We start from the raw sequence: 81718 nt of genomic DNA, 5'->3' as shown, positions 1-81718 counted from the left end.
GGTATCAACATATCTGGCGTTGACTTTTGGCACGCTGTTGAGTTCTCAAGGAACGGAAGCTTCCTTCAGACCGTTTCACCGGCCCTCCGGGCTTTTCCTTCGTCGTGTCTCCGACTCTATCAGACGCTTTCCAGTGCCTGACCCCCAGTCAGCGGGGCTTGTCTTTCCGGCTGTTCGGCCGTTCCGACGAGTGAGACATTAGCTGATCCCGTACCGCCCGGCCAAATCGGCCCGGTCGAACGAAACACCGCCTGCATTCCGCGGAAACACACAAACGCACGACAACAACGCGACAACACAAGGCTGTCGGTCATGGTCGAAAGGTTCCTGCGGAATGGCTGTCCGGGGACCGACCGGAGTCGGCGCTCACGTCGGACAACTCGGAGAACACTACGGACGAGGACCACCCATGTCAACTCGGGGCAAGGTGGTCCCGATCACACGGGTCAGTCCAGGTCTTCGAGCCGGCCGCCGGCGTCCGGCTGGCTGTACTCGACGCGGCGCAGAAGGCGGGTGAGGATCTCGCCGAGGGCGGCGCGTTCCACCGTCGTGAGGTCCTGGAGGAGCTCGTCCTCGAAGACGGCGGCCAGGCGCATGGTCTGGAGCCACTTGTCACGGCCCTCGTCGGTCAGTTCGACGATGACGCGGACGCGGTTGGCCTCGTCGCGCTCGCGGGTGACCAGTCCCTCGGCGACCATGCGGTCGATCCGGTGAGTCATGGCGGCCGGGGTGAGGCCGAGGCGCTTGGCGAGGTCGCCGGGGCCGAGACGGTAGGGCTTGCCGACGACGACGAGTGCTTTGAGGACTTCCCACTCGGCGCTGCTGATGCCGAGGTCGACGAGCTGGCGGCCGTACGCCACGTTCATCCGGCGGTTGAGGCGGCCCAGGGCGGTGACGACCTTCTCCACCTGGGGGTCGACCTCAGGGAATTCGCGCTGGTAGGCGGCGATCTGGGCGTCGAGGTCCAGCTCCTGCGGCGCCCCCGGTGAACCTGCGGCTGCGGTCATCCTTCGAGTATGGCACGGAACCCTTTGCACTAAAGCCCTTCGCGATGTACTCTTTAGCTTCGAACTTTAGTGCTGAAGTCTTCAAGGCGAAGACTCAATGGTCAAGTGGGGTGAGTGTGACAACGGCGATGGGCGCGGCGCTGCGCCGGATCCAGGTGGGGACAGCGCTGAGCGCGTTCGGGAACGGCTTCACGGTCCCGTTCACCTTTATTTACGTCTCGCAGGTGCGGGGGCTGGGCGCGGGTACCGCAGGTGTGGTGCTCGCGACGTTCGCCGTGGCGGCGCTCTTCGTGCTGCCCTTCACCGGTCGGGTCATCGATCAGCGCGGACCGGTGCCGGTCGCGGTGGTCGGTACGGTGCTGGCCGCCGCCGGGTCACTGGGGCTCGGGCTGTCCGGCAGTGAACCGGTGGTCATCGCGGCGGCCGGTGCGCTCGGCGCCGGTATAGCGGTGGTGCAGCCCGCGCTGGCGACGATGATCGTGTGGTGCTCGACGACCGCGACGCGGTCGCGCGCCTTCGCCACGCAGTTCTTCCTCAACAACCTGGGGCTCGGGCTCGGCGGTCTGCTCGGCGGTCTGCTGGTCGACACCGCGCATCCGGCGTCGTTCATCCGGCTCTTCGCCATCGAGGCGGCGATGTTCCTGGTGCTGGGCGCGGTCATCGCGACCGTGCGCATGCCGCACGCGCCGCAGGTCGACGGGGCGGTGCGGTCCGACGGCGCTGCCTCCGGCGGCTGGCGGCTGCTGCTCGGGGACCGGGCGATGGTCATGGTGTCCGTGCTGGGCTTCGTGATGTTCTTCGCCTGCTACGGGCAGTTCGAGTCGGGGCTCTCGGCGTTCGCCGTCGAGGTCACCCGGATTTCGCCGACCACGCTGGGCGTGGCGCTCGCGGCCAACACCGCCGTGATCGTGCTGGCGCAGTTCGTGGTGCTGCGGCTGGTCGAGCAGCGCAGGCGCAGCCGGGTCATCGCGGCGGTCGGTCTGGTCTGGACGGTCGCCTGGCTGGTGGCCGGGGCGTCCGGGCTGGTGCACGGCAGTCACGCGATGGCGGTCGCGGCGATCATCTCGACGTACGCGCTGTTCGGGCTCGGCGAGGCGATGCTGGCGCCGACTGTGGCTCCGCTGGTCGCAGATCTGGCGCCCGCGCGGATGGTCGGTCAGTACAACTCGGCGTTCGCCCTGGTCAAGCAGTTGGCTCTCGCCCTCGGTCCCGCCGTCGGCGGCCTGATGGCGGGTGCGGGCGCGTACGGGGCGTACATCGTGATGCTGGTGCTCTGCTCGCTGGCGATCTCGGTGACCGCGCTGCGGATGGGGCGGCACCTCACGCTCTTGCAGGACAGTCCGCATCTGGCGGCGGCCCGCGTGGTCGCCCGTTCCGCGCCGCGGCTCCCTGCCGGGACGGACACGGACACGACCGTGGACGTGGTCGTGGACTCGGCTCAAGCCAAGGACCTAGACCTAGACCTAGACCTGGACTCGCGGGTGACCGCGGCAGCCGACCCGGCCGCCCGAATACCGGCCGCGCCCGTCGGCGCCACGGCCGAAGCGCGACCGGAACCGGCCGCGACCGTCTCCCGGTAGTCGCCGCCCCCGCCCCTCCGGCCCGAGGGCCTTCCCGGCCCTCGGCCAGGCGGTCGGCCCCGGACCCGAACGGACTCGGACCCGAACGGATCCGGACCCCCAACGGCCCCGGCCCCGGCCCAGCGGCGGGGGCACCGTCACCCCGCCCGCCTCACCCCGCCGGCACCCTCAGCCCGGCAGGGCGAATTCGCACCAGACGGCCTTGCCGCCGCCCGGCGTGCGGCGGGAGCCCCAGGACGAGGCGACGGTGGCGATGATCGAGATGCCGCGCCCGGCCTCGTCGCCGGGTTCCGCGCGGCGGCGGCGCGGCAGGTGGTCGTCGCCGTCGGTGACCTCGATGATCAGCCGCCGGTCGGTGCGGCGCAGCCGCAGCCGCATGGGCGGGGTGCCGTGCTTGAGGGAGTTGGCGACGAGTTCGCTGGCCGCGAGGACGCCGAGGTCGCGCAGTTCGACGGGGAAGCGCCAGGAGGCGAGCACCCCGGAGGCGAAGGCGCGGGCGCGCGGTGCGGCCTCGACGCCGCCGAGGAGTTCGAGCGAGGCGTTGCGGAAGAGCTCGGCCTCGCTGCCGGTGTGGTCCGGGTACTGGAGGACGAGGACGGCCACGTCGTCGTCGTGTTCCGAGGTGACGCCGAGGGCGCGCATCAGGCGGTCGCAGATCACCTGGGGCGCGCCGGTGGCGCCGGACAGGGCCGACATCAGGGCGTCCACACCGACATCGATGTCCTCGCCACGCCGCTCGATCAGGCCGTCGGTGTACAGGACGGCGGTGCAGCCGGGGCCGAGGGCGACCGAGCCCGAGGTGTGGATCCAGCCGCCGGTGCCGAGCGGCGGTCCGGTGGGTTCGTCGGCGCGGCGGACGGTGCCGTCCGGGTCGCGGATCAGGATCGGCAGGTGTCCCGCGGTGGCGTACGACAGGCGGCCCTCGCTGGGGTCGTGCACGGCGTAGACGCAGGTGGCGATCTGGGTGGCGTCGATCTCCGAGGCGAGGCCGTCCAGGAGCTGGATGACCTCGTGCGGCGGCAGGTCGAGCCGGGCGTAGGCGCGTACGGCGGTACGGAGCTGGCCCATGACGGCCGCGGCACGGACGCCCCGGCCCATCACGTCGCCGATGACCAGGGCGGTGCGTCCCGCGCCGAGGGTGATCACGTCGTACCAGTCGCCGCCGACGGCCGCGTCGGTGCCGCCGGGCTGGTAGGTGGCGGCGACGCGGAGGTCGTCGGGCTGTTCGAGCTCCTGCGGGAGGAGGCTGCGCTGGAGGGTGACGGCGGTCTCGTGGAGGCGGCGTTCGCTCTCGCGCAGGCGCTCGGCGGAGTGCACCTGGTCGGTGACGTCGGCGGCGAAGACCAGGACGCCGCGGCGCTCGGGGTCGGGGTCGCCCGCCCTGACGGGGGTGCAGGTGAAGGTGAAGTAGCCGGGCTTGGCGGGTGAGCGGTCGTCGCCGCCGACCACCTTGCGGGCCTTGACGGTGCGTGGTTTGCCGCTGCGGTGGACCTGGTCCATGAGCGGGAGCAGGCCGAGCTCGTCGAGCTCGGGCAGCGCCTCGCGGGCCGGGGCGCCGGTGGTGCGGGCGCCGAAGACCTCCGTGTAGGCGTCGTTGACGAAGTCCACGCGGTGGGCGGGGCCGTGTGTGACGGCGATGAGGGCCGGAAGGCGGCTGAGGACGCCGGTGACTGACGGTTCGTCGGTGACGGCGCCGGCGCCGGCGGCGGCGGGGACGGGACCCGTGGCCCGACCGGCCGGTGGGCCGGGGGCCTGGCGGGTGCCTTCGGGGTCGGCGTCAGGGGCGGCGCCGCTGCCCGCGTCCTGCGGTGCCGTCGCGGGGTCGGCCGCGTCGGCGCGCACGGGGTCGCCGACTTTGGCGCGCGCCGCGGGTACGGCACTGCGTCGCTGTGTTCCGGGGAGCCGGGCGCTCCAACGCGTAAGGTTCAAACGTCCGATTCCTCGTATTTGTCACTCTTTGCAGGTGCTGGCGCACGCGTGGTCACACCACCAGTGTGGCCGACCGGCGCCCCCGGGGGGAATCGCGCGGCGTCCGGGGCGGGTCAGGGGGCGTCGGGATCGCGGTGCGATCCGGCGGCCAGTTCGAATTCGGCGCGCGGGTGTTCCAGTGAGCCGAGCGAGACGATCTCGCGCTTGAAGAGCCCCGCGAGCAGCCATTCCGCCAGGACACGGGCCTTGCGGTTGAAGGTGGGGACGCGGCTGAGGTGGTAGGCGCGGTGCATGAACCAGGCCGGGTAACCCTTGAGTTTGCGCCCGTAGATGAAGGCGACACCCTCGTGCAGCCCGAGCGAGGCGACCGAGCCCGCGTACTTGTGGCGGTATTCGGTCAGCGGCCGGCCGCGCAGGGTCGCCAGGACGTTGTCGGCCAGGACGCGGGCCTGCCGCAGGGCGTGCTGGGCGTTGGGGGCGCAGTCGGTGCCGGGCTCCCGCGCCGTCAGGTCGGGCACGGCCGCCGCGTCGCCCGCCGCCCACGCCGTCTCCGAACCGGCGATCCGCAAGGTGGCCTCGGCACGCAGCCGTCCGCGGTCGGTGAGCGGCAGGTCCGTCGCGGCCAGCACCGGGTGCGGTTTGACGCCCGCCGTCCAGACCACCGTCCTGGTGGGCAGCCGTTCGCCGTCGGACAGTACGGCGATCCGGTTCTCGCACGACTCCAGCCGCGTCTCCAGCCGGATGTCGACGTTGCGCCCGCGCAGCTCGCGGATCGCGTACTTGCCCATCTCCTCGCCGACCTCGGGCAGGATCCGGCCGGTCGCCTCGACCAGGACCCATCTCATGTCCTCGGGGCGGATGTTGTGGTAGTACCGCACGGCGTAGCGCGCCATGTTCTCCAGCTCGCCGAGCGCTTCGACGCCCGCGTATCCGCCGCCGACGAAGACGAAGGTCAGCGCGGCCTCGCGGACGTCTACGTCACGGGTGGAGGAGGCGATGTCGAGCTGTTCCAGCACGTGGTTGCGCAGCCCGATCGCCTCCTCGACGGTCTTGAAACCGATGCCGTGCTCGGCGAGTCCGGGAACCGGGAGGGTGCGGGAGACCGAGCCCGGCGCGATCACGAGCTGGTCGTACGCCAGCTCCAGCAGGTCGCCGCCCTCCTCGTCGGTGACCGGGGTGGCGATGCTCGCGACGCGCTTGGCGTGATCGATGCCGCGCGCCTCGCCCACCACGATCCGGCACTTGCCGAGCACCCGCCGCAGCGGTACGACGACATGGCGAGGGGAGATGCATCCGGCGGCGGCCTCGGGCAGGAAGGGCTGGTAGGTCATGTACGGCTGCGGTTCGACGACGACGACTTCGGCCTCGTCGCGCTTGAGCTTCCGCTGCAACCGCAGTGCGGTGTACATCCCGACATAGCCACCGCCCACCACGAGAATGCGCGGGATGCCTGCTCTGTTCCTCGCTGCCGACTCCGTCATTGCTCCATGACGCAATGGACCATAGCCGTTTGTCCACAGCGCGGACGTGATGATTCCCCGGTTTCTTCGACGGGTTCGGCGACGCAGCAGGTCAGCGGTGCACCCATCACCGGGCAAAGGCCGCGCGGAAGTGCACGGTGCCCGTTGCTCCGATCGGGGGCGCGCGCCGGTCGGATCACAACCCCCTTCTTTCTTGACGTGGGCTCAACTATGTTCGTATCTCGTAGTACTGCGGGGGACGCGTACTGATGATCGCCCATGAGCGGGGAGTCTCCGGGGGGAGACGCGAATTTTCCGGGGGATACGTATATGCACATTCAGGACTCTCAGTGGACGACGGCCGCGGCCGGTTCGGACGGCGCCGTCGGCGGAAACCGTCCGGCACCGCTGCGCGTCGACGCGCAGCGCAATCTGGAACACGTACTGCGGGCCGCGCGTGAAGTCTTCGGCGAGTCGGGGTACGGGGCTCCGATGGAGGACGTCGCCCGCCGCGCGCGGGTCGGCGTGGGTACGGTCTACCGCCGTTTCCCGAGCAAGGACGTGCTGGTCAGGCGGATCGCCGAGGAGGAGACGGCGCGGCTGACCGAGCAGGCGCGTACGGCGCTCGGCCAGGAGAACGAGGCGTGGTCGGCGCTGGCGCGCTTCCTGCGCACCTCGGTCGCCTCGGGCGCCGGGCGGCTGCTGCCGCCGCAGGTGCTGCGGGTGCAGAGCCCGTCGACGGGCGCCGGTACGGAGCACGGCGGTACGTCGCCGGGCGTCGAGCCGAACCGGGTGCCGCAGCAGCGCAATCCGTTCGCGACGGCGGCCGGGAGCGCCGCGGCGACGACGTCAGCGGGCACGGGTCCGGTTGCGGGCACGGTCACGGGAACGGCCGGTGAGGTCGCGGACCACGCGGGCCGTGACGACATCGGCGGAAGCGACGGCGGCGCCGACCGGAGCAGCGACCAGGACGGCATACGGGCACTGCTCGACGTCGTCGGACGGCTCGTGGACCGGGCGCGCGAGGCGGGCGAGTTGCGCCTCGACGTGTCGGTGGCCGACGTCCTGCTGGTCATCGCCACCTCGGCGCCTTCGCTGCCCGACCCCGAGCAGCAGGCGGCGGCCTCGGCGCGGCTGTTGGACATCCTGCTGGACGGGCTGCGCTCGCGGCCCGGCGAGCGGGCGGCCGACACCCCGTCAGGGGGCGCGGCGGCGCGGGGCGAGGGCGTGACGGACGGTCAGGAGCCGGCGTAACGCGGCGCGGCTCACCCCGCAGGGCTGGGCTCTACGACAGCGCCGGGCTCAGCGACTCGGATCAGCCGAGCAACACGGCTCGGCTCAAGGACCCGGCTCGATATAAACGGCGCGGCACCGGGTGCTCGGAGTCACGCGGCGGGACGTCGCGCGACCCGGTGCCACTCGGGTCGGCGTCACACGCTCCACCGATCGGGTGAACGTAGAGGAATCGTGAACGATCTCTCCACGGATGAGTGGTTCCCCGGTATCCCGTGACCCCGGCCCGCCCTCCTGTGCCACGCTTGCCCCGTGGAAGAGGCAAACGGCGAGTCCGGCGCTCCCGCCGCGGGCCCGGAGACCGGCGACGGGCTGCCCTCGCGCAGGGTGCCGGGGCAGCGCGAAGTGCCGGGGCAGCGCGACCCGGCCGCACGCGACGACGTCCGCGAGGAAGCCCGCGAGGGGACCGGCGACGGCGCGCGTGAGACCGACTGGGCCACGGACCGCGAGCCGGGCCGTACCGCAGACCCGGAGTCCGGCCGCGTACCCGCCCCCGCCGCGCCGCCGTCCGCCGGGACACCGGGCACCAAGGCACCGGCCACCGAGGCGCCGGCCGACGACGACCTGCTCTCCGTCCAGGGCCATCCCGCGCACACCGCCTCCGCCGAGGCCGACGCCCTCGAATCCGCGCTGTCCGACGCCGAGTTGGTGGCACGGGTGCGCGGCGGGCAGGACAGCGCGTACGAGGAGCTGTACCGGCGGCATGCCGAATCGGTTCGCCGCTACGCACGCACCTGCTGCCGGGACGCGCACACGGCGGAGGATCTGACCGGCGAGGTCTTCGCCCGTACGCTCCAGGCGATCCGCGGCGGCAGCGGCCCCGAGTCGGCGGTCCGCGCGTATCTGCTCACCACGGTGCGCCGGGTCGCCGCGTCCTGGGGCAACACCGCCAAGCGTGAGCACCTGGTCGAGGACTTCGCCGTCTTCGCCGTCTCCGCGGCGGGCTCGACGGCCACCGAGGACACCAACGAACTCGGCGCGGACGTACGGGCCATGCAGGAGGCCGAGCAGACGCTGGCCATCCAGGCGTTCCGTACGCTCCCCGAGCGCTGGCAGACCGTGCTGTGGCACACCGCCGTCGAGGACGAGTCGCCGTCCGCCATCGCGCCGCTGCTCGGCCTCACGCCCAACGCCACGGCCGTCCTGGCCCACCGGGCCCGCGAGGGCCTGCGCCAGGCGTATCTCCAGGCGCACGTCAGCTCCACGCTGACCGCCGAGGGCGAGTGCGCGCGGTACGCCGACCGGCTCGGCGCGCACGCGCGCGGGGGCCTGCGGATGCGCGCGGACCGCGAGTTGAGCAGGCACCTGAAGGAGTGCGAGCGGTGCACGGCCGCCTCGCTGGAGCTGGCCGACCTCAACTCGGCGCTCAAGGGGCTGCTGCCGGTCGCGTACATCGGCTGGTTCGCCGCCGTCTACGCCGCCAAGGCCGCCGGGATCGTCGCGGTCGGCGGAGCGGTCGGCGCGGCGGGGGCCGGAGGCGTGGCCGCCGCCGCTGCCGGGTCGGGTACGACGTCGAGCGCGGGCGGCGCGGCCGCGGGAGGCGCCGCGTCCGAAGGGCTCGGCGCGCCCGCCAAGGTCGGTATCGCCGCGGCCGTGGTGGTCGCCGCCGCGGCGGCGGCGTTCGCGCTGGCCCTCACCGGGGGCCACGAGAAGGCGCCGCCGAAGGCCCAGCCCAAGCCGCCGCCGGTCGCGGTGGTGACCACTCCCCCGCCGCCCGCGCCGAAACCCGCGCCGAAGCCGAAGCCGGTCGTCCCTCCGCCGCCCGTCCAGCCGGTCGAGAAGACGACTCCGCCGCCGAAGCCGAAGCCGACCCCGGCGAAGCCGAGTCCCAAGCCCGCGCCGGAGCCGAAGCCGAAGCCGGTCGTCCCTCCGCCGCCCGAGCCGGCCCCGACGACCCCCACGCCGACCCCGACACCGACGCCGACACCGACACCGACCCCTCCGCCGCCCGCGCCGACCGCGTACAAGGTCAATTCGCTGGGCATCAGCGGTTTCGGCGACACCTCCGGGCCGACGATCCGGCCGTCGGTCACGAGCTGGTGGTGGAACCGCTGGGGCCTGACGATCGGCGGTACGCAGTACGAGCACGGCATCACCGTCCACGCGCCGTCGTCGCTGACCATCGACCTGAACCAGGCATGCGTCACCTATGACGCGCGCGCCGGGATCGACGGCCTGACCGGGCGCTTCGGCGCGGCCAGCTTCTCGGTGTACGGCGACGACACCCGGCTGTGGCAGTCGGGTGTCGTACGCGGCGGCGACGCGGCCGTGCCCGTGCACGTCGGGATCACCGGGTACAAGACGATCCGGCTGGTGGTCGATCCCGAGGGGCGGCACGGCGGCGGGCCCGGTCTGGGGCTGGCGAATCTGGCCGACTGGGCGGATTCGGTGATCAGCTGCTCGTAGGCGGCCGGTCCGCGGGCGGCCGGTCCGCGGGCTCCGGGCGTTTTCGTACAGAGAGCGCCCGGGCCATGGGTTCTGCGGCCAGGAGCGCTCTCGGCGATGAGTGCTCTGCGGTCACGAGCGCTCTCGGCGATGAGCGCTCTGCGGTTATGAACCGATTAGCTGTTCGCGGCCGGTGCGTCCGCGGTGGTGGCCGGCGGGACCGCGCACACGCCGTCGGCGCAGGCGGCGTCCGCGGCCGCGTCCTCCGTACCGGCGAGGGCAGCGGCCTCGGCGGCCGAGTCCTTGGCGACCTGTTCGAGCGCTTGGAGGAAGACGGACGTCTCCTGGCCGCCCTGCACCGCCCACTTGCCCTCGAAGACGAAGGTCGGCACGGCCGTGATGCCGATCTGCCGGGCCTGGTCGATCTCCGCCACGACCTCGTCGCGCAGGTCGTCACCGGCGAGGAAGGCGGCGACCGCGTCCCGGTCGAGGCCGGCCGCGACGGCCGCGTCCGTCAGGGCCGTACGGTCGCCGATGTCCAGGCCCTCGCCGAAGTGCCCGGTCATCAGGCGGCCCTTGAGCCGGTTCTGGGTCTCGGGGCCGTACGTGTCCAGGGCGAAGCGCAGCAGGCGGTGGGCGAGCAGCGAGTTGTTCTCCACGACCGTGTCGAAGTCGAAGGTCAGCCCTTCGGCGGCGCCCATCGAGGCGAGCCGGTCGTCCATGGCCACGGCCTGCGGCCCGAATTTCCTCGCCAGCACCTCGCGGTGCGGCTGCGGGCTCTCGGGCGCGGTCGGGTCGAGCTGGAACGGCCGGTAGACCACCTCGACCGAATCTCCCTGCGGGAAAGCGGCGACGGCGCGCTCGAAGCGGGATTTTCCGAGGTAGCACCAGGGGCAGGCGATATCGGAGTAGATCTCAACTTTCAAGGCTTTTCACTTCCGGGCGTAGGCGGGCGCTGGCTATTCCTTGAATGCTCAATCAAGGTTTCCGACGTCAACGAGGACGCGCGGGGGACCTATTCCCGTACGGCCGTACGCCCCCGCTCCGCCTACGAGCCCGCCGCCATCGCGTGCGCCGTCTCCAGCAGCGCCGCCACCGCCTCTGAAGCGTCCAGCACCGCGCCCTCCGCGCAGGCCGCCGCCCATTCGCCGTCGCCGAGGCCCGCCCTGGCCCGCTCCTCCACGGCGTCGGCGGTGACCAGCTCGGGCACGGTGCGCGGCAGCGGCCCGCGTACGGCCGAGGACGCCGCCGACATCCGGGCCGCCGACCGCAGGTCGCCCAGCTCGACCAGCACCTCGGCCGCCGAGTCGAGCTGCGCGCCCACCACCGGCTCCGTGCAGCCCTCCGCCAGCGCCAGGCTCGCCGACTCGGCGAGACCGAGCAGCGCCGCCACCGGGTCGCCCTCGGCCGCCGTGATCCGCGCGCCCAGGCTCGCGAGCAGCACCTTGAACGTCGGCGGCGGCGTACCGTCCGCCAGGTGCCCGACCGCCGTCTCGCACAGCTCCCTGGCCTGCCGCGGCTCGCCCCGGCGCAGGAGCAGCAGCGCCTTGAGGTAGCGGATGTACGTGCGGGCGTCCCACACGCTGTACAGCTCGGCTTCCTCCCCGGCCTGCTCGACCAGCTTGCGCGCCTCCTCGTCGTCCCCGCGGCGGTGCGCCAACTCCCCCATCCGGGCCAGCAGGAAGGCCCCTTCGCCGTCCGCGCCCAGCTCCCGGCCGAGCCGGTGCGCGGCCTCGAAGTCGGCGTGCGCCGCCGCGTACTGCCCGCGGACGACCTCGATCTCGGCGCTCGCGCCGTGCACTTGGGCGCGGATCCAGCGGTCGCCGAGCCGTTCCCTGCGCTCCTGGAGCTCCGCCCAGTCGGCGTCGATCCGCGCGAGCCCGCCCGGGGTGTCCACGGCAATGTGCGTACGGAGCATCAGCGCCACAGCGATCTCCCACTCGCCGCCGTACTCACGGCAGTTGGCGACGACGGTGTCGGCGTGCCGGCCGATCTCCTCGTCCCTGCCGAGCAGATACGTGGTGAACGGCCACAGCATGCCGGGGAAGCGCGCCGCGGGCGGGCCGCCCTGGCTGTACGCCGCCGCCAGCAGCGCGGCCATCGCCCGCGAGTCGGCCGAGGACCACTGCGCCTCCGAGGCGTGGTCGCTCTTCACGAAGAAGTGCAGCATCCGCAGGTCCAGGCGTGGCCAGAACATCCGGTCCGCCGGGTCGGGCGGGGGGTCGCCGCCCAGCTCCGTCACCCTTTCCAGCCAGGCGTCCGCTTCGTCGCGGTAATTGCGCAGCCACCAGAACCAGCCCATGGACAGCGCGATCGTGATCGCGTCCAGCTCCGCGTCCTGGCTCCCGGTGTCCTCTTTCCCGCCTGAGGGCGGCTCGACCAGGCGGTTCAGCGCGGCGCGGACGTTGTCCAGCTCCGTCTCCAGCACTTCCAGCCAGTGGAGTTGGTCGGCGCCGCGCAGTTCGGAGTCGGCCGTGCGGGCCAGTTCGCGGAAGTACGCGGTGTGCCGCCGCTCGGCCGCGGCCAGTTCCTCGGGCCGCTCGGCGGCGCGCTCGCCGGCGTATTCGTGGATCGTCTCCAGCAGGCGGTAGCGGACGTCCTGGCCGGGAGTGGGCGCGTGGACCGCCACCACCAGGGACTTGTCCACCAGTTGGGCCACCGTCTCCAGCGCGTCGGGACCGCACACCGCCTCGGCGGCCGACAGCGTGCAACCGCCGGAGAAGACGCTCAGCCCGCGCAGCGTCGTACGCTCCCGCTCGGTCAGCAGCTCCCAGCTCCAGTCGACCACCGCCCGCAGCGTCTGCTGGCGCGGCAGCACCGTACGGCTGCCGCTGGTCAGCAGCCGGAACCGGTCGTCCAGCCGGTCCGCGATCTGCCGCGGCGACAGGGCCCGCAGCCGGGCCGCGGCCAGCTCGATGGCCAGCGGCAGGCCGTCGAGACGGCGGCAGATCTCGCGTACGGCCGCGTCGTTCTCCGCCGTGGTGAGGCGGGCGTCCGCGCGTACGGTCGCCGCGCGGTCGGCGAACAGCCGGTACGCGGTCGCGGGCGGCAGCGGCTCCACCGGGCGTACGACCTCGCCCGGTACGCCCAACGGCTCGCGACTCGTGGCCAGTACGGCCACTCCGGGGCAGGCCGCCAGCAGCTCGGCGGCGAGGGAGGCGGCGGCGCCGATCAGGTGCTCGCAGTTGTCGAGCACCAGCAACAGGCGGCGCTGCGCGCAGTGTTCGAGCAGCCGGGCCAGCGGGTCCTCGCCGTGCGACGCCTCGGACAGGAACTGGTCGCGGCCCGCGCCGCCGAGCAGCAGCGTGTCGCGGCGACCGAGGGCGCTCAGCACGGCGTGCGGGACCGCCGAGGGGTCGTCCAGCGGGGCGAGTTCGACCAGCCACACGCCGTCAGGGTTGCGGCGCGCCGCCGCGTCGCCCGCCTCCTGCGCCAGGCGCGTCTTGCCCGACCCGCCGGGGCCGGTCAGCGTCACCAGCCGGGCCGCGGCCAAGTCGCTTCTGATGTCGTCGAGTTCGGCCTCGCGGCCGACGAAGCTGGTGAGGCGGGCGCGGATGTTGCCCTGCGCGGGAGGCGGCGGCCTGCGCCGCAGCAACTCGCCGTGCAGCGCCCGCAGTTCCGGGCCCGGATCGGTGCCGAGCGCTTCCGCGAGTACGGTCCTGGTCTCCTCGTACGCCGCCAGGGCGTCGGCCGTCCTGCCCTCGGCGTGCAACGCCCGCATCAACTGGGCCCTGAACGACTCGTCCAGCGGGTACTCTGCCACGGCCGCGCGCAGGCCGGGGAGGGTGTCCGCCGCCCTGCCGAGGCGGAGGTCGGCTTCCACTCTGTTCCGCAGTGCGGCCAGCTTCAGGGCTTCGGGGCGGGCCGCGGCGGACGTACGGTCCGGGAGGTCGGCCAGGGCCGGGCCGCGCCACAGGGTGAGGGCGCGGGTCAGGGTGTCGGCCGCCGTCGCGGCGTCTCCGGCCGCCAGAGCCGTATCGCCCTCGCGGGCGAGGCGTTCGAACTCGTACAGGTCCACCGAGTCGCGGGGGGTGGCCAGGCGGTAGCCGCCGGGTTCCGAGACGACGGCGTCCCGGCCCAGGGCTCGTCGCAGCCGCGACATCAGGGCTTGCAGGGCGCCGGCGGCGTCGGCCGGGGGGTCGGCCGCCCAGACCTGTTCGATGAGGGCTTCGGGGGGGACGGGGCGGCCCACGTTGAGGGCCAGCACCGCGAGGACGGCTCGCAGGCGGCTGCCGCCCAGGCCGATTTCGGGCCCGTCGTCGGAGGGGCGGGCCTCCGTGACCCCAAGAATCCGATACCGCACGGGGTCATCTTCGCGGACGGCGCCCCAAAAGAGCGAACCTTCGTCCTTGGGTGGGGGTGGGGGTTCTGCCCGCCCGCCCACCCGTGCGGGTGCTTTTTCGTCTGCGGGTGCCGCTTGTGCCTGGTCGGTGCCGGTCCGGGGCACCTCCTCGAAATGCGGCTACCTGGTCTCCTATATCCGGTGCCCTTCTTGTCACCGCATTTCTGCGGGGGCACCCCGGCCCGTCCCCTCCCGGTACGTCGGCGTCCGCCTGTCCGGTGGGGGTGGCCGGGAGGGGGGTGGGCGGGGGCCAGGCCCCTACGCCCCCCGACCTCCCGGCGGGGTGGGCGGAAGGGGTGCGTGAGATGCGGGACCTGCGCCACCCGGACGCCCGCCCGGGTCGGCGGAAGGGCGTGGGTGGGGTGCGAGACCTGCGTCACCTGGGTGGGCGGAAGGGGTGCGGGGGCTGGGACCCGCCGCGCCTGACGTTCGGCCGGGATCTGCGCGGGCCGACGGGCTGGCGGGTGCTGGGGGGGTGGCGGGGAGTCGGAGGGGGCGTTGACCGGAGGGGGTTTGTTGGGCGGTTGGGGAAGGGCCCGAGCTCTCCGATCCGCTCGGAGGGGGCACCGGCGCAGGGCGGCACGCCGGAAAGACCCCCTTGCCCGGCAACCCCCACCGGACCGCCGGACGCCGACGTACCGGGAGGGGACGGGCCGGGGTGCCCCCGCAGAAATACGTTGACGGCCGGGTACCGAATGCGCAAAGGCCAGGTGATACGGATTTCGAGGAGGTACCCCGGACCGGCACCGACCAGGCACAAGCGGCACCCGCAGACGACAACACACCCGCACGGGTGGGCGGGCGGGAAAGACAAAGGTCAAGAACGCCCCGGCGGCCGACGGTCGTCGTCGTGAGGGCCGAGGAGTTCGTCGGCGAGGGTGGGCAGGTCGTCGAGGGGGGTCTCCTCGGCCCAGTTGGGGCGAGGACGGCGCGGAGCGGCCGAGGGCGTCTCGGCGGTGGGGAATTCGCGGGTGCGCTCGTTGCCCGGCTGATCCTCGGGGCGGAAGAGCCACGGCGGGACCCGGTCGGTCGGGTCGTCCGAGGCCGGGGACCCGACCGGGGGTACGACGGGCGGGAGCACCGTCGTGGTCTCGGAACTGTCCTCACGAGGGCTGTCCTCACGAGGGCTGTCTCCGCGAGAGCTGTCTCCGCGAGAGCGAGAACCGTCCTCGCGAGAACCGTCCTCATCCGAAGCCGACTCGTCAGAAGTGGTGCCGTCAGCCGACGAGGCGCCCTCCGCGGGAGCATCCTCCGGCTCGGCCGGAACGGCCGGGAGAACCGCCGTCTCATCGGCGCCCGGACCAGCGGGCACGTCCGGCTCGGCCGGAACGACCGGAACGGCCGGGAGAACCGCCGTCTCGTCCTCGGCGGGAGCCGAGGAAGGCGGCGGAGGCACGACATTGACCGTCGTGGTTTCGGCCGAGTCCGAAGTCTGCGGCAGCTCGGTGGTCTTCTCGGAGTCGGAGGAGCCGGAGGAGCCGGCCGAACCGGCCGAACCGGCACTCGCGGCTGCGGCAGCCGCAGCCGCGGCGGTGCGGGCCTCCTCGGCGCGGAGAAGGGCCTCCTCCGCCTTGCGCTGCTTTTCGAGGCGGCGCGCGTCGGCCTCGGAGCGCAGGCGTGCCTGCTCCTCGGCGAGGCGGCGGAGCCGTTCCTGCTCGGCCGCGCGGGCGGCCTCCTCGGCCTCGCGGCGAGCCGTCTCCTCGGCGGCGATGCGCGCGGCCTCCTCGGCGCGGAGGCGTTCGGCCTCGGCCTCACGGGCGGCGGCGCGCTCGGCGATCTCGCGGCGGGTGGCCTCCTCGGCGGCGAGGCGGCGCTCCTCTTCCTCGCGGCGGAGCCGTTCGAGCTGGGCCTGGCGCTCGCGCTCCTGGCGCTCTTCCTCGGCCTTGCGGGCGGCCTCTTCGGCGGCGAGGCGCGCGGCCTCGGCGGCGGCCTGGCGCTCGGCCTCGGCGCGGGCCTCGATCTCCTGGGCGGAGAGCGGGAGGAGCTGGTCGAGGCGGTGGCGTACGACCGTGGTGACGGCGGCGGGGTCCTGGGCGCCGTCGACGACGAGGTAGCGGCCGGGGTCGGCGGCGGCGAGGGTGAGGAAGCCCGCGCGGACGCGCTGGTGGAAGGCGGCGGGTTCGGATTCGAGGCGGTCGGGCGCTTCGGTGAAGCGTTCGCGGGCGGCATCGGGGCTGACGTCGAGGAGCACGGTGAGGTGCGGGACGAGTCCGTCGGTGGCCCAGCGGGAGATGCGGGCGATCTCGGTGGGGGCGAGGTCGCGTCCGGCGCCCTGGTAGGCGACGGAGGAGTCGATGTAGCGGTCGGAGATGACGACGGCGCCGCGTTCGAGGGCGGGGCGGACGACGGAGTCGATGTGCTCGGCGCGGTCGGCGGCGTAGAGCAGCGCCTCGGCGCGGTGCGAGATCCCGCCGGAGGAGACGTCGAGGAGGATGGAGCGCAGGCGCTTGCCGATGGCGGTGGCGCCGGGCTCGCGGGTGACGACGACCTCGTGGCCCTTGGCGCGGATCCAGTCGGCGAGTGCTTCGACCTGGGTGGACTTGCCCGCGCCGTCGCCGCCCTCTATGGCGATGAAGAATCCGGTGGCGGCGGGGGCGACGGCCGGTTCCGCACCGGTCAGGGCCTCGCGCAGGTCACGCCGGAGCGGTACGCCGCTGCGGTCGTCGGTCTTGCCGAGGACGAGCGCGGCGACCGGCAGCAGCAGGGCGCCGATCAGCATCAGCGTGTACGCGGCACCGCCGTGGTCGAAGGTGAAGTGACCCTTCTGAATGCGGTGCGGGCCGATCGCGGCGGCGACCAGCGGCGCGACGATCACGGCGAGGGCGAGGACGGCGCGCGAGACGGCGTGCAGGTGCTCGGTGGTGCGGCCGCGCCGTCCCGCCTCGGCTTCCTGCTCGATCAGGATGTGCCCGGTGTTGGCGGTGACGCCCGCCGCGGCGCCGGCCAGCAGCGCGAGCAGCAGGACGGTGGTCTGGTCGGCGACGATGCCGGTGAGGAGCAGGCCGAGCCCGGTGACGCCGATGGACAGCGCGAGCAGCCGGCGCCTGGACAGCGCCGGGAGCGTACGGGGGGCGAGGCGGATGCCGATGACCGTACCGGCGGTGAGGGCCAGGACGAGCAGGCCGAAGCCGGTCGGGCCGAAGCCGAGGGCGAGCGCGTGCAGGACGGCCACGGCCACGGCCGCGCCGATCGCGCCGACGACCGCGGCGGTCGCCAGCACCAGCAGCGGCAGTACGCCGGTCCTGCCGCGCTCGGCGCCCGCGGGGCCCTTGGGCAGCCGCAGCCCTTCGAGCGGGGAGCGCGGACGCGCCACCGTGCCGGAGGGCAGTTCGAGGAGGTAGAGCACCGACATGGAGGACGAGAAGAGCCCGGCCGTCACGTACGAGGCGAGCGCCACCTGGTGCTGGTCGAACCAGGTGACGCCGACCGCGATCAGCGTGTTCACCAGCGTGACGACGACGAGACCGGCCGCTGCCAGCGGCAGTGCGACAAAGCTCGTCCGCAGGTCCAGCCGGTGCAGCGTCGCCAGGTGGTCGGGCGCGGGCCGCACGGAGGTGTCGCCGGGCGGCGGCAGGAGCAGCGGGGCGGCGCCGTCCTTGGCGACGGCCCACAGCCGCTCGGCCACCCCGGTGACGAAGGCGGTCACCAGCAGCCAGGTCAGCGCGGTGTGCTGCGACCAGGTGATCCACAGCGGCGCGACGATGAACAGCCCGAGTCGTACGGCGTCCGCGCCGATCATCGTCCACCGGCGGTCCAGCCGGCCGCTCTCGGACGTCAGCGCCGACAGCGGGCCGAGCAGGACGGCGCCGAACAGCAGCGTCGAGACCAGGCGCGCCCCGAAGACGGCCGCGGTGGCGAAGGCGATACCCCGGTAGCCGCCGCCGTACGCGTGGTCGGCCACCGCCGCCTGCACGGCGAGCCACAGCAGCACGAGCAGACCCAGTCGGTCCGCCACCGCCCCGGTGAGCTGCGCGCTCCACAATTTGCGCAGCGCCGGGATTTTCAGCAGCGCACCGACCGCTCGCTCACGGCTGTCAGCGGCGAGGTCGGTGGCGAACGCGTCGGTCACGTCCCCCTCGACGTCCTCGGCCCTGACATCTGCGGCCGTGACGTCTGCGGCGGGCGGCTTGGGCTGCTCGGATGGCGTCATCCCAACAGCCTATCCGCCTTACGACGCCCTACACGGAGCCGGTCCCACTCCCGGGCGGACCTCCTCTCCAGGAGGGCGGGGAAGCGCACTCACCTGGGCGAAGACCGCCCTTCGAGGGGCCCTTCCGCGGGCCCTTCAAGGGGGAGGAAGGGGAGGCAGGAGAGGCAGGAGAGGCGGAAGGTACGGCGCGCTGACGCATGGCCAGCTCCTCAGGGGCGCGGGAAACCGCGCGACCGGCCCATGACCGGCGCGCGGTTCACCACCGGCCCGGTGGGGGCAGGCGCTGTCGTCGCCCGCCCACCGGCCCAGTGTGCCGGACACGCCCTAGTCGGCTGAGGCCGTCGACTTCTTCGCCGCCGCGGAGGCAGCCGCCTTCTTGGCCGGCGCCTTCTTCGTGGCAGTCTTCTTCGCGGTGCCGGAAGCCGCCGTCTTCTTGGCGGGAGCCTTCTTGGCCGGTGCCTTCTTGGCGGCGGTCTTCTTCTTCACGGGCCCCTTCGCCCGCTTCTCCGCGAGGAGTTCGTACCCGCGCTCGGGCGTGATCGACTCCACCTCGTCGTCGCGGCGCAGCGTCGCGTTGGTCTCGCCGTCGGTGACGTAGGGGCCGAAGCGGCCGTCCTTGACGACGACGGGGCGCTCGCTGACCGGGTCGGTGCCCAGTTCCTTGAGCGGCGGCTTGGCGGCGGCGCGACCGCGCTGCTTGGGCTGCGCGTAGATGGCGAGCGCTTCGTCGAGGGTGATCGAGAAGAGCTGGTCCTCGGTCTCCAGCGAGCGCGAGTCGGTGCCCTTCTTCAGGTAGGGCCCGTAGCGGCCGTTCTGCGCGGTGATCTCGACGCCCTCGGCGTCCTTGCCGACGACGCGCGGCAGGGACATCAGCTTGAGGGCGTCCTCAAGGGTGACGGTGTCGATGGACATCGACTTGAAGAGCGAGGCGGTACGGGGCTTGACCGCGTTCTTCCCGGTCTTCGGGGTGTCCTCGGGCAGGACTTCGGTGACGTAGGGACCGTAGCGCCCGTCCTTGGCGATGATCGGGCGGCCGGTCGCCGGGTCGTCGCCGAGCGCGAAGTCGCCGCTGGGCTTGGCGAACAGCTCCTCGGCGTACTCGACGGACAGCTCGTCCGGCGGCAGGTCCTCGGGGACGTCGGCGCGGCGGTGGTCGTCCTCGCCGCGCTCGCCCTTCTCGATGTAGGGGCCGTAGCGGCCGACGCGCAGCATGATGCCGTCGCCGATCGGGAAGGAGGAGATCTCCCGGGCGTCGATCGCGCCCAGGTCCTCGACGAGTTCCTTGAGGCCGCCGAGGTGGTCGCCGTCCCCGTTGCCCGCGTCGGCGGCGGAGCCGACGGTGGCGCTGCCGTCGTCGGAGCCGAAGTAGAAGCGGCGCAGCCACGGCACGGCCTGGGCCTCGCCGCGGGCGATGCGGTCGAGGTCGTCCTCCATGGAGGCGGTGAAGTCGTAGTCGACCAGACGGCCGAAGTGCTTCTCCAGCAGGTTGACGACCGCGAAGGAGAGGAAGGTCGGGACGAGCGCGGTGCCCTTCTTGAAGACGTAGCCGCGGTCGAGGATCGTGCCCAGGATCGTGGCGTACGTCGACGGGCGGCCGATCTCCCGCTCCTCCAGCTCCTTGACCAGCGACGCCTCGGTGTAACGGGCGGGCGGCTTGGTCGAGTGGCCGTCGGCGGTGATCTCCTCGGCGCTCAGCGCGTCGCCCTCGGTGACCTGCGGCAGCCTGCGCTCGCGGTCGTCCAGCTCGGCGTTGGGGTCGTCGGCGCCTTCGACGTACGCCTTCAGGAAGCCGTGGAAGGTGATGATCTTGCCGGAGGCGCTGAACTCGGCGTCGCGGCCGTCGGCGGAGGCGCCGCCGACCTTGACGGTGACGGACTGGCCGACCGCGTCCTTCATCTGGGACGCGACCGTACGCATCCAGATCAGCTCGTAGAGCCGGAACTGGTCGCCGGTCAGACGGGTCTCGGCCGGGGTGCGGAAGCGGTCGCCCGAGGGGCGGATCGCTTCGTGCGCCTCCTGCGCGTTCTTGACCTTGCCCGCGTAGACGCGCGGCTTGTCCGGCAGGTAGTCCGCCCCGTAGAGCTGCGTGACCTGGGCGCGGGCGGCGCGGACGGCGGTCTCCGAGAGCGTGGTGGAGTCCGTACGCATGTAGGTGATGAAGCCGTTCTCGTACAGCTTCTGCGCGACCTGCATGGTGGCCTTCGCGCCGAAGCCCAGCTTGCGCGACGCCTCCTGCTGGAGGGTGGTGGTGCGGAAGGGGGCGTACGGCGAGCGGCGGTACGGCTTGGACTCGACGCTGCGTACGGCGAACTGGGTGTCGGCGAGCGCGGCGGCCAGGGCGCGGGCGGCGCTCTCGTCGAGCTGGAGCACCTGTGAGCCGGACTTGAGCTGGCCGGTGGCCGCGTCGAAGTCCCGGCCCTGCGCGACCCGGCGGCCGTCGACGGTGGTGAGCCGGGCGACGAGCGTGGAGGGGTCGGAGGCGTCACCGGTGCGGCCGGTGGCGAAGGTGCCGGTCAGGTCCCAGTAGTCGGCGGTACGGAACGCCATCCGCTCGCGTTCGCGCTCGACGACGAGCCGGGTGGCGACGGACTGCACGCGGCCGGCCGACAGCCGCGGCATGACCTTCTTCCACAGCACCGGCGAGACCTCGTAGCCGTACAGCCGGTCGAGGATGCGGCGGGTCTCCTGGGCGTCGACCAGGCGCTGGTTCAGCTCGCGCGGATTGCGGACGGCCTCCTGGATGGCGTCCTTGGTGATCTCGTGGAACACCATCCGGTGAACGGGCACCTTGGGCTTGAGGATTTCCTGCAAATGCCAGGCGATGGCCTCGCCCTCGCGGTCCTCATCGGTGGCGAGGAAGAGTTCAGTGGAGTCCTTGAGGAGGTCCTTGAGCTTCTTGACCTGTGCCTTTTTATCGGCATTGACCACATAGATGGGTTGGAAATCACTGTCCACATTGACGCCGAGCCGCGCCCAGGGCTGGCCCTTGAACTCCGCCGGCACTTCGGCGGCCCCGTTGGGGAGGTCGCGGATGTGCCCGACGCTGGCCTCGACGACGTATCCAGGGCCCAGATATCCCTTGATCGTTTTCGCCTTGGCAGGCGACTCGACAATGACGAGTCGCTGGCCGCTGTGTGCGGTCTCGCGGGTCGGGGACAACGTCGCTCTTCTCTCCCGGTCGAAGGTGTGTCGCTGCGGAGTGTGACCGTACCTCCCTGTCCCGTGTCAAACGGGAAAAGTCCACAACGCCACTGGAACGGTAACCCGACAACCGGTCTGTCTGCCGCATGGACGGCCGCTCCGGTCGGTTTCCCGGAGGGGCGCGGGGGCGCGTTCCCGGGGGCGCGTGCGTGATTTCACGCACGTCAGGAGGGTCGGGGAAGGGCGGTGGCGGTCAGACCTGTGTGAGACACCAGACGCCGGCGAGGAGTGCGACCGCGCCGAAGAAAATGGACATGACAGTTGCGGCGGTGGATCCCGCTGCCGTCACGGGCTGCCGGGCGCGCAGCCGGGCGGCCGTCCAGAGCAGGAGCGCGGCCCCGAAGACGGCGAAGACCGTTCCGGCGAAGAGTGCGGGCACCCGCTCCATGCGTCCCCTCGTCCCGTCTCGTCCTGTCCAGGTGTGTGCTCCCGGACGCTGCCACGCCAGGGCGTCCGGCACGCGAACCACGGGTGAACACAGGTCTCCGCTCCCAGGGGGTGGGACGCGGCGGGGGCCGTCCTGCAAAGATGTCCGGCAACGACCGGTACACAACAAGACGTTCAACGACGTTCAGCACAGGGGGACGGGGCATGTCCGACCAGAATCCGTACGGCCAGAATCCGTACGGTGACAAGCCGCAGGGCGACAATCCGTACGGGGAGCAGCAGCCCGGGGGCCAGCCCGGATACGGATACCCGCAGCAGCCCGGGGGCCAGGCTCCCGGTTACGGCTACCCGCCCCAGGGCGGCGGCCAGGCACCCGGTTACGGCTACCCGCCGCAAGGCGGCGGGTACGCGCCGCCCGGTGCCGCGTACGCCGCGGACCCGTCCGCGCCGTACGGCTACGACCCCTACGGGCGGCCGTACTCGGACAAGTCCAAGGTGGTCGCGGGAGTGCTTCAGCTCTTCCTCGGCAGCTTCGGCGTGGGCCGTTTCTACACCGGTCACACCGGCATGGCGCTGGGGCAGCTCTTCACGTGCGGCGGCTGCGGCATCTGGGCGCTGATCGACGGCATCATGCTGCTGGCCGGGGACAACCCGACCGACGCGCAGGGCCGGGTGCTGCGTGGCTGACGGAGTCCGTCGGCCACAGGTCGGCGCTCCCCCGGTCTCCCCGGGGGCGCGCCGCCCGTCGGCGGTTCTCGGCCACCCGGCCACCGCTCCCCTGGCGACGCTCGCCGCCGGGGTGGCGGGCGCCGTCTATCTCTACGGCACCGACCCGCACCAGCCGGGCCACTGGCTGCCGCGCTGCCCGTTCAACTGGGCGACCGGGCTGCTCTGCCCGGCCTGCGGCGGTACGCGCATGGTGTACGACCTGATGCACGGCGACGTGGGGCGCGCCTTCCACGACAACGCCGTCCTGCTGCTGGCCGCGCCCCTGGCGCTGTGGCTGTGCGGGCGCTGGATGGTCGAGGGGCTGCGCGGCCGTCGCCGACGGCTGGTGGTGAGCCCGCGGGTGTCACTGGCCGTGCTGTGCGTGGCCGTGACGTGGACGGTTGTCCGCAACGTGTTCTGACGCGTCGTCCACTCCACCGCGGCGCGTCAGTCCGCCGGGCCCCTTCTCCGTGGCGTCCCCGGGCCGCTCGCCAGGCCACTCGTCAAGCCGCTCGCCAGGCCACTCCCCGCGTCACTCCGCCGCGTCACTCCACCGGGTCGAGGAACCCCTGTTCCACCAGCAGCCGGATCGACTCCGGCGTGCGGTCGCGCAGCACCACCGGGTCCTCGCCGAGCAGCTGCGCGATGGCGTCCACGATCCGCCCGGCGGTCAGCGTCCCGTCGCAGACGCCCGCGAAGCCCGCGCCCACCGTGTCGACCTTCGTCGCGCGCCGCATACCGCGGGCCGCGCGCAGCACCACGTGCTCCGGGTCCTCGGCGCCCGGCAGCCCCACCTGCTCCTGCACCACCCCGTCGCCGAGCGCGAAACGGGAGCTGAGCAGCGCCGCGTCGTCATGGGTGCGCAGGAAGTCCTGGCGGTCGAACCACCCGGCGATGTGCGGGCCGAGCGGCTGCTCCACCGGGTGCGGCCACTCCTCCGCGGTGATCACGGGCTGGTCCGCGCCGGACTTGCGCAGCGTGATCCAGCCGAAGCCGACGCCGTTCACCTTGCGCTGCTCGAACTCGTCGAGCCACGTGTCGTAGCGGGCGGCGTACGTGGCCGGATCCGTACGGTGGTCGCCGCCGTCGCGCAGCCACAGCTCGGCGTACTGCGTGACGTCCTGAACCTCGCGCTGCACGATCCAGGCGTCGCAGCCGCGCGGGATCCACGAGACCAGGCGCTCGCGCCAGTCCTGGCCCTCGGTGTGCTGCCAGTTGGCGAGGAGCTGGCAGTAGCCGCCGTCGTTGAGATGGTCTGCCGACTGCTGCACCAGGGTGCGGCACAGGTCGTCGCCCGCCATACCGCCGTCCCGGTAGGTGAAGCGCCCGCTCGGGGAGATCACGAAGGGCGGGTTGGACACGATCAGGTCGAAGCGCTCGTCGCGGACCGGCTCGAAGAGGCTGCCCTCGCGCAGGTCGGGTTCGCGGGCGCCGGACAGCGCGAGGGTGAGCCGTGCGAAGTGCAGGGCGCGCGGATTGACGTCGGTCGCCGTGACGCGGGTGGCGTGCCGGGAGGCGTGCAGCGCCTGGATGCCGGAGCCAGTGCCGAGGTCCAGGGCGCTGCCGACCGGCTCGCGCACGGTCAGCCCGGCCAGCGTCGTGGAGGCGCCGCCGACGCCGAGCACCAGGTCGGCCCGGTCGACGCCGGGCGTGCTCTCCCCGTCGGACCCGGTACCGGTGCCGATACCGCCCGCGCCGCCGACCGCGCAGCCGAGGTCGGAGACGATCCACCAGTCCGCGCCCTCCTCACCGGCGTACGGGCGTACGTCCACGGTGGCGCGTACGTCGTCGCCGTCGCGCGCCAGCCAGCCGCCGGTCGCGTAGTCGTCGATCCGGGGCAGGGCGGCGCGGGCCCGCGCGTAGGACACGGGGCGTTGCAGGAGGAAGAGCCTGACCAGGGTCTCCAGGGGGCTGCCGCCACGGGTGGCGCGCAGGGCGGGGACGGTCTCGGCCCGGGAGAGGGCCGCGTAGGCGGCGGCTCCGAGGAGGTCGAGACAGCCGTCCGCGGTGAAGGCTGCGGCGCGCAGGTCGTCGCGCAGGGACGGGGCGTTCCGGGCGGCGGGGAGGAGGGGCGTACTCACACCGGCCATTGTCGCGGAATCGCCGCGGCCCGGCGCCCCTTGTGCGGGGCGGCGGGCCGTGGCGTATCGGACAGCGGGGGTGCTACGGGGGCGCGGTCGTGGGCGCGGGGCCTTCGTGGGCGCGGTCCGGTGGCCACGGGCCGGGGGCCCGGGGCCGGGGCCTGAGGGGGCCGGGGGCCTACGACGCCGACGGTGAGGCCGAGGAGGAGCCGGACGCCTGCTTGCAGCCGGGCTGCTTGGCCATGGCCTTGCCGACATCGCCCTGGCGGAGCGAGTCGAGGGCTTGCTCGCCGTTCTGGCTGACCTTGCCCAGCGAGTTGGAGACGCCCTTGAGGCCGTCCGCGAACTTCGCCTGGTCGCTGGTGTCGAGCCCGTCGACCTGCTTCTTGAGCGTCCCGTACTGGGTGGACAGGCCGTTGAGGTCGTTCACCGCGTCCTGCTGGATCTTCGCACCGTCCTTGACCGGCGGGGCGCCGGCCTTGCTGACGATGTCGGCGAGCGACTTGTACGCCTCGGAGATCGACTGGAAGGCGGCGGAGTCGGCGGACTTGACGTCCTGGGGCTTGCCGTTGCTGTTCACCTGGGTGATCGCCGTGTTGGCGTCGTTGATCTTCTTGGTCTGGGCCGCGGCCTGGTCGCAGACGCCCTTCGCCCAGTTGTCCAGCTTCTTGTTGGAGTCGTCGCTGCACCCCGACAGCGCGAGCAGCATGACCGCACCGGAGAGCGCGGCCAGGAGCTTCTTGTTCACCTTCACCGGATGGGTCCCTTCCGTGGCCTTACGGCCCCGGAACATACACGGCTGACGGGTGGTCACCGTGAATCCGTGAGGTGATTCGTCCGACATTCAAGCCATTCGCACTAAGGTGCGGTGGGCGACCGCACACGTACCGGATCACGTACGGTCGCCCACCGGGCCCTCGGCGGACCGGAACCCTTGACGGGCGCGGCCCTTGACGGTGCGTCGGATCAGGCCACGGCGGCCGTGTCCGGGGTGCGGGTCCCGGTATCGCCGCCGTCGCCGTCGTCGTCGCCCTCCATCGCGATGCCGCGCCGCTTGGAGATGTAGACCGCGATGACGATGACGGCGATCGAGACCACCGCGACGGTGACGCGTACGCCGAGATTCGCGTCCACGCCGTAGCTGAACTTGACCACCGCGGGGGCGATCAGCAGCGCCACCAGGTTCATCACCTTCAGCAGCGGGTTGATGGCCGGGCCCGCGGTGTCCTTGAACGGGTCGCCGACCGTGTCGCCGATGACGGTCGCGGCGTGGGCCTCGCTGCCCTTGCCGCCGTAGTGGCCGTCCTCGACGAGTTTCTTGGCGTTGTCCCAGGCGCCGCCGGAGTTGGCCAGGAACACCGCCATCAGCGTGCCCGCGCCGATCGCGCCCGCCAGGTACGAGGCGAGCGAGCCGACGCCGAAGGTGAAGCCGACCGCCACGGGCGCGAGGACGGCGAGCAGGCCGGGGGTGGCCAGTTCGCGCAGCGCGTCCTTGGTGCAGATGTCGACCACCCGTCCGTACTCGGGCAGTTCGGTGCCGTCCATGATCCCCGGGTGTTCGCGGAACTGCCTGCGCACCTCGTAGACCACCGAACCCGCGGACCGGGAGACGGCGTTGATGGCGAGGCCGGAGAAGAGGAAGACGACGGCCGCGCCGAGCAGCAGCCCGACCAGGTTGTTGGGCTGGGAGATGTCCAGGGACAGCCAGCGGGCGTCGGAGGCCGCTGGATGGGCCTTGGCGACGGCGGTGTCGATGGCCTCCTTGAACGAGCCGAACAGGGCGGTGGCGGCCAGTACCGCGGTGGCGATGGCGATGCCCTTGGTGATGGCCTTGGTGGTGTTGCCGACGGCGTCGAGGTCGGTGAGCACCTGGGCGCCCTCGCCGTGCACGTCGCCGGACATCTCGGCGATGCCCTGCGCGTTGTCGGAGACGGGTCCGAAGGTGTCCATGGCGACGATGACGCCGACGGTGGTCAGCAGGCCGGTGCCCGCCAGCGCGACCGCGAACAGCGCGAGCCAGACGGAGGTCCCGCCGAGCAGGAAGGCGCCGTAGACGGACAGGCCGATCAGCACCGCCGAGTAGACCGCGGACTCCAGTCCGAGTGAGATCCCGGACAGGATGACAGTGGCGGGGCCGGTCAGCGAGGTCTTGCCGATGTCGCGGACCGGGCGCCTGGTGGTCTCGGTGAAGTAGCCGGTGAGCTGCTGGATCACCGCGGCCAGCACGATGCCGATGGCGACGGCGACCATCGCCAGGGTGCGCGGGTCGCCTGCGTGGCCGGAGATGTCGCTGTCGACGCCCTTGAGGTCGGCGTAGGAGGACGGCAGGTAGGTGTAGACGGCGATGGCGACGCCGATCAGGGAGATGACCGCGGAGATGAAGAAGCCGCGGTTGATGGCCGTCATGCCGCTGCGGTCGCTGCGGCGGGGGGAGACCGCGAAGATGCCGACCATGGCGGTGAGGACGCCGATCGCCGGGATGAGCAGCGGGAAGGCGAGGCCGGAGTCGCCGAAGGTCACCTTGCCGAGGATCAGCGCGGCGACCAGGGTGACGGCGTACGACTCGAAGAGGTCGGCCGCCATGCCCGCGCAGTCGCCGACGTTGTCACCGACGTTGTCGGCGATGGTCGCGGCGTTGCGCGGGTCGTCCTCGGGGATGCCCTTCTCGACCTTGCCGACCAGGTCGGCGCCGACGTCGGCCGCCTTGGTGAAGATGCCGCCGCCGACGCGCATGAACATCGCCAGCAGCGCCGCGCCGAATCCGAATCCTTCGAGCACCTTGGGCGCGTCGGCCTTGTAGATCAGGACGACGGCGGACGCGCCGAGCAGGCCGAGGCCCACGGTGAACATGCCGACGACGCCGCCGGTCCTGAACGCGATCCGCATCGCCCGGTGCGACACGTCGGTCAGGTCGGCCGGGGGTTCGCCGGGTGCCGGTGTCGCCGATCTGGCCGCGGCGGCGACCCGCACATTGCTGCGGACCGCCAGCCACATTCCGACATATCCGGTGACCGCGGAGAACACGGCGCCCACGAGAAAGAAGATCGACCGGCCGATTCGCTGCGAAGTGGTGTCCGAGGGCAGCAGCATGAGCAGGAAGAACGCCACCACGGCGAAAATTCCCAGAGTACGGAACTGCCGTGCGAGGTAGGCGTTGGCGCCTTCCTGCACGGCAGCCGCGATTTTCTTCATGCTGTCGGTGCCCTCGTCCGCTGCGAGCACTTGACGTACCAACACCGCGGCGAGCGCGAGTGCGCCCAGTGCGACGACGGCGATGATCCATACGAGGAGACGATTTCCGTCGGTCAGTACCGGTGTCGCGGCAAGCGTGTGAGGGGTAAGTGGCCCCGCCATTCGTCCTCCTTGACGTTTGGCGCATGGGCGTGCGGCTTCACGGCTCGACAAGCCGCAACGCTCAGGCGAGCTGAGCAAGATGGACGGATTGTAGGGAGCCGCAGCACTTCAAAACAGGGTGCCGCGTCGAAAAAGGATATTCGTGAACGCGGCGTTCGCCTGTGAACAGGAGTGAGTGTCGCCTGTGATCAGGCGAGAAAGATGATCTGAGGGGCGGCCGGGGGCCGCGTCGCGCTCAGAACGGTGTGCCGGTCAGGCCGGGCCGCCGGTCGAGCCGGTCCGCCGGTCGAGCGGCTCCGCCGGTCGAGAGGGCCGCCGGTCCACGGTCGGACGGGCGGGGCGGTCTACGGTCAGACGGGCGGGACGATCGGCCAGCTCATGCGGATCACACCGCCGGTGGCGGTCTCGGTGACCTCGACATCGTCGACCAGGCCACTGATCACGGCGAGGCCCATCTCGCCCTCGTCGCTCAGCTCGTCACCCGCGGCGTCGGACGCGGAGCCCGAGGCGTTGCCCGGGACCTCGTCGGCGACCTCGATGGAGAACTTCTTCTCCTCCTCGGTCAGCATCACCCGGACCGGTTCTTCCACACCGTTGCCACGGTGCAGACCCACCGCGCGGCTGCACGCCTCGCCCACCGCGAGCCGTACTTCGTCCAGAACCGCCTCGTCCACCCCCGCCCGGCGCGCCACCGCCGCCGCTACGAGCCGTGCTGTTCGCACATGCTCCGGCTGGGCGCTGAAGAGCAGTTCTACGGTGGGCATGGCCTCCCCTTCGGTCCTTTGGGTGGGCATCACGGGGGCCCGGACGGTGATCCCGTCCGGTACCCCTCGACGGCGATCGTCAGTCGGTCGCCGCGACAGCCTCGTCGACCGAGGTGTGAATCGGGAACACCTTGGTCAGACCGGTGATACGGAAAATCTTCAGGATGCGCTCCTGGTTGCACACCAGTCGCAGCGATCCTTCATGAGCACGCACCCGCTTCAGCCCGCCGACGAGCACACCCAGGCCGGTGGAGTCGAGGAAGTCCACTCCCTCCATGTCCACGACCAGGTGGTAACTCCCGTCGTTCACAAGCTCCACAAGCTGTTCCCGCAGCTTGGGCGCGGTGTACACATCAATCTCGCCGCCGACTTCGACGATCGTACGATCGCCGACGGTTCGGGTCGACAGGGACAGGTCCACGGATCCTCCAGCACCTTGCATCGACGCGGCGCCCCCCTGGGGCCCCCACCAGAAGGTAGGGGACGGATCGACGGCCGCGATGGCATTCAATCACTTCGCAGCGGGCGAGCACGACGCCTTACTGCGATTGTCCGTCACGCCGGTGACACACTGAGTGCCGATGGCCCAGGATCATCTTCCGCAGTCGGCGCACGGCCGCCCGTCCCCCCGAACCGCTTTGGAGCGGCTCGCCAGGGGGGCAGACCGAGCCGCGCGCATCACCCATACGGAGCACCTGCCCCCGCGGGTCGGCCGCCATGCCTCCTGGCCCGACACGATCAGAAGCGAGGTCGTGGACGCGATCCGCGCGGCCGGGATCGACCGTCCCTGGGAGCACCAGGCACTGGCCGCGGGCCACGCGGCGCGCGGCGAGTCGGTGGTGGTGGCCACCGGAACCGCCTCCGGGAAGTCGCTGGCGTATCTGGCACCGGTGCTCAGCGCCCTGCTGGACGGCTCCGAGGCGCCGAACGGCCGGGGTGCCACCGCGCTCTACCTGTCCCCCACCAAGGCCCTGGCCGCCGACCAGCGCCGCGCCGTCACCCGCCTCGCCGCGCCCCTGGGCACCGCGATCCGCCCCGCGGTCTACGACGGCGACACCCCCGTCGAGGAACGCGAGTGGGTCCGGCAGTACGCCACCTACGTGCTCACCAACCCCGACATGCTGCACCGCGGCATCCTGCCCGGCCACGCCCGCTGGGCCTCCTTCCTGCGTCAACTGCGCTACGTGGTGATCGACGAGTGCCACACCTACCGCGGTGTCTTCGGCTCGCACGTCGCCCAGGTGCTGCGCCGCCTGCGCCGGGTCTGCGCGCGGTACGGGGCCGAGCCGGTGTTCGTGCTCGCCTCCGCGACGGCCGCGGACCCGGCGCGGGCCGCCTCCCGGCTCACCGGGGTGCCAGTGGCCGAAGTGACCGAGGACACGTCGCCGCGCGGCGGCCTGGCCTTCGCGCTGTGGGAGCCGCCGCTGACCGAGCTGTCCGGCGAGCACGGCGCTCCCGTGCGCCGCACCGCGACCGCCGAGACCGCGGAACTCCTCACCGACCTGGTCGTCCAGGGCGTGCGCAGCGTGGCCTTCGTCCGCTCCCGGCGCGGCGCGGAACTGGTCGCCCTGATCGCCCAGGAACGCCTGGCCGAGATCGACCCCTCGCTTCCCGGGCGGGTCGCCGCCTACCGCGGCGGCTACCTCGCCGACGAGCGCCGGGCCCTGGAGCGCGACCTGCACTCCGGCCGCCTGCTCGGCCTCGCCTCCACCTCCGCCCTCGAACTGGGCGTGGACATCTCCGGCCTCGACGCGGTCCTGCTGGCCGGCTACCCGGGCACGCGGGCCTCGCTGTGGCAGCAGGCGGGCCGCGCCGGACGGACCGGGCAGGGCGCGCTGGCGATCATGGTCGGCCGGGACGACCCGCTGGACACGTATCTCGTCCACCACCCCGAGGCGATCTTCGAGCAGCCCGTCGAGAGCACCGTCCTGGACCCGGACAATCCCTACGTGCTGGCGCCGCACCTGTGCGCCGCCGCGGCCGAGCTGCCGCTCACCGACGACGACCTCGTCCTGTTCGGCCCCGAGGCGGCGTCGCTGATGCCGCAGCTGGAGAAGCGCGGGCTGCTGCGCCGGCGCGCCTCCGGCTGGTACTGGACCCGCCGGGAGCGGGCCGCGGACCTCACCGACATCCGCGGCGAAGGCGGCAGTCCCGTGCAGGTCGTGGAGACGGCGACCGGACGGCTGCTGGGCACGGTGGACGCCTCCTCGGCGCACACCGCCGTCCACGACGGCGCCGTCCACCTCCACCAGGGCCGCACCTACCTGGTCAAGCGGCTCGACCTGGAGGACGGCGTGGCGCTGGTCGAACCCGCCGACCCGTCCTACTCCACGATGGCCCGCGACACCACCGACATCCGGGTGCTCAGCGGCGACCTGGAGGAGCCGTGGGGCGAGGCGCGGATCCACTTCGGCTCCGTCGAGGTGACCCACCAGGTGGTGTCCTTCCTGCGCCGCAAGCTGATCACCGGTGAGATCCTCGGCGAGACCAAGCTCGACCTGCCCCCGCGCACCCTGCGCACCCGGGCCGTGTGGTGGACCGTCACGGACGCGCAACTGGACGCCGCCCGGATCCACCCCGAGGAGCTGCCCGGCGCCCTGCACGCCGCCGAGCACGCCGCGATCGGTCTCCTCCCGCTCTTCGCGACCTGCGACCGCTGGGACATCGGCGGGGTCTCCATACCCCTGCACGCCGACACCGGCCTGCCCACCGTCTTCGTCTACGACGGCCACCCCGGCGGCGCGGGCTTCGCCGAACGCGCCTTCCACACCGCCCGCACCTGGCTCACCGCCACCCGCGAGGCCATCGCCTCCTGCGAATGCGAATTCGGCTGCCCCTCCTGCGTCCAGTCCCCCAAGTGCGGCAACGGCAACGACCCCCTGGACAAGGCCGCCGCCGTCCGCCTCCTGGACTGCCTGCTGACGGCGGGCGCCGCCGAGGCCGCTGACGACGCCGAGACCGGTCCCGGGGCCGGTCCTGAGGCGGGGCACAGGGCCGGGTCCGGGGCCGAGACCGGTCCTGAGGCCGGTCATGAGGCGGGGGACGGCACCGGGGCCGGGGCCGGGGCCGGGTCTGAGGCCGGTCATGAGGCAGGGGACGGGGCCGGATCCTGGGCCGAGACCGGTCCTGAGGCCGCGCCCGGTGCCGCCGACGGCGGCCGGGCCGGGGTCGGGACCGGGGTCGAGTGACGGTCCCGCGCGGGACCGCACACGGGCGCCGTCGACCTCCGCCGTGACGTCGGAGATCTCACCCGCCACCACGCAGCTCACCAGCCGGGCGCCCTGCGCCGCCGCCACCTCGGCCGCCAGCCCGCAGGCCCGCGTACGGCCCTCCAGCGCGTGGTCGGCCGCGGCGAGCGCCGCCAGATCCGCGGCGCCGCCCGCCCGGTGCCTGGCGATGACCGCCTCGTCCATGAAGAGCACGGCGGCGAAGACCGCGCTCAGTACGGCGATCAGCCCCAGCGACCACACGGTGGCGGAGCCCCGGTCCCCGAGGGGCGCGGGGGCCTTCACGGTTGCCCACCCCCGCCCACGGCGTCCTCGGCGAGCGCGACCGCCTCGGCCCGCAGGGTGACGGGGAAGCGCGGCGCCGGGACGGTGACCCGGACCCGGATCAGGTCGCCCGACCGCTCCACGCCGACCCGCGCTCCGGACGGCGCGGCCTCCCGCGCCGCCCGCAGCACCTCGCCCGGCGCCTCGGAGCGCGCCGCGGCACGCGCCCCAGCCCGCGCCGCGTCCACGCACCGCACCTGCGCCGCGGCCGCCATCAGGCCCCAGATCAGGGCGGCGGTGAGCGCCACCAGCATCGGGATCACCATGGCGGCCTCCGCCGTCACATACCCCTGGTCGCGCGGCGGGCGGCCCCGCTCAGAACGGCACATGGAGTGCCTTCACGATCACGCCGGTCAACGCCGAGCGCACCGGCCCGCTCGTCACGATCTTGTAGAGCACCGCCGCGAACCCGCACGCCGCGATCGTCCCCACCGCGTACTCGGCCGTGCTCATCCCCGCCTCCGCCGCCGTACGGCTCACGTCCCCGTACCGCGCCGCCCTCCGCCGCATCCGGGCGACCCACCGCCGCCGCTCGGCCCGCGCCAGGCGAACCGCGCGCGGCACCGGCGGCACCCGGAGCGCGGGCGGAGCCGAGGCCCTCGCACCGGGCGCGTTCTTCGAGTTGATCGAGTTGATCGATTTCACCAGGGCCGGCTGGGCCGTCCGGGCGAGGTGCTGGTCCATCGTCTGATGCGTCATCGGGATCTCCTGGTGTCGTGGATGTGCGTGTGGACATGGCTGTTCGAGTCGTTCGCTTCGGGTGGTGCGTCGGGCGCGGGCGGTCCGGGCGGCGTGTCAGCCCGTGCGGTCCAGGGCGGGGTGTCAGCCCGTGCGGCCGAGGACGGTGCCCGCCAGGCCCATCACCACGGGGGCGACGCCGACCAGCAGGAAGGCCGGGAGGAAGCAGACCCCCAGGGGCGCGGTGGCGTGCACCGCGGCCCGCCGGGCCCTGGCGAGTGCCGAACGGGCGTACGCGGCCCGGTAGTCCGCGGCCAGCCGGGACATCTCCGCGACCGGTGCGCTGCCCGTCGTGGAGGCGCGGGCCAGGCAGCGCCCCATCTCGCGGGCGGCGGGCAGCCGTCCGAACCGCTGCCAGCACTCCGCCGGGTCGTCGCCCAGCCGCAGCTCGGCCCTGACCCGTATCAGCGCGGTCCCGAGCGGCCCGGCCAACGACCGGCCCACGGCGCCCGCCGCTTCTCCGGGTGACGCCCCGGCGGCGAGGCAGGCGGCCATCAGGTCCACGCAGAGCGGGAGTTCCGACGGATCGGGCTCCTCGTCCGCCTCGGAGCTCTCTGTGGCGTTCTGCCGCCCCCGGAGTGATCTCCTGACCCCGAGGGCCGTGAGGACCCCCACCAGGCCGCCCAGCACCCCGCTGATCAACGTCGCGGTCCCCAGTCCGGCCGCGACCGGCGGACCCCAGTCGCGCAGCGGTCCCCTGAGCCGCCGCAGCGCCCGCCGGGGGGACCTCCGCGACCGCCCGGTCCCCAGCGCCGCGCGCAGCCGTCGCGTCGCCGCTTTCTCCCTCCGCGCCTCGGCCAGCGCCCCGCCGACGGCGGCCACCGCAGCCGCCACCAACGCGAGCGCCACGAGGGCTGTCCCCAGGCTGTGGACACTCCCGGCGGTCACGGCCGTCCCCGGTCCCGCGACCCCGCCGGGGTCGCCGCCTTTCCCCGGCCGACCGTCGCGGTCTCAAGCACCGCGCCACCGGCCGCTGGAGAGCCGCCCCCCGAGGAACCGTCCCTCACGGAAACGGCGGCCGTCGAAGCGCCCTTCGCAGGACCGGGGGGCCGAGTTCTGGCCGCCGTCGGTCCGCCCTCCGCCGCGCGGATGATCCGCGCCGTCCACGCGAGCCCCGCCCATTCCAGGCAGCCGCCCGTGACCAGGCAGAGCAGTCCCGCCGGGGTGTGCAGCAGCACTCTTGAGGGGCCGGCGCCCAGGCCCGCGCCGAGCACGACGCCGAACAGCGGCAGCAGCGCGAGCAGCACCGCCGTGGACCTCGGACCCGCCAACTGGGCGCGCAGGTCGTCGCGTTGATCGGCGTCCGCCCGTAGCGCCGCGGCGACCCGGTCGAGCGCGGCGGCCAGTCCTGCGCCGCCGTCCACCGCGACCTGCCAGCAGGCGGCGACCGCGGCGAGCCCGTGCGTCCCCGCGCCGAGCCGGGACGCCTCCCGCAGCGCGTGCGGCACGTCGCCGCCGAATCTGGCCGCCGACAGCACCATTCGTGCCGCGTCGGCGAGGTCGGGCGAGGCGGGCCAAGCCGCCGACTCGACCGCGTCGGTCAGCGCCGCGTGCGGTGGCCGTCCGGCCCTGAGGTCTCCGGCCACGGTGCCGCACAGCGCGCTCACCGCGACCGCCCCGCGCTCGGCCGCCGCCCGCTCGCCCCGCCGTCGCAACGCCCGCCCCACCAGGGGCACCGCCACGGCGCCCGCGACCACCGGCAGTACCGATCCCGACAGCAGCCCCAGCCCACCGCCCACCGGCAGGCACACCGCCTCGGGCCCGACCCGGCCGCGCCGACCGGCGAACCGTGCGGCGATCCGCAGCGGCGCCCACGCCCGGCGACGGCCCGCCGTCCGTCCGTCGCGCCACCTCGCAAGCCGGACCGCCCACTCGCGGCGAGCCCTCTCCCCCGCCTTCCTCAGCCGTGCCAGGGGATTCGCCCGCTGCTCGCCGGTGGCCGGCCCCCGCTCGCCCTCCCCCGCCTCTTCAGGTCCTGGTCCGATGAGCAGATCGCGCGCCCGGCGGCGGGGATCGGAGGTGCGCCAGCGCGTCACGAGGAGGGCCAGGGCAGCGCAGAGGGCAGCGGCCCACACGACCGAGGGCTGATAGGTCGCCGCGCTCATGACGCACCTGCCCGGCAATGTCCGATCCCCGGCTCACGGCCCGGACCGCAGCACCAGCGAACCCCCGCCCCCGCCAGAACAGCGCGCCGGGCGGCAGCCCCCACGACCGAGGGTGGACAGACCGGGGCGCTCATGACGCACCCGCCCAGCGATGCGCGACCCGCGGCTCGCAGCCCAGGCCAGGGGGATTCGAGGCGCGCCAGCGAAGCCCCGCGAGCAACAGAACAGGCACACCGGGCGGCAGCCCGCACGACATCAGGTTGAGAAAGCAGGGCGCTCATGACGCACCTGCCGAGCACAGTGCCGCCAACCGGTCCCAGCCGGGGCCGCGTTCGTGGTGTCCGCGGGCGTCGCGGAGCAGGGCGGGCACGGTGGCGACCAGGCCGTCGGAGCCCCGTTTGAGTACGTGGATCTCGGCGAGGCGGCGCAGGCCGGAGCTGTCGCGGACGAGGTGGATGACGACGGCGAGTGCGGCGGCCAACTGGCTGTGCAGGGCGGCCCGGTCGAGGCCCGCGGTGGAGCCGAGGGCTTCGAGGCGGGCCGGGACGTCGGCGGCGGCGTTGGCGTGGACGGTGCCGCAGCCGCCTTCGTGGCCGGTGTTCAGCGCGCTCAGGAGGTCGGTGACCTCGGCGCCGCGGACCTCGCCGACCACGAGCCGGTCGGGGCGCATGCGCAGCGCCTGGCGGACGAGGTCCCGCAGGGTGACGTGTCCCGCGCCCTCCTGGTTGGCGGGGCGGGTCTCCAGGCGGACGACGTGCGGGTGGTCGGGGCGCAACTCGGCGGAGTCCTCGGCCAGGACGATGCGGGCCGCGGGGTCGACGAGGCCGAGCAGGCAGCTCAGGAGTGTGGTCTTCCCGAAACCCAGACTGGGACAGTTCTAAGTGCCATGCTGATGAAATGACCCCGACCAACTCCCCCATCCGCGCCGTGATCTACGTGCGGATCAGCCAGGACCGCACCGGCGCCGGGCTCGGCGTCGACCGCCAGCGCGAGGACTGCGAGGCCCTGGCGAAGCGCAACGGCTGGGAGGTCATCGAGGTCTACGTCGACAACGACGTCTCGGCCTTCAGCGGAAAGACCCGCAAGCACTACCGCCGCATGCTCGCCGACCTCGACACGGGCACCGCCACGATCGTCATCGCCTGGCACACCGACCGGCTGCACCGTTCCCCGCTGGAGCTTGAGGAGTACATCAACCTCAGCGAGCGGCGCGGGGTCTCGACGCACACCTGCCAGGCCGGCGTCATCGACCTGTCCACGCCGTCTGGCCGGATGACGGCGCGCATCCTCGGCGCGGTCGCCCGACAGGAGTCCGAGCACAAGGGCGAGCGCGTACGGCGTGCGCGGCTCCAGAAGGCTCAGACCGGCCAGTGGGGCGGCGGCATCCGGCCCTTCGGGTGGGGTGTGCCCACTGACGAGGTGCGGAAGGCGACCGACCCGGAGACGGGCGAAGAGTACGACGTCCCGGTCCTGGACTACAACCAGGTCGTGCCCGAGGAAGCCCGCGCGGTGCTGGAGGCGACCGAGGCCCTGCTCGCCGGGGAGAGCCTGCGCTCGCGAACCAAGCTCGTGAACGACAAGGGCCTCCTGACCACGCAGGGAAATCCATGGACGACGACGGAGTTCCGGGACATGCTGCTGCGGCCGCGGAACGCGGGGATTGCTGTGTACCGCGGCAAGGAGATCGGCGCGGCGGCGTGGTCCCCGATCGTCCCCGAGCCGACATGGCGGGCTCTCGTCGCGCTGCTCCAGGATCCTGCGCGGCGCACCACGCCGGGCAACCAGCCGAAGTGGCTGGGCAGCCTGCTGTACCAGTGCGGCAAGGAGGGCTGTGCGTGCGGCGGCCCGATGAAGGTGTCGCAGTCGGGAAACAAGGGCCACCGCCCCGCTTACCGTTGCCAGCTTGGGCAGGTGACGCGCCGGGCCGACATCCTTGATGGGTTCGTCACCGACGTCATCCTCAAGCGGCTGGGCCGCCCTGACGCCGTAGATCTGTTGCTGCCCGCGGCCAGTGGCGAGGACATCGCCGAGATGCAGGGGCAGGTCGTTCTGCTGCGGCAGCGCCTCACGGATCTGTCGGGCATGTTCGGCGCGGGCACGATCGACGCGTCCCAGCTCGCCGAGGGCAGTCGGGTGGCGAATGCCCAACTTCAGACGGCTCTGGCGCGGCTGGCCACGGCGGCGGCAAAGGACCCGCTGGTGGACTTCGTCGGTGTCGACGATCCGTGGGCGGTGTGGGCGTCCAAGGACCTCGACCAGCGGCGGACCGTTCTGCGCACCCTGGTGACGGTGACGGTGAAGCCCGGCCGACGGGGACGAATGCCGGATGGCGCTTACCAGGACATGGAGAGCATCGACTTCGATTGGCTGCGCGAGAAATCCGACTGACCAGACCCCACTAATCTTCCTTTGGCGCTACTTCCTCGAACATGTCAATCAACGGCTGAGGATCAATTCTCACAGCGTGAGCATAACTACGAATGTGACTACGCGCCCGTTGACGAGAAGCGACTTTGAGTGAAAATCCGCTCTCGATGCCCTGGATAGCGACTGGCTGCATCCCTGTGAACTCTTTCATTTCCTCCAGAGAAAGCCCGATATCTTCACGCGCTCGCTTAAGTTGATCTCCGATATGGGAAGCCACTTGAGCAGCGTTAGGGTCTCTCTCAAATCGTTCGATCGCCCTGCGTTGCCTTTCGCGAAGCGCATAAGTCGGCGTCCGCATTCGTTCCCTATGCGCCCAGTCTTCGAGTGCCGTCCCGTCGTCCCAAATTTCATCAAGGGGCGCGAACGTTTCCTCCACGATTTTCCAATGCCGAGCAGCCTCAAGCTCTATCTCGGAGATCATCTCTCGCGTCGCATGACCTCGGGCACTTTGCTTTGAGCGTGGACTGGTATACGCCTGATCATCCGCCCGACGGTCGCGTTCCTGGCCGAACGTTCTCCCCCAGAGTCCGAGGGAAAAAACGCCTACGGCTTGCCAGGAGACATGCTTGGCGTCTGGGAAAACAATTCTCTTGGAGAGTTTTTGGGATAGCTCGAAATCTCCTTCGGCGACATCGTGTAGATCTTTTGCCGAGAGATCAGGATAGACGCGCGCCGCAATTACCCTCCATGCCGCATACACTGCCGTCGCACGCGCCGATTCTAGCTCGTCAAACTGAGCCCTCCCGAACAGACGAACGCTCGTTCCAGAGGCATCATAATCCTCCTCAGTAGCGGCAACTGACTGCGTTTCCGGAATCGGGTTCATCAGTCGAAAGAAAGCAAATGCCAACGAACCGGTGTCGACGTGCGTTCGGTCAGTAAGTGCGATGCACGAATCTTCAGGCACTAGAGGCTTGTCCCACCCGCCAGTAGTTCCAATTACTAGGGGCAGTAGGAACAACTCCTCCACGCTAAGATTTCTCGCACCCGATTCAATAGCGGCAATGCTTGAACGCCCCCAGCGGAGCCCAAACCCGGCCGCCGCCGCAGCAATATCAGCCTGCCGGAGCGACTTTTCCTCACGGAACAACTTGAGGCGATCGCCGATGATTGCCGCTAGTGCCTGTGGCTTGCCGTCGTTCGTCATAGCGCCAAGGTAAGCGCCATGCGGCCTCTGACGCCAGACGCGGGGGCGCGGATGGCCGGTATGCAGCGTCAGATTCCTGACGCTTGACACCGGTAGGGCTGCCGGTACAGGGTTTGCAGCGTCAGAGACCAAACTCTGGAGGACGGCAAGTGATGCCAACCATGGAGACGCCCGGCTGCGCCCCGCCTGACGAGCGGTGTGAGCACACGTGGGTCTCCGTCGACGACCTCGCCGACGAGCTGAAGATTCCGAAGTCCACGATCTACGGCTGGAAGACCCGCGGGCTCGGCCCGAAGTGGGTCCGCGTTGGCAAGCACCTCCGCGCCCGTCGCACCAGCGTGGATGAGTGGCTGACGAGCCTCAGCGAGGACCCCACCGAGTCGACGGCGGACAGCGAGAACAACGGCGACGGCGCCGGGACTGCCATCCCGACGCCGCTAGCCGAGCGCACTACCGCAACCACTGGCAAGTAGAAGAGAGCACGCTCATGACCAGCGTAATCCCCGAGGCGTCAACGGCGACGCCCACCAAGGACCAGCGCCCCCACAGCGCCACCCCCGAACAGATCACCCGCGTCCGGATCGAGGAGACGCCCCTCACGCCCGGCACCGTCGCCCTGTTCAAGCAGTACGGCCCCGAGATGCGCGTCGCCTGGGACCCCGAGAACACCGCCTACGAGGCCGTCCTCACCGCCCTGAAGATGCACGTCGACGAGGCCGTCCTCGCCCGGGTCCCGGCCACCGAAGACGGCCACTACGCCTGGTGCAAGCCCGGCGCGTGCGAGACCCGCAACGACCACGGCCTGATCCACACCGAGCACTACGGCGAGAAGAACCACCTCCCCATCCCGGCCCCCGAGGGCGCTGACCCGCTGTCCTGCGGCGTGCTGCTCACCTCTCAGCTCTACGTGGACAGCGAGTACGGGAAGGTCGGCCTGTGGGTGTCCACCGGCAACCCGGATGACGACGAGCTAGCGTTCATCGGCCCGGAGACCGGTGAGTTCCTGGACACCGTGCAGCAGTGGCACGACCAGGCCCGTAGGCAGGCCGCCCACCTTGAGCAGTCGGGGTACGTCCCGCCGACGGACTTCGAGCACGCGGAGAGCATCACCGCGGCCGGAGACCACGGCGCCCTGCTGAAGGCGCTGCTCTACACCCCGCCGGGCTTGGACGGCACGCCCGATGGTCCGGCGCGGCTGTGCATCTACGGCGAATCGAGCGGTGACGCCGAACTCGACGTCGAGGGCGCCGACAAGCTCATCGCCGACCTCGAAGGGCTGCTCCCCAAGCTCCGCGCCATGCGCGACGTGCTCGTCGAGCAGGCCACGGTATGAGCGCGGCACCCGTCCCGGCGGCCGGGGGTGGCCTCGGCCGTCCGGCCCGCCGTGGCGGTGACCGGTACTGGGACCTCGTTGAGCGGATCGCCAACTCGGCCCCGCCCCTCACGCCCGAGCAGCGGGCCGCGATCCGAGTCGCCCTCTGGGGCGGCAGCAGCACCCGGAAGGCGGCGGCATGAACGAGTTCGAGGACATCGTCGCCGACGACTCCACCGGCTTCCTCGCCGCGGTGCAGGAAGCCCGCGCCGAGTATCACCGGACACACCCTGCGGGTGTGGACGTGGCGTCCATCGGCCACCGCGCCTGGATGCAGCTCACCCCGGTGCAGCAGGCAAAGACGCTGGACAGCCTGTTCGTGGCGTACATCCTGCGGCTCCACGACGAGGAGCGCGCCCGCCAACTGGCCGATGCGGACGCGAAGGTGAAGACCTACCTCGAAGGTGACGACGTGAACGAGCTCTACGACGCACTCGGCACGGTCCATCCGGTCACCGAACACGCCACGGTCGACGGCGTGAGCGCCTCGGCATTGACCAATGTCCTCGACGAGCTGGCCCTCCTGCGGCGGCGTCTCACCCTGGCCAGGAAGGGGACGAAATGAGCGACCCTCAGCCGATCCGTACGGACGGCCCTGCGGTACGCGCCGTCTTCGTGGTGCACCTTGCTGCCGACAGTCGACTGGTGCGGCCCCCGCAGCCGACACAGGAGTACGGGGGCATCCCCTACTGCCCGGCGGGCAGCATCGTCCGCCTTGACGTCGGTGACGCCCGCACGGGGCTGATCGCCTGGGACGCCGACTTGATCGCGGGGGCGCTCTTGGACGCTGCGGAGGTCGAGATCGTCGGCGCCGACCAAGGCGTTGTCGCCGAGACGAGGGCGGTGCTGGCCGCCGCCCTCGGCCGGACGCGGCGGCTCACCGGGTAGTCCGGCCGCGCGCCGCCGGGCCCGGAACCTCCCTGAAGGCTCCGGGCCCGGCGTGCACCACGGACACCCCATCGGCACGGACAGAATCGAGCCACCGTTCGTGAACAGCACCACCGCAGGGGCCGCTCCGCCCCGGATGATCGCCAGCGCCCAGCAGTACGGCGCGCGCGGGTGGCGAGTCCTGCCCCTGCACCACCAGGTCGACGGCCGATGCACCTGCGGCAACCCGAAGGCCGACCCGAAACACGACTACCGCCAGGGCGGAAAGCACCCCGTGCACGCCAGCTGGCAGAAGGACGCGAGCGCCAACTGGGCGACCATCGCCGACTGGTGGCGTGCCCGGCCAGCGGCCAACATCGGCATCGCCACGGGCGAGGCGTCCGGCGTCTTCGTCCTCGACGTCGACCCTGACAGCGGCGGCCTCGACAGCCTCACCGCACTCGAGGCGGTCCACGGCCGGATGCCCGCGACGTGGCGCGTCGAGACCGGCTCCGGCGGCCTCCACTTCTACTTCGCCTGGCCCGGCTTCAACCCGCGCAACAGCGCGGGGAAGCTCGGCGCTGGCCTCGACATCCGCGCGGACGGCGGCCAGGTCGTCGCTCCGCCGTCGGTGTCAGTCAAGGGCCCGTACACCGTCCGCGACGACACCCACCCCGCGCCCGCGCCCGACTGGCTCATCGAGATGATCCGTCCTCCCGCGCCGCGCCCGCCCCTGCCCCCGGGCTCGTTCACGGCGGCCGTCGGCAACCAGGACGCCTACACCCGCAAGGCTGTCCAAGCCGAGTGCGACGCCATCACCGGCGCGCTCGACGGGATGCAGAACGACACGATCAACCGGGCGGCCTTCAACGTCGGCACGCTCGTCGGCACCGGCGCGATCAGCGAGAGCGAGGCCCGCGAGGCACTGCTGTCCGCCGCCATCGCGGGCAACCACCCGGAGGGCAGGGCGCGGGCGACCATCAATTCCGGGCTCACCAAGGGGATGCAGAGCCCCCGGCACCCGTGGCCGCCGGCGTCCCGGCGGGATGACACGGCAGCCCTGCGGGCGCTCGTCGCACCCGATGACGGGCCGCCGATCGACTGGAGCGACACGGAGGTGTCAGCGCCGCAGGACCCTGATTCTGTCAATTCTGTCAGGCACTCCGTAGGGGTAGAAGACGAGTGGGAAGAGCCCCTCTCGATCGACCGACCGCAGCTCACCCCGTTCCCGGTCAAACTCCTCGGCCCCGAGCTGGCGGCCGTCGTCGACGCGGTCACCGCACAGGTGCAGGTGGCTCCCGACATCCCCGCGATGATCGCGCTTGCGGCGATCTCGACGGCCGTCGGCGGCCGGGCTGTGGTCCGTATCCGCCCCGGCTGGTCCGAATCCACCTCGCTCTGGACAGCAACCGTCGCCGGCGCGGGCGAGCGCAAGAGCGCCGCTGAAGGCCCGTTCAGCGACGCGCTGCGCGCCATCGAGCGGGACCTCCAGGCGAAGGCCATCCCAGAGATCGAGGATGCCGAACAGCAGGTGAAGATTGCGCAGGCACGGCTGGAGGACGCCGAGAAAGCCGCCATCAAGGCGAAGGCGGACAAGCGAGAGCTACTGATGGACGAGGCCCGCCTCGCGAAGCGTGAACTCCGCGAGCTGGGCCCCGTCCCCGAGCCGCCGCGGCTCCTGTTCGGCGACATCACGCCGGCCGCCATGCCACTGCGAGCCGCGCAGCAGGGCGGCCGGATGGCCGTCATCCACTCCGAGGGCACGCTCATCAAGCAGATGGGCGGCCTCTACAACAGCGGCGCCTCCGACACCGGCTTCGCGCTCGACGCGTACGACGGCAAGGCGATGCCCGTCGACCGCATCGGCCGCGACTCGATCCAGATGGAAAGCGCCCACCTGGCAATCGGGCTGCTCGTCCAGCCGATCATCCTGGAGCAGCTCGGCCGCAAGAAGGACGACGAGATGCTGCACAACGGCTTCGTGCAGAGGTTCCTCTACGGCTTCCCGTCCTCGCGGCTGGGCTATCAGGACCCGCGCGGCTCCGTCCCCATCCCCGGCCTCCTGCTCGACGACCTGCGGGACCGGCTGCGCGCCCTCGTCAACAGGCTGTGGGCGAGCGTACTGGTGACGCCCGTCTCCTTCACGGACGAGGCCAGCGAGGCGATGTACGTGTTCCAGGAACAGATGCAGGAGCGGCTCCGCCGCGGCGGCGACCTGCACCAGCTGGCCTCGTGGGCGAGCAAGCTGCCAGGCAAGCTCGCCAGGGTCGCCGCCCTCATCACCCTGTACGAGGACCCGGCCGCCACGCAGGTGACAGTGGAGCGGCTGACCGACGCCCTCGCGCTGGCGCCGTACTTCATCACCCACGCCCGGCTGTGCCTGGACCTGATGGGCGCCAACCGCGACGCGAAGCTCATGCCCGCCCGCGACGTCCTGGACTGGCTGCGCCGTCGCAAGGAAGACAAGCGGCAGGAACCGTTCACCGTGCGGGACGCGCAGCGGGGCGTCGACGGCAACGCGTGGGGGCCGGACGGCGTCACCTCCGAGGCGGTCCAGGACGCCATCCACGTGCTCGCGGATCGAGGTTGGGTCGCCGCTCTTCCCACTCCGCCCCGGCCGGAAGGGCAGCGGGGCAGGGCCCCGAGCCCTCGCTTCCTGCCTCACCCCCTCGTCTGGGACGAGACATGGAAGAAGAAGTAAGTATCAGAAACACGCTTAAGGAGTGCCTGACAGAAATGACAGAAACCCCGAGCATCATCCCCGCCGCCCCCGGCTGGTACGTCCGCGAAGTCGAAGAGGACGTCGAGCACCTCGACCCTGTCGCCGCGTGGAAGCCCGCGACCGACTCCGACGGCAACGACATCCTGCTGCCGTTCGCCGATGGCGGCCCCGGCTTCCCGCCGACCGTGGTCAGCGCGGCGTCATTCAGGGAACTCAACCGAAGCGTCGTCTACCGGCCGAACTACGACCCGGCTCTCTGATCCCCGACCCCTGCATCCGAAGGAGCCACCCTCATGGAAACCTCGCCCACCGGTTGGTACGCCCTCTACCGCAGCACCACCGACACCGGACGCCAGTCGACGGGGCGAGCGCGCCCAGTCGACGGTTGGGACGCCGACGGCGTCGCCCTGGTCGTCGACGAGCGCACCGCCCGCCGCCGGCCCGCCGACGAATTCCCCAACTTCGCCCGGCTCCAGCGGACGCCGAGCATCGTCGCCGTACTCCCCGGGCAGGGCTGGTACGTCGCCTACGCGGACGATTCGATCCAGCCCGAGCCCGTCATCGGCTGGGTGATCGACTCCGCTGGCTACGGGGCACCGATGCTCACCGACAACGAGGGCACGGTCGAGGCTGGCGGCGAACTGCCCGAGGGTGGCTTCCTGGTCTGGCCCGGCGGCTCCCCGATGTCCAGCCCGTACCGGTCCCGTATCGAACCGGCCGACGAGGCAGGCACCGCCGACACGCAGGGGGGGCGGTGAACCACTGCGAGATGTGCGAGCAGCCCCAGGACGACGACGCGTACCTGTGCGCGGCGTGTTCGCGGGCCCTTGGCCAGGAGTTGGCGGCGATGCCGCACCTGTACCGCGATCTCGCCGAGGAACTGGTGCCGCTCGGGTCGAACTGGCCCCGCGGCAACGGCGGCCACGGCAGCCAGGCCGACGCGCCGATGCCGCTCGTCGAGCGCCCGCTGGTGCTGCGCGGCCCCGGCGGGATCGTCGGTGTCCTGGAGGACTGGCGGACCGCCCTGCACGACGACCGGCGGTGGGCGCCGCCGCGGCTGGCGCCGGGCGTGGAGCCCCGCGTGCACGCCGCGGTGAAGGGGCTCATCGCCGAGCTGCCGTGGATCGCCGCGTTCTGGCCGCAGGCGGGCGAATTCGCGCGGGAGATCCACGACCTGTACCGGGATGTCAGCTCGATCACGGCGCCGACTGAGCGGGTCGGCGTGCGCCTGGGGCACTGCCCGGCGCTCTATGACGGGGTGCTGTGCGGCGCGGTCCTACGGATGCCGCAAGGTGCTGACGCCATCGTGTGCGCCTGGTGCCAGGCGGAGTATCCGCAGCGGCTATGGCCCTGGCTCCGCAAGACCCAGGGAGAGATGGGCCACGCATCGTGATGTCAGTCCTGCGGGTCGTCTGGCCGGGCGGGAAGCTCGGCACCAGGCCGCCGCAGGTACCACTCGATGAAAGCCCGGATGGTCTCCGCGCGGTGGCGGTCGCCGACGAGTTCGCCGAGGTCGGTCCAGTCGTCGTCGGGGACGCGGATGACCCGGTTCGTGGTGTGTGTGTCCTTGGCGCGGCTGACCATTCGCCCAGGTTAGAGCTTGCATATGCATTGGTCGAGCGATCCCCTTGCCGTGCATATGCACACACTGCTAATTTGTGCATATGCACACCGACGCCGGGCCGGACCCGGAACATCACCGCGCGACCGTCCACCGCCGCGTCATCGGCGGCATCACGCTCTACCCGAAGCAGATCGCCAAGCTGGACGCCTTCGCGCAGAGCCGAGGTATCAGCCGTTCGGCCGCGATCCGCCAGCTCATCGACCAGCACGCCTGACCACCACAACGCAAGCGGCCCCGCCGCGGTGTCTCACCACCGCAGCAGGGCCTGACCGATCAACCTGACTACACCAGGAGACGGCTGACATGGATCTTTCCATGCCCGCGGGCACACCCGCACCCCCGCCCCGACGCCTCGTCGCCGCCGGGCTCATCCGCCAGTCCGGCGGACGCACCACCCGCGTCACCATCACCCCCGCCGGTGCCACCGGCAGCATCCGCCCCACCGGCGGAACCCGATGAGCGCGCCCCGCACCATCACGGTGCCCACCCGCGACCACGGCGACGTCACCATCCCCGAACCCGCCTGGTGCTGCGGCACCGGCCACGACGTACCGAACCTCCGCACCGAGATCGTCCACGAGAGCGACCCGATCGACGTCACCATCGGCACCGACCGCGGCCCCCGTCGCCTGCTCGAACTCATGCTGTGGCAGGAACCGTTCCCGCCCGTCTCCAGCCCGCACGGCTCGACCGTCCACGTCGTGGCCCGTCTGCTGGACGGCGACCACTTCGCGTACGACGTCGCCGGGCTCGAGGGCATGGTGACGGACCTCCTGGAGGCCGCCAACGCCGTGCGCCTGGTCGCCCGCCGCCTCCGCGTCGAGTACGCCCTCGGCGGTGGCCGATGACCGAGCACAGCCGTACCGAGCCAGCCGTCGACACCGCCGCGAAGGACACCCGCACCACGGGCGAGTCCACGTTGTCCAGCGATGTCATCGACCTGCTCGCCGCGATCCGCGACGCCCTGACCGTGCCCCGCGCTCACTGGGCACGCGACGACCAGGCCGCCCGCAACCGCCTCCTCAGCGAGCGCGCCACCTCCGCCCGCATCGCCCTCGACGGCATCCTCAACCGCGGCCACGACCTCGCGGGTGCCGCCGAGCGACTGGGCGAGCGCACCGAGGACAGCCCCGTCACCTACCCCCTGTGGCAGGCCGCCGAGCCGCCCGCGCCCCCGGCGTGCGCCGCCTGCCGTCGCCCGTTCGACGAGGCCGACACCCGGTGGGACGGCGCCGCTCAACAGCGCGACACCCCGTTCTGCCGGTCCTGCGTCGACCGCTGCCACGACTCCGAGATCGCCGACCACCGCTGCCCCGTCTGCCGGGACGGTGCCCGATGACCGGACGCCCCCTCACCCACACCCAGGCCGCCGTGCTCGGCACCGCCACCACCGCCATGATCGGCATCGGCGTCGTCGGCGCCTACGGCACCTTCTCCAACCTCCGCGCCACGTTCCCCGGCTCGACCGCGCTCGGTGCCGTCGCCGCCGGAGAAGGCGCGACGCTCATCCTGGCCCTGGTCTACGTCGGCCTCACGATGCTCGGCCAGTCCGCCCCCGCCCCCGTACGCCTCGGCCTGTGGGCGCTGCCCGCGGTCGCAGCCACCGTCGGCGCCGTAGCAGCCCACGGGATCACGGCCACCGTCGTCTACGCCATCACCCCGCTCGCCATGTGCACCGCCGCCGAAGGCGCCGGACTCCTCGCGCGCCGGATCGTCGTACGCACCACCGGGATCGACGTCGAGGCCGAACGCCGCGCGGCCACCGCCGTACGGCGCCTCGCCTACGAGCAGGCCCGCGCCTCCCGGCACCCCCTTGCGACCGTGCGCAAGATCGCGGCGCTGCGGGCCTGGCGCCTCGCCCGCCGAGTGGGTGAGGACGACACCGCGCTCGGCGAGCAACTGCTCGATGTCCAGCGCGTACGGCTCGTCGAGGGTGCCGACTCGGCCCTGAGCGCGATGTTCGCCCCCGCCGTCACGCCCGACCGTGACGCCGTGACGGCCACCGTGACGCCCGCCCTCGCCGCCGCCCCGGAGCAGCCCGCCGAGCCGTCGGTCGAGGCCGAGCCCGTCACGCCCGTGACGGAGCCCGTCGCGCAGGCCACCCCCACCACACAGACCGAGGACGAGCCCACCGTCACACTTGCCGAACTCGCCGCCGTCGCAGGCGTGACGGTCCCCGTGACGGGCCAACCCCTCAGTGACGCCCACCTCGACGTCGTCCTCCGCTGGCTCCGCTACCAAACCGACCCGCCGCTGTCCTACCGGCAGGCCGTGTCGGCGTTCCGGATCGCCGGATTCGTCGGAGCCGAAGACCGCGTCCGCCGCGCCTACGCCGCGCTCGTCGCCCGCGACGGAGACACGCACAGCGACTGACGCCGGGCTGCCCCGGTCACGGCCGCGCCACCCGCGCGGCCCTGGCCGAGGCTGCCCGACGCAGCCCGCAGACCGGCGAGCAGACCCGGCGAGCACCACGGTGCAGACCCGGCGAGCAGACCCGCGCGCGCCCCAGACCGGACACCCCGACTGGAGCACATCACCATGCTCACCCTGGCCTGCCTGGCCCTCTTCCTCACTGCCATGACCATCTCCGGCCTCTGGCTCCTTGCCGTCGACCGGCGAGCCCTCCGGCCCGTACTCACCACCGCCGCCATCGTCGTCGCCCTCGGCGGGTACCTCGCCGCCTTCCTCGCGCTGCGAGGCGGCCATGTCTGACCCGATCACGCCCACCCGCGTCATCCCCGCCGCCGAGCTGCCGCCCCGTCCGCCGACCGAGGCCGACATCCCGCCGTGGCGCACACCGCCCACGCCCCCGGCGCCCCCCGCCGCACCCCCGCCGCCGGGCGACATCACCATCACCCACCGGCACGTGCACGAGATCCTGCTGCCCGAGCCGGAGCCGGAGCCCACCCGGTGGGACCGCGCCTGGGCCCTGGCCCAGCGCCTCGGCCGGCCCTGGCAGCTCGCCGCCGCCCTCGCCCTCGCCTACGCGCCGATCCTGCCCCGCCGCTACAGCATCGCCGTCACCTGGGCGTACTGCGTCCAGACCACCCGCACCCAACAAGGCCCCGGCTTCGGCTACGCCCTCGGCATCGGTGCCCTCGCCGTCGCGGGATGGCTGGTCTACCGGCGCGCCACCGTGCCCCGGCTCACCGCCCTGGCCGTCACCGCCCTCGGTGCCCTGTCGGCCGCGAGCCTGTACGACCCGATCCTGTGGATCACCGGAGTGAGCCGATGACCGCCACCGGACTCACCCTCGCCGGCCTGACCGCCGCCGTCCTCGCCCTGCTCTGGGACCTCCGCCCCTGGTGGTCAGGCAAGCGCGACATGAAGCAGCTCGCACCGGTCGGAAAGGGCGCCCTGCTCGGCCTGGTCTCCGCCGTCTGCCCCGGCGGCATTCTCGGCTGGGCCCACGCCCACTCCGGGCAGGCCGCGAACATCGGCGGCGACAAGGTGACGGCCACCGCGACCGGCCTGCACACAACCGCCCCCGTCGAACACAGTGCGCTCGGCGGCCTGAACCAGCCCGGGGCGTGCGTCGTCGCCGTCATCGCCATCCTCATCGTCCTCACCTGGAAGAAAGCCGGGAAGACGGAGAAGTGGAAGATCGCCCGTGGGGCGTTCGCCGCGTCCGCTCTGTGCCTGACGGCCGGGGTGGTCGGTGCGTTGACGTGGCTGCCCGGCACGCTGAACTCGATCGGCGATTCGATCCAGGGGGCGCTGTGAACCACGCCGCCCGGATCGTCACCGGCTCCGCCGTCCTCGCCCGCCGCATCCGTGCCGACCTCGCCGCCTGGATCGCGTCCGGGCGCCGCCCGGACCTGACCGGCTGGCGTGCCGCCCTCGGCCCGCTCGCCCGGACCGCGCTCGTGCTCGCCCTCGGCTACGCCGCCGTACGGATCATCCGCGCCGCCCCCGTCCTGCTGTGGGTCCTCACCCCGGCCTGGCTCATCGCCGCCTACCGGAACGGCGCCCCCCTCGCCGCTGCCGAGGCCGAGTCGGAGGGCGTCGGCGAGGCGTCCCTCGGCGATCCCCGCGAGGACTTCGCCCGATGGCTCCTCACCCTCATCGGCGACCGCCCCGGCGTGCACCTCCGCGAGCTGTACCCCGCAATGCGCCTCCTGGACGGCCACCAAGGGCGGGACGACACCGCCCTCCGGGCCGCCCTCGGCACCCTCGGCGTGCGCGTCGAGAGGAGCCTCCGCGTAGGCCGCGTAGCGGGCCGCTCAGGGGTCCGCCGAAGCGACGCCGCCGCTCTCCTCTCCCCCACGGAGAGCGGCAGTGGAGAGCAGCCTGGAGACGCAGGTCAGAGCCCGGATTCTCCGTCGCTCTCCGCGCGTGGAGAGCGGGTGGAGAGCGCATGATCCGCCGCCTCCTCCACGACGTCCTGGCCGCCGACTACTGCTGGATCTGCGGCTGGTGGGCTCGCCCCGCCTGCGGACACACCACCCCCTGGCAGGTGAGCACCTTTCACCAATCGACCTCAACCGACCTGACGCCCAAGTAGGTTCACCTCATGACCAACAGCGACAACCTGCTCAAAGAGATCATCAAGCGCGTTGACGGTAGCGACGAGCGCTTCGACATCACCCTCACCGTCGGCGGCACAGTGATCACCGGAAAAATCATGCCGCGTACGGCATGGCTGGAAGCCAACATCGGCGTGCTCAACGAGACGGGCAGTAGATTCGCCCAGACATTTGCCCACGCGGGTGCCTCACTCGGGGAGGAGTTCGTTCACCTCGTCGAGGCCAAGTTCGTACGCGGCCCCGAGGTACCGCTTTCGGCTGGGCTAGGGCTTCTGCGCATCTCCCTCGACAAGGTGGACTCATGGTCCATCGGCAGGATGGATATCAAGCCTGCTTAGTAGGCCCGCGCTGATCCACACTGGGGGCATGGAACCGCTGTCCGTACCCCCAGGTCACATGTCCGCCCGGCAGGTCGCCGCCACCCTCGGCATCGGCCTGTCCGGCGTCCGCCAGCTCGTCGCCCGCGGCCGCCTGACGCGCGCCGGCGGATCCGCCCGGCAGCCCTGGTACGCGACCGACGACGTGCTCGCCATCCTCGCGACACGCGTTGCCGCTTGACACCAGGTCAGAGCGGTGTGACGATCTTTCCGCAGACGTATGTCCGCACGATGGACAACCCGAAGGCCCCGAGACCACACGGTCCGGGGCCTTCGTCGTACCCGCCAAGTCGAGTACGCCCCCCTACGAGCCGATGCACTTCGCAAGCCCCCGAAGTGCTCTCTCGCGCCGTACCGCTCCCCCCGGCTGGGCTGGTGAGATGCCTGGCATGCCCAAGTCGGGCGCACCAACAGGGGGGACACCACATGCGTCGCGTTCGCGCTGCCTTCACAGCCATCGCCACTGCCGGATTGATGGCCGCCGGCCTTAGTCTCGCGGCACCTGCCCAAGCGGCAGATAGCTGGGTCTACATCTCACTGCCCACCTGGTTGGGCAACTGCCCGGGCGGTGGATCCGTCAAGATGGTTTACCTCAGCGTCGGTGACACCTGGTCGACCGCCGGAGATGCCGGCGACGACATCGTCTACGCCAAGGTCCACCTGAACCAGTCCCAGTCCGTCACGGGCCAGGGGCTCTGCTACAAGGGCTCTCAGACGTACTACGGCCCGGCCTTCTACCAGGACATCACGCCCACCCGCCTGAAGCAGACTTGGTGGGTTGGCCCAGGGGGCAACAGCCACAACTAGGCACTGACGCAGCGGAGGCCCCGGCTCGACATGTCCGGGGCCTCTGGCACGTCACAACACCGTCACAGGCCAGACACGGCGTGACCGGTCCGCCCATTCTGGCCCGATGCGTACCCGACTCACCGCCGCGGCCCTCACCGCCGCAGCACTCCTCAGCCTCCCCGCCTGCTCGTCCCACACCAACAACGCAGAGCGCGACAAGTCCGCCGCCGACATCGCCGCCGCCGTAAGCAACTTGCAGACCGTCATGCAGGACGAGACCACGGCCGTCAAAGCAAAAGATGCCGACGCCAAGGCCAAGATCGAGAACGTCCAGCTCGTCGCCCAGGTAGAGCACGACCGGCTCGCGACGCTCGCGCAACGGGCACCCGCCGCCACCCAGGACTTCGCCGACGCCGCCGAGGCGTGGTCACGGGCCGTCGAAACATCCCGGACCGCCATCCTCGAACAGGCCGACGAGGGCACAAGCACAGCCGCGATCATGAACGTCAACCTGACCACCAAGACCATGGACGCAGAAGCGGCCGACCTGCACATCAGCCCCTGGCGCAAGCTCGATCAATACTGAACCGCCTACCGCCTCCACGGGGAGCGCATGCCACGGAGGTGACCCTGATGTCCCGTGCCGCACGCTGGCGCGTCTGCTCCGTGCCCGGCTGCCCCGACTACACCCAGGCCAGCCGCTGCCCCGAACACCAGCGCGCAGCCGAACAACGGCGCGGGACAGCACGGCAACGCGGATACGGCGGCCAACACGAGACCAGATTCCGGCCCAGCGTCCTCGCCCGTGATCCCGTCTGCACATGCCCCGGCTGCACGTCCTGCCAATCCGCAGGCGGCAGACGCTGCGGCCAGCCCAGCAAACACGCAGACCACTGGCCGAAGGACCGCCGCGACCTCGTCGACGCCGGTCAGGACCCCGACGATCCGCAGTACGGACGCGGCCTGTGCGGCCCCTGCCACAGCAGCCACACAGCGGCCGAGCAACCAGGAGGCTGGAATCGATGACCGAACCGCGACGCTTCTACCTCGACCGCGACACCGACGTCACCGGAGTCTCCGGTACCGGCCACGTCGCCGACGGCGTTCTCTGGCCCGACGGCACAGCCTCTGTGCGCTGGGTCGGGGAGCACCCGAGCATCGTCTTCTGGGACCGCGGTCGAGCCTCGGTCGAACTGATCCACGGCCACCAGGGTGCTACGCGAATCGTCTGGCTCGACCCGGATGCCAACACGGAGGGTGACCAGACCCCTGGGGGGTGACCCCTGGATCATGATCAGCGGCGGACCGCCGGGGAGGGACATAAAAATCTGTACGGGTCTGGGAATGACCCAGCCCAAGTCCTAGTCACGCTCTGTAATCGCGCTCGGCTGCAACGGCCGGGTCGCCCGACGTGCCGCAACGGCACCGTGGGGGTGATCAGCATGCCCGGAATGGGGCCTGCTCCGAAACCGAATGCACGTCGGCGCAACGCCACCGTGCCGATGGTCGAACTGCCTGCCGACGGCCGCCAGGGACCCGCCCCGGAATGGCCGCTGCTGCCGGACATCGTGCTCGCGACGCGGCGCGACACCGCGCAGCGCAAGACCGACGACCTCGAACTGTCCCTGCAAGAACCCGACCTGACCGCCCGGCAGCGCACGACGCTGACACGGAAGCTGGACGCCGCCCGCGAAGAGGCCACCATCCTGACGGCGCAACTCGCCGCGCAGGAGCGGGTGGAGGCGGAGGTGTGGGCCGAACTGTGGGCGCTGCCACAGGCCCAGGAGTGGGAGCGGCAGCGCTGGGTGCGCGAGGTCGCGCAGTACGTCCGGTGGAAAGCCCGCGCCGAGCAGGGCGACCTCGACGCGGCCAAGGAAGCCCGTCAGATCGGCGACCGCCTGGGGCTGACGCCGCTGGCGCTGCTACGGCTGCGCTGGAAGGTCACGGACGACGAGGCGGAGCAGGGCCGACCGCGTCGGCGTCCGGTGGGCAACCGCCGGCCGGACGACCCGCGGGCCGCCCTGCACGTGGTGGAGTGACGCCGTGGCCGTGCTGATGGTCCCGGCGCCGGACGAGGAGCCGTGGCCGACACTCGGCCCCCAGGTGTGCGACCTGATCGAGGAACGGGCGGTGCACGGGCCGGGCGCGTTGCGCGGCCGTCCGTACGTGCTCGATCCCGAGAAGCGGGCGCTGATCTACCGCTGGTACGAGGTTCACCCGCAGGGGCATCCGCGTGCCGGGAAACGTAGGTTCAAGCGCGTTGGCCTGTCGGTGCGGAAGGGCACCGCGAAGACCGAGCTGGCCGCCGCGGTGGCGTTCGCGGAGCTGCACCCGGACGGTCCGGTGCGCTGCGACGGGTTCGACGCAGCCGGGGAGCCGGTCGGAGTGCCGGTCTCCGACCCGTACATCCCGATGGTGGCGTACACCGAGGAGCAGACCGAGGAGCTGGCCTATGCGGCTTTGTACGTGATGGTCACCGAGGGCGATGACGTTGATCTGTTCGATCCGGGCCTGGACCGCATCATGCGGTGGGGTGGCTCGGGGCGAGCGGTACCGCTCGCGTCGTCGCCGGACTCGCGCGACGGCGCGCGTACGACGTTCCAGCACTTCGACGAGACGCACCGGTTCACGCTGCCGCGGCACCGTGAGGCGCATCAGACGATGCTGGCGAACATCCCGAAGATCATGCTGTTCGACCCGTGGTCGTTGGAGACCACGACGACTTACACGCCTGGCGAGGACAGCGTCGCGCAGGGCACGCACGAGTTCGCCGAGCTGATCACGGCGGGCAAGAGCCGGGACCAAACCCTGTTCTTCTTCCACCGCGAGGCTGCCCCCCGAGTCGACGAGGACCTGGACGACGAGGAGCAGATCCGGGCAGCGGTCCGGGAGGCCAGCGGGCCGAGCATCGCGGCGTGGCCGGACTTCGAGGGCCAGGTCGACGCGATCGTGGCCCTGTACAACGCGCCGGACACCGACCGGGCGTACTGGGAGCGCGTGTGGCTCAACCGGCGGGTGCAGGCCGGGCGGCAGGCGTTCGACGTGGCCCGCTGGGTGGACCTGGCGAGGCCCGAGCAGGCGCTGCCGAGGAAGGGCGAGCGGATCACGATCGGGTTCGACGGCGCCCAGTTCCGCGACGCGACCGCCCTGATCGCCACGCACTTGGCCACGGGGTTCCAGTGGCCGCTGGGCATCTGGGAGTGCCCGCCCGGCGCGAACGACCCCGGCGGGCCGGGCTGGGAGTGCCCTGAGGACGAGGTCGACGCCGCGTTCCTGGCCGCGTTTAAGACTTGGGACGTGGTCCGGGCGTACCTGGACCCGCCGTACTGGGAGGGCATGGTCTCCCGCTGGAAGGGCCTTAAGGGCGACAAGCGCGTCACCGAGTGGTGGACGAACCGCCCCAAGGCGATGGCCTACAGCCTGCGGTCCTACCAGGGCGCGATGAAGTCCGGCGAGCTGACGCACAACGGGGACGCGGTGTACGCGCGGCACGTCGCGAACGCCCGCCGACGCGTGCTGAAGATGCTCGACGAGCACGGACAGCCCCTGTGGGTGATCGAGAAGGAGCGGCACCAGTCGCCGCTGTCGATGGATGGTGCGATGGCAGGTTGCCTGTCGTGGGAAGCCCGGCAGGACGCGATCGCGGCCGGCCTGAACAAGCCGAAACGCCCCGGACGAATGGTGGTGATGCGCTGATGGCACCGCAGACCCCGGATGACTGGGTGACGTATCTGTCCCGTGTGCACGAGGCGAGCAGGGCGCGGCTGGAGGAGCTGAACCGCTTCTACGAGGGAAAGCAGCCGCTGGCGTACCTGCACCCGGAGCTGCTGGCGGAGTTGGGCGACCAGCTTCGCCAGGTGGTCATCAACTGGCCCCGCCTGGTGGTCGATTCACTGGAGGAACGCCTGGACGTCGAGGGGTTCCGGTTCGCGGTGCCCGGCTCAACCGCTGACGAGGCGGACGCGGACCAGTCGACGTCCGATGAACTGTGGCGGGTGTGGCAGGCCAACTCGATGGACGAGGCCGGGCAGCAGGCGCACGTGGACGCGATGGTCATGGGCCGCGCGTTCATGATCGTGGGGTCGCGGAACGGCGATGCGTCCACGCCGCTGATCACGGCGGAGTCGCCGCTCCAGGTGCAGGCGGACTGGGATCCCGCGACGCGGCAGGTGCGCGCGGCGTTGAAGCGTTGGCACGAGACGGACCCGCTGACCGGTGCCGTACTGGACCAGCACGCCACCGTGTACCTGCCGGACCGTACGGTCTGGTACGACCAGGTGGGGGCGGCGGCCTGGCGGCAGACCGACGAGGACGTGCACAAGCTCGGCGTCGTGCCGGTCGTGCCGCTGGTGAACCGACCCCGCATCCTCGCACCGCAGGGCCGCAGCGAGCTGGCGGACGTGATACCGCTGTCCGACGCCGCGTGCAAGGTGGCCACGGACATGATGGTGTCCGCGGAGTATCACGCGATGCCGCGACGGGTCGCCTTCGGCTTCGACGAGGACGACTTCACCGACGCGGACGGCAACAAGATCAGCATGTGGTCGCGGCTGACCGGCCGGATCTGGGCGACCGCGAAGAACCGCAAGAGCGGCGAGGACGGCGACGGCGCCGACGTGATCCAGTTCCCCGAGGCGAGCCTGGGGAACTTTCACGAGACCCTGAACGCCCTTGCCCGGCTGGTCGCTTCGGTGTCCGGGCTGCCTCCGCACTTCCTCGGCCTGGCCACGGACACCCCGCCCAGCGCGGACAGCATCCGCGCGGGCGAGATCCGGATCATCAAGCGGGCCGAGAGGGAGCAGCGGGCATTCGGCGGCGGCCATGAGGCCGTCAACCGGCTGGTGCTGCGGCTGATCACCGGCACGTGGGACCCGCGGGCGCTCTCCCTGGAGACCGTGTGGCGGGACCCGGCGACGCCGACCAGGGCGCAGCAGGCCGACGCCACGGTGAAGCTTGTGCAGGCCGGGATCATCCCGGTCGAGCAGGCCCGCGAGGACATGCAGTACACGATGGTGCAGCGGGAGCGGATGCGGCAGATGGACGAGGACGCCATGACCCGCGCCTCGCTCGCGGACCTGCACGCGCTCACCACCGCGCCCGAGCCGCGCACGGCGCCCGCGCCTGAGCCGGTCCCGTGAGTGCGGCCACGTCGATCCCCGAACAGGATCACGCCCAGGTGGTCGCCGCCTACGGTGCGAGCCAGCGCCGCGCGGTCCTGGCCGCCGAGCGGCAGGCGGCCCGCTGGTGGGCCGCGCTGGACACCGGCGATCTGACGGGGTCGTGGCTGCGTACCGTCGGCCCGGCCCTGGTACGGCTGCTGGCTGCCGCACAGCTGCTCGCGGCCCTTCCGGCGCAGACCTACGTGGACCGGATGGTGGCCGCGGACGGGCTGACCTCGCAGTACGAGGCGGGCGCGTCCAGGGTGGTGGCCCGTGCGCTGTCCGGTGTGGCGGCGGACGGGCGCGATCTGGAGAGCCTGCTGTATCTGCCGGTGATCCGTACCAAGACGCTGCTGGGCGGCGGGGTGACGCTGCCGGAGGCCATGCTCGCCGGACAGTTCGAGGTGCGGCGCATCGTGGCCTCGGAGGTCGCCGATGCAGGCCGCGGGAGTTTCAGCGCCGCGGTGATGGCGAACCGCACGGTCATCGGGTACGTGCGGTGCATCCGGCCGGGCGCCTGCTCGCGGTGCGCGATCCTCGCCGGGCGCTGGTACCGGTACGACGCGGATTTCGACCGGCACAAGCGGTGCCAGTGCTACGGCGTCCCGGCCACCGATGCCCGGCCCGGCCGCCGTACGGACCCGATGGCGTTCTTCCGGGGGCTGTCGACCGCTGAGCAGGACCGGCGTTTCGGCCGCGGCGGGGCGCAGGCGATCCGGGACGGCTCGGACATTTACTCCGTCGTCAACGCCTCCCGGTCGGTACAGACGCTCGATGCCTACGGGCGGCGGGTGTTGGCGACGTTGGAGGGCACCACCCGGCGCGGCGATTTCTACCGGCAGATGCTCCGCGAGACCGAACGGCGCACCGGGCAGCGCTTCGCCCGTAACCGCTACGACCTGGAGCGGGGCCTGCCCCGGTTCCACCTGCGGACGCCGCGGCTGATGCCGGGCGAGATCTACCGCCTGGCCGCAGGCGACCGCTCCGAGGCGATCCGCCTGCTGCGGCGGTTCGGCTACCTGACCTGACCTGGGCGCAACGCCCCGGCCCTGAACTCCTGCAACGGGAGCACCTGATGAGCACACCCCCCGACCCGACACCACCGGCCGACCCGGCTGGCGGCCCGACACCACCGGCCGACCCGGCGAAGGACCCGGCACCGGACCCGAAGCCCGCAACGGGCGACGGAGATCCGGCGCTCGGCCCTGCCGGGGAGAAGGCCCTCGCCGCGTGGAAGGACCGCGCGAAGGCCGCCGAGAAGCTGGCCGCCGACCAGGCCGCGCAGCTCCAGGCGGCCGAGGACGCGAAGAAGACCGAGGCGGAGAAGCTGGCCGACCGGGCCAAGGCCGCCGAGGACCGCGCCGCGCAGGCGACCCAGCTCGCCGTCGCCTCGAAGGTAGAGGCCCTCGCGACGGGCAAGTTCGCGGACCCCTCCGACGCAGTCGAGGCGCTGAAGGGCGGCGCCTTCACCACCGACCAGGGCGGCATCGACGCCGACGCCATCAAGGCGGCGGTGGACGACCTGCTCACCCGAAAGCCGCACTGGGCGGCCGGAGCGGGCGGCCCGTCCGCTCCGAAGCCGGACCCGTCGCAGGGCGCGCGTCCCGGCGGCACACCGACCCTCGCGCAGCAGATTGCCGAGGCCGAGGGGAAGGGCGACGTGCGGCGCGCTATCGCGTTGAAGTCGCAGCAACTCCGCGAGACCAAGTAGGCACCGGCGGTCGCCGGGCGCCGACCCGACAACGTACGAAGGAGGGCGCCGTATGGCGACCGTCACCGGGCAGGGGACGACATACAACCTGCCCAACTACCACGGGCAGCTCTACCAGGTCACCCCGACCGAGACGCCGTTCCTGTCCGCGATCGGCGGTCTGACCGGCGGTCGGCGCACCAAGAGCGTCGAGTTCGAGTGGCAGACCATGGACCGCCGCAGCTCCAGCGCCGGGAACACGGCGCTGGAGGGCGCCAACGCGCCGACCGGCACCGCCCGCTCCCGCGCCAACGTCTCCAACCTGGTGGAGATCCACCAGTCTGCGGTGGAGGTGTCCTACACCCGGCAGGCGGCCACGTCGCAGTACAACGGTGTGAACATCGGGCAGGACGACAACCCGATCACCGACGAGCTGACCACGCAGATCATGGCCGAGCTGGAGGCCATGGCTGTCGACGTCGAGATGTCGTTCCTGAACGGCGCTTACAACAAGCCGACCGACAACACCACGAAGCGCAAGACCAGGGGTCTGCTCCCGGCGATCACGACCAACGTGAACGCCAACGGGGGCACCGGCCGGGCGATCTCCAAGGACATCATCAATGCCACCCTGGCGACGATGTTCGGCAACGGCGCGCGGCTCACCCAGGACACCACGGTTCTGATGTGCGGTCCGGCTCAGCGCGTGGCGGTCACCAACGCCTACGCGACGGCCACGCTGAACCAGCCGACCATGTCGCGGACCGTCGGCGGTGTGGCGATCGACACGATCGTGACCGACTTCGGGACGTTCGGGCTGATGACGAACCGGTGGATGCCCGTCGGGCAGCTCGCCGTCGCGGACCTCAGCGTGTGTGCTCCGGTGTGGCTGGAGATCCCCGGCAAGGGCCTGCTGTTCGCCGAGCAGCTCGCCAAGGTCGGAGCGTCGGAGAAGTGGCAGCTCTACGGCGAAGTGGGCCTGGAGTACGGCCCGGAGAACTACCACGGTCTGATCAAGGACCTTCTCTGATGGCCGCCACGGGCACCGGGACGGTGCGGTTCGTCAGCAGGTACGCGGCCCTGGTACTCCAGGACGAGGACGGGATCTGGGCTCAGTTCGAGCACGGCGTGCTGGAGACGGCCGACGCCGCGCTGATCAAGCGCCTCCGCGCGCTGGACGCCGAGGTGTCCGGGGTCGGCGAGGACGCCGCCGAGCAGGAGCCTCCGGCCAGCAGCAGTGCGCCGGCCAAGTCCGCGTCCAAGGGCGACTGGGTGGCTTGGGCGGTCCGGTGTGGCGCCGACCAGGCCGAAGCCGAGGCGCTGACCCGCGACCGGCTCGCCGAGCTGTACGGGGACGCGACGCCGAAGGAGTGAGGGACGTGGCCGACTTTGCCACCGTGGACGACGTGAACGGGCGCCTGATCGGCCGCGACCTCACCGACACCGAGCGCGAGAAGGCCCCGGCGCTGCTCGCCGACGCGTCCGCGATTATGCGGGAGCGCGTGCCGGACATCGACGCCCGGCAGCCGATCACGGCCAAGGGCGTGTGCTGCGCGATGGTGCTCCGCGTGATCCTCAACCCGGAGGGCAAGCGCCAGCAGTCGATCGACGACTACTCGTACACCACCGACTCGGCCCGCAGCTCCGGGGAGCTGTACCTGTCGGCGCAGGAACTCGCCCAGCTCCAGCGGCGGACCGGCGGCGCCTTCAGCATCGTGCCTGGGTGCTCACCGTGAGCGCGATGGACACCGCGGCGGCCGGTAGGGCGGCGGCCGAGGAGCAGATGACGGACACCTGCCGGATCGAGCGCACGGGGCCGGTCGTGACGGAGCAGGACGGTACGGACAGCTCGCCCGTGGTGGTGCTCTACGAGGGGCGGTGCCGGATCAAACCGGCCGGGACCGCCGCGGTGATCCCCAGCGTGACGGCGGCGGCCGAGACGTGGCAGCACAAGCTGTCCATCCCCTTCGCCGCAGCCGCCGAGGTCCGGGCGTTCGACGCCGTGATCATCACGTCGTCCGCCGATGCCAGCTACCAGGGCCTGCGCTTGCAGGTCCGCAACATCGACAGGGGCACGCACATCACGGCGCGGCGGATCTGGTGTACGGAGGTGTCGAGATGACCGGCGGCGGCGGTATTCATCTGGTGGGCCTGGACGCCCTGGTCGCGGACCTGTCCTCGTCGTCGCCGCGGCTGGTGGCCAACGCCACCACCGCGGTGGCGGTGACGTCCCGCAAGATCCAGCAGGCGGCCCGGCAGCGGGTGCGCGGCCACAGGTACCTGCCGCAGTACCCGATGAGCATCACGTACGACGTGCGGGGCGGTCCGCTGGGCGTCGTCGGGGAGATCGGCCCGGACAAGAACCGGCCGCAGGGCGCGCTCGGCAATTTGGTCGAGTACGGCTCGGCTAACAATGCGCCGATCGAGCACCTGGGCCCCGCGCTGGAGGAGCACGCCGACGACCTGCTGCACGGGGTCGAGATCGCGCTGCACCAGGCGCTGCGGTGACCGCCGTCGACCGCCTGATCGACGCGCTGCGCGTGGCGGGCCTGAGGGTGGGGGACGGCGAACCCCGAGACAAGGACGGCCGGATCACCGGCCGGTACTGCGTGGTCCGGCCGCGCACGGAGACGCGCGGCGACGGCACGGCGGCCGATCCGAACGCCGACCGGCACCCCGAGGTGCAGGTCACCGCTGTGGGGCCGTCCCGGCTCGCGGCCGACCAGGTCGCGGAGGCCGCCCGCACGGTGGCGCTCGGGGACCTGGTCCCGCCCGACGGCTGGTCCTGGCAGCAGTGCGCGGTGTACGTGACCGGCACCGGCACCGTCCCGGAGTCCTCCACCGACCCCACTGCCCCGGAGAGCCCGGCGTTCTTCCGGACGGACGTCTACCGGTACTTCCTCACCCCGGCCTGACCGCCGGACCCCGCCTTCCTTCTTTCTTTTCCGTCTCGTCTGAGGAGTGATCTGCCATGCCCGAGAGCCGGGTCGTCATGACCCATCCGACGCTGCCCGACGCCGGCCCGGTCGAGGTCGGCCGTCTGCAATTCGAGCGCGTGTACTCGCAGCTCGGCTGGCAGGAGGCCGCCGGGGAGCAGTCCGCGGTCGAGGAGCCGCCCGCCCCGGACCCCGCAGGCGCGGTGTCCCGCAAGTCGTCCAGGACCACCGATCCGGCCGTGACGCCGGACAGTACGAAGGAGAGCTGACATGCCACGCTTTGGCACAACCGGCAAGATCGCGGCGATCTGGTGCACGACGATCGCCGACCCGAAGGTGCCGACGGTCGCCGAGCTGACCGCCGGGGTGAAGCTGGCCGGTTTCATGACCCGCGACGGCCTCAAAACGCCGTCGTCCGGCAACACGATCGAGGCCGGTGACGCAGGGAGCCGGTTCAATAAGACGGCGCCCGGCACGTACGGGGGTGACGCGGGAGAGTTCACCGCGCACCGCGACTCTCTCGGCACCGCTGACCTGGCCTGGACGACGATGGTGCGGGACGCCATCGGGTTCCTGGTCGTCGCTCGTATGGGTTTTCACCAGAGCGTCACCACGGGCCTGGGTACCTCGGATGGCACGCCGACGGTCGGTGACCGGTGCGAGGTGTACCCGTCGACCGTGATCTCCCGCGCCCCGTCGGACATCGCGGAGAACGAGACCGCGAAGTTCACCTCGCAGCTCGCGTTCACCGGGGAGCCGGAGCAGGACGCCGTCGTGGCGGCGGGGGCCTGACGTGACCGATACGACGATCGTGCCGGAGACCTTCACCGGCATCCCGCCCGCCGCAGCCGCCGCCGCACCCATCGCAGTTACCGCCGCGGCGGTGGCCGGCGGGCAGCCGGTGATGCTCTCCCAGGTCGCCGCCCGGATCCAGCGCCCGCGGCTGCCTGTGCCGTTGTATCTGGACGCCGAGGCGGCCTCGCAGATCGAGGAGGCCGAGCAGGCCCTGAATCGGGCCATCGAGTACGACAAGACCGCCAACGACCCGGACACGGCTCCGGCGCTGGCCCGGCACCTGCGGGACCTGGAGGACGCCGCGGAGGCGTCCAAGGCCGTCTTCGTGCTCCAGGCGCTGCCGCACCGCACCTACCAGAAACTGCGGGCCCTGTACCCGCCGACGGCCGAGCAGATCGAGGCCGCAGGCAAGCGGGCGGGCGAGGACCGGGAGCCTGCGTTCGACCCGGACACCTTCGCCCCGGCACTGGTCCGCGCCCAGCTCATCGAACCCGCCGTCGACTCCGACGCCGTGTTCGACGCGTTTTGGGACGGGCTGTCCGACGGTCAGCTCAACCAGCTCTGGACGACGGGGCTCACGGTGCAGATGGGGGTCACCGACCCCGGCCCAAAATCCGAGACCGCATCCGACGTTCTGCGGTCCTTCGGGATCAACTGAACTACTGCGCCCCCCGCGGGATCCCGTACAGCGAGTTCATGGGCCGCGTGGCTGTGCCGGGTGAGCCGCGGTGGACGCCGGAGGACACGGCGTTGGCCGTGGAGTGGCAGCGGCTCCAGGACGAGACCTGCCGGGGCTGCGGGCAGCTCATGGCCGAGTCTCTGGACGAGGCCAGCGAGTACGAGGTCCACCGCATCGTGTGCTTCGGCTGCCGCGAGCGGGAGTACGCGGAGGAAGCCGACGCCACGTCGACCGCGGTCGACACCGCAGGACGGAAGATCACCGTCGTGCCCGTCGGGCGCCGCCCGGACGTCCCCGACCTGACCCCGGCCGCGACAGGCGGGTGAGGCACCACCACAACTGAACAGGGGGCGGCGATGACCGAACGCACCGTACGGGTACGGGTGATGGCGGAGCTGGGCGCCTACGTCCCGCAGGTGACGCGGGCGACCGGCACCACCGTGCGCTTCGGCGAGGCGGCTGTGGTGGCGGGGCGCGGGGTGCGGGCGATGGGCGCGGACGCTGCGGCGTCCCGTGCCGGGCTGACCGCGGCCGGGGTCGGGGCACGCGGGGGCGCGGCGGGACTGCGGGAGGCCCAGGCCGCTGCTCTGGCCACCGGCCGCACGGTCCGCAGCACGGGGGCGACCGCAGCCGGGACCGCGACGGGGTTCGGGCGGATGGGCGCCGCCGCCCGCAACGGGCTCGGCTCGGTGCGCTCGGGGGCGTCCGCCGCCCTGGCGCCGGTCAAGCACCTGGGGCTGCTGCTCGCCGGGGGCGCGATCCTCTACGGGCTGCACGACATCGTCCACCAGGGCAACGAATACACCGACAGCATGAACAAGTTCCTGGAGGTCACGCGCGCCTCGGGGGCGGAGATGGCGTCCGCAGGGCGGGAGGCGCAGGCCCTCGGCGCGGACATGAAGCTCCCGTCGGCGACGGCGGCGGAGTCCGCCGATGCGATGGTCGACCTGGCCAAAGCTGGGCTCGGGGCGCAGGACGCGATCAAGGCCGCCCGCGGCACGATCCAGTTGTCCGCCGCCGCCCGGACCGATGTCGCCACGTCGGCCCGGATTGAGGGCGACGTGATGGATCAATTCGCCCTGAAATCGACGGAGGCCGCGCACGTCGCTGACGTCCTCGCCAACACGTCGAATTCGGCGTCTGGCGAATTGATGGATATCTACTACGCGATGAAATACGTCGGGCCGACGGCGCATTCGCTCGGTATCAGCCTCGATGATGTCGCCACCGCTGTGGGCCTGCTCGGCAAGTCCGGGATCATCGGTGAGACGGCGGGCACTTCCCTGCGGGGTGCGCTGGTCAATTTGGCCAAGCCGACGAGGCAGATGCGGACCGGCCTGAAAGAGCTGAACATTCAGGCGTTCGATTCGCAGGGCCGTTTCAAGGGCCTCGAATACATTATTACGAAACTGCACACTGCGCAGGAGCATTTGACGCAGCAGCAGTTCACCGCTGCTGCGGCGATGGCTTTCGGTAAACCGGCGCTTTCGGCTATGACGGCACTCGCGCACCAGGGCGGGGAGGCTTTTCAGCAATTCGGCATGCAGGTGTCGCGGGCGGGTGGTGCGGCGGCCATCGCCGCGGCGGAGTCCAAGGGCCTGGGCGGCGCGATGCGGGGCCTGGGCAAGCAGCTCACCTCGGTGTTCCTCCAGGTGTATCTCGGGGTCGCCCCGAGCCTGGAGGGCATCACCCGCAAGATGTCGGGGTCGGTGTCCGCCGCGATCCCCTACGTCAGGCGCGGCATCCGCACCGCGGGTGACCTGTGGTCGCTGTACGGGCCTGCCGTCGAGGACAAGCTGGGCCGAGCGAAGGCGAGGATCGGGCGCGCGGCCGAGGGCTTCGCCGACCCGGTTAAGCACGCCCTGGCGGGCGGCGCGGTCACGGCCGTGCCGCTCGTGATCACCTCCGTGGAGTCCGTCGAGAAGGCCCTGCACAACGCCGGTCAGGCCGCGGGACCGCTGACGTCCGGGCTGCACGACGCGTTCACCTCGGTGTCCTCCGGCGCCGGGGCGATGGGCGTGCTCGCCGAGCGCACCCAGGTCGTGGTCGGCACGGCGGGCGACCTGACCGCGATCTTCGGCCCGCTCGGGCACATGGTCGGCGGGCTCGCGCACGATTTCGCGGCGCTGCCCGGCCCGATCCAGCTCAGCGTGCTGTCGATGCTGGCGATGCGGCCGTTCCGGTCGCAGGTCACCGGCATGCAGAACGCTGTCACCGCCTTCGGCCGTCGCGGCGTCACCGCGTTCCGCGGCATCGGGGACGCGTCGCTGTACCAACGGGTCCAGGCCGCGAACGCGGGCATCATGTTGTCCCGCATGGGCGGGATCATGGCCGAGGTCGAGACCCGCAGCCGAACCTTCCGGGCGATGGGCGATTCCTTCCGGTCGACGTCGGGGAGCATCCAGGCCGCCGGCGGGCGGCTCGCCGGATTCCGTGCCACCGCCGCAGGGACCGCGACCGCGATCGGCGTCGGGGCGGGCCGGGGTCTGCTCGGCGCCGGCCGCGGACTCGTCAGCTTCCTCGGCGGCCCGTGGGGCCTGGCCATCGGCGGCGCCATGATCGGCCTGGACATGCTCGCGAAGAAGCACCAGGCCGCCGCGGCGGCCGAGCAGGCACACCAGCAGCGGATCTCCGGCCTGACCCAGGCGCTCCAGGACTCCAACGGCGCCGTCAACGCGTCCGTGCGGGCGACCGCCGCGCAGACCCTCCAGGACACCAAGCTCCGCGACGGCAAGACCCAGCTCATGGATGTCATGAACAAGAGCGGCGTCAGCCTGAAGCAGCTCACCGACGCCTACCTGGGCGGGGAGTCGAGCGTCACCAAGCTCCAGAAGAGCCTGCTGGAGGCGGCCACGGCCGGTGCCAAGTCCAAGGGCCCGATGGACTCGACGGTGCAGGCGCAGGTGCGGGCGGCGCAGACTCTCGGTGACCTCTCCCGCGAGGTCCCGGACGCGGTCCGCAAGCAGAAGGACCTTGCGGCTGCCGCGAGAGATGGCGGGTCGGCGGCCGACAGCGCGACGTCGCCGACGGCCCGGCTGAAGGACGCCATCAGCACCCTCGGCAAGTCCGAATCGGACGCGGCGACGAAGGCATCCGCCCTGCACACCGCGCTCGACCTGCTGTCCGGCGGTGAGCTGGACGTGCAGGCTGCCACCGCCGACATGAACCGGGCAGTCCTCGACCTCAACTCGATGTGGAAGGACGGCATCGACAACACCAAGGGCTACAAGGAACAGCTCTTGCAGGTCGACGGCAGCCTGAACACCACCTCGCAGAACGGGCAGGAGCTGTTCAACAAGCTCCAGTCGCTCAACTCCGCCACCGCGGGCGCGGCTCAGGCGACGTACGACTACGCGAGGGCGACCGGCACGTCGGTGCCCGAGGCCCTGACGCTGGCCGAGAAGAGCATGCAGACCGCCTACGACGCGGCGGTCAGGGCCGCCCGCGGCTTCGGGCTGACCACCGAACAGGCGCAGATCCTCGCCGTCCAGATGGGCTTCATCCCGTCCAATTTGGCGATCACCCTGAGCACGGAGGGCCTGACCGACACCGAGAAGGACCTGCTCTATGTGCAGGGCCTGGCGGGGCACCTGCCCAAGGGCGCCACGGTGAAGGTGACCGCGCTGACGACCGATGCCGTCAAGGACATCGAGTCCGTGGGCTTCAAAATCCACACGCTGCCGGGCGGACGGCAGATGGAGATCACCGCGCCGACCGCCAAGGCCGCCAAGGCCCTGGACGACCTGATCGCGATCCGCATCCCCGGCAAGACCGCCCGGGTCGACGCGGACACCGGCCCGGCCGTCCGCGACCTGGAGGCGGTGGAGAAGAAGCTCGCCGGGGTGCCCGCGGGGAAGCGGATCACGGTCACCGCGCCGTCGAGGGAACTGATCGCGGCGCTGAAGGAGATCGGCCTGAAGGTCAGCACACTGCCCGGGAAGAAGATCCAGGTCACGGTGCCGACCGCTGGCGCGAAGGCCGCGGTGGACGACATCAAGCGGTACCTGGCGTCCGTGCAGGACAAGCACATCACGCTGACCACCGAGAACCGCACCATCTACACCGGCAAGGGCGGCCGCGGCCCGAACGCGAACGCCGACGGCAACATCTACCGCGCCTACGCCGGGGGCGGCGTCGAGAACCACGTCGCGCAGATCGCACCCGCCGGGGCGATGCGTCTGTGGGCGGAGCCGGAGACCGGCGGCGAGGCATACATCCCGCTCGCGCCCGGCAAGCGGGCGCGGTCGACGGCGATCCTGCGGCAGGTTGCGAAGAGCTTCGGGTACGACCTGGAGCGCTTCGCCGAGGGCGGCATCATGGCGCTCGCGGGCGGCGGCGCCCTGTCCGGCTTCACCTACAGCCCCGCCCAGCCCGCCAGCACGTTCGGGGCCGGGGCGGGTATGGACCGCTACGACGCCGCCGTGCAGAAGCTGAAGGACGCCCTCGACAAGCTGGCCACCGCGACCTCGACGGCGGCGACGAAGTCGAGGGCGCTGAAGGACGCTCAGGCCAAGGAGACGCAGACCCGGAAGGACGGGGTGCGGAAGGTCAGCCAGGCCGAGGCGAATCTGGCCCGCGTGCGGTCGGGGAAGCACACCGCCAAGCAGCTCGCGGACGCCGAGGACCGCCTGACCAACGCCCGCGCGGCGGCCCGCAAGGCGAACGCGGCGGCGGCGAAAAACACGGCGAAGGCCCGCTCGGCGTCGACCGCGGCGGCCAAGACGGTCACCGCCGACCGCAAGGCCGTCAACTCGGCTGACGCGGCGCTCGGCTTGAAGGGAGGAGCCAAGGCGCCGACCGGCTTCAACCTCGCCGGGTACAGCAAGCAGCTCGCGGCAGCAGCGGCGGCGAACGCCGCGTGGGAGAAGAACCTGGCCACGATCGGCAAGAAGGCCGGTGCGGACGTCGCAGGCACGCTCCGCGACATGGGCGAGGACGGTCAGGCCCTGGTCGCCGCGCTCGCCAAGGCCAGCGGCAGGAGCTTCACGGACATCGTGAACAACCTGAAGAAGCTCGCACCGACCGCGACGGCGACGCTCACGGACTACACCAACCAGCTCAAGACGGCTGCCAGCAGCTCGAAGAGCTTCCAGGACAACCTCTTGAAACTGGCCTCGATGGGCTATGGGGACCTCGCGGCGCAGCTCGCCGCGCAGGGTGACGACAATGCGGCCGCCATCGCGGCGGCTGCGGTGAAGTCCCCGTCCGGGGCATCGTCGGCCAATGCGGCGGCGAATGCCGCGGCGAGCGCCCTGTCTCCGGAGGACCTGTCCAACGCGCTGACCCTGATCGGTGTGCTCCGCTCCCATCCGGGGGCGGGCATCGCCGACGTGATCGCGGCGGGCCTGGACTGGGGCACCATCCGCGCCCTGGTCCCGAAGCTGGGCGCGCAACTCGCGTCGCTGCCGCCCGCTGATACGGCGGCGTTCCTCGCGCAGGTCGCCGGCCAAGGCGCTGCGGGCGGCGTCGCGATGGCACGCGGCGGAATCCTCGACAAGCCCACCACGGTCCTCGCGGCCGAAGCGGGGCACACCGAGTCGTGGATCCCGTGGAACGGGTCCGCCAGGTCCAGGGCGCTGCTCGCGAAGACCGCGTCGGCGTTCGGATACCACCTCACCCCCGTACGGCAGGCGGCACCGGCCCCTGTCGTGCAGCACACCACCACCCGGCACAACGAGGTGCACCTGCACGGTGCCCGGCAGTCGAGCGCCGAGCAGGCGTCCGACCTCGTACGCCATTTGGCGTTCCTCGTCTGACCGTGCGCAACACCGCGAAAGGAGGGGGCCTGTGGCCGGACTCGCGCCTGGCTACCAGTTCACGCCGATGCTGATCCAGCTCGGGGACGTGGTCTTCGGGCAGGTCGATGACCAGAGTGTGCACTGGCACTGCTCGACCCTGTCCGGCTGGGACAGTCCCGATCTGCGGGTCACGGTGACCGCGCGGGAGGCCGATCACGGGTCGTGGACCAGCCCGGCGTACCTGTCCGAGCGGGTCGTGACCCTGGCGGGCAAGGTCGTCGCGCCGGACGTGGCGTCCCTGGACCGGGCGATAGACCGGCTGCTGGCCGCAGCGTCCCTGACCGACACCACGCTGACCGTCCGGGACTCCATCCCGCGGCAGGCGACCGTGCGGCGCTCGGGCCGGGTGCTCGCGGAGCGGCTGACCGGCACGGTCCTGGACTGGTCGGTGCTCGTCACTGCCCCGGACCCGCGCCGGTACGGCACCGATCTCCGTAGCGGCTCCACCGGCCTGCCGTCCACCACAGGCGGCCTGACACTGCCGGCGGCGCCGCCGTGGTCGCTGAGCGCTGTCACCGTCAGCGGGTCCATCGCGGTGACCAATGAGGGCACGATCGACACGCGCCCGGTGCTGACGATCACCGGGCCGGTGCAGACCCCGAGCATCGCCGTGCGGTACCCGGACGGGACCGTCACCACGCTCACGTACACCTCCGCGCTGCTGGCCGGTGACGTCCTGGTCCTGGACACCGCAGCCCGCACCGTCACGCTCGGCGGCGCGTCCCGGCGCCGCTACCTCTCCGGCACATGGCCCACGTTCCCGCCTGGCGGCGCCCAGATCCAGTTCCAGGCCGCCGCCTACAACTCCACCGCTCAACTGGCCGCCGCGTGGCGGCCCGCCTGGATCTAGGAGGCCATCTGTGGCATTCGACAAGCCGATCTGGCTCGACGGGCTCGGGCTCTCCGGGCAGGAGATGCGGCACGCCGAGGCCATGACGCTGATGGCGGACGGCACGGCAGCCGGGGCGCGAGGCGGGGTCCGCCCCGGTGATCCGGGGCTGGCGGTGGCCGTGGCGGGGATGACGATCACCGTGCCCGCCGGGGTCGCCGCGGTGTCCTACCCCGCGCAGGGCGTCTACCGGGCGTACAACCAGAGCGCGTGGACCGGCACCGTCGCCACCGCGCACGCCAGCCTGACCCGCATCGACCTGGTGTACCTGAGGATCTGGGACAACGCGGTCGACGCCGCCGGTCTCGCGAAGGCCGACGTCGTATACCTCGCGGGCACCCCCGGGTCCGGGACGGCACCCACCCCGGCCGGGACACTGGTGTATCTGCCGCTTGCCACCGTCACCGTGCCGCCTGCCAGTACCAGCCCGAGCGTGACCGACGCCCGGCCGGTCACCGTCGCGCCCGGCGGGATCGGCGTCGGCACCGGCATCACCGGTGTGCACGCCGGACAGTGGCGTGACCAGGGCGGCGCCACCGGCATCCTGGAGCGCTACAGCGGTTCGTCGTGGGAGTCGGCAGTACGGCTGGGCTCCAGCGGCTACCTGCTGATCGGCGACGCGCGGATCTCCCGCCCGGCGGCCGGCCTGCTGCAAGTGACAGCCGGGGAGATGACGGGCGTCAACAAGACCGTCATCAAAACCGCGGACACCGGCAGGGCCAGCACGACGACGGCCGCCGCGGACCCGCACCTGGTGATCCCCGTGGCCGCGTCCGCGACGTACGCCATCACCGGGTGGCTGCTGTACGACTGCACGGACACCGTCCCCGATCTGCAAATCGGCATGACCGGGCCGACCGGATCGACCGGGTCGTGGTCCACCGTGCTGCCGCCCGCAGAAGTCACCACGGACGTCTCCACTCAGCGGAACATCGCCACCCCGGTGGGCACCGGCCAGATGCGCAGCTACGGGGCGACGTCGACCACCCGCGGCGGTCTGCTGTCGGGATACCTCACCACCAGCACCACCGCCGGAAACCTGACCCTGATGTGGTCCCCGTTCGCCTCCAGCGCGACCGCGGTGTTCATCCGGGCCGGGTCCTGGCTCAGCGTCGCCCGGGTCTCGTGATGGCCGCCGTCGAACTGGACTGGCTCGCGTGCGACCTGAAAACCGGTGTGGTCACCGAAGAGCTGCTGTCGCTGGCGCCGTCCGGGCCGCTCGGGCGGACCCTGGGGTCCTCGGTCACGGTGCAGGCCGACCTCGGGATCGCGGGTGCCCCGCCGGACTGGCTGTACGCCACCCAGCCCGGACGCAGCCTGATCGTCGGCGTCGACCGGCTCACCCGGCAGCCGGTCTGGTCCGGGATCGTCCTGACCCGTGCCCGCGGTTCGGCCGCCACGGCCGCGCTGGGGACGGCGACCCCCGAGGCGTACCTGGACCGCCGGTACACCGGCACGTACCTCGCTGCCCCCGGCGCCGACCAGGCCGCCATCATGACCGGCGTCGCCAGCGCACTCACGGTGGACGCACCCCCGTTCGTCCTGGACGCCCCCGCGCTCGGCAGCACCGGCACGTACCAGGTCCTCGACGGCGACGACCGCAGCATCCTCAGCGCCCTCCAGGAGTTGCAGCAGATGGACGGCTGGCCCGAGTGGACCGTCGACACCGTGTGGGCGGACGCCGACCGCACCGCCGTGCAGTTCGTCCTGCGGGTCCGCCAGCAGATCGGGGTTGTGCGCCCCGACCCCGAGCCGACCTTCGAACTGCCGGGCTGCGTCACCGAATACGCCCAGGCGGAGTCCTACGAGCAGGGCAAGGGCGCCACCGACATCCTCGCGCTCGGCGAGGGCGAGGGCGCCGGGCGGCTGCGCTCGGCCGTCTACACCGCCACCGACCTGATCGCGGCCGGGTGGCCGCGGTGGATCTACCGCTTCACCCCCGGCACCAACATCACCGACCCGGGCGCCCTGAACTCCGCCGCGGCCAAGGCCCTCGCGCAGCAGCGCACCGGCAGCAGCGCCTGGACCGTCCAGGCCGCCGCGTCCGCGGCGCCCCGGCTCGGCCGCGACTTCGCCCTGGGCGACTCCGTCCGGCTGAAGGTCACCTCCAGCCCCGGCCACCCCGACGGCGTCGACCTCGTCTCCCGTGCCTACGCCTGGCAGCTCGACCCGGCCGCCGACCAGGTGACACCGATTCTCCTGGAGGACACCTGACATGCCGCTTCCCTCCGACCGCATGCCGCCCGGTCTGAGCGCGGTCACCGCCCGGCTGGCCAAGCTGGAGCGGGTCGTCACGGAACTGCGCGCCGCCCGGCGGGCGGTCGCCACCGCGGTCAGCTCCGGCGCGGTCACCGTCCAGACCGAGCCCGGCCAGCCCAGCATCAGCCTGGAGCCCGACGGGCCCTACGGCTACACCACCGGCAGCGGCACCGTCTACCCGCCCGCGCTGGTCTTCCGCTCCGGGTCACCCGGCGAAACCGACCCCGGCAGCCTCAGCGCCGGAATCCTGCCCGGCGCCGAGACCTACGTGCCCATCACCACTCTGATCAGCGCGGACCTCGGCTCCGGAACCGGATACCTGATCCTGTACGGCGGCGAACCCGACGTCGGCGCGCCGCAGGCGATCCTCGGCGCCGGGGGCAGCGGGCACATCCTCGCCGAGGACCGGGAGTACGTCTATTTCCAGGACGGAGGCAGCTTCACCATCGACCGCAACGGTGCGTCGCTGAGCCTGGACCCGTGGGTGGCCGTCACCCTGGCGGGCGGCTGGAGCGCGACCGGAGGCACCTGGCACGCGCCCCAAATCCGGCGCGGGTTCGACGGCCTGGTCCAGATGGTCGGCTCGATCAGTCCCGGCACTCTCACCGCGGGCACCACCATCGCCACGCTGCCGTCGTACTACCTGCCGGTGGCCGACTTCGAGTGGCGGGTCGGAGGCGGCGCCGCCTCGGCCAGCGCCGACCTGTACGTGAAGTCCTCCGGCGCCATCACGATCCAGGCCATCACCGGCACCATCACCCGGATCTCGCTCAGCAGCATCCGGTTCCCGACCGTGTAGGAGCAGCATGGCCAGCACCCGCAAAGTGACCCTGACCGGAGCGGACCCCGTCGGCTGGACGTGGACATGCGGCACCTGCGGAACCTCCGCCACCGCTCCTGCCCTGAACGTGCCGGACGCCTACGCCGACTTCGACACCCACTACACCACCGCCCCCAGCATCGAGGTGGACCAGTGGCTGCTCGACACCCTCACCGCCGCCACCGCCCTCGCCACGGCCGCCGCCGCAGTCCCCACGCTGACCGCCCAGGCCACCGCAGTCCGGGCCGCCGTGCAGGGCGGCCCGCCCGACGTCCTCGCCACGTGGGCTGGCGGAGGCGTCACCCACCCCCAGTAATCACCCCTGAGCCCCCGTCGACCGGCGGGGGCTCCGTCATGCCCTGGGAGGGCGAATGGCACCGATATCTGACTGGCGCCGTCTGGTCGACCGCGTCATGGCCGTCCCGGAGCGGATCTACGAGCACTGGAACAGCGCCGACGGCTGGGACAACGACACCGAGTTCGGGAAGCAGTTCGGGGAGAACCGCGTCTCGTGGTGCGTGATCTTCGACTGGGTCATGTACGCCGACGTCGGCCTGCAAGCTGTCGTGCCGAAGACCGACAACGTGACCGCGTTCAGCGCCTGGGCGCGGGCGCGCGGCCAGTGGTCGGAGTACCCGTCCGTCGGCGCCTGGGTGAACCTCTCGGCGGGCGGCCATACCGAGCTGGTCGTCGGCTTCGACGCGACGTACGTCTATACCAAGGGGGGCAACTCCGTGCAGGCCGGGGCCGCCGACGCGGGCCAGGGCAACGGCGTGTGGTCGCACCGCGAGCTGCGCCGCGCCCAGCGTGTCGTCGGCTACTTCGCGCCGCGCTTCCCCGACGGGATCTGCCCGCCGACCGCCGACCCGCACGACCCGCGCGGCGGCAAGCCGGTCGCCGCCTGGCGCTGGACCGGACCGGCCGCGCCCACCACCCCGCAGACCACCACACCGGAGGACACCATGCCCGCACCTGTCGACGTCTGGGCCTACAAGAACGCGAAGGCCGGAGACACACACGACATGCACCAGGCGCTCGTCAACGCCGAGAGCAACAGCGCCAAGGCCGTGACCGGGCTCGCCGCGCTCGCCGCGAAGGTGGACAAGCTCGCCGTCGGCGGCATCGACCTGGACATCCTCGCAGCGCGGGTGGCGGACCTGCTCGCCGCCCGCCTCAAGGACTGACGGGCCGGGCCCTCGCCCAACCCGTCTGATCCCCTCTTGATCACTTCCGCGCTACGGCGGAAGTGACTCCCACCAGCAGAAACGGATCTCCCGTGCCCATCTACGACTACCTCGCGTCCCTGTGGCGGACCGTCGTCCCGCTCATCGTCGGCACCCTCGCGGCCTGGCTCGCGCACGCCGGGCTCAACGTCGACTCGCCTGCGGCTACCGCGTGGCTGACCGCCGCGTTCGGCTCCGTCTACTACGCAGTGTTCCGCCTGGCCGAGACCCACCTCGGCAAGGGCTTCGGCTGGTTCCTCGGACTGGCCAAGCCTCCGACCTACAGCCGCACGGGCGTCTGACATGCGGGCCGCGGTGCGCCTGGTCGGCGGGCTGCGCCCTGCGGCCCTGGCCGTCCTCGGTATCGGATGGATCGTGTACGGCCACGGGATCGCCACCGACCCCGGCTACGCCCGCTCGCGCGGTCTGGCGGGCATCACACGGTATGTGCCGATGACCGCGCTCGGCTGGGTGTGGATTGCCGCTGGTGCCGTCGCGGTCGCGGCGAGCCTGACCCGGTCCGGCATCCGCGCGCAGGCGGCCGGTTTCGCAGCGCTCGCCGCTCCGGCGGTCCTGTGGGGGGTGACCTACGCGCGGTCGGCGTGGTCCGGCGGGCTGCCATCCGCGTCCGCGTCGGCGGCGGCCTGGCTCGCCTTCGCCGCTTTCGTGGTGCTGACCGCGGGCATGGCCGAGCCGGGCTGGGTGATCGACGCCCTGTACGACGAGAACGAGAAGGGGGGCGGCGATGGCCGTTGACTTCGCCACGCTGGGCACGGCCGTCGCCACGGTCCTCGGCGGCGCCGCGGCGTGGCGGCAGTCCCGGCGCAGCAGCTTCACCACGATCACCAACCGCCTGGACCGCGAGCTGCGGCAGGAGCGGATGCAGCGGAAGATGCTCACGTCCTACGTGCTGGAGCTGACCCGGTGGGCCCGACGCGTCGACCCCGGCGGTCCCGCCGGACCGCCCCCGACGCCACCCGACGACCTCGACCTGTCCCCCTGGCAGTGACCTGCGCCCCCGTTCGGCTTCGGCCGGCGGGGGCCCTTTTTTGTGCGGGAGCGGATCCCACTGACCTCCTTGAGGGAGGTCAGTCCTCGAGGTCGGTGTCACTGTGACGAGAAGTCCCCGTGCTGTCGTACCCCGCCCGTAGTGTGTTGAGATCCCATCCTTCGCTGACTGCGCGGCTGGGCGGCCCCTGCTGGTTGAGCGGCAGGGGCCTCAGCGCGTCCGCTCCTGTCGAGTCAGGCGCCCTTGCGGCGCTTCTTGGCCGACGCCAGGCCCATCCGTACGTAGTGCGCTTTCCGAAGGTGCTCGGCGACCCGGAGGACCTGTTCGTCCGTCGCGTCCGGGTGCATCTCCCGGGCCTGCTTCTCGAAGCGGCCCTCCGCCGCAGCGCGCGCCTTCGCGGTGCGGTTCGTCGGGTCAAGCTCGTTAGCCCAACTCGTGTGTGCGGCGAGCCGGGCACGCAGCGTGCGTTCGGCAGGATTCATAGCCTCTCCTTCGCGGAACGGTGTGCCGACAGGCTGCCCGTGACTCCTCGAAAGGCATCCGCCGCAGGGACATTCGGACCGATAAACCGCCCGTAGGGGTGGGGGTTTGGACTGGGCGCCCGGGCAGGGATCGAAATGCGCCGCGCTGTCCGGCGCCCGACGAAAGGCTCCTCATGCCGAAGAAGGCTGACCGCGCAGCCAGATTCCCTGGCGCAGAGCGCATCCCGACGCGCGAGGAGTGCATCGCCGGCGCCGCGGAGGTCCTTATCGAGGGCGTCGCTGCTCGGGCTGCGATGACCGTCCGCGAGGCGGCGGAGGCCGCTTACTACCCCGGTCACCCGCTCGGCTCGGTCGAGGCCATCGAAGCGGTCATCGCCGAGCGCCGTAGTCGCTCCCAGGTCCGGAATGTCCCGACTGTCACCTGACCCATCCCTGCCGGAGGTGGTCTGTCGCGGGTTCGTCGTCGCGGGCTACGGTGCGCCGCAGATACCGACACCAGCGAGAGGGGACCACCAATGGCCCGCAGGCTGAGCATGATCGGCACTACGTCCGACGACGGCAACTGCCCGACCCTGTACGAAGACCTCGACACAGGCGAGATCCTTGTCCAGGGCGACGCCGTCACCGACCCCGAGGACGTGGCCCAACTCCGTGACGTCGCTCCGCATGAAGGCTTCGTCGTCGTGCCGCGGGAGCTGCTCACCCGCTTTGCCCCGAAGGAGTAATCGGCGTGCCCGACCTGCTGCCCTTTTCCGCCATCACCCACCTGTTCAGCGAGTTCGAGCAGACCGCCCGGCGCTTGGAGTCCCGCCGTGGGTACGCCGTCGACATCGGCACCCCGAAGTGGAATCTGTGGAAGGCGGGCGGCGACCTCGGTTACAGCCCTGCCCACCCCTGGCACGCGAACGTTCGCGCCCAGACCGAGCAGGGCAAGCGGTTCGAGCGCGTCCGGATCGTCGACACCCCGCCCACCGAGGGGCAGCGGTTCCTCATGGCCAGCGGCGCCGGAAACGTCGAAGCCGGGGAGGACATCCGCAACCTGTGGAGGGCGGACGCCGACCGGGCGGGCCTGCCTGGCGACGAGGACTTCTGGCTGTTCGACGGGCGACTCGCCGCCATGCTCCGCTTCGACGATGACGACAACACCCTCGGTGTCGAGATCCACGAGGACCCAATCGTCGTCGCCGCTGCACAACGGGCATGGGACGCGGCTTGGGCTGGCGCAATCCCCACGGCCGAGTTCACCGCGCGGGTACCTTCCACCATGTGAGCACCGACTTCCAGGCAGCCCGAGTGGCCCTCGGTGTGCGGCTGCGCGAGCTGCGCACCGAGGCCGGGCTGTCCGGCCGTGACCTGGCCGCGCGCTGCGACTGGCAGCCCTCGAAGGTCTCCAAGCTGGAGAACGGCAAGCAGACACCGACACCCGACGACCTCGTCGCGTGGGCGTTGGCCGTCGGCCGGCCGGGCATGGCCTCGGAGCTGAAGGGGCGCCTGACCGGGCTGGAGGTCACGTACCGGTCGTGGCGTCGGCAACTGGCCTCGGGCCACAGGGGCCGCCAGGAGATCGCCGCGGCCGAACACCTCCACAGCATCCGCATACGCGCCTACGAGGCGACCGTGATCCCCGGCATCTTCCAGACCGCGGACTACGCCCGCCACCTGATGCTCCACAACGCGGACCTGCGCCAGACCCCACGGGACACCGAGGACGCTGTGAGGGCGCGTATGAAGCGGCAGACGGCCCTGTACGAGCCGGGACGCGTCTTCCACGCCCTCATCTGGGAGGGCGCCCTGCGGGCCCGTGTGTGCCCGCCTGAGGTCCTCGTCGCCCAACTCGACCGACTGGCAGGGCTGATCGGCCTGGACACCGTGCAGCTCGGTGTCGTGCCGTTCGAGGCCGCCCTGACGATGACACCGCGGCACGGATTCTGGATCTACGACGAACGGCTCGTCATCGTCGAGACGATCAACGCCGAGATGTGGCTCGACGACGCTGCGGACATCGCCCTGTACGGAAAGGCGTGGGAACGCCTCGGCAGCGCCGCCGCCTACGGGCGCAACGCCCACCACGTCATCGCCCGCGCGAGGGCCGCCCTCGACCTCGCGTGAGCAATCCCGCGCACGTGAAGCAGCGGTACGAGAAATTCCGAGCAACCCGCCAGAAGTGCGGCAACCCTGCGCCCTACGGTCACAACAACGACCACCAGGGGGTGCTCATGTCGTTGACCGAACGTGCCGCCAGGAGCGAGCACGACCGGGCTCACGTCGCTGTCCGCGAACTCCGGGCCCGGTTCGCAGAACTCGGGCTCTCAGACGACCAGGTCCGCCAGGTTCTTCCCACCAGCGACATCGAGCGGCGCGCCTACGTCCGCCTCGGCACCTTCACCGTCGATGCCGCCGAGGTGCTGCTCGCTGCGCTCACTCCCGCTCCCGCTGAGGAGCTGGCCACATGACGGCCACGCCCGTCTTCCTGTGGTGCAGCGTTCACCGCGGGCCGATCGAGGACGGCACCGAGTCCGTGCTGATCGGTGCGGTCGAGCAGGGCTCCGGCCCCGGCATACCCATCCGTGCCTGTCGGCCGTGTGCCGACAGTGGCCGGGAGACCGCCGATCACGGGACGGGCCAGCCGCCGATCGGGGTCCGCCGGGCGCCGTAGGCCGGGTCGCCGACGGGACGGCAAAGGGCCGTCGGCGGCCCGCCCGAGCGTACTGACGCGCTCGGTGTCCTCACACCCGACCCGTACGAAGGAGCGCCATGCCCGAGCCCACCGGCGATGATGCCGACGACGACGCCCTGTTCGAGCAGGTCGCCAGTCTCGGCGCCCTGACGAACTTGGCCCATGACGACAGTCTCCCCGCGGGCATCCAGGACGCCGCTCAGACCGCGGCTGAGAACGCCGCCGCGGACCTCGCCGACAGGCATCGGCGGAACTAAGCCCCGGTCCGCTGCCGCGCCTCGTCTCCGCATGGCGGGCGGCAGCGGATGGACGGGCCCGCACCGGAGTAACGCCCCCCAAGGTGATCCGGTGCGGGCCTGCTGTCCGCGTACGGCGTTCTGCGAGGTGCGCATGCCCCGTACCGACGCGGGGCCGCGGACGGTTCCATCCGGAGTGCGGATGGCACCAAGAGGCCCGGCGGGTACGCACATCCCCGCCCGGGGCCTTCGTATTGCTCACCGCCAGGGCACTCGCCGTGTAGTGCCCTTTTGCGTGGTGCCGCGGCCGAAGTGATGCGCGACGGCGAAGGCGTCGGAATCTCCCTGGGGCCGCAGGGTGCGGCAGGCCGTGGAGATGCTGCTGCCCGAAGCTTCAAGAACTACGACGGCTCGTGGACCGAGTGGTCCACGAGCCGTCGTAGTCGCGGGCGGGCTACTTGTCGCGGCGCCTCGCCGTCTCGATAAGGGCAATGAACGGCGCGAGGAGAACGCCGACCTCAGCCGGGCTTACGTGGCCGACCATGATCAGTACGACGGCAACGATGAGTGCCGCGCAGTACATGAAGATCACGACGATGGTGTTCATACTAGGCAGTGCTCCCAGTCCACATGTGATTGCGAGCCGGGCCACCCGAGTCGTTCGCTGCGTACCGCGGGTGGCCCGTCCCTTGTGCGTCGTAACTATTAGTCGGTTTCTCGGCATCCCGCCCATGCGACGCCAAACTCCCAGCTCAGGAGGCTGTGCGGCCCCCATAAAGATCCAGAAACACCCCGGAGCCACTCACTCCTAGTAGTCGCCCTCTAGATATGTCCCAAATCAAAGTTGGGGTTGCCCGACCCGGTGCCGCCGCTGATCATGAACGACAGCCGGGCGTCGAGGACCGCGCGCAGCAGCCGGGCGGTCTCGGTGTCGAGCGTTCCGGCCGCGACGAGTTCGGCGAGGGTGAAGGCGCGGGCCCGCACCACGCGCAGCGACAGGCACGGTGAGCCGACCACGACCGGCGGCAGGACGGCGTGCAGCCGGGTGCCGTCGGGCAGTCGGGCGTCGACCCACGGGTGGGCGTCGTCCAGGCGGCGGCCGGCGGTGGTCGCGAGGCGCTGGGCGAGCCTGCGCACGGCGGTGGTGTCGGTGAAGCGGACGGCGGCGCGTTCGAGACCGCTGCCGCGGTCGATCCAGACCTGGTCGGGTGCGTTGACGAGGATGTCGGTGACGGCGGGGTCGGCGAGCAGCGGCTCCAGCGGGCCCGCGCCGACGAGTTCGGAACGCAGTGCCGCGACCACGTCGAGGACTTCGCTGTCGCCGAGCAGGCGTCCGCGGGCGCGCAGCGCCGCGGCCACGCGTGCCGGGGTGGGTTCACCGCCGTGTTCCGCGAGGTGCAGCCGTACGGCGTCGAGGAGTTCGGCGTTCATACCGTCACGCTCCCGCCGCTTGGCTGGGCCTGGGCGAGGAAGGCGGTGCAGAAGCGGGCGAGCGGGCCGCGGCTCGCGGAGCCTGGTGGTCCGCTGCCTGACAGGGCGTCCGACAAGTCTGGTTCCGGAGGGAGTTGGCCCGCCAGCGGCAGGCCGACGAGACGGGCGATCTCGTCGTCGGCGAGGCCGGAGGCGAAGGGGCCGCGGGCGACGACGCGCAGGTCCTTGAGGACCATGCCGACCGCCGCGGCGACGCGGGTGGCCGCGGCGACCGCCCGCAACTCTGCGGGTACGACGAGGAGTCCGACGTCGATCTGGGCGAGGGTCTCGGCGACCGCGTCGTCCACGCGCCGTGGCAGGTCGACCACGACGACTCCGCCGCGGCGGCGGGCGGCGCCGAGCACGGACCGCATGGCCTGGGGCGGGATGAGCACGGAGTCGCCGCGGTCCCAGCTCAGGACGCTCAACGCGTCGAGCCTGGGCAGGGATTCCTCCAGTGCCCCGCTGTTGACGCGGCCCCGTGAGTCGGCGAGGTCGGGCCAGCGCAGGCCGCCGACGCGCTCGGCGCCGAGCAGGATGTCGAGGCCGCCGCCGAGCGGATCGCCGTCGATGAGCATGGTGCGCCTGCCCGTACCGGCCGCGGTGACGGCGAGCGCGCAGGCCAACGTGCTGGCGCCCGCGCCGCCCCGGCCGCCCACCACCCCTACGGTCAGGGCGGGTTCGCTCACGCCTTCGGCGATGTCGGCGATGCGGTCGACCAGCCAGCTCTCGGCGTCGGGCAGGAAGAGGACATGGTCGGCGCCGATCGCGACGGCTCTGCGCCACACGTCGTGGTCGTGCAGATCACGCCCGACGACCAGAACTCCCTTGCGGCGGACGGTGTCCTGGACCCGTGAGGTGGCTTCGGCGCCGACCAGGACGAGGGGCGCGGTGTCCCAACTCGTCGCGCGCGGGGGCGCGGTGAAGACCACCTCCGGTTCGGTACCGGCCGCGGCGCACAGCCGCAGCAGGTCGTCGAGGAGCGTTTCGTCCTCGGTGACAATCAGCGGGCCGGCCGGCCCTTCGATGGCGGTCGGCCGCTGGTCGGGTGTCGTCGATCCCGTCATTTCCTGTCCCCCGTCGCTTCTGACGCGAGCACCGGTGTGCATCGCCTGCGATCAGGTTGGGGCAGACAGGAGAATTGAGATGATCTTGGTCGGAATCTGTGGACAACTCAGCGATTGTGGATAACTCCACCACTCTCACGGGTGAGTTCGCCGACGCCTGGCAACGATTACGGACCGTCACACGTCGTACGCATCACAGCCGTGCCGCACGCGAGGGGGAACGACATAAGGATGCGAGTGGAAGGACGTCGCGAGAACCGGGAAAAGGCATCCGGACATGCGACGACCCCCGCCGGGGGGGAGAGCGGGGGTCGTCCCCACGGTCCGACTCGGGGGGGGAGGAGCCAGACCGGGTTAGCACGGTCGCGAACGATCCGTGACTTCCATGGTGTACCCGAAGCCCTTCTCAGGCAAACCCACACGCCCGAGCTTACGCCGAATGGTGGTTGCCTATGCTCGTCACGTGGAAAACCACCTGCCACCGCGCACCGCGGCGTTCTTCGATCTCGACAAGACCGTGATCGCCAAGTCCAGCACGCTCGCCTTCGGGCGCTCCTTCTACCAGGGCGGTCTCATCAACAGACGTGCGGTATTGCGTACCGCATATGCCCAGTTCGTGTACTTGGTCGGTGGCGCGGATCACGACCAGATGGAAGGTATGCGCAAATACCTCTCCGAGCTGTGCCGGGGCTGGAATGTCCAGCAGGTGCGGGAGATCGTGGCGGAGACGCTGCATGACCTGATCGACCCGATCATCTACGACGAGGCGGCCTCGCTGATCGAGGAGCACCACGCCGCGGGCCGCGACGTGGTGATCGTCAGCGCCTCCGGCTCCGAGGTGGTCCAGCCGATCGGCGCGATGCTGGGTGCCGACCATGTCGTAGCCACACGGATGGTCGTGGAGGACGGCGCGTACAACGGGGAGATCGAGCACTACGTCTACGGTCCCGCAAAAGCGGACGCCATCGCCGAGCTGGCGAAGTCGGAGGGCTACGACCTGGAGCGGTCCTTCGCGTACAGCGATTCGGTGACCGACATCCCGATGCTGGAGTCGGTCGGTCATCCGTACGCGGTCAATCCCGACCGGGCGCTGCGCAAGGAGGCCGTCTCACGTGACTGGCCAGTGCTGACTTTCAGCCGTCCCGTGCGGCTGAGGCAGCGGATTCCGTCGCTGTCGATGCCGCCCCGGCCGGTGCTCGCGGCGGCGGCCGTGGGGGCGGCGGCTGCGACGGCCGGGCTGGTGTGGCTGGCGTCCCGACGCCGTCGGCCCGCCCTTATGTCCTGATTGATCCCAAAAGTAAAGAAGTCGGGCGAGGGGTTCCCCTGCGCCTCCCACGGCGGTACAAAGGACGTAGCGGCCCGCGAGACCACGGAGTTCCGAGAGGAAGACCGCAGTTCACAGCACCAGGCCCCACGGACCGAGCATGGAAGTCAGGCACCCACGCGGAGCCGACCCGCTTATCGGGCCAGCCGCACCAGGTGACGGGCGAAGATCCCGGCCTGATCGGCAATTACCGTGCACGCACTGGTAACTTGACGGACATGGCAGCGGGGGGGGGGGGGGGGGGGGGGGGGGGGGGGGGGGGGGGGGGGGAGGGGGGAGGGGGGGGGGGGGGAGGGGGGGGGAGGGGGAGGAGCGGAGA

86 protein-coding genes and 3 pseudogenes are annotated in these 81718 nt (G+C 71.7%); 64 read left to right on the top strand and 25 right to left on the bottom strand.

Annotation, left to right across the window (positions count from 1 at the left end; translation table 11 throughout):
• Positions 1 to 446: 446 nt before the first annotated feature.
• A complete protein-coding gene (locus tag ACZ37P_RS21465; RefSeq protein ID WP_355346088.1) occupies positions 447 to 1007 on the bottom strand; it encodes a MarR family winged helix-turn-helix transcriptional regulator in 561 nt (186 codons plus the stop codon).
• A gap of 116 nt (positions 1008 to 1123) precedes the next feature.
• Between ACZ37P_RS21465 and ACZ37P_RS21460 the strand changes: the two genes are divergently transcribed.
• The gene (locus ACZ37P_RS21460) at positions 1124 to 2587 is read left to right on the top strand and encodes an MFS transporter (RefSeq protein ID WP_467348120.1); all 1464 of its coding nucleotides are present in this window, start codon (positions 1124 to 1126) and stop codon (positions 2585 to 2587) included.
• Between the two features lie 168 nt (positions 2588 to 2755).
• On the opposite strand, the gene ACZ37P_RS21455 is transcribed toward ACZ37P_RS21460, so the two are convergent.
• Together ACZ37P_RS21455 and ACZ37P_RS21450 are read right to left on the bottom strand one after the other, a co-directional pair.
• Positions 2756 to 4516 (bottom strand): ATP-binding SpoIIE family protein phosphatase, encoded by a 1761-nt coding sequence (locus ACZ37P_RS21455; protein WP_467348109.1) that lies wholly within the window; start codon positions 4514 to 4516, stop codon positions 2756 to 2758.
• A gap of 113 nt (positions 4517 to 4629) precedes the next feature.
• Positions 4630 to 5997 (bottom strand): NAD(P)/FAD-dependent oxidoreductase, encoded by a 1368-nt coding sequence (locus tag ACZ37P_RS21450; protein ID WP_467348108.1) that lies wholly within the window; start codon positions 5995 to 5997, stop codon positions 4630 to 4632.
• 309 nt (positions 5998 to 6306) lie between these two features.
• Here ACZ37P_RS21450 and ACZ37P_RS21445 point away from each other — a divergent pair, with 309 nt between their 5' ends.
• A complete protein-coding gene (locus ACZ37P_RS21445) occupies positions 6307 to 7230 on the top strand; it encodes a TetR/AcrR family transcriptional regulator (protein WP_467348107.1) in 924 nt (307 codons plus the stop codon).
• 291 nt (positions 7231 to 7521) lie between these two features.
• Positions 7522 to 9675, top strand: coding sequence for a sigma-70 family RNA polymerase sigma factor (locus ACZ37P_RS21440; protein ID WP_467348106.1), 2154 nt, complete (start codon positions 7522 to 7524; stop codon positions 9673 to 9675).
• A gap of 155 nt (positions 9676 to 9830) precedes the next feature.
• Here ACZ37P_RS21440 and ACZ37P_RS21435 read toward each other — a convergent pair whose 3' ends face one another.
• The 5 genes from ACZ37P_RS21435 to ACZ37P_RS21415 form a co-directional block, all read right to left on the bottom strand.
• On the bottom strand, positions 9831 to 10580 hold the full coding sequence (locus tag ACZ37P_RS21435; RefSeq protein WP_467348105.1) for a DsbA family oxidoreductase: 750 nt from the start codon (positions 10578 to 10580) through the stop codon (positions 9831 to 9833).
• 122 nt (positions 10581 to 10702) lie between these two features.
• Positions 10703 to 13957, bottom strand: a complete 3255-nt coding sequence (locus ACZ37P_RS21430; protein WP_467348103.1) for a BTAD domain-containing putative transcriptional regulator — start codon at positions 13955 to 13957, stop codon at positions 10703 to 10705.
• 856 nt (positions 13958 to 14813) lie between these two features.
• A complete protein-coding gene (gene tmk, locus ACZ37P_RS21425) occupies positions 14814 to 18146 on the bottom strand; it encodes a dTMP kinase (RefSeq protein WP_467348101.1) in 3333 nt (1110 codons plus the stop codon).
• A gap of 324 nt (positions 18147 to 18470) precedes the next feature.
• On the bottom strand, positions 18471 to 21305 hold the full coding sequence (topA, locus tag ACZ37P_RS21420) for a type I DNA topoisomerase (RefSeq protein ID WP_467348100.1): 2835 nt from the start codon (positions 21303 to 21305) through the stop codon (positions 18471 to 18473).
• 235 nt (positions 21306 to 21540) lie between these two features.
• Positions 21541 to 21735 carry a hypothetical protein gene (locus ACZ37P_RS21415; protein WP_401851917.1) on the bottom strand — a complete coding sequence of 65 codons (195 nt, stop codon included), beginning with the start codon at positions 21733 to 21735 and terminating at the stop codon, positions 21541 to 21543.
• Positions 21736 to 21938: 203 nt separating this feature from the next.
• Between ACZ37P_RS21415 and ACZ37P_RS21410 the strand changes: the two genes are divergently transcribed.
• Both ACZ37P_RS21410 and ACZ37P_RS21405 read left to right on the top strand, forming a co-directional pair.
• The gene (locus ACZ37P_RS21410; RefSeq protein ID WP_355346118.1) at positions 21939 to 22421 is read left to right on the top strand and encodes a TM2 domain-containing protein; all 483 of its coding nucleotides are present in this window, start codon (positions 21939 to 21941) and stop codon (positions 22419 to 22421) included.
• Entirely contained in the window at positions 22414 to 22863 is a 450-nt protein-coding gene (locus ACZ37P_RS21405; protein ID WP_391041513.1) for a DUF2752 domain-containing protein, read from the top strand. The genes ACZ37P_RS21410 and ACZ37P_RS21405 overlap by 8 nt, the downstream gene beginning before the upstream one ends.
• 124 nt (positions 22864 to 22987) lie before the next feature.
• On the opposite strand, the gene ACZ37P_RS21400 is transcribed toward ACZ37P_RS21405, so the two are convergent.
• The 5 genes from ACZ37P_RS21400 to bldG form a co-directional block, all read right to left on the bottom strand.
• Positions 22988 to 24532 carry a DUF7059 domain-containing protein gene (locus tag ACZ37P_RS21400; protein WP_467348097.1) on the bottom strand — a complete coding sequence of 515 codons (1545 nt, stop codon included), beginning with the start codon at positions 24530 to 24532 and terminating at the stop codon, positions 22988 to 22990.
• Between the two features lie 169 nt (positions 24533 to 24701).
• Positions 24702 to 25277 carry a small secreted protein gene (locus ACZ37P_RS21395; protein ID WP_355346124.1) on the bottom strand — a complete coding sequence of 192 codons (576 nt, stop codon included), beginning with the start codon at positions 25275 to 25277 and terminating at the stop codon, positions 24702 to 24704.
• 212 nt (positions 25278 to 25489) lie between these two features.
• Positions 25490 to 27877, bottom strand: a complete 2388-nt coding sequence (locus ACZ37P_RS21390) for a sodium-translocating pyrophosphatase (RefSeq protein ID WP_355346127.1) — start codon at positions 27875 to 27877, stop codon at positions 25490 to 25492.
• Positions 27878 to 28227: 350 nt separating this feature from the next.
• The gene (locus ACZ37P_RS21385) at positions 28228 to 28641 is read right to left on the bottom strand and encodes an ATP-binding protein (protein ID WP_355346130.1); all 414 of its coding nucleotides are present in this window, start codon (positions 28639 to 28641) and stop codon (positions 28228 to 28230) included.
• A 79-nt stretch (positions 28642 to 28720) separates the two neighbouring features.
• Positions 28721 to 29062: an anti-sigma factor antagonist BldG gene (gene bldG, locus ACZ37P_RS21380; protein WP_031520166.1), complete on the bottom strand. Its 342-nt coding sequence runs from the start codon at positions 29060 to 29062 to the stop codon at positions 28721 to 28723.
• 160 nt (positions 29063 to 29222) lie between these two features.
• Between bldG and ACZ37P_RS21375 the strand changes: the two genes are divergently transcribed.
• Positions 29223 to 31829 carry a DEAD/DEAH box helicase gene (locus ACZ37P_RS21375; RefSeq protein WP_467348093.1) on the top strand — a complete coding sequence of 869 codons (2607 nt, stop codon included), beginning with the start codon at positions 29223 to 29225 and terminating at the stop codon, positions 31827 to 31829.
• Between the two features lie 72 nt (positions 31830 to 31901).
• Here ACZ37P_RS21375 and ACZ37P_RS21370 read toward each other — a convergent pair.
• From ACZ37P_RS21370 to ACZ37P_RS21345, 6 genes and pseudogenes are all read right to left on the bottom strand, one after another.
• Positions 31902 to 32111, bottom strand: a pseudogene (locus ACZ37P_RS21370) (Rv3654c family TadE-like protein); the annotation flags it as partial.
• Between the two features lie 38 nt (positions 32112 to 32149).
• Positions 32150 to 32521: a TadE family type IV pilus minor pilin gene (locus tag ACZ37P_RS21365; RefSeq protein ID WP_467348091.1), complete on the bottom strand. Its 372-nt coding sequence runs from the start codon at positions 32519 to 32521 to the stop codon at positions 32150 to 32152.
• Positions 32508 to 32891, bottom strand: coding sequence for a DUF4244 domain-containing protein (locus ACZ37P_RS21360; protein ID WP_467348089.1), 384 nt, complete (start codon positions 32889 to 32891; stop codon positions 32508 to 32510). The genes ACZ37P_RS21365 and ACZ37P_RS21360 overlap by 14 nt, the downstream gene beginning before the upstream one ends.
• A gap of 123 nt (positions 32892 to 33014) precedes the next feature.
• Positions 33015 to 33818 (bottom strand): type II secretion system F family protein, encoded by an 804-nt coding sequence (locus ACZ37P_RS21355; protein ID WP_467348087.1) that lies wholly within the window; start codon positions 33816 to 33818, stop codon positions 33015 to 33017.
• Positions 33815 to 35035 (bottom strand): type II secretion system F family protein, encoded by a 1221-nt coding sequence (locus tag ACZ37P_RS21350; protein ID WP_467348085.1) that lies wholly within the window; start codon positions 35033 to 35035, stop codon positions 33815 to 33817. The genes ACZ37P_RS21355 and ACZ37P_RS21350 overlap by 4 nt, the downstream gene beginning before the upstream one ends.
• Before the next feature lie 277 nt (positions 35036 to 35312).
• A pseudogene (locus tag ACZ37P_RS21345) lies at positions 35313 to 35897 on the bottom strand (CpaF family protein); the annotation flags it as partial.
• Positions 35898 to 35932: 35 nt separating this feature from the next.
• Between ACZ37P_RS21345 and ACZ37P_RS21340 the strand changes: the two are divergent.
• Positions 35933 to 37423, top strand: coding sequence for a recombinase family protein (locus tag ACZ37P_RS21340; protein ID WP_467348084.1), 1491 nt, complete (start codon positions 35933 to 35935; stop codon positions 37421 to 37423).
• 10 nt (positions 37424 to 37433) lie between these two features.
• On the opposite strand, the gene ACZ37P_RS21335 is transcribed toward ACZ37P_RS21340, so the two are convergent.
• A complete protein-coding gene (locus tag ACZ37P_RS21335) occupies positions 37434 to 38609 on the bottom strand; it encodes a helix-turn-helix domain-containing protein (protein ID WP_467348082.1) in 1176 nt (391 codons plus the stop codon).
• 152 nt (positions 38610 to 38761) lie between these two features.
• Here ACZ37P_RS21335 and ACZ37P_RS21330 point away from each other — a divergent pair, with 152 nt between their 5' ends.
• From ACZ37P_RS21330 to ACZ37P_RS21290, 9 genes are all read left to right on the top strand, one after another.
• On the top strand, positions 38762 to 39082 hold the full coding sequence (locus ACZ37P_RS21330; protein WP_467348119.1) for a helix-turn-helix domain-containing protein: 321 nt from the start codon (positions 38762 to 38764) through the stop codon (positions 39080 to 39082).
• Positions 39083 to 39096: 14 nt separating this feature from the next.
• A complete protein-coding gene (locus tag ACZ37P_RS21325; protein ID WP_467348080.1) occupies positions 39097 to 39942 on the top strand; it encodes a hypothetical protein in 846 nt (281 codons plus the stop codon).
• Entirely contained in the window at positions 39939 to 40124 is a 186-nt protein-coding gene (locus tag ACZ37P_RS21320) for a hypothetical protein (RefSeq protein WP_467348078.1), read from the top strand. Before ACZ37P_RS21325 ends, ACZ37P_RS21320 begins: the two co-directional genes overlap by 4 nt.
• On the top strand, positions 40121 to 40546 hold the full coding sequence (locus tag ACZ37P_RS21315; RefSeq protein WP_467348077.1) for a hypothetical protein: 426 nt from the start codon (positions 40121 to 40123) through the stop codon (positions 40544 to 40546). Before ACZ37P_RS21320 ends, ACZ37P_RS21315 begins: the two co-directional genes overlap by 4 nt.
• Entirely contained in the window at positions 40543 to 40869 is a 327-nt protein-coding gene (locus tag ACZ37P_RS21310) for a hypothetical protein (protein WP_467348076.1), read from the top strand. The genes ACZ37P_RS21315 and ACZ37P_RS21310 overlap by 4 nt, the downstream gene beginning before the upstream one ends.
• Positions 40870 to 40969: 100 nt before the next feature.
• On the top strand, positions 40970 to 43549 hold the full coding sequence (locus tag ACZ37P_RS21305; protein WP_467348075.1) for a DUF3987 domain-containing protein: 2580 nt from the start codon (positions 40970 to 40972) through the stop codon (positions 43547 to 43549).
• Positions 43550 to 43584: 35 nt separating this feature from the next.
• Entirely contained in the window at positions 43585 to 43830 is a 246-nt protein-coding gene (locus tag ACZ37P_RS21300; RefSeq protein ID WP_467348073.1) for a hypothetical protein, read from the top strand.
• A 33-nt stretch (positions 43831 to 43863) separates the two neighbouring features.
• On the top strand, positions 43864 to 44328 hold the full coding sequence (locus tag ACZ37P_RS21295) for a hypothetical protein (RefSeq protein ID WP_467348071.1): 465 nt from the start codon (positions 43864 to 43866) through the stop codon (positions 44326 to 44328).
• A gap of 11 nt (positions 44329 to 44339) precedes the next feature.
• A complete protein-coding gene (locus ACZ37P_RS21290) occupies positions 44340 to 44963 on the top strand; it encodes a hypothetical protein (protein WP_467348070.1) in 624 nt (207 codons plus the stop codon).
• Positions 44964 to 44965: 2 nt separating this feature from the next.
• On the opposite strand, the gene ACZ37P_RS21285 is transcribed toward ACZ37P_RS21290, so the two are convergent.
• Positions 44966 to 45154: a hypothetical protein gene (locus tag ACZ37P_RS21285; RefSeq protein ID WP_467348069.1), complete on the bottom strand. Its 189-nt coding sequence runs from the start codon at positions 45152 to 45154 to the stop codon at positions 44966 to 44968.
• Positions 45155 to 45234: 80 nt separating this feature from the next.
• Between ACZ37P_RS21285 and ACZ37P_RS21280 the strand changes: the two genes are divergently transcribed.
• The 40 genes from ACZ37P_RS21280 to ACZ37P_RS21085 all read left to right on the top strand — a co-directional run bounded on the left by ACZ37P_RS21280 (position 45235) and on the right by ACZ37P_RS21085 (position 74143).
• The gene (locus ACZ37P_RS21280) at positions 45235 to 45408 is read left to right on the top strand and encodes a ribbon-helix-helix domain-containing protein (RefSeq protein ID WP_467348067.1); all 174 of its coding nucleotides are present in this window, start codon (positions 45235 to 45237) and stop codon (positions 45406 to 45408) included.
• An 89-nt stretch (positions 45409 to 45497) separates the two neighbouring features.
• Positions 45498 to 45653, top strand: a complete 156-nt coding sequence (locus ACZ37P_RS21275) for a hypothetical protein (protein WP_467348065.1) — start codon at positions 45498 to 45500, stop codon at positions 45651 to 45653.
• Positions 45650 to 46042 carry a DUF6907 domain-containing protein gene (locus ACZ37P_RS21270; RefSeq protein ID WP_467348063.1) on the top strand — a complete coding sequence of 131 codons (393 nt, stop codon included), beginning with the start codon at positions 45650 to 45652 and terminating at the stop codon, positions 46040 to 46042. Before ACZ37P_RS21275 ends, ACZ37P_RS21270 begins: the two co-directional genes overlap by 4 nt.
• Complete coding sequence (locus tag ACZ37P_RS21265) at positions 46039 to 46533, top strand: RING finger protein (protein WP_467348061.1); 495 nt, start codon at positions 46039 to 46041, stop codon at positions 46531 to 46533. Before ACZ37P_RS21270 ends, ACZ37P_RS21265 begins: the two co-directional genes overlap by 4 nt.
• The gene (locus ACZ37P_RS21260) at positions 46530 to 47567 is read left to right on the top strand and encodes a hypothetical protein (protein WP_467348059.1); all 1038 of its coding nucleotides are present in this window, start codon (positions 46530 to 46532) and stop codon (positions 47565 to 47567) included. Before ACZ37P_RS21265 ends, ACZ37P_RS21260 begins: the two co-directional genes overlap by 4 nt.
• Positions 47568 to 47732: 165 nt before the next feature.
• Positions 47733 to 47906, top strand: coding sequence for a hypothetical protein (locus tag ACZ37P_RS21255; RefSeq protein ID WP_467348057.1), 174 nt, complete (start codon positions 47733 to 47735; stop codon positions 47904 to 47906).
• Positions 47899 to 48429, top strand: a complete 531-nt coding sequence (locus tag ACZ37P_RS21250; protein ID WP_467348056.1) for a hypothetical protein — start codon at positions 47899 to 47901, stop codon at positions 48427 to 48429. The genes ACZ37P_RS21255 and ACZ37P_RS21250 overlap by 8 nt, the downstream gene beginning before the upstream one ends.
• The gene (locus tag ACZ37P_RS21245) at positions 48426 to 48917 is read left to right on the top strand and encodes a hypothetical protein (RefSeq protein WP_467348055.1); all 492 of its coding nucleotides are present in this window, start codon (positions 48426 to 48428) and stop codon (positions 48915 to 48917) included. Before ACZ37P_RS21250 ends, ACZ37P_RS21245 begins: the two co-directional genes overlap by 4 nt.
• A complete protein-coding gene (locus tag ACZ37P_RS21240) occupies positions 48914 to 49555 on the top strand; it encodes a hypothetical protein (protein ID WP_467348053.1) in 642 nt (213 codons plus the stop codon). Before ACZ37P_RS21245 ends, ACZ37P_RS21240 begins: the two co-directional genes overlap by 4 nt.
• Complete coding sequence (locus ACZ37P_RS21235; RefSeq protein ID WP_467348051.1) at positions 49552 to 49698, top strand: hypothetical protein; 147 nt, start codon at positions 49552 to 49554, stop codon at positions 49696 to 49698. The genes ACZ37P_RS21240 and ACZ37P_RS21235 overlap by 4 nt, the downstream gene beginning before the upstream one ends.
• 9 nt (positions 49699 to 49707) lie before the next feature.
• On the top strand, positions 49708 to 50058 hold the full coding sequence (locus tag ACZ37P_RS21230) for a hypothetical protein (RefSeq protein WP_467348049.1): 351 nt from the start codon (positions 49708 to 49710) through the stop codon (positions 50056 to 50058).
• A gap of 28 nt (positions 50059 to 50086) precedes the next feature.
• Positions 50087 to 50278: a hypothetical protein gene (locus ACZ37P_RS21225; RefSeq protein ID WP_467348048.1), complete on the top strand. Its 192-nt coding sequence runs from the start codon at positions 50087 to 50089 to the stop codon at positions 50276 to 50278.
• Positions 50279 to 50679: 401 nt separating this feature from the next.
• Positions 50680 to 50904 (top strand): hypothetical protein, encoded by a 225-nt coding sequence (locus tag ACZ37P_RS21220; RefSeq protein ID WP_467348047.1) that lies wholly within the window; start codon positions 50680 to 50682, stop codon positions 50902 to 50904.
• 106 nt (positions 50905 to 51010) lie between these two features.
• Positions 51011 to 51472 (top strand): hypothetical protein, encoded by a 462-nt coding sequence (locus ACZ37P_RS21215; RefSeq protein WP_467348045.1) that lies wholly within the window; start codon positions 51011 to 51013, stop codon positions 51470 to 51472.
• A gap of 436 nt (positions 51473 to 51908) precedes the next feature.
• Positions 51909 to 52166, top strand: a complete 258-nt coding sequence (locus ACZ37P_RS21210; RefSeq protein WP_467348043.1) for a hypothetical protein — start codon at positions 51909 to 51911, stop codon at positions 52164 to 52166.
• A 222-nt stretch (positions 52167 to 52388) separates the two neighbouring features.
• Entirely contained in the window at positions 52389 to 52925 is a 537-nt protein-coding gene (locus ACZ37P_RS21205; protein ID WP_467348042.1) for a hypothetical protein, read from the top strand.
• Between the two features lie 4 nt (positions 52926 to 52929).
• Positions 52930 to 54582 (top strand): terminase, encoded by a 1653-nt coding sequence (locus ACZ37P_RS21200; protein WP_467348040.1) that lies wholly within the window; start codon positions 52930 to 52932, stop codon positions 54580 to 54582.
• A complete protein-coding gene (locus ACZ37P_RS21195; protein WP_467348039.1) occupies positions 54582 to 56024 on the top strand; it encodes a phage portal protein in 1443 nt (480 codons plus the stop codon). The genes ACZ37P_RS21200 and ACZ37P_RS21195 overlap by 1 nt, the downstream gene beginning before the upstream one ends.
• Positions 56021 to 57073 (top strand): VG15 protein, encoded by a 1053-nt coding sequence (locus ACZ37P_RS21190; protein ID WP_467348038.1) that lies wholly within the window; start codon positions 56021 to 56023, stop codon positions 57071 to 57073. The genes ACZ37P_RS21195 and ACZ37P_RS21190 overlap by 4 nt, the downstream gene beginning before the upstream one ends.
• 47 nt (positions 57074 to 57120) lie before the next feature.
• Positions 57121 to 57756 carry a hypothetical protein gene (locus tag ACZ37P_RS21185; protein ID WP_467348036.1) on the top strand — a complete coding sequence of 212 codons (636 nt, stop codon included), beginning with the start codon at positions 57121 to 57123 and terminating at the stop codon, positions 57754 to 57756.
• Between the two features lie 52 nt (positions 57757 to 57808).
• Entirely contained in the window at positions 57809 to 58765 is a 957-nt protein-coding gene (locus tag ACZ37P_RS21180; protein ID WP_467348034.1) for an SU10 major capsid protein, read from the top strand.
• On the top strand, positions 58765 to 59109 hold the full coding sequence (locus ACZ37P_RS21175; protein WP_467348032.1) for a hypothetical protein: 345 nt from the start codon (positions 58765 to 58767) through the stop codon (positions 59107 to 59109). Before ACZ37P_RS21180 ends, ACZ37P_RS21175 begins: the two co-directional genes overlap by 1 nt.
• Positions 59110 to 59114: 5 nt before the next feature.
• Entirely contained in the window at positions 59115 to 59471 is a 357-nt protein-coding gene (locus ACZ37P_RS21170) for a Gp19/Gp15/Gp42 family protein (protein WP_467348030.1), read from the top strand.
• A complete protein-coding gene (locus ACZ37P_RS21165) occupies positions 59459 to 59857 on the top strand; it encodes a DUF6093 family protein (protein WP_467348028.1) in 399 nt (132 codons plus the stop codon). Before ACZ37P_RS21170 ends, ACZ37P_RS21165 begins: the two co-directional genes overlap by 13 nt.
• The gene (locus tag ACZ37P_RS21160) at positions 59854 to 60243 is read left to right on the top strand and encodes a hypothetical protein (protein WP_467348026.1); all 390 of its coding nucleotides are present in this window, start codon (positions 59854 to 59856) and stop codon (positions 60241 to 60243) included. Before ACZ37P_RS21165 ends, ACZ37P_RS21160 begins: the two co-directional genes overlap by 4 nt.
• Complete coding sequence (locus ACZ37P_RS21155) at positions 60240 to 60650, top strand: hypothetical protein (protein ID WP_467348025.1); 411 nt, start codon at positions 60240 to 60242, stop codon at positions 60648 to 60650. The genes ACZ37P_RS21160 and ACZ37P_RS21155 overlap by 4 nt, the downstream gene beginning before the upstream one ends.
• Before the next feature lie 56 nt (positions 60651 to 60706).
• Positions 60707 to 60940, top strand: a complete 234-nt coding sequence (locus ACZ37P_RS21150) for a hypothetical protein (protein WP_467348023.1) — start codon at positions 60707 to 60709, stop codon at positions 60938 to 60940.
• A 1-nt stretch (position 60941) separates the two neighbouring features.
• Positions 60942 to 61463, top strand: coding sequence for a phage tail tube protein (locus tag ACZ37P_RS21145; protein WP_467348022.1), 522 nt, complete (start codon positions 60942 to 60944; stop codon positions 61461 to 61463).
• A gap of 1 nt (position 61464) precedes the next feature.
• Positions 61465 to 62124 (top strand): hypothetical protein, encoded by a 660-nt coding sequence (locus tag ACZ37P_RS21140; protein ID WP_467348020.1) that lies wholly within the window; start codon positions 61465 to 61467, stop codon positions 62122 to 62124.
• A gap of 38 nt (positions 62125 to 62162) precedes the next feature.
• Entirely contained in the window at positions 62163 to 62471 is a 309-nt protein-coding gene (locus ACZ37P_RS21135; protein WP_467348018.1) for a hypothetical protein, read from the top strand.
• A 30-nt stretch (positions 62472 to 62501) separates the two neighbouring features.
• Positions 62502 to 67901 carry a phage tail tape measure protein gene (locus tag ACZ37P_RS21130; protein ID WP_467348016.1) on the top strand — a complete coding sequence of 1800 codons (5400 nt, stop codon included), beginning with the start codon at positions 62502 to 62504 and terminating at the stop codon, positions 67899 to 67901.
• A 31-nt stretch (positions 67902 to 67932) separates the two neighbouring features.
• Positions 67933 to 68793 carry a phage distal tail protein gene (locus ACZ37P_RS21125; RefSeq protein WP_467348014.1) on the top strand — a complete coding sequence of 287 codons (861 nt, stop codon included), beginning with the start codon at positions 67933 to 67935 and terminating at the stop codon, positions 68791 to 68793.
• 10 nt (positions 68794 to 68803) lie between these two features.
• The gene (locus tag ACZ37P_RS21120; protein WP_467348012.1) at positions 68804 to 69961 is read left to right on the top strand and encodes a hypothetical protein; all 1158 of its coding nucleotides are present in this window, start codon (positions 68804 to 68806) and stop codon (positions 69959 to 69961) included.
• Positions 69961 to 71046, top strand: a complete 1086-nt coding sequence (locus tag ACZ37P_RS21115; RefSeq protein ID WP_467348011.1) for a hypothetical protein — start codon at positions 69961 to 69963, stop codon at positions 71044 to 71046. The genes ACZ37P_RS21120 and ACZ37P_RS21115 overlap by 1 nt, the downstream gene beginning before the upstream one ends.
• Position 71047: 1 nt before the next feature.
• Positions 71048 to 71890 (top strand): hypothetical protein, encoded by an 843-nt coding sequence (locus tag ACZ37P_RS21110; protein WP_467348009.1) that lies wholly within the window; start codon positions 71048 to 71050, stop codon positions 71888 to 71890.
• A 7-nt stretch (positions 71891 to 71897) separates the two neighbouring features.
• Positions 71898 to 72227: a hypothetical protein gene (locus ACZ37P_RS21105; RefSeq protein WP_467348007.1), complete on the top strand. Its 330-nt coding sequence runs from the start codon at positions 71898 to 71900 to the stop codon at positions 72225 to 72227.
• A 55-nt stretch (positions 72228 to 72282) separates the two neighbouring features.
• Positions 72283 to 73095, top strand: a complete 813-nt coding sequence (locus ACZ37P_RS21100) for a hypothetical protein (RefSeq protein ID WP_467348006.1) — start codon at positions 72283 to 72285, stop codon at positions 73093 to 73095.
• Between the two features lie 92 nt (positions 73096 to 73187).
• Positions 73188 to 73436 (top strand): hypothetical protein, encoded by a 249-nt coding sequence (locus ACZ37P_RS21095; RefSeq protein ID WP_467348004.1) that lies wholly within the window; start codon positions 73188 to 73190, stop codon positions 73434 to 73436.
• A 1-nt stretch (position 73437) separates the two neighbouring features.
• Complete coding sequence (locus ACZ37P_RS21090) at positions 73438 to 73890, top strand: hypothetical protein (RefSeq protein ID WP_401850779.1); 453 nt, start codon at positions 73438 to 73440, stop codon at positions 73888 to 73890.
• On the top strand, positions 73880 to 74143 hold the full coding sequence (locus ACZ37P_RS21085) for a hypothetical protein (RefSeq protein ID WP_467348003.1): 264 nt from the start codon (positions 73880 to 73882) through the stop codon (positions 74141 to 74143). Before ACZ37P_RS21090 ends, ACZ37P_RS21085 begins: the two co-directional genes overlap by 11 nt.
• Positions 74144 to 74376: 233 nt before the next feature.
• Here the strand turns inward: ACZ37P_RS21085 and ACZ37P_RS21080 are convergent, their stop codons facing one another.
• The gene (locus ACZ37P_RS21080) at positions 74377 to 74625 is read right to left on the bottom strand and encodes a hypothetical protein (RefSeq protein ID WP_467348001.1); all 249 of its coding nucleotides are present in this window, start codon (positions 74623 to 74625) and stop codon (positions 74377 to 74379) included.
• A 173-nt stretch (positions 74626 to 74798) separates the two neighbouring features.
• On the opposite strand from ACZ37P_RS21080, the gene ACZ37P_RS21075 reads away from it, so the two are divergent.
• The 7 genes from ACZ37P_RS21075 to ACZ37P_RS21045 all read left to right on the top strand — a co-directional run bounded on the left by ACZ37P_RS21075 (position 74799) and on the right by ACZ37P_RS21045 (position 77559).
• A complete protein-coding gene (locus ACZ37P_RS21075; protein WP_467348000.1) occupies positions 74799 to 75050 on the top strand; it encodes a hypothetical protein in 252 nt (83 codons plus the stop codon).
• 90 nt (positions 75051 to 75140) lie between these two features.
• Positions 75141 to 75350, top strand: a complete 210-nt coding sequence (locus ACZ37P_RS21070; protein ID WP_467347998.1) for a hypothetical protein — start codon at positions 75141 to 75143, stop codon at positions 75348 to 75350.
• A gap of 5 nt (positions 75351 to 75355) precedes the next feature.
• Positions 75356 to 75895 (top strand): DUF6879 family protein, encoded by a 540-nt coding sequence (locus tag ACZ37P_RS21065; protein ID WP_467347996.1) that lies wholly within the window; start codon positions 75356 to 75358, stop codon positions 75893 to 75895.
• A complete protein-coding gene (locus tag ACZ37P_RS21060; protein WP_467347995.1) occupies positions 75892 to 76734 on the top strand; it encodes a helix-turn-helix domain-containing protein in 843 nt (280 codons plus the stop codon). Before ACZ37P_RS21065 ends, ACZ37P_RS21060 begins: the two co-directional genes overlap by 4 nt.
• 107 nt (positions 76735 to 76841) lie before the next feature.
• The gene (locus tag ACZ37P_RS21055) at positions 76842 to 77078 is read left to right on the top strand and encodes a hypothetical protein (protein WP_467347993.1); all 237 of its coding nucleotides are present in this window, start codon (positions 76842 to 76844) and stop codon (positions 77076 to 77078) included.
• The gene (locus ACZ37P_RS21050; protein WP_467347991.1) at positions 77075 to 77281 is read left to right on the top strand and encodes a hypothetical protein; all 207 of its coding nucleotides are present in this window, start codon (positions 77075 to 77077) and stop codon (positions 77279 to 77281) included. The genes ACZ37P_RS21055 and ACZ37P_RS21050 overlap by 4 nt, the downstream gene beginning before the upstream one ends.
• 98 nt (positions 77282 to 77379) lie before the next feature.
• Positions 77380 to 77559, top strand: a complete 180-nt coding sequence (locus ACZ37P_RS21045; protein WP_467347990.1) for a hypothetical protein — start codon at positions 77380 to 77382, stop codon at positions 77557 to 77559.
• A 433-nt stretch (positions 77560 to 77992) separates the two neighbouring features.
• On the opposite strand, the gene ACZ37P_RS21040 is transcribed toward ACZ37P_RS21045, so the two are convergent.
• The 3 genes and pseudogenes from ACZ37P_RS21040 to ssd all read right to left on the bottom strand — a co-directional run bounded on the left by ACZ37P_RS21040 (position 77993) and on the right by ssd (position 80075).
• Complete coding sequence (locus ACZ37P_RS21040) at positions 77993 to 78145, bottom strand: hypothetical protein (protein WP_467347988.1); 153 nt, start codon at positions 78143 to 78145, stop codon at positions 77993 to 77995.
• 245 nt (positions 78146 to 78390) lie between these two features.
• Positions 78391 to 78969: pseudogene (locus tag ACZ37P_RS21035) on the bottom strand (ATPase, T2SS/T4P/T4SS family); the annotation flags it as partial.
• On the bottom strand, positions 78966 to 80075 hold the full coding sequence (gene ssd, locus ACZ37P_RS21030; RefSeq protein ID WP_467347986.1) for a septum site-determining protein Ssd: 1110 nt from the start codon (positions 80073 to 80075) through the stop codon (positions 78966 to 78968). The gene ssd and the pseudogene ACZ37P_RS21035, both read right to left, overlap by 4 nt.
• Positions 80076 to 80514: 439 nt before the next feature.
• On the opposite strand from ssd, the gene ACZ37P_RS21025 reads away from it, so the two are divergent.
• Positions 80515 to 81360, top strand: coding sequence for an HAD family hydrolase (locus ACZ37P_RS21025; RefSeq protein WP_355346325.1), 846 nt, complete (start codon positions 80515 to 80517; stop codon positions 81358 to 81360).
• Positions 81361 to 81718 lie beyond the last annotated feature (358 nt).

This window comes from Streptomyces sp. NPDC024632, from assembly GCF_055559175.1.
The sequence above is the reverse complement of the archived record's forward strand: the minus strand, read 5'-3'. Positions and strand labels throughout refer to the sequence as shown.

Bases quoted from the DNA above. Each gene is read 5' to 3' on its own strand.
- ACZ37P_RS21465 (WP_355346088.1), bottom strand. From the start codon at position 1,007: ATGACCGCAGCCGCAGGTTCACCGGGGGCGCCGCAGGAGCTGGACCTC.
- ACZ37P_RS21450 (WP_467348108.1), bottom strand. From the start codon at position 5,997: ATGACGGAGTCGGCAGCGAGGAACAGAGCAGGCATCCCGCGCATTCTC.
- ACZ37P_RS21445 (WP_467348107.1), top strand. From the start codon at position 6,307: ATGCACATTCAGGACTCTCAGTGGACGACGGCCGCGGCCGGTTCGGAC.
- tmk (WP_467348101.1), bottom strand. From the start codon at position 18,146: ATGACGCCATCCGAGCAGCCCAAGCCGCCCGCCGCAGACGTCACGGCC.
- ACZ37P_RS21415 (WP_401851917.1), bottom strand. From the start codon at position 21,735: ATGGAGCGGGTGCCCGCACTCTTCGCCGGAACGGTCTTCGCCGTCTTC.
- ACZ37P_RS21410 (WP_355346118.1), top strand. From the start codon at position 21,939: ATGTCCGACCAGAATCCGTACGGCCAGAATCCGTACGGTGACAAGCCG.
- ACZ37P_RS21400 (WP_467348097.1), bottom strand. From the start codon at position 24,532: ATGGCCGGTGTGAGTACGCCCCTCCTCCCCGCCGCCCGGAACGCCCCG.
- ACZ37P_RS21390 (WP_355346127.1), bottom strand. From the start codon at position 27,877: ATGGCGGGGCCACTTACCCCTCACACGCTTGCCGCGACACCGGTACTG.
- ACZ37P_RS21385 (WP_355346130.1), bottom strand. From the start codon at position 28,641: ATGCCCACCGTAGAACTGCTCTTCAGCGCCCAGCCGGAGCATGTGCGA.
- ACZ37P_RS21375 (WP_467348093.1), top strand. From the start codon at position 29,223: ATGGCCCAGGATCATCTTCCGCAGTCGGCGCACGGCCGCCCGTCCCCC.
- ACZ37P_RS21365 (WP_467348091.1), bottom strand. From the start codon at position 32,521: ATGTGCCGTTCTGAGCGGGGCCGCCCGCCGCGCGACCAGGGGTATGTG.
- ACZ37P_RS21360 (WP_467348089.1), bottom strand. From the start codon at position 32,891: ATGACGCATCAGACGATGGACCAGCACCTCGCCCGGACGGCCCAGCCG.
- ACZ37P_RS21350 (WP_467348085.1), bottom strand. From the start codon at position 35,035: ATGAGCGCGGCGACCTATCAGCCCTCGGTCGTGTGGGCCGCTGCCCTC.
- ACZ37P_RS21340 (WP_467348084.1), top strand. From the start codon at position 35,933: ATGACCCCGACCAACTCCCCCATCCGCGCCGTGATCTACGTGCGGATC.
- ACZ37P_RS21335 (WP_467348082.1), bottom strand. From the start codon at position 38,609: ATGACGAACGACGGCAAGCCACAGGCACTAGCGGCAATCATCGGCGAT.
- ACZ37P_RS21330 (WP_467348119.1), top strand. From the start codon at position 38,762: ATGCCAACCATGGAGACGCCCGGCTGCGCCCCGCCTGACGAGCGGTGT.
- ACZ37P_RS21325 (WP_467348080.1), top strand. From the start codon at position 39,097: ATGACCAGCGTAATCCCCGAGGCGTCAACGGCGACGCCCACCAAGGAC.
- ACZ37P_RS21320 (WP_467348078.1), top strand. From the start codon at position 39,939: ATGAGCGCGGCACCCGTCCCGGCGGCCGGGGGTGGCCTCGGCCGTCCG.
- ACZ37P_RS21315 (WP_467348077.1), top strand. From the start codon at position 40,121: ATGAACGAGTTCGAGGACATCGTCGCCGACGACTCCACCGGCTTCCTC.
- ACZ37P_RS21310 (WP_467348076.1), top strand. From the start codon at position 40,543: ATGAGCGACCCTCAGCCGATCCGTACGGACGGCCCTGCGGTACGCGCC.
- ACZ37P_RS21300 (WP_467348073.1), top strand. From the start codon at position 43,585: ATGACAGAAACCCCGAGCATCATCCCCGCCGCCCCCGGCTGGTACGTC.
- ACZ37P_RS21295 (WP_467348071.1), top strand. From the start codon at position 43,864: ATGGAAACCTCGCCCACCGGTTGGTACGCCCTCTACCGCAGCACCACC.
- ACZ37P_RS21290 (WP_467348070.1), top strand. From the start codon at position 44,340: ATGTGCGAGCAGCCCCAGGACGACGACGCGTACCTGTGCGCGGCGTGT.
- ACZ37P_RS21285 (WP_467348069.1), bottom strand. From the start codon at position 45,154: ATGGTCAGCCGCGCCAAGGACACACACACCACGAACCGGGTCATCCGC.
- ACZ37P_RS21280 (WP_467348067.1), top strand. From the start codon at position 45,235: ATGCACACCGACGCCGGGCCGGACCCGGAACATCACCGCGCGACCGTC.
- ACZ37P_RS21275 (WP_467348065.1), top strand. From the start codon at position 45,498: ATGGATCTTTCCATGCCCGCGGGCACACCCGCACCCCCGCCCCGACGC.
- ACZ37P_RS21270 (WP_467348063.1), top strand. From the start codon at position 45,650: ATGAGCGCGCCCCGCACCATCACGGTGCCCACCCGCGACCACGGCGAC.
- ACZ37P_RS21265 (WP_467348061.1), top strand. From the start codon at position 46,039: ATGACCGAGCACAGCCGTACCGAGCCAGCCGTCGACACCGCCGCGAAG.
- ACZ37P_RS21260 (WP_467348059.1), top strand. From the start codon at position 46,530: ATGACCGGACGCCCCCTCACCCACACCCAGGCCGCCGTGCTCGGCACC.
- ACZ37P_RS21255 (WP_467348057.1), top strand. From the start codon at position 47,733: ATGCTCACCCTGGCCTGCCTGGCCCTCTTCCTCACTGCCATGACCATC.
- ACZ37P_RS21250 (WP_467348056.1), top strand. From the start codon at position 47,899: ATGTCTGACCCGATCACGCCCACCCGCGTCATCCCCGCCGCCGAGCTG.
- ACZ37P_RS21245 (WP_467348055.1), top strand. From the start codon at position 48,426: ATGACCGCCACCGGACTCACCCTCGCCGGCCTGACCGCCGCCGTCCTC.
- ACZ37P_RS21235 (WP_467348051.1), top strand. From the start codon at position 49,552: ATGATCCGCCGCCTCCTCCACGACGTCCTGGCCGCCGACTACTGCTGG.
- ACZ37P_RS21230 (WP_467348049.1), top strand. From the start codon at position 49,708: ATGACCAACAGCGACAACCTGCTCAAAGAGATCATCAAGCGCGTTGAC.
- ACZ37P_RS21225 (WP_467348048.1), top strand. From the start codon at position 50,087: ATGGAACCGCTGTCCGTACCCCCAGGTCACATGTCCGCCCGGCAGGTC.
- ACZ37P_RS21220 (WP_467348047.1), top strand. From the start codon at position 50,680: ATGGTTTACCTCAGCGTCGGTGACACCTGGTCGACCGCCGGAGATGCC.
- ACZ37P_RS21215 (WP_467348045.1), top strand. From the start codon at position 51,011: ATGCGTACCCGACTCACCGCCGCGGCCCTCACCGCCGCAGCACTCCTC.
- ACZ37P_RS21210 (WP_467348043.1), top strand. From the start codon at position 51,909: ATGACCGAACCGCGACGCTTCTACCTCGACCGCGACACCGACGTCACC.
- ACZ37P_RS21205 (WP_467348042.1), top strand. From the start codon at position 52,389: ATGGTCGAACTGCCTGCCGACGGCCGCCAGGGACCCGCCCCGGAATGG.
- ACZ37P_RS21195 (WP_467348039.1), top strand. From the start codon at position 54,582: ATGGCACCGCAGACCCCGGATGACTGGGTGACGTATCTGTCCCGTGTG.
- ACZ37P_RS21185 (WP_467348036.1), top strand. From the start codon at position 57,121: ATGAGCACACCCCCCGACCCGACACCACCGGCCGACCCGGCTGGCGGC.
- ACZ37P_RS21180 (WP_467348034.1), top strand. From the start codon at position 57,809: ATGGCGACCGTCACCGGGCAGGGGACGACATACAACCTGCCCAACTAC.
- ACZ37P_RS21175 (WP_467348032.1), top strand. From the start codon at position 58,765: ATGGCCGCCACGGGCACCGGGACGGTGCGGTTCGTCAGCAGGTACGCG.
- ACZ37P_RS21160 (WP_467348026.1), top strand. From the start codon at position 59,854: ATGACCGGCGGCGGCGGTATTCATCTGGTGGGCCTGGACGCCCTGGTC.
- ACZ37P_RS21150 (WP_467348023.1), top strand. From the start codon at position 60,707: ATGCCCGAGAGCCGGGTCGTCATGACCCATCCGACGCTGCCCGACGCC.
- ACZ37P_RS21145 (WP_467348022.1), top strand. From the start codon at position 60,942: ATGCCACGCTTTGGCACAACCGGCAAGATCGCGGCGATCTGGTGCACG.
- ACZ37P_RS21135 (WP_467348018.1), top strand. From the start codon at position 62,163: ATGGGCCGCGTGGCTGTGCCGGGTGAGCCGCGGTGGACGCCGGAGGAC.
- ACZ37P_RS21130 (WP_467348016.1), top strand. From the start codon at position 62,502: ATGACCGAACGCACCGTACGGGTACGGGTGATGGCGGAGCTGGGCGCC.
- ACZ37P_RS21115 (WP_467348011.1), top strand. From the start codon at position 69,961: ATGGCCGCCGTCGAACTGGACTGGCTCGCGTGCGACCTGAAAACCGGT.
- ACZ37P_RS21110 (WP_467348009.1), top strand. From the start codon at position 71,048: ATGCCGCTTCCCTCCGACCGCATGCCGCCCGGTCTGAGCGCGGTCACC.
- ACZ37P_RS21105 (WP_467348007.1), top strand. From the start codon at position 71,898: ATGGCCAGCACCCGCAAAGTGACCCTGACCGGAGCGGACCCCGTCGGC.
- ACZ37P_RS21100 (WP_467348006.1), top strand. From the start codon at position 72,283: ATGGCACCGATATCTGACTGGCGCCGTCTGGTCGACCGCGTCATGGCC.
- ACZ37P_RS21090 (WP_401850779.1), top strand. From the start codon at position 73,438: ATGCGGGCCGCGGTGCGCCTGGTCGGCGGGCTGCGCCCTGCGGCCCTG.
- ACZ37P_RS21085 (WP_467348003.1), top strand. From the start codon at position 73,880: ATGGCCGTTGACTTCGCCACGCTGGGCACGGCCGTCGCCACGGTCCTC.
- ACZ37P_RS21080 (WP_467348001.1), bottom strand. From the start codon at position 74,625: ATGAATCCTGCCGAACGCACGCTGCGTGCCCGGCTCGCCGCACACACG.
- ACZ37P_RS21075 (WP_467348000.1), top strand. From the start codon at position 74,799: ATGCCGAAGAAGGCTGACCGCGCAGCCAGATTCCCTGGCGCAGAGCGC.
- ACZ37P_RS21070 (WP_467347998.1), top strand. From the start codon at position 75,141: ATGGCCCGCAGGCTGAGCATGATCGGCACTACGTCCGACGACGGCAAC.
- ACZ37P_RS21055 (WP_467347993.1), top strand. From the start codon at position 76,842: ATGTCGTTGACCGAACGTGCCGCCAGGAGCGAGCACGACCGGGCTCAC.
- ACZ37P_RS21050 (WP_467347991.1), top strand. From the start codon at position 77,075: ATGACGGCCACGCCCGTCTTCCTGTGGTGCAGCGTTCACCGCGGGCCG.
- ACZ37P_RS21045 (WP_467347990.1), top strand. From the start codon at position 77,380: ATGCCCGAGCCCACCGGCGATGATGCCGACGACGACGCCCTGTTCGAG.
- ACZ37P_RS21040 (WP_467347988.1), bottom strand. From the start codon at position 78,145: ATGAACACCATCGTCGTGATCTTCATGTACTGCGCGGCACTCATCGTT.
- ssd (WP_467347986.1), bottom strand. From the start codon at position 80,075: ATGACGGGATCGACGACACCCGACCAGCGGCCGACCGCCATCGAAGGG.
- ACZ37P_RS21025 (WP_355346325.1), top strand. From the start codon at position 80,515: ATGGTGGTTGCCTATGCTCGTCACGTGGAAAACCACCTGCCACCGCGC.